At 70.2% G+C, this 109,182-nt stretch carries 132 protein-coding genes (2 of these 132 running past the window's edge); 53 read left to right on the top strand and 79 right to left on the bottom strand.

Translation table 11 applies throughout. From position 1 onward, the window contains the following. From OG247_RS44590 to OG247_RS44575, 4 genes are all read right to left on the bottom strand, one after another. On the bottom strand, positions 1-492 hold the 5' portion of the coding sequence (locus tag OG247_RS44590) for a hypothetical protein (RefSeq protein WP_327258149.1). It extends 258 nt beyond the left edge of the window; the window shows 492 of its 750 coding nt (coding positions 1-492); the start codon lies at positions 490-492; the stop codon falls past the left edge of the window. Beyond that, complete coding sequence (locus OG247_RS44585; RefSeq protein ID WP_327258148.1) at positions 489-1,823, bottom strand: aminotransferase family protein; 1,335 nt, start codon at positions 1,821-1,823, stop codon at positions 489-491. Before OG247_RS44585 ends, OG247_RS44590 begins: the two co-directional genes overlap by 4 nt. Next, the gene (locus tag OG247_RS44580) at positions 1,820-2,479 is read right to left on the bottom strand and encodes a hypothetical protein (protein WP_327258147.1); all 660 of its coding nucleotides are present in this window, start codon (positions 2,477-2,479) and stop codon (positions 1,820-1,822) included. The genes OG247_RS44585 and OG247_RS44580 overlap by 4 nt, the downstream gene beginning before the upstream one ends. A gap of 86 nt (positions 2,480-2,565) precedes the next feature. Further along, the gene (locus OG247_RS44575; RefSeq protein WP_327258146.1) at positions 2,566-3,231 is read right to left on the bottom strand and encodes a DUF6624 domain-containing protein; all 666 of its coding nucleotides are present in this window, start codon (positions 3,229-3,231) and stop codon (positions 2,566-2,568) included. 248 nt (positions 3,232-3,479) lie between these two features. Between OG247_RS44575 and OG247_RS44570 the strand changes: the two genes are divergently transcribed. The 3 genes from OG247_RS44570 to OG247_RS44560 all read left to right on the top strand — a co-directional run bounded on the left by OG247_RS44570 (position 3,480) and on the right by OG247_RS44560 (position 7,046). Then, positions 3,480-4,793, top strand: coding sequence for an XRE family transcriptional regulator (locus OG247_RS44570; protein ID WP_327258145.1), 1,314 nt, complete (start codon positions 3,480-3,482; stop codon positions 4,791-4,793). 739 nt (positions 4,794-5,532) lie between these two features. After that, positions 5,533-5,976 carry an ATP-binding protein gene (locus OG247_RS44565; protein ID WP_327258144.1) on the top strand — a complete coding sequence of 148 codons (444 nt, stop codon included), beginning with the start codon at positions 5,533-5,535 and terminating at the stop codon, positions 5,974-5,976. Then, the gene (locus OG247_RS44560) at positions 5,973-7,046 is read left to right on the top strand and encodes an aldo/keto reductase (protein WP_327258143.1); all 1,074 of its coding nucleotides are present in this window, start codon (positions 5,973-5,975) and stop codon (positions 7,044-7,046) included. Before OG247_RS44565 ends, OG247_RS44560 begins: the two co-directional genes overlap by 4 nt. A gap of 21 nt (positions 7,047-7,067) precedes the next feature. On the opposite strand, the gene OG247_RS44555 is transcribed toward OG247_RS44560, so the two are convergent. From OG247_RS44555 to OG247_RS44540, 4 genes are all read right to left on the bottom strand, one after another. Next, complete coding sequence (locus OG247_RS44555) at positions 7,068-7,805, bottom strand: 2'-5' RNA ligase family protein (protein ID WP_327258142.1); 738 nt, start codon at positions 7,803-7,805, stop codon at positions 7,068-7,070. Between the two features lie 29 nt (positions 7,806-7,834). Next, positions 7,835-9,130, bottom strand: coding sequence for a hypothetical protein (locus OG247_RS44550; protein WP_327258141.1), 1,296 nt, complete (start codon positions 9,128-9,130; stop codon positions 7,835-7,837). Between the two features lie 84 nt (positions 9,131-9,214). After that, the gene (locus tag OG247_RS44545; RefSeq protein ID WP_327258140.1) at positions 9,215-9,850 is read right to left on the bottom strand and encodes a hypothetical protein; all 636 of its coding nucleotides are present in this window, start codon (positions 9,848-9,850) and stop codon (positions 9,215-9,217) included. A gap of 72 nt (positions 9,851-9,922) precedes the next feature. Then, a complete protein-coding gene (locus tag OG247_RS44540; protein WP_327258139.1) occupies positions 9,923-11,059 on the bottom strand; it encodes a tyrosine-type recombinase/integrase in 1,137 nt (378 codons plus the stop codon). A 174-nt stretch (positions 11,060-11,233) separates the two neighbouring features. Here OG247_RS44540 and OG247_RS44535 point away from each other — a divergent pair, with 174 nt between their 5' ends. Beyond that, positions 11,234-11,848, top strand: a complete 615-nt coding sequence (locus tag OG247_RS44535) for a hypothetical protein (protein ID WP_327258138.1) — start codon at positions 11,234-11,236, stop codon at positions 11,846-11,848. 714 nt (positions 11,849-12,562) lie between these two features. On the opposite strand, the gene OG247_RS44530 is transcribed toward OG247_RS44535, so the two are convergent. From OG247_RS44530 to OG247_RS44510, 5 genes are all read right to left on the bottom strand, one after another. Further along, on the bottom strand, positions 12,563-12,703 hold the full coding sequence (locus OG247_RS44530; protein ID WP_327258137.1) for a hypothetical protein: 141 nt from the start codon (positions 12,701-12,703) through the stop codon (positions 12,563-12,565). A 232-nt stretch (positions 12,704-12,935) separates the two neighbouring features. After that, the gene (locus OG247_RS44525; protein WP_327258136.1) at positions 12,936-13,583 is read right to left on the bottom strand and encodes a hypothetical protein; all 648 of its coding nucleotides are present in this window, start codon (positions 13,581-13,583) and stop codon (positions 12,936-12,938) included. 104 nt (positions 13,584-13,687) lie between these two features. Then, entirely contained in the window at positions 13,688-13,897 is a 210-nt protein-coding gene (locus OG247_RS44520) for a YozE family protein (protein ID WP_327258135.1), read from the bottom strand. Between the two features lie 260 nt (positions 13,898-14,157). Beyond that, positions 14,158-14,910 carry a hypothetical protein gene (locus OG247_RS44515; protein WP_327258134.1) on the bottom strand — a complete coding sequence of 251 codons (753 nt, stop codon included), beginning with the start codon at positions 14,908-14,910 and terminating at the stop codon, positions 14,158-14,160. Continuing rightward, the gene (locus OG247_RS44510; protein WP_327258133.1) at positions 14,897-15,406 is read right to left on the bottom strand and encodes a hypothetical protein; all 510 of its coding nucleotides are present in this window, start codon (positions 15,404-15,406) and stop codon (positions 14,897-14,899) included. The genes OG247_RS44515 and OG247_RS44510 overlap by 14 nt, the downstream gene beginning before the upstream one ends. 256 nt (positions 15,407-15,662) lie before the next feature. Between OG247_RS44510 and OG247_RS44505 the strand changes: the two genes are divergently transcribed. Together OG247_RS44505 and OG247_RS44500 are read left to right on the top strand one after the other, a co-directional pair. Then, complete coding sequence (locus OG247_RS44505; protein ID WP_327258132.1) at positions 15,663-16,703, top strand: hypothetical protein; 1,041 nt, start codon at positions 15,663-15,665, stop codon at positions 16,701-16,703. 257 nt (positions 16,704-16,960) lie between these two features. Continuing rightward, positions 16,961-17,653 (top strand): hypothetical protein, encoded by a 693-nt coding sequence (locus OG247_RS44500; RefSeq protein WP_327258131.1) that lies wholly within the window; start codon positions 16,961-16,963, stop codon positions 17,651-17,653. A 286-nt stretch (positions 17,654-17,939) separates the two neighbouring features. On the opposite strand, the gene OG247_RS44495 is transcribed toward OG247_RS44500, so the two are convergent. The 3 genes from OG247_RS44495 to OG247_RS44485 all read right to left on the bottom strand — a co-directional run bounded on the left by OG247_RS44495 (position 17,940) and on the right by OG247_RS44485 (position 19,338). Further along, entirely contained in the window at positions 17,940-18,389 is a 450-nt protein-coding gene (locus OG247_RS44495; RefSeq protein ID WP_327258130.1) for a hypothetical protein, read from the bottom strand. Positions 18,390-18,454: 65 nt separating this feature from the next. Next, positions 18,455-18,880: a hypothetical protein gene (locus OG247_RS44490; RefSeq protein WP_327258129.1), complete on the bottom strand. Its 426-nt coding sequence runs from the start codon at positions 18,878-18,880 to the stop codon at positions 18,455-18,457. A gap of 143 nt (positions 18,881-19,023) precedes the next feature. After that, positions 19,024-19,338, bottom strand: a complete 315-nt coding sequence (locus OG247_RS44485) for a hypothetical protein (protein ID WP_327258128.1) — start codon at positions 19,336-19,338, stop codon at positions 19,024-19,026. A gap of 551 nt (positions 19,339-19,889) precedes the next feature. Here OG247_RS44485 and OG247_RS44480 point away from each other — a divergent pair. Genes OG247_RS44480 through OG247_RS44470 form a run of 3 tightly spaced genes read left to right on the top strand, consistent with a single transcriptional unit; the run spans position 19,890 to position 25,107 of the window. Further along, on the top strand, positions 19,890-20,204 hold the full coding sequence (locus OG247_RS44480; protein ID WP_327258127.1) for a CU044_2847 family protein: 315 nt from the start codon (positions 19,890-19,892) through the stop codon (positions 20,202-20,204). Positions 20,205-20,248: 44 nt separating this feature from the next. Beyond that, the gene (locus OG247_RS44475) at positions 20,249-24,541 is read left to right on the top strand and encodes an nSTAND1 domain-containing NTPase (RefSeq protein ID WP_327258126.1); all 4,293 of its coding nucleotides are present in this window, start codon (positions 20,249-20,251) and stop codon (positions 24,539-24,541) included. A 38-nt stretch (positions 24,542-24,579) separates the two neighbouring features. After that, entirely contained in the window at positions 24,580-25,107 is a 528-nt protein-coding gene (locus OG247_RS44470) for a hypothetical protein (protein WP_327258125.1), read from the top strand. 54 nt (positions 25,108-25,161) lie between these two features. On the opposite strand, the gene OG247_RS44465 is transcribed toward OG247_RS44470, so the two are convergent. From OG247_RS44465 to OG247_RS44455, 3 genes are all read right to left on the bottom strand, one after another. Then, a complete protein-coding gene (locus OG247_RS44465; protein ID WP_327258124.1) occupies positions 25,162-25,491 on the bottom strand; it encodes a hypothetical protein in 330 nt (109 codons plus the stop codon). Positions 25,492-26,036: 545 nt separating this feature from the next. Then, on the bottom strand, positions 26,037-26,387 hold the full coding sequence (locus OG247_RS44460; RefSeq protein WP_327258123.1) for a hypothetical protein: 351 nt from the start codon (positions 26,385-26,387) through the stop codon (positions 26,037-26,039). A 129-nt stretch (positions 26,388-26,516) separates the two neighbouring features. Further along, complete coding sequence (locus OG247_RS44455; protein ID WP_327258122.1) at positions 26,517-26,789, bottom strand: hypothetical protein; 273 nt, start codon at positions 26,787-26,789, stop codon at positions 26,517-26,519. Between the two features lie 503 nt (positions 26,790-27,292). On the opposite strand from OG247_RS44455, the gene OG247_RS44450 reads away from it, so the two are divergent. Both OG247_RS44450 and OG247_RS44445 read left to right on the top strand, forming a co-directional pair. After that, the gene (locus OG247_RS44450) at positions 27,293-28,276 is read left to right on the top strand and encodes a hypothetical protein (protein ID WP_327258121.1); all 984 of its coding nucleotides are present in this window, start codon (positions 27,293-27,295) and stop codon (positions 28,274-28,276) included. A 77-nt stretch (positions 28,277-28,353) separates the two neighbouring features. Further along, on the top strand, positions 28,354-28,575 hold the full coding sequence (locus OG247_RS44445) for a hypothetical protein (protein WP_327258120.1): 222 nt from the start codon (positions 28,354-28,356) through the stop codon (positions 28,573-28,575). Positions 28,576-28,682: 107 nt separating this feature from the next. Here the strand turns inward: OG247_RS44445 and OG247_RS44440 are convergent, their stop codons facing one another. Beyond that, entirely contained in the window at positions 28,683-29,561 is an 879-nt protein-coding gene (locus tag OG247_RS44440) for a hypothetical protein (protein WP_327258119.1), read from the bottom strand. 160 nt (positions 29,562-29,721) lie between these two features. After that, entirely contained in the window at positions 29,722-30,297 is a 576-nt protein-coding gene (locus tag OG247_RS44435; protein WP_327258118.1) for a hypothetical protein, read from the bottom strand. Between the two features lie 144 nt (positions 30,298-30,441). On the opposite strand from OG247_RS44435, the gene OG247_RS44430 reads away from it, so the two are divergent. Continuing rightward, entirely contained in the window at positions 30,442-30,867 is a 426-nt protein-coding gene (locus OG247_RS44430; protein WP_327258117.1) for a hypothetical protein, read from the top strand. 9 nt (positions 30,868-30,876) lie between these two features. On the opposite strand, the gene OG247_RS44425 is transcribed toward OG247_RS44430, so the two are convergent. Continuing rightward, positions 30,877-31,179: a hypothetical protein gene (locus OG247_RS44425; protein ID WP_327258116.1), complete on the bottom strand. Its 303-nt coding sequence runs from the start codon at positions 31,177-31,179 to the stop codon at positions 30,877-30,879. 80 nt (positions 31,180-31,259) lie between these two features. Between OG247_RS44425 and OG247_RS44420 the strand changes: the two genes are divergently transcribed. Then, the gene (locus tag OG247_RS44420; protein WP_327258115.1) at positions 31,260-31,601 is read left to right on the top strand and encodes a hypothetical protein; all 342 of its coding nucleotides are present in this window, start codon (positions 31,260-31,262) and stop codon (positions 31,599-31,601) included. 202 nt (positions 31,602-31,803) lie between these two features. Here the strand turns inward: OG247_RS44420 and OG247_RS44415 are convergent, their stop codons facing one another. The 4 genes from OG247_RS44415 to OG247_RS44400 form a co-directional block, all read right to left on the bottom strand. Beyond that, complete coding sequence (locus OG247_RS44415; RefSeq protein WP_327258114.1) at positions 31,804-31,998, bottom strand: hypothetical protein; 195 nt, start codon at positions 31,996-31,998, stop codon at positions 31,804-31,806. 198 nt (positions 31,999-32,196) lie between these two features. Further along, positions 32,197-32,859, bottom strand: a complete 663-nt coding sequence (locus OG247_RS44410) for a hypothetical protein (RefSeq protein WP_327258113.1) — start codon at positions 32,857-32,859, stop codon at positions 32,197-32,199. Between the two features lie 9 nt (positions 32,860-32,868). Further along, positions 32,869-33,309, bottom strand: a complete 441-nt coding sequence (locus OG247_RS44405) for a hypothetical protein (RefSeq protein ID WP_327258112.1) — start codon at positions 33,307-33,309, stop codon at positions 32,869-32,871. Positions 33,310-33,412: 103 nt separating this feature from the next. Further along, on the bottom strand, positions 33,413-33,589 hold the full coding sequence (locus OG247_RS44400; protein WP_327258111.1) for a hypothetical protein: 177 nt from the start codon (positions 33,587-33,589) through the stop codon (positions 33,413-33,415). Positions 33,590-33,626: 37 nt separating this feature from the next. Here OG247_RS44400 and OG247_RS44395 point away from each other — a divergent pair, with 37 nt between their 5' ends. Together OG247_RS44395 and OG247_RS44390 are read left to right on the top strand one after the other, a co-directional pair. Further along, on the top strand, positions 33,627-33,944 hold the full coding sequence (locus OG247_RS44395) for a hypothetical protein (protein WP_327258110.1): 318 nt from the start codon (positions 33,627-33,629) through the stop codon (positions 33,942-33,944). 106 nt (positions 33,945-34,050) lie between these two features. After that, complete coding sequence (locus OG247_RS44390; RefSeq protein ID WP_327258109.1) at positions 34,051-34,542, top strand: hypothetical protein; 492 nt, start codon at positions 34,051-34,053, stop codon at positions 34,540-34,542. Positions 34,543-34,598: 56 nt separating this feature from the next. Here OG247_RS44390 and OG247_RS44385 read toward each other — a convergent pair whose 3' ends face one another. Then, positions 34,599-35,933, bottom strand: coding sequence for a NucA/NucB deoxyribonuclease domain-containing protein (locus OG247_RS44385; protein WP_327258108.1), 1,335 nt, complete (start codon positions 35,931-35,933; stop codon positions 34,599-34,601). Between the two features lie 118 nt (positions 35,934-36,051). Here OG247_RS44385 and OG247_RS44380 point away from each other — a divergent pair, with 118 nt between their 5' ends. Beyond that, positions 36,052-36,366 (top strand): DUF6087 family protein, encoded by a 315-nt coding sequence (locus OG247_RS44380; protein ID WP_327258107.1) that lies wholly within the window; start codon positions 36,052-36,054, stop codon positions 36,364-36,366. Here OG247_RS44380 and OG247_RS44375 read toward each other — a convergent pair. The 6 genes from OG247_RS44375 to OG247_RS44350 all read right to left on the bottom strand — a co-directional run bounded on the left by OG247_RS44375 (position 36,363) and on the right by OG247_RS44350 (position 41,070). Then, positions 36,363-36,686 carry a helix-turn-helix domain-containing protein gene (locus tag OG247_RS44375; protein WP_327258106.1) on the bottom strand — a complete coding sequence of 108 codons (324 nt, stop codon included), beginning with the start codon at positions 36,684-36,686 and terminating at the stop codon, positions 36,363-36,365. The two genes, OG247_RS44380 and OG247_RS44375, sit on opposite strands and share 4 nt — an antisense overlap. 387 nt (positions 36,687-37,073) lie before the next feature. After that, on the bottom strand, positions 37,074-37,412 hold the full coding sequence (locus OG247_RS44370; protein WP_327258105.1) for a hypothetical protein: 339 nt from the start codon (positions 37,410-37,412) through the stop codon (positions 37,074-37,076). A 128-nt stretch (positions 37,413-37,540) separates the two neighbouring features. Then, positions 37,541-38,485, bottom strand: a complete 945-nt coding sequence (gene hemC, locus OG247_RS44365) for a hydroxymethylbilane synthase (RefSeq protein WP_327258104.1) — start codon at positions 38,483-38,485, stop codon at positions 37,541-37,543. 231 nt (positions 38,486-38,716) lie between these two features. Then, a complete protein-coding gene (locus OG247_RS44360; protein WP_327258103.1) occupies positions 38,717-39,277 on the bottom strand; it encodes a hypothetical protein in 561 nt (186 codons plus the stop codon). A gap of 556 nt (positions 39,278-39,833) precedes the next feature. Beyond that, entirely contained in the window at positions 39,834-40,040 is a 207-nt protein-coding gene (locus tag OG247_RS44355) for a DUF397 domain-containing protein (protein WP_327258102.1), read from the bottom strand. Positions 40,041-40,044: 4 nt separating this feature from the next. After that, entirely contained in the window at positions 40,045-41,070 is a 1,026-nt protein-coding gene (locus OG247_RS44350) for a helix-turn-helix domain-containing protein (RefSeq protein ID WP_327258101.1), read from the bottom strand. Positions 41,071-41,242: 172 nt separating this feature from the next. Between OG247_RS44350 and OG247_RS44345 the strand changes: the two genes are divergently transcribed. The 5 genes from OG247_RS44345 to OG247_RS44325 all read left to right on the top strand — a co-directional run bounded on the left by OG247_RS44345 (position 41,243) and on the right by OG247_RS44325 (position 44,411). Continuing rightward, a complete protein-coding gene (locus OG247_RS44345) occupies positions 41,243-41,728 on the top strand; it encodes a hypothetical protein (RefSeq protein ID WP_327258100.1) in 486 nt (161 codons plus the stop codon). Between the two features lie 19 nt (positions 41,729-41,747). Next, the gene (locus OG247_RS44340; protein ID WP_327258099.1) at positions 41,748-41,906 is read left to right on the top strand and encodes a hypothetical protein; all 159 of its coding nucleotides are present in this window, start codon (positions 41,748-41,750) and stop codon (positions 41,904-41,906) included. A 217-nt stretch (positions 41,907-42,123) separates the two neighbouring features. Beyond that, positions 42,124-42,330, top strand: coding sequence for a hypothetical protein (locus OG247_RS44335; RefSeq protein ID WP_327258098.1), 207 nt, complete (start codon positions 42,124-42,126; stop codon positions 42,328-42,330). A 64-nt stretch (positions 42,331-42,394) separates the two neighbouring features. Then, entirely contained in the window at positions 42,395-42,916 is a 522-nt protein-coding gene (locus tag OG247_RS44330) for a hypothetical protein (protein ID WP_327258097.1), read from the top strand. A 76-nt stretch (positions 42,917-42,992) separates the two neighbouring features. Then, the gene (locus tag OG247_RS44325) at positions 42,993-44,411 is read left to right on the top strand and encodes a UDP-N-acetylmuramate--L-alanine ligase (RefSeq protein WP_327258096.1); all 1,419 of its coding nucleotides are present in this window, start codon (positions 42,993-42,995) and stop codon (positions 44,409-44,411) included. On the opposite strand, the gene OG247_RS44320 is transcribed toward OG247_RS44325, so the two are convergent. Further along, positions 44,408-45,808 carry a UDP-N-acetylmuramoyl-tripeptide--D-alanyl-D-alanine ligase gene (locus OG247_RS44320; RefSeq protein WP_327258095.1) on the bottom strand — a complete coding sequence of 467 codons (1,401 nt, stop codon included), beginning with the start codon at positions 45,806-45,808 and terminating at the stop codon, positions 44,408-44,410. The two genes, OG247_RS44325 and OG247_RS44320, sit on opposite strands and share 4 nt — an antisense overlap. A 148-nt stretch (positions 45,809-45,956) precedes the next feature. On the opposite strand from OG247_RS44320, the gene OG247_RS44315 reads away from it, so the two are divergent. The 5 genes from OG247_RS44315 to OG247_RS44295 all read left to right on the top strand — a co-directional run bounded on the left by OG247_RS44315 (position 45,957) and on the right by OG247_RS44295 (position 49,872). After that, positions 45,957-46,916 carry a D-alanine--D-alanine ligase family protein gene (locus OG247_RS44315; protein ID WP_327258094.1) on the top strand — a complete coding sequence of 320 codons (960 nt, stop codon included), beginning with the start codon at positions 45,957-45,959 and terminating at the stop codon, positions 46,914-46,916. Further along, positions 46,913-47,911 (top strand): threonine ammonia-lyase, encoded by a 999-nt coding sequence (locus OG247_RS44310; RefSeq protein WP_327258093.1) that lies wholly within the window; start codon positions 46,913-46,915, stop codon positions 47,909-47,911. The genes OG247_RS44315 and OG247_RS44310 overlap by 4 nt, the downstream gene beginning before the upstream one ends. Continuing rightward, entirely contained in the window at positions 47,904-48,503 is a 600-nt protein-coding gene (locus OG247_RS44305) for a C39 family peptidase (protein ID WP_327258092.1), read from the top strand. The genes OG247_RS44310 and OG247_RS44305 overlap by 8 nt, the downstream gene beginning before the upstream one ends. A gap of 113 nt (positions 48,504-48,616) precedes the next feature. Further along, positions 48,617-49,264 carry a hypothetical protein gene (locus OG247_RS44300; RefSeq protein WP_327258091.1) on the top strand — a complete coding sequence of 216 codons (648 nt, stop codon included), beginning with the start codon at positions 48,617-48,619 and terminating at the stop codon, positions 49,262-49,264. Beyond that, on the top strand, positions 49,261-49,872 hold the full coding sequence (locus OG247_RS44295; protein ID WP_327258090.1) for an NUDIX domain-containing protein: 612 nt from the start codon (positions 49,261-49,263) through the stop codon (positions 49,870-49,872). The genes OG247_RS44300 and OG247_RS44295 overlap by 4 nt, the downstream gene beginning before the upstream one ends. 93 nt (positions 49,873-49,965) lie before the next feature. Here the strand turns inward: OG247_RS44295 and OG247_RS44290 are convergent, their stop codons facing one another. Both OG247_RS44290 and OG247_RS44285 read right to left on the bottom strand, forming a co-directional pair. Continuing rightward, entirely contained in the window at positions 49,966-51,180 is a 1,215-nt protein-coding gene (locus tag OG247_RS44290; protein WP_327258089.1) for a hypothetical protein, read from the bottom strand. Further along, complete coding sequence (locus tag OG247_RS44285; RefSeq protein WP_327258088.1) at positions 51,180-51,887, bottom strand: hypothetical protein; 708 nt, start codon at positions 51,885-51,887, stop codon at positions 51,180-51,182. Before OG247_RS44285 ends, OG247_RS44290 begins: the two co-directional genes overlap by 1 nt. An 864-nt stretch (positions 51,888-52,751) precedes the next feature. On the opposite strand from OG247_RS44285, the gene OG247_RS44280 reads away from it, so the two are divergent. Continuing rightward, the gene (locus OG247_RS44280) at positions 52,752-53,123 is read left to right on the top strand and encodes a helix-turn-helix domain-containing protein (protein WP_327258087.1); all 372 of its coding nucleotides are present in this window, start codon (positions 52,752-52,754) and stop codon (positions 53,121-53,123) included. Positions 53,124-53,865: 742 nt separating this feature from the next. Here OG247_RS44280 and OG247_RS44275 read toward each other — a convergent pair. The 5 genes from OG247_RS44275 to OG247_RS44255 form a co-directional block, all read right to left on the bottom strand. Beyond that, complete coding sequence (locus OG247_RS44275) at positions 53,866-55,074, bottom strand: hypothetical protein (protein WP_327258086.1); 1,209 nt, start codon at positions 55,072-55,074, stop codon at positions 53,866-53,868. Beyond that, positions 55,064-55,795, bottom strand: a complete 732-nt coding sequence (locus OG247_RS44270; protein ID WP_327258085.1) for a hypothetical protein — start codon at positions 55,793-55,795, stop codon at positions 55,064-55,066. Before OG247_RS44270 ends, OG247_RS44275 begins: the two co-directional genes overlap by 11 nt. A 223-nt stretch (positions 55,796-56,018) precedes the next feature. Then, a complete protein-coding gene (locus tag OG247_RS44265; RefSeq protein WP_327258084.1) occupies positions 56,019-57,182 on the bottom strand; it encodes an MAB_1171c family putative transporter in 1,164 nt (387 codons plus the stop codon). 1 nt (position 57,183) lies between these two features. Continuing rightward, on the bottom strand, positions 57,184-57,876 hold the full coding sequence (locus tag OG247_RS44260) for a hypothetical protein (protein ID WP_327258083.1): 693 nt from the start codon (positions 57,874-57,876) through the stop codon (positions 57,184-57,186). Between the two features lie 164 nt (positions 57,877-58,040). Beyond that, positions 58,041-58,553, bottom strand: coding sequence for an XRE family transcriptional regulator (locus OG247_RS44255; protein ID WP_327258082.1), 513 nt, complete (start codon positions 58,551-58,553; stop codon positions 58,041-58,043). A gap of 969 nt (positions 58,554-59,522) precedes the next feature. Between OG247_RS44255 and OG247_RS44250 the strand changes: the two genes are divergently transcribed. The 17 genes from OG247_RS44250 to OG247_RS44170 all read left to right on the top strand — a co-directional run bounded on the left by OG247_RS44250 (position 59,523) and on the right by OG247_RS44170 (position 74,906). After that, a complete protein-coding gene (locus tag OG247_RS44250) occupies positions 59,523-60,149 on the top strand; it encodes a hypothetical protein (RefSeq protein WP_327258081.1) in 627 nt (208 codons plus the stop codon). 9 nt (positions 60,150-60,158) lie between these two features. Beyond that, positions 60,159-61,151, top strand: a complete 993-nt coding sequence (locus OG247_RS44245) for a C40 family peptidase (RefSeq protein ID WP_327258080.1) — start codon at positions 60,159-60,161, stop codon at positions 61,149-61,151. Between the two features lie 84 nt (positions 61,152-61,235). After that, positions 61,236-61,556: a hypothetical protein gene (locus OG247_RS44240; protein WP_327258079.1), complete on the top strand. Its 321-nt coding sequence runs from the start codon at positions 61,236-61,238 to the stop codon at positions 61,554-61,556. A gap of 10 nt (positions 61,557-61,566) precedes the next feature. Next, entirely contained in the window at positions 61,567-62,364 is a 798-nt protein-coding gene (locus tag OG247_RS44235) for a hypothetical protein (RefSeq protein WP_327258078.1), read from the top strand. After that, positions 62,342-64,159 (top strand): hypothetical protein, encoded by a 1,818-nt coding sequence (locus tag OG247_RS44230; RefSeq protein ID WP_327258077.1) that lies wholly within the window; start codon positions 62,342-62,344, stop codon positions 64,157-64,159. Before OG247_RS44235 ends, OG247_RS44230 begins: the two co-directional genes overlap by 23 nt. Then, positions 64,159-65,688 carry an SCO6880 family protein gene (locus OG247_RS44225; RefSeq protein ID WP_327258076.1) on the top strand — a complete coding sequence of 510 codons (1,530 nt, stop codon included), beginning with the start codon at positions 64,159-64,161 and terminating at the stop codon, positions 65,686-65,688. The genes OG247_RS44230 and OG247_RS44225 overlap by 1 nt, the downstream gene beginning before the upstream one ends. Then, positions 65,685-67,130 carry an ATP/GTP-binding protein gene (locus OG247_RS44220; protein WP_327258075.1) on the top strand — a complete coding sequence of 482 codons (1,446 nt, stop codon included), beginning with the start codon at positions 65,685-65,687 and terminating at the stop codon, positions 67,128-67,130. The genes OG247_RS44225 and OG247_RS44220 overlap by 4 nt, the downstream gene beginning before the upstream one ends. Positions 67,131-67,153: 23 nt before the next feature. Then, entirely contained in the window at positions 67,154-67,288 is a 135-nt protein-coding gene (locus OG247_RS44215) for a hypothetical protein (RefSeq protein ID WP_327258074.1), read from the top strand. Beyond that, a complete protein-coding gene (locus tag OG247_RS44210) occupies positions 67,285-68,271 on the top strand; it encodes a hypothetical protein (RefSeq protein ID WP_327258073.1) in 987 nt (328 codons plus the stop codon). Before OG247_RS44215 ends, OG247_RS44210 begins: the two co-directional genes overlap by 4 nt. Continuing rightward, positions 68,268-69,725 carry a type IV secretory system conjugative DNA transfer family protein gene (locus OG247_RS44205; protein ID WP_327258072.1) on the top strand — a complete coding sequence of 486 codons (1,458 nt, stop codon included), beginning with the start codon at positions 68,268-68,270 and terminating at the stop codon, positions 69,723-69,725. Before OG247_RS44210 ends, OG247_RS44205 begins: the two co-directional genes overlap by 4 nt. Beyond that, complete coding sequence (locus OG247_RS44200) at positions 69,718-70,263, top strand: hypothetical protein (RefSeq protein ID WP_327258071.1); 546 nt, start codon at positions 69,718-69,720, stop codon at positions 70,261-70,263. Before OG247_RS44205 ends, OG247_RS44200 begins: the two co-directional genes overlap by 8 nt. Next, a complete protein-coding gene (locus OG247_RS44195) occupies positions 70,260-71,108 on the top strand; it encodes a hypothetical protein (RefSeq protein WP_327258070.1) in 849 nt (282 codons plus the stop codon). Before OG247_RS44200 ends, OG247_RS44195 begins: the two co-directional genes overlap by 4 nt. 33 nt (positions 71,109-71,141) lie before the next feature. Next, complete coding sequence (locus OG247_RS44190; RefSeq protein WP_327258069.1) at positions 71,142-71,576, top strand: hypothetical protein; 435 nt, start codon at positions 71,142-71,144, stop codon at positions 71,574-71,576. A gap of 7 nt (positions 71,577-71,583) precedes the next feature. Beyond that, positions 71,584-72,810, top strand: coding sequence for a nucleotidyl transferase AbiEii/AbiGii toxin family protein (locus OG247_RS44185; RefSeq protein WP_327258068.1), 1,227 nt, complete (start codon positions 71,584-71,586; stop codon positions 72,808-72,810). Positions 72,811-73,013: 203 nt separating this feature from the next. Beyond that, positions 73,014-73,343: a hypothetical protein gene (locus OG247_RS44180; protein WP_327258278.1), complete on the top strand. Its 330-nt coding sequence runs from the start codon at positions 73,014-73,016 to the stop codon at positions 73,341-73,343. A 197-nt stretch (positions 73,344-73,540) separates the two neighbouring features. Beyond that, entirely contained in the window at positions 73,541-74,212 is a 672-nt protein-coding gene (locus OG247_RS44175) for a hypothetical protein (protein WP_327258277.1), read from the top strand. 358 nt (positions 74,213-74,570) lie between these two features. Beyond that, entirely contained in the window at positions 74,571-74,906 is a 336-nt protein-coding gene (locus OG247_RS44170) for a hypothetical protein (protein WP_327258276.1), read from the top strand. 51 nt (positions 74,907-74,957) lie between these two features. On the opposite strand, the gene OG247_RS44165 is transcribed toward OG247_RS44170, so the two are convergent. From OG247_RS44165 to OG247_RS44155, 3 genes are all read right to left on the bottom strand, one after another. Then, positions 74,958-75,488, bottom strand: a complete 531-nt coding sequence (locus OG247_RS44165; RefSeq protein WP_327258275.1) for a hypothetical protein — start codon at positions 75,486-75,488, stop codon at positions 74,958-74,960. A gap of 2 nt (positions 75,489-75,490) precedes the next feature. Then, positions 75,491-76,045, bottom strand: a complete 555-nt coding sequence (locus OG247_RS44160) for a hypothetical protein (protein ID WP_327258274.1) — start codon at positions 76,043-76,045, stop codon at positions 75,491-75,493. A gap of 252 nt (positions 76,046-76,297) precedes the next feature. Next, complete coding sequence (locus tag OG247_RS44155) at positions 76,298-76,864, bottom strand: AAA family ATPase (protein WP_327258273.1); 567 nt, start codon at positions 76,862-76,864, stop codon at positions 76,298-76,300. A 213-nt stretch (positions 76,865-77,077) separates the two neighbouring features. Between OG247_RS44155 and OG247_RS44150 the strand changes: the two genes are divergently transcribed. Next, entirely contained in the window at positions 77,078-77,341 is a 264-nt protein-coding gene (locus OG247_RS44150; RefSeq protein ID WP_327258272.1) for a hypothetical protein, read from the top strand. A 179-nt stretch (positions 77,342-77,520) separates the two neighbouring features. Here the strand turns inward: OG247_RS44150 and mobF are convergent, their stop codons facing one another. Further along, positions 77,521-82,521, bottom strand: a complete 5,001-nt coding sequence (gene mobF, locus OG247_RS44145) for a MobF family relaxase (protein ID WP_327258271.1) — start codon at positions 82,519-82,521, stop codon at positions 77,521-77,523. Between the two features lie 544 nt (positions 82,522-83,065). Between mobF and OG247_RS44140 the strand changes: the two genes are divergently transcribed. Further along, positions 83,066-83,194 (top strand): hypothetical protein, encoded by a 129-nt coding sequence (locus OG247_RS44140; RefSeq protein ID WP_327258270.1) that lies wholly within the window; start codon positions 83,066-83,068, stop codon positions 83,192-83,194. A gap of 21 nt (positions 83,195-83,215) precedes the next feature. Here the strand turns inward: OG247_RS44140 and OG247_RS44135 are convergent, their stop codons facing one another. Both OG247_RS44135 and OG247_RS44130 read right to left on the bottom strand, forming a co-directional pair. Next, positions 83,216-84,256, bottom strand: coding sequence for a hypothetical protein (locus OG247_RS44135; protein ID WP_327258269.1), 1,041 nt, complete (start codon positions 84,254-84,256; stop codon positions 83,216-83,218). Beyond that, positions 84,253-84,435, bottom strand: a complete 183-nt coding sequence (locus tag OG247_RS44130; RefSeq protein WP_327258268.1) for a hypothetical protein — start codon at positions 84,433-84,435, stop codon at positions 84,253-84,255. The genes OG247_RS44135 and OG247_RS44130 overlap by 4 nt, the downstream gene beginning before the upstream one ends. Before the next feature lie 314 nt (positions 84,436-84,749). On the opposite strand from OG247_RS44130, the gene OG247_RS44125 reads away from it, so the two are divergent. After that, positions 84,750-85,076: a hypothetical protein gene (locus OG247_RS44125; RefSeq protein WP_327258267.1), complete on the top strand. Its 327-nt coding sequence runs from the start codon at positions 84,750-84,752 to the stop codon at positions 85,074-85,076. A 251-nt stretch (positions 85,077-85,327) separates the two neighbouring features. Beyond that, positions 85,328-85,831 (top strand): hypothetical protein, encoded by a 504-nt coding sequence (locus tag OG247_RS44120; RefSeq protein ID WP_327258266.1) that lies wholly within the window; start codon positions 85,328-85,330, stop codon positions 85,829-85,831. Between the two features lie 79 nt (positions 85,832-85,910). Here the strand turns inward: OG247_RS44120 and OG247_RS44115 are convergent, their stop codons facing one another. The 24 genes from OG247_RS44115 to OG247_RS44000 all read right to left on the bottom strand — a co-directional run bounded on the left by OG247_RS44115 (position 85,911) and on the right by OG247_RS44000 (position 100,185). Further along, complete coding sequence (locus OG247_RS44115; RefSeq protein WP_327258265.1) at positions 85,911-86,786, bottom strand: hypothetical protein; 876 nt, start codon at positions 86,784-86,786, stop codon at positions 85,911-85,913. Between the two features lie 205 nt (positions 86,787-86,991). Beyond that, positions 86,992-87,432 carry a hypothetical protein gene (locus tag OG247_RS44110; protein ID WP_327258264.1) on the bottom strand — a complete coding sequence of 147 codons (441 nt, stop codon included), beginning with the start codon at positions 87,430-87,432 and terminating at the stop codon, positions 86,992-86,994. A gap of 72 nt (positions 87,433-87,504) precedes the next feature. Beyond that, positions 87,505-88,062 (bottom strand): hypothetical protein, encoded by a 558-nt coding sequence (locus OG247_RS44105; protein WP_327258263.1) that lies wholly within the window; start codon positions 88,060-88,062, stop codon positions 87,505-87,507. 67 nt (positions 88,063-88,129) lie between these two features. Next, positions 88,130-88,633 (bottom strand): hypothetical protein, encoded by a 504-nt coding sequence (locus tag OG247_RS44100; protein ID WP_327258262.1) that lies wholly within the window; start codon positions 88,631-88,633, stop codon positions 88,130-88,132. 136 nt (positions 88,634-88,769) lie between these two features. Further along, positions 88,770-89,252, bottom strand: coding sequence for a hypothetical protein (locus OG247_RS44095; protein WP_327258261.1), 483 nt, complete (start codon positions 89,250-89,252; stop codon positions 88,770-88,772). A 44-nt stretch (positions 89,253-89,296) separates the two neighbouring features. Beyond that, on the bottom strand, positions 89,297-89,578 hold the full coding sequence (locus OG247_RS44090; protein WP_327258260.1) for a hypothetical protein: 282 nt from the start codon (positions 89,576-89,578) through the stop codon (positions 89,297-89,299). Between the two features lie 390 nt (positions 89,579-89,968). Beyond that, complete coding sequence (locus OG247_RS44085) at positions 89,969-90,445, bottom strand: single-stranded DNA-binding protein (RefSeq protein WP_327258259.1); 477 nt, start codon at positions 90,443-90,445, stop codon at positions 89,969-89,971. Between the two features lie 74 nt (positions 90,446-90,519). Next, the gene (locus OG247_RS44080; protein ID WP_327258258.1) at positions 90,520-90,975 is read right to left on the bottom strand and encodes a hypothetical protein; all 456 of its coding nucleotides are present in this window, start codon (positions 90,973-90,975) and stop codon (positions 90,520-90,522) included. A gap of 110 nt (positions 90,976-91,085) precedes the next feature. After that, positions 91,086-91,370: a hypothetical protein gene (locus OG247_RS44075; protein WP_327258257.1), complete on the bottom strand. Its 285-nt coding sequence runs from the start codon at positions 91,368-91,370 to the stop codon at positions 91,086-91,088. A 149-nt stretch (positions 91,371-91,519) separates the two neighbouring features. Continuing rightward, positions 91,520-91,930: a hypothetical protein gene (locus OG247_RS44070; protein WP_327258256.1), complete on the bottom strand. Its 411-nt coding sequence runs from the start codon at positions 91,928-91,930 to the stop codon at positions 91,520-91,522. 154 nt (positions 91,931-92,084) lie between these two features. Continuing rightward, a complete protein-coding gene (locus OG247_RS44065; protein ID WP_327258255.1) occupies positions 92,085-92,609 on the bottom strand; it encodes a hypothetical protein in 525 nt (174 codons plus the stop codon). 221 nt (positions 92,610-92,830) lie between these two features. Then, positions 92,831-93,313, bottom strand: coding sequence for a hypothetical protein (locus OG247_RS44060; protein WP_327258254.1), 483 nt, complete (start codon positions 93,311-93,313; stop codon positions 92,831-92,833). A gap of 97 nt (positions 93,314-93,410) precedes the next feature. After that, on the bottom strand, positions 93,411-93,881 hold the full coding sequence (locus tag OG247_RS44055) for a hypothetical protein (protein WP_327258253.1): 471 nt from the start codon (positions 93,879-93,881) through the stop codon (positions 93,411-93,413). Continuing rightward, positions 93,878-94,066: a hypothetical protein gene (locus tag OG247_RS44050; protein WP_327258252.1), complete on the bottom strand. Its 189-nt coding sequence runs from the start codon at positions 94,064-94,066 to the stop codon at positions 93,878-93,880. The genes OG247_RS44055 and OG247_RS44050 overlap by 4 nt, the downstream gene beginning before the upstream one ends. Positions 94,067-94,169: 103 nt before the next feature. After that, entirely contained in the window at positions 94,170-94,460 is a 291-nt protein-coding gene (locus tag OG247_RS44045; RefSeq protein WP_327258251.1) for a hypothetical protein, read from the bottom strand. A gap of 234 nt (positions 94,461-94,694) precedes the next feature. After that, complete coding sequence (locus OG247_RS44040) at positions 94,695-94,955, bottom strand: hypothetical protein (RefSeq protein ID WP_327258250.1); 261 nt, start codon at positions 94,953-94,955, stop codon at positions 94,695-94,697. 46 nt (positions 94,956-95,001) lie between these two features. Then, complete coding sequence (locus OG247_RS44035) at positions 95,002-95,538, bottom strand: antirestriction protein ArdA (RefSeq protein WP_327258249.1); 537 nt, start codon at positions 95,536-95,538, stop codon at positions 95,002-95,004. Between the two features lie 75 nt (positions 95,539-95,613). Beyond that, entirely contained in the window at positions 95,614-95,883 is a 270-nt protein-coding gene (locus OG247_RS44030; RefSeq protein WP_327258248.1) for a hypothetical protein, read from the bottom strand. Positions 95,884-96,002: 119 nt separating this feature from the next. Further along, a complete protein-coding gene (locus OG247_RS44025; RefSeq protein ID WP_327258247.1) occupies positions 96,003-96,401 on the bottom strand; it encodes a hypothetical protein in 399 nt (132 codons plus the stop codon). 653 nt (positions 96,402-97,054) lie between these two features. After that, positions 97,055-97,696 carry a hypothetical protein gene (locus OG247_RS44020; RefSeq protein WP_327258246.1) on the bottom strand — a complete coding sequence of 214 codons (642 nt, stop codon included), beginning with the start codon at positions 97,694-97,696 and terminating at the stop codon, positions 97,055-97,057. 115 nt (positions 97,697-97,811) lie between these two features. After that, positions 97,812-97,997, bottom strand: coding sequence for a hypothetical protein (locus OG247_RS44015; RefSeq protein WP_327258245.1), 186 nt, complete (start codon positions 97,995-97,997; stop codon positions 97,812-97,814). Then, complete coding sequence (locus OG247_RS44010; protein ID WP_327258244.1) at positions 97,994-98,290, bottom strand: hypothetical protein; 297 nt, start codon at positions 98,288-98,290, stop codon at positions 97,994-97,996. Before OG247_RS44010 ends, OG247_RS44015 begins: the two co-directional genes overlap by 4 nt. Positions 98,291-98,454: 164 nt before the next feature. Then, positions 98,455-98,772 carry a hypothetical protein gene (locus OG247_RS44005; RefSeq protein WP_327258243.1) on the bottom strand — a complete coding sequence of 106 codons (318 nt, stop codon included), beginning with the start codon at positions 98,770-98,772 and terminating at the stop codon, positions 98,455-98,457. 228 nt (positions 98,773-99,000) lie between these two features. After that, positions 99,001-100,185, bottom strand: coding sequence for a DUF932 domain-containing protein (locus tag OG247_RS44000; RefSeq protein ID WP_327258242.1), 1,185 nt, complete (start codon positions 100,183-100,185; stop codon positions 99,001-99,003). Between the two features lie 666 nt (positions 100,186-100,851). On the opposite strand from OG247_RS44000, the gene OG247_RS43995 reads away from it, so the two are divergent. The 4 genes from OG247_RS43995 (at position 100,852) to OG247_RS43980 (ending at position 103,111) form a co-directional block, all read left to right on the top strand. After that, positions 100,852-101,637 (top strand): hypothetical protein, encoded by a 786-nt coding sequence (locus OG247_RS43995; RefSeq protein WP_327258241.1) that lies wholly within the window; start codon positions 100,852-100,854, stop codon positions 101,635-101,637. A 32-nt stretch (positions 101,638-101,669) separates the two neighbouring features. Next, on the top strand, positions 101,670-101,972 hold the full coding sequence (locus OG247_RS43990) for a zinc finger domain-containing protein (RefSeq protein WP_327258240.1): 303 nt from the start codon (positions 101,670-101,672) through the stop codon (positions 101,970-101,972). 157 nt (positions 101,973-102,129) lie between these two features. Then, a complete protein-coding gene (locus OG247_RS43985) occupies positions 102,130-102,534 on the top strand; it encodes a hypothetical protein (RefSeq protein WP_327258239.1) in 405 nt (134 codons plus the stop codon). Between the two features lie 277 nt (positions 102,535-102,811). Then, positions 102,812-103,111 (top strand): LexA family protein, encoded by a 300-nt coding sequence (locus OG247_RS43980; RefSeq protein WP_327258238.1) that lies wholly within the window; start codon positions 102,812-102,814, stop codon positions 103,109-103,111. Positions 103,112-103,332: 221 nt separating this feature from the next. Here OG247_RS43980 and OG247_RS43975 read toward each other — a convergent pair whose 3' ends face one another. The 6 genes from OG247_RS43975 to OG247_RS43950 form a co-directional block, all read right to left on the bottom strand. Then, on the bottom strand, positions 103,333-104,889 hold the full coding sequence (locus OG247_RS43975; protein ID WP_327258237.1) for a hypothetical protein: 1,557 nt from the start codon (positions 104,887-104,889) through the stop codon (positions 103,333-103,335). 173 nt (positions 104,890-105,062) lie between these two features. After that, a complete protein-coding gene (locus OG247_RS43970) occupies positions 105,063-105,653 on the bottom strand; it encodes a hypothetical protein (RefSeq protein ID WP_327258236.1) in 591 nt (196 codons plus the stop codon). Between the two features lie 109 nt (positions 105,654-105,762). After that, positions 105,763-106,116 (bottom strand): hypothetical protein, encoded by a 354-nt coding sequence (locus OG247_RS43965; RefSeq protein WP_327258235.1) that lies wholly within the window; start codon positions 106,114-106,116, stop codon positions 105,763-105,765. Between the two features lie 131 nt (positions 106,117-106,247). Beyond that, positions 106,248-106,643: a hypothetical protein gene (locus tag OG247_RS43960; RefSeq protein ID WP_327258234.1), complete on the bottom strand. Its 396-nt coding sequence runs from the start codon at positions 106,641-106,643 to the stop codon at positions 106,248-106,250. Positions 106,644-106,647: 4 nt separating this feature from the next. Further along, entirely contained in the window at positions 106,648-107,388 is a 741-nt protein-coding gene (locus OG247_RS43955; RefSeq protein WP_327258233.1) for a hypothetical protein, read from the bottom strand. Further along, positions 107,385-107,897, bottom strand: coding sequence for a hypothetical protein (locus tag OG247_RS43950; protein WP_327258232.1), 513 nt, complete (start codon positions 107,895-107,897; stop codon positions 107,385-107,387). The genes OG247_RS43955 and OG247_RS43950 overlap by 4 nt, the downstream gene beginning before the upstream one ends. 293 nt (positions 107,898-108,190) lie before the next feature. On the opposite strand from OG247_RS43950, the gene OG247_RS43945 reads away from it, so the two are divergent. Next, a complete protein-coding gene (locus OG247_RS43945; RefSeq protein ID WP_327258231.1) occupies positions 108,191-108,517 on the top strand; it encodes a WhiB family transcriptional regulator in 327 nt (108 codons plus the stop codon). A gap of 190 nt (positions 108,518-108,707) precedes the next feature. On the opposite strand, the gene OG247_RS43940 is transcribed toward OG247_RS43945, so the two are convergent. Together OG247_RS43940 and OG247_RS43935 are read right to left on the bottom strand one after the other, a co-directional pair. Beyond that, the gene (locus tag OG247_RS43940) at positions 108,708-109,076 is read right to left on the bottom strand and encodes a hypothetical protein (RefSeq protein WP_327258230.1); all 369 of its coding nucleotides are present in this window, start codon (positions 109,074-109,076) and stop codon (positions 108,708-108,710) included. A gap of 54 nt (positions 109,077-109,130) precedes the next feature. Next, positions 109,131-109,182, bottom strand: partial view of a hypothetical protein gene (locus OG247_RS43935; RefSeq protein ID WP_327258229.1) — the 3' end only. It continues 560 nt past the right edge of the window; only the last 52 of its 612 coding nucleotides appear in the window; its start codon lies off the right edge, out of view — the gene reads right to left on this strand; the stop codon is at positions 109,131-109,133.

Here is a 109,182-nt window from a genome sequence, read left to right as displayed (position 1 = left end):
CAACCCGCCCGCGTCCCGCGCGACGTGAAGGGACCCGTCCGCGGCCAGGCGCTCGGCGTCGTCCTCCATGGAGGCCAGGAACACCGACTCTTGTCCGGCGTGGATCAGGTCCAGGGCCTTACCGACAGCCGTCGGGGCCGGGGCGTGCAGAACCTGGTCGGCGAGGAGGACCAGGTTCGCGGGCCCGTACCAGGGCGCAGCGCCCAGGACCGCGCCTGTCGACTCCGGCAGGGCCGGGTCCTGCCGGACCACCGCGAGCGGCAGCTTCATCTCGAGACAGCGGCGCTCCAGGTGACGCGCGGTCGGCTCCCGGTCCTCCCCGAGGACCGCGACGAGCCGCAGCCGGCCCGCGTGCGGCGCCAGCAGATCCAGGGTGTCGTCCAGGGCGACGCGGCCCGGCCCGATCGGCAGCAGCTCTTTCGGCGTGGGCAGTCCCAGCCGGGAACCACGACCCGCCAGCGGGAGGATCACGGTGTCGCGGATCCCGGTCATCGTGCACCGCCCGCACTCACGTTGGAGATCGCCTGCGTCAGCGTGCGCGCGCCGTCCTCGGCCTCCGCCTCGCTGATGATCAGTGGAGGGGCTACGGTCAGGACCGGACCGAAGGCCCGGATCAGGACGCCCTGCTCCTGCGCGGCACGGGCGACCAGTACGGCCAGCTCCATCGAGGCCATCTCGACGCCGATCAGCAGGCCCAGGCCCCGCACGTCCCGCACCACATGCTGCTGCTTCAGCGGAGCCAGCGCGTCCAGGAGCTGCGTGCCGCGCGCGGCCGCGGCCAGGACGAGCTTGTCGTGCTCGACGATGTTCAGGACAGCAAGGGCCGCGGCGCAGGCCGTCGCATGCCCGCCCGTGGTGTGGCCGTGCCGCAGTCCGCCCAGCAGCGGGTCGCGGGCGAAGTCCGCGTAGATGTCTGCGCGCACCGTCACGGCGGCCAGCGGCGCGTACCCGCCGGTCAGGCCCTTGGCCGTGGTGATGATGTCCGGAGCCGCACCGGCGGCGCCGAGGTCGTGCTCGAAGCCGAACATGCGGCCCGTGCGGCCGAACCCGGTCGCAACCTCGTCCGCGATCAGCAGGATCCCGTAGCGGTCGCACACGGCGCGCAGCGCGGCCAACTCCCCGGCCGCAGGGACGATGACCCCGCCCACGCTGAGGATCGGCTCGACCAGTACCGCGGCGACCGACTGCGGGCCGACGGCCAGGATCTGCTCCTCCCACTCGACGGCCCCGGGGACCCGGCACCCGTCGTGGGTCTCGCCAGCCGCGCACGCCGCACAGCGCGGGGTGGCCAGGTGGGCGTACCCCTCGGGCAGAGGCCCGGCGCCCTCCCGCCGGAACGGCGAGGCCGTCGCAGCGATGCCCGCGGTCGTCGCCCCGTGGTAGCCGTCGGCGAAGGACATCACCACGGTCCGCTCCGGGCGCCCCTGAAGGCGGTGCCACATCCGGGCGATCTTCACCGCAGCCTCGGTCGCCTCCGACCCCGAGTTGCAGAACAGGGTGAACTCCAGCGGCTCAGGCAGCAGGTCCGCGATCCGGTCGGCCAGCTGTCGCGCCGGAGGCGTGGACACCTCGGCGAGGTCCCAGGTCATCAGCCGGCTCGCCTGGTCGCGCATCGCTTCGACCACCGCCGGGTGGCCGTAGCCCACGGTGGCGTTCAAGGTGCCCGCCCGCAGGTCGAGATAGTTACGGCCGTGGTCGTCCCGGACGTGGCAGCCGCGGCCGGAGACCAGCATCAGCCGCTGCGTCTGCTGGATCGGGCTCCAGGGGTGCCATGTGCGGTCGCGGCCGCCGAGCGGGGCGGACGACAGATCGGAAGGGGTCACGTGAGCTCCTTCAGCGCAGGGTGCGGTGCGGTGTCGGCGCGTCCGGCGCCGGCACCGGGCACGGCGTGCTCGGTGAGCAGGCGGTCCGCGATCTCCCGCGCCATGTCGGCCGGCGTGCGCAGACTGCTGTCGATCACCATGAGCTGGTCGTGGCGGCGGCCCATCCCTTGAACGTGGAAGGCGTGGAACCGGTCGGTGAACGCCTGGTCTTCGACGGTGCGTTCGTCACGGACATCGATGTGCTCCCGGCCTTGAGCCAGACGGGCTGCCCGTGCTTCGGGTGAGGCGTGGAGGAAGACGGCAAGGTCGAACCGGGCGAAGGTGCGAGGCCATCGCAGAGCGAGTACCGCCGCCAGGTAGGGCCCGCCGGCCATCCCGAACGCCACGGTGCGATCCCCATAGCCGTCCTGGACGATCACGTGGCCTCGCGGCCGCGGAGGGAAGATGTGGACGAGTATCCCGTCGAGCAGGAACCCGCCGATCACGTACGCGGTGGTCGTCCACCAGCTGTCCGGCTGCCGGGCGGACGAGAGCTGCCGCAGCAGTGGTTGGAGGGGGTGCAGGCCGGCGAGCATGCCCCGGTGCCGGACAGCCGGGACGCCGCGCCCTTCCAGCTCGGCGACCAGGGCCCTCACCAGGGTCGACTTCCCGGCCATGTCGACGCCGTCGACGAGGACCCGAAGTTCCCGTCCCCGCGCACGAGAACGGCCAACGCGGCCGGTTGACGCCGGCTCGGAGGTGTTCACGCCACAGACCTTTCGTTCGTGACATCGCCCGTCCCGTTGTGCGGAACGTGACGTCTCTCCAGCAGGGCGATCAGGTCGCCGCGCGGCGGGAGGCTGACATCGGCCCGTCGCTTGCCGAGGGACTCGGGATCGGCGACGGGATACATCTCGAGCCGTCCCTCACGCAGCCAGTACTGCGTCCCGAACTGCTGGGCACGCCCGCTGCGCACCAGGCACCGGTCGTGCAGGTGCGCCCACTGCGCCGATGTCGCCTCGCCGCGGCGTACGGCCTCGGCGAGCATCCGCAGCAGGGTGACTTGGAAGGCCGGGTCGTGGTCACAGTGCAAGGCGATGGTCAGGGCCGCCTGGCTGCCTTCCGCGCCGATCAGCGTCCGCCCGGGCCAGGAACACAGCTGGGCGGCGATCCGGCGCAGGGCCTGTGCGTCGGCGGCGATGCTGTGCCGGGCCGCGTGCAGGACATCCTGCGGCGCGGCCTCGCGCTCATGACCCGCAGCCCGCCACGTCGCTCCTGCGGCCTCGACACGGCCGATCAGGTCCTGCGCGAGATCAGGGCGGGCCGGCGTACGGAACTCGGCGGTCACGACGCCGCCGCCCGTGCCGAGCCCGGACAGGCGGTCCGGCTGTTCTGCCGTGTGGAGGGGGTGGTCAGCTTCACGGGGCATCCTTCGAGGTGACACAGGCGTGGACGATCTCGGTGGTGCTCTGCGCGGCCCCAACCGGGGCCAATCGCTGGGGAACGGGGAAGCCCGGCGTCGAGCCGCCGGCACCTGCCGCGGCCATGAGTGATCGCTGGGATGACCGAGTGTCGATCAACTGGACCTCTCCCGTAAGGAGTTGTCGGTAGTCCCGCGGGTAGTCCCGGCCGGTTCATCGCTACGCTCAGCACCGGCGCTGCTGATTGGATGACGACGTGGCTGAGAACACCCACCCCCTGGCACTGGCGCGCGCCGCAGTCGGCATGACCGGCGTCGATCTCGCCCGAGCGATCTGCGCGGCCGCCGCACGACGAGGGCTGCGATCCGGCGTGGACAAGCAGCGTGTCCGCAAATGGGAGGTCGCCGGTGTCAGGCCCGACGCCGACTCCCAGGAGTACATCGCCGAGGTGTTCGGGATCCCCCCGGAGTTCGTCGACGTGAAGGCGTGGCCGAACTGGCTGCCCGACGCCGGAATGACCCCCCTGGGCCCCGCCAGTACCGTGCCGGCCCTGCGAGAAGCATTGAGAGCATCCATGGAGCGATCCCGTCGCTTTGTCCTGTCCGCGATCTCCAGCACAGCCCTGATCACCTTGGCCGGTACCTGGGCGGCCGCCGACACGTGGCTGGAGGCCACGGACAGAACCCAGGGGAAACCCATCGGCGAAGACCTCGTCGCCCTCCTGGAGGAGACCAGTGCACGGCTGACGAGCCTGGCCACTCAGGAACGGCAGCACACCGCGCCGCTGATCGTCGCCCACCTGGCGACCGTGACCGACCTCATCGCCGACGGCCGCTACAGCCCCGTGCTCGGCCTGCGGCTCCACGCCCTGGCCGCGCACCTCAGCCAGACCGTGGCCTGGCACCGCTTCGACCACGGACTCCACGGTGAGGCCAGCCGGTTCTGGATCGCTGGCCTCCACAGCGCTCACGCCAGCGGCGACCGCGACATGGGCGCCGCCCTCCTGAGCGACCTCGCCTACCAGGCTTCGTGGCGTGACGACCCCCGCACGGCCGCCCACATCCTGGAACGCGCGCAGAGCCGCACCCAGCACCCCGCCGCCCGCTCGCTCCTTCAACTGCGGCTCGCCCGGGCACTGGCAGCGCAGGGCGAGAGGAGCGCAACCCTCCGGGCCCTGAACGCCGCCGAGCACCTCCTCAACACCACCACACCTGACCCCGTACCGGCCTGGTGCTCCTGGCTCTCCGCAGCCGACCTCGCCGTGGACTCGGGGCGCTGCCTCCTCGACCTCGGCGACACCACCCAGGCACACCGCCTCATCGCCGAAGGCCAAGCACTCCTCCCGCCGAGCCGAGACAAGACCCGCGGGGTATTCCTGGCTTATCGCGCGCAAGGCCACTTGATCCGCCGAGAACCCGAGGCAGCGGCCGCCGATGCCCTGGAAGCGCTCCGGCTCGCGGAACGGATCGGCGCGCCGCGGTGCGTCCAGCTTGTCCGCGACCTGGTTCCCGCCTTCACCCCCTACCGCACGGCTGAAGGCGTACCGCAGCTGCTGCACGCTGTCGCGTAACGGTCCAGGAGCGCCTGCGAAGGCCCACCCCAGCAGCGCCTGCTGGCGGAGGCGGGGCACGACCAGGGTGCGGGGGATCTCGATCTCGGCACGGAGGAGTAAGAGGCCGACGCGCAGCGCAGCGTAGTTGCCCAGCTGGGACTCGTGGAGGCGGCCGTCGCAGGTCGCCGCGGTCTGGCTGATGGCAATGAACCCGTGCACGGGGGGACATGTCGCCCAACAGATGCAGGGCTCGGGCGCGGCGCACCCGGCAGGCCAAGAGGCCGGCCGGTGACAGGGGAGGCGACCGGGCACCCTTACAGACGACCGTAGGCGTCCTCGCAGCGGGGTACCTGCCTGCACCCCGTTCGGCACCAGGTACCTTGCGGGCGTCCTACTCATGAGCGGCTCCCGGCCGGCGTGATGGCGAAGCCCGCGTACCTCGCGAGGCGCTCACGTCAGCGCCATGCTCGGTGAGGACTCTGTCCTGGTGTCCCGCGGGGATGGGGGCATCCACCGTCACCCACCCGCGCCTGCGCGCACTACGCCGCCAGCACGCCGTTTCGAGCGCGCCCCCGTACCCACTTCGCCCTAGACTGATGCGTTTTGAGAGCATTTGGGTATAGGGGAGTGGGTAGAGAAGCGGCGTGCTGGCGGCGTAGCGGACCCGCTCCGCTACGCGTGACCGTACGCAGGAGCAGGGGATCTCGGACGGTGGCAGCCGTTCTGGGCCCGCCTACCGCGCCTGAGGGAGATCACGATGCCGTCCACCGCACCGCTGCTCGACTTGGTCTCCCTCAGCGGGGGACACCCACCCCGCACCCACCGCAGCGACCTGTCCACCTGCGCCGCGCCGGTACGCGTCGCACGCCGATTCGTTCATGCAGCGCTCGACTCGTCCCCCTACGCCGACGAAGTTGCCCTCGTCGCAAGCGAGCTCGTCACCAACGCGCAGAAGCACACCCCGGGAGCCGACCGCCTCGTCCTGGAGGTCTACGGCACAGCCCTGGCCGTACTGACCGTCTGCGACCGCGGCGACGACCCACGTACCGTCACGGCCCGAACTGCCGGCCCGCAGGACACCGACGGGCGCGGACTCCTCCTCGTCAGCGCCTTGGCCGCCGGCTGGTTCGCACAGACCGTGCCCGGCGGCGGAACGGGCGTGAGCGCCGTGTTCGACCTGTCCGCGAAGCCGACCGGATGATTCCCCCCGACCTCACCTCACGCCACCTCGCACCCGGCCTGAGCGTCAAGCCGCTCGCGATGGGCTGCTGGCCGATCGGCGGGCCGGCCGTCAGCATGGGGCATTCCATCGGATGGGGCCGGATCAAGGACACCGTCGCCCTCGCGAGCCTGCGCACCGCGCTGGAACTGGGAGCGGACCTGTTCCACACCGCCGACATCTTCGGCTACGGCCATTCCGAGCGGCTCCTGGGCCGGGCCCTGCGAGAGTCCGGGATCACCGGCGTACGCATCGCAGGCGCGGCCGGCTCCGTCCGCGGCACCGCACCACACCCCTACGCCGCGCCGCGCCTGGTCCACCAGGTTGAGCAGTCCCTGGCCAACCTCGGCGTCGGACGTCTGGACGTCCTCTTCCTCCACACCCTGGACTTCGGACCCAACGACCGGTACCTCCCCGACGTCGCCGTTCAGCTTGAGTCGCTGCGTGCTGCGGGCTTGATAGGGGCGGTGGGGATCCGTGGCCCCCACCCGAGGGCCTGTGACGATCAGGCCCCGGTCGCAACGGCTCCTCGGTTCCGCCGCATCTTCGAGCTGGTCAATCCGGACGTGATCTCCTCCAGGGCAAGCCCGCTGAGCGAGCCCGTCCTCATCGGCGGCGAGGACATCGTGTCCTTCACCGCACGCCGCGGCGTCGCCCTCCTGCTCACCGAACCCCTGGCTCAGGGACTGCTGACGGGAAAGCACCACAGCATGCGTCCCCCGTCGTTCTCGCTGGGAGACCACCGCCAGGACAGCGCCTGGTTCCAGAAGACGGGGCTGGGGATCATCGGCCAGGGGCTGGCCCCGTTGCGTGAACGGTTCGGCGGATCGCCGGCGGCCCTGATGCGCGTCGCTCTGAGGCACAGCCTGCAGCAGCCCGACCACACGGTCGTGACCGCAGGATTCACCAGCCCCGCGCAGGTCCGTGACCTGTTCGACCTCGGTCCGCCCCTGACCGAGGAAGACCTCGTCTTCGTTGCGGCGGCCTATCAGCGCATCCGCCGGGCCTTGCGTGATGCCGGCCCCGCACTCGTCCACGAACCCGCGCTGTGAACCTCCCGGCGCCGGAGTGCGTCAGGGGCGATCCTGTCCGTCCAGAGCAATCTCGTGCACGGTGTCCCAGCGGTAGCTCCGTGCCTCGCGGCGCAGCTCGACCAGCTGCACAGCGTCCACGGTGAACTCGGCCGGGCCACGGTCCCGTAGCGTGCCGACCGCCCGGATGGGCGCGGCCGCGTCACGGTCGCGGTTGTTGTAGAGGATCCCCAGGTGGGGGCGGAACCCGGCGGTAGGCCGCCCGCCCGGCACACCGGCATGCTCCCCGGCCTGCGTCAGCGCCGCATGGACCGCGACCAGGTCTCTCCACGGGGCCAGCGTGAACCGGATCGCCCCGCGCGACCCGGCCATGGGATGCGCCGCCACCCGGAACGGCGCCCCCAGAGTGCCGCGGACCGAAGCGGCCAGGACATCCAGCTGGGCACGGGTGACCTGGTCACGGTTGCCGATCTTGGCCATGGTGACGTGGAGCCCCTCCGCGGGCACCGGATCCATCCCAAGTTCCGCCAGCAACTCCTGGCAGGCCAGCGCCTCCTCCGCGAGCCCGCCCGCACCTGAGGGAACGAGCATCCAGTAGTAGGCCCTGTGCCTGGGGCTCCACCCCGGCCGGGCCCAGTGGTCGGACATCCGGCCGATACCGCAGAACGCCGCCCAGTCGGCTTCCAGCAGCACCCTCGCATCGTCCAGCGAGGCCGGCGGCGCGGGCGGGAACGCCTTCGGGTCCGTCTCCAGCATCACCACGTGTGTCGCCCTCTCCACCCATGCATCATGACGGCCGGCCCGGCACGTCAGCGCAACTCCTGCACCTGCGCCGCATACTCGCCTACGGCCCTGACTCCGCGCCACCGCTGTCCCAGTTCCAGCAGCTCACCGGCCCGCTGACGGACCGACTGGATCGGGGCCGCCCCAGACGACAAGGCTTCACGGCCCACCCTCATGGCCTCCTCCACCTCCGCCCCCGGCGGCTGCACCAGCGCAGTCGCGACATCCAGACCGACCAGCGCCTGCGTCCAGGGCGACTGCGCGGACACCGCCACGTTCTGCACCTGCGGCGCAAGCAGCAGGACTCGCTTGGCATCCCCGGCCGACAAGTAGGCAGTCACCGCGTTCGCGACCGTCCGGGCCCGACTGTAGGGGGCGAAGGAGATACACGAGGTCAGCCCCGGCGGTAGCCGGGCCTGGTCCTCGCTCAGCTGCAGCGCCTCCTCGATCATCCGGTGCGACTCAGAACGTTCCCCGAGCCGGCCCAGAGCACGGGCCCGCCCGTTGGCCATCAGCCGGATCGCCTGGGGGTCCGCCGGAGCCAGCGCGATCCCGGCGGCGGCCGCCGCGTCCGCCGCAACGTACTGCTTCGCGTAGTACAAGTTCAGGGACCGGGTCCCGGCCACCCACTGCCGAAGCCACAGCGCACCGGCCTCCTCGGCAAATTGGTCGGCCTCCCGGCACAACGCGCCGGCCGTCTTCTGCTCACCGCAGTTCACCGCCATGTAGGCCAGCAGCCCTGACGCCTGGGCCGCCAGCGTCATCAGCTCACGGTGCTGCACCACACCGCTCGCCCGTCCACCGAGCATCACCCCCAGCATCCGCCGCACCAACCTGGCCTCGCCTACGAGCTGGGCGGGCCCTCCCAGCTCGTAGCGGTCCACGATCGCGGCAATGGAATCCCGGGCCAGCACCAGGAGCCCCTGATCCACCGCCTGCGAGGAAGCCCCCCGTGGCCCGTCGAGGATCGACTTCGGGCTGTCCCACCCAGTCAGCGAGGGCACCCCGCCTTGCTCCGATGTGCCTGTGTACGCAGGGGCCTGTTCGTCGTAGGTACGGAACAGCCACTCCACGGGGAGCTGAAACAGGTGCTCCAGGATCCGGGCCCGCTCTGCCCGCGGCCCGGCCGGCGATACCTCGCCCGTCATCCACCGGTCCAGCGTCCGCGATGGCAAATCCACCGTCAGCAACGCCGGATCCGCGTCGATCTCCGCGAGCTCCACACGAGCCCGAGCCCACCGCTCGATCGTCACCGTGTTCGTCCAACGGCGGCGGCGGACTTCCATTTTGAAGTTCGTCGTACGGTACTGCGGAACTCTCATCCGGCCCATCCTCCACAGCATCAGGGCCCGGACTCCGAGCGCAAGCAGAACAGCAATCCGTGGCCCGAAAGGGGCCTCGCCCGGCTAGTCGAAGAGGCTCTCCTGGACAGGGCCGGTGGGCAGGAAGTGCTCTTCCACCGGCCGTGGGCGCCTGCCCACACGATCCTCAACCTGGCGCAGAGTCGACCACCGGCCGGCCGCCACCCCCCTCGCGACCGCACGATGGCAGATCTCCGACGTGGCCCACACCCTCTGCGTAAGGGCTGACCCGGCCCCGGGAAGGTCCACACCCAGCGCCGCGGCCAGCGTCTGCTCCGATACTTCGGCCACCGACGGACACGTGATCTGTGCCAAGCGCATGGCATCCCACACCATCAGGGAGGCCAAGCGGGGACAGAAGGCTCGGTGCTCCCAGAAGGTCGCGGCCTCCACTGCGCCCAGGCGTGCCACCACGAGGTGCGGAGTTTCGGTCAGACGTCGTTCGATCTCGGCGAGGGCCGCTCCGACCGAGCCCGCCGACACGTCCTCCCTTTCCGACGCGGGCTTCGCAACCTCCGCGGCACCCGCAACGCGGGCGTGGACACGCCACTGGGGTGTCCAGCCGGTCCCCTGAATGGCCAGAGCGGCGACGCTGGCCACCCTGACCGTGCCGAACTCCCGTACTAGCTCAAGGCCGACGACCACGAACGTACAAGCTTCGAAATCGCGATCCATCCGCATGCCGTCACCGTATCCGCTTCCGTAAGGGCAAGCTGATGAGTTCGGGCTGCTGCTCACCCGCCGCAGGCGCGTTCAGGCTGCTTCTGGGAGCCAGCGGGCGACGGCCGGCAGGACCGTCGCCATCGCCTCATCGGCGTGTGCGAGCCGGGCGACCTGGTCCATCCGGCGCCGGATGTAGCGCCTGGTGGTCTCGATGTGGACGTGGTCGGCGAACTCCTGGATGTCCTCCAAGGAGGTGCCCTCGTCGTGCTTGTGGGTCAGGCACGAGGCGCGCAGGACGTGCGCGGTGACGTCCCGGCCTTCCATGACACCGGCCCGCTTCCCGAGGCGCGCGAGGAGGTCGTTGACCGCGTGCCGGTCCATCTCCCGCCCCTGGTCATCCAGCATCAGTGCCCCGGAGGACCGGCCGGCGAGGACGACGTCGGCCAGTTGCTCCAATCCGTCCGGCACACCCCACATGCGGCCCTTGGAGCGCTTGCGGAGCACGTCCAGGTGACGGCGCCCGCCGCGCTGCTCGATCTTCTCCAGTCGGGTCGTGCAGCACTCGGTGACCCGCCCGGCGAACGTGTAGATCGTCGCCGGGACGAATGCCTCCCGGGCGGTGCGTGCCGCCGAGATGAGCTCCTGCAGCTCCTCCTTTTCCAGGATCGGTGTCGCCGTCGACTCGTCCTTCGGGTCGATCTGCGGCCGGTCGAACTTCGCCACGGGCGAGATGATCGTCTTGTCGCCGGTTCGCCAACGGGCGTACGCGTACAGGGAGGACACCGTCGACAGGCGGCGCAGGATCGTACGGTCGGAGATGCGTCGGGAGCCGTCGGCGCGCACGCGGGACTCCTCCGAGAGGCGCCACACGCGCACCAACTCGGGGCTGATGTCCCGGAACGACATGGGGAACAGTCCGAGCTCCTCGCGGACCACGGCCGCCCAGTGCCGCAGGTCGTCCGCGTAGTCCCGCGCCGACTGGTCCGACCCGATCCGGGTGTTGGTGAGCCAGTGCATCACCTCGACCGCGGTCTCCTCGTCGCACAGTTCCGTGAGGAGGTCCATGCGGTACCGCGGCTCACCGAGGCGGCGGGTGCGCGCATCGCGCGGCCGTACGCTCCCGAGCCGCGTGCGGGCCGCGAGGAAGGACTCCTCCGCTCTCGGCCCGGCCGGCACGGTGAGCTGACCGCCGCCTCGTGTGATGATCGCCAATTCGCCTTCGCCCATGATCGGGCAGCGTAGCGCCTGACCGATCCTCGCGTCCGTCGGACTCCCCCGCAGGACCCGTTCTAGCGATCCACATAACAAACATTATGAGGAATCCTGGAAGCGATCCTCCGGCAACGGGCCGGATTGGCCCGAAGGCCTCCCGCGAGGCGGCGAACAGTGCCAGGATGGGCAGTGAAGATCGGCCAAGGCGAGGAGAACCCGGTGAGCGAGTCGACGGAGTCGAAGCACCGGCCGGACTACCCGCCCAGGACACCGTCTCCTCAACCGCGCCCGGTGTACCCGGACCGGCCGAACCCGCCGTCCACCCCCGTACCGGACAACCCGAGCAAGCCGCCGACGAAGTCCCTCATCCCGCCCGGCCTGGGGGAGTCCCGGCCACTGGCCGCGTCCACCCGCATGGAAGTCCGCAACCGCCGCGTCGCGAACTGGGTCCTGACCGGGGACCGTTGGGCCGCGAAGAAGGCCGTCGACAAGGTCACCGCCACCGTACGCGGCTGGGGCTACACCCGGCCCGAGGACACCACGGTGGACACCGTCGTACGGCTGCTGGTGGGCGCCGCCGTCGCCGACGAGGGCAAACGGATCAGCGTCCACCTCGCCGACCAGAACGGCATGGTCCTCGTCGTCGTCCTCTCCCACACGGCCGCCGACCCCCAGGGCGACCTGCTCGCCGAACTCGCCGCCGTCGAGGGCACCGCGTCCTGCGGCACCGAGGCCTCGGACGAAGGCCGCAGGGTATGGGCGCTGCTGGACACCCTGCCGCCACGCCGCCGCGCAGCGGCCTGACCCCGGCGAGCGCACCCTTAGTAAGTGAAACAAAGCTGGACGGGGGCGTAGCGGGCCGCCGACGGGGGGAGCGCGACGGCCTTAGAGGGGTTCCGGGAGCCGCCGAAGCCGCACGCGGCCCGCTGACAGCCTCTCGCGCGTCGGAGATCCCATCACGCGGGCGGCTCCACGTTCGGCCGCACACGGTGCCGTTCTGTGGGTCGATATTCTGACAGTCGCTGCCAGAATCGCCGTCTCGGGCGGCCCGGCGGGCGACCACCCCGTAACGTTGAGGGGTGGTCGCCTGCCGGGCCGCGGCGCCGGCAGCTCCGGGGGAACCGACGTACCACCTACTGCCGTTAGGAGGTGACCACCCTCCGACCAGGCGATATGCACGCGGCGAGGCGCTGTATGACCCGCAGAAAGCTTACCGGAGACGCAGCGGACCAAACCGGCCCACAAAGCACCGATTACATATTCCAGGAACACCGTGGACGTACGATCACGAACCAAATACCCACGGAAAACGTAGATATGGATTCACCACATAAGAATCCGCCGAGCTAAATTTGGTAATACCAGGCCCCTGGGAATACACGAGCTGTAGACTCTCATGTGTCACAGCGTACGAGCCCACGTTACGACGCTCGTAACGGCGAAGGCCCGCCGCGGACAACCGCGACGGACCTCACCCCCCGGACGGCCGCCGGGCCTGGTGAACACAGGCCCGGCCGGCTACCGGAGCAGCGCGACCACGGTCGCGCCCGCGACGACCAGCTCCGCCAACGGAACCGCGGCGAGCGCCGCCCGGTGAACCTGGGCCAGCACCCGCCTCAGCCGCTCCCGCTTGCGACCGCTCGCCTGTTCGGCACCCATGAGTGCCCTTCCTCCTCTTCGGAGCACACCGGACGCGTACCCCTGGTGATGGCACCCGGGGTCGAATTCCCGAGTTGCCTGTCCAGGGGCACCACCCAACGCGCCACGCGGCAGAGGATCTAGCAAGACGACCATATCCGCTTCGAGACACTCGGGAGGGAGAAATCATGGAATTAGTCGAAGGCGGCCCGAGGTCGCTACGGAGTGGTAATGCGGAATGTCAGGGGGCAGCCTATTCGGCCTGCTCCTGAAGAACTCCAGCGAGCGCCCGCAGCACCAGCGGGCGCGACATCGCGGGCGCCGCCCGACGCGACAGATCCCGCCCGCCGCCCGGCACGTACTCCGCGCGCAGCGCCACCCCCAACACCTCCAGCGCCGCTGCCTTTGCCGTGCGCGCGGCCAGCACCGCCTGGACTGCCTCCTCCACGGTCGGTGGGTGGTCAACGCGTTGACCACCCACACCCGGCACCGGGCCTGACGGTGCGTGGTCAACGCCTTGACCACGCTCGGGGGCGCCCTGCCCCGGCGGGTCGTACTCCCCGGAGCCGCCGTAGCGGAAGCCCGGCTCACCCGTCAGCTCCTCGTCGTACGCGTCGATCCGCCGCTGCAGCGCGGTCGCGAAGAAGTCCGTGTCCAGATCGGCGACCTGCCAGTCCCGCGCCCGCGGCCAGGGCCCCTCCTCGATCGCGGCCACCGCCGCGGCGTAGGCGGGCCGGCCGTGCTGACGCGGCCGGTACCCCAGATCCGCCTCGCACAGCGCGCACATCGCCATCAACCGCTCCCCGGTGTGCGGGATGTCGTCGGCGTGGACCTGCGCCTCCAGCACCCCGGCCCCCGGCCGAGCCACGTCCACCAGGACCTCGACCTGCGGCCCCGGCACCCACACCCGCACGTACGTCGAGGGGCACCGCGGGCAGCGCGGACCCGGCGGTCGCGGTGGACTCTTCCGGCGGCGCGCCTTCCCCGCCTTCGCGCGCCGGCGCTTCAGCTCCACACCTCGTACTGCTCCCAGGCCCGCCCCAGCGTCTCCAGGGCGGCCTCCATGACGCCGAGTTCCTCCAGGTGTTCCCGGAAGACGTCGATCTCGTCAGGCCCGTCCGGCCAGAGGGGATCCGCCGCGGCGTCTCGCGCGAGATCCCCGATCGCCGAGCCCTCCCCCTCGAAGGCGGCCAGCCACTGCCCGAACCCGCTCAACCCGCTCTCCCCTCACGCCTTCACCTGCTCCACACGCTACCGGTGGCTGGCGCCGCGGAACCCGCAGAGTCGCAGTCTGCGCCACCCTGTTGCTCAGGTGGGGCCGAGGCGTTCAGCCCGGCAGCGATCAGCTCGCGCAGCACGTCCGCCCGGGGACGTCCGGCGGCGAACTCGCTGACCCGACGCTTGGCCTCCTCGTCCAGGCGGACCTCCCACTTTGAGCCGATCGCGGGGCGAGCCCGACGGCGCGGCGCTCTTACTCAAGGGCCAGGACCCTGCGGGACCTCGTGGTGGGACGTACGGGTACGAAGCCGGTCCGCTGCGGTGTCGAGCGCCGCGTGCAGCTCGGGCAGGAGGGCGAGTGCGGCTTCTACCGCGGCCGCGGGGGGCTGCTCGTCCGCCTGCACGGCGCTGAATGCTTCCAGCGGGGTCAGGGCGGCCATGCGGCGGCGCCACGCGCGCTCTGCGTCGCCACTGGCGTAGCGCTGAGTCAGGGCCTCGACCTGCGTCAGCTCGACACCGGCGAGGAACCCGGCGATCCCCTTCTTCGCGACGTGATCGCAGATCACCTGGGACTCACCGCCCCATCCCGGGCCGCCGGAGGCCTTGGACTGCGCGACGATGTTGGCCACGATCGCCACCTCGCGCCCGCGGGCCTTGGGGTTCCTCGTCTTCTCGAAGAACTTCTCGACGTCGAAGGGGTGAATCCCGGGGCTCTGGAAGTCCTTGTCGGCCGGGGAGGCGTCCAGGGTGAGGCGCAGCACCCCGAGGGCGTACGTCTCCTGCGACAGCGTCCGCTCGTACAGCAGCCCTTCGGCCGCCTCGGGCTCGGCCGACTTGGCGGCGCGTCGCACCTGCGCCACAGTGGGGCCGTCCCGCCACGCGAAGTTCCACTCGCGGCGGGCCTCGTCGTAGCGGGGCTCGATCGCACCAGGGCCCCAGGGCAGGCCGAACTGCCCGGTCAGCGCGCTGGCCAGCCGCCGGAGGCGGGCAGAGCGGTTAGCGACCGCCATCGGGACCCTGCACGATGGTGACTTTGCGGCCGGTGAGCCGGGAGAGCTCTTCGGCGTCGCCGGCGTCCATCGCGGCACGCAGGTCAGCATTCCGCTTCAGGTCTGCCAGGAGCTGGGCCTTGACCTGCTCGTCCTCCAGGCCGTCGATCGGGAACAGGGACCGCCCGGCCGCGTACGACTGCACGAACGCGGTGGCGGCCTGGTGGACCCGCTTCCCGTCGGCGTCGGGAGCGGCGAATCGGCGTACAACCCGGCCGTCCTCGTCGCGCTCGACACCGCCGCGGCTGTCGGGGACGGTGTCCGTTAGGCGCCGCTGGAACCTCTCGACGCTGTCGCGCAGCTGGTCGGCCGTCTGGTTGGCGTAGTACCAGTTCCCGTCCTCGGCAGCGCCGAGGAAGCGGCTGAGGAAGTCCACGACCCCGGCAAGGTCTTTGGCAAGGTTCTTCTCCTCGCTGGTGCCGGCCAACAGGTCGTATACCGAGGGTCCGTCGGTCATTTCGCGCCCTTCGCCGGGAACTTGAAGTACGGGCAAGTCTTCCACGACCACGGGATGCGCAGGCCCGGTATCGGCTCACGGATGGAGGAAGGTCGTTGTACTCCACCATGCCCCGCCAGCCGGTGGGTGCCGAACAGTAAAGGTCCTTTGAGGAGATGCCCGCCCCCACAAGAAAGCGGGCATTCAGTCATGAACGCCGCCCCACGCTGGGTAGGGTGCGGAACATCAACCCCGCACCCACCGTAGGGAATCACCCGTGGACGCATCCGCGAAGAGTCTTGAGCTCGCCTACCGCGACGAGCTCGTCGCCCTGGACGACGCGGAGAGGAAGATCCGGGCTCTCGCCAACACCATCATGCAGCGCACCACCCGGGTCGAGCGCCTGCACATTGCCCGCGAGGAACTAGCCCGCGTCACCGGGCAACCGGCACCGGTCGACGCGCGGGCGGGGAACAGCCGCCGCCTCCTGGCTCAGCTCTCCGCCCTCGGCATCATCCCCGGCACCCACGAGAACGTCGCCAACGACCTCCGCGCCGCCTGTGAGCGCGTGGGCGCGGGCCCGGCCGACTACGGCATCATCGCCGAGGAACCGATCGGGGGCGAGGGCCAGGGCGCCCCGGCGGCAGAGACCGTCGAGGCCCTGCCGGACCCAGAGCGCGCGGAGATCCCGCAGGACCCCCTGTTCGACGCCGACGACCTCCAGACCCCCGGCCCGGCCCCGGAGAGCACGGCGAACACGTCCTGGTTCGCCGACCTCGACGCCCAGCAGGCGGCGAGGGCGGAGACGCACGCCTCCTCCTGGTACGCCGCGCCCCGCGCCCCGGAGGCCACCTACAGCCTCGCCAGTGGCTACGCGCCGCCGTCCGAAGGCGGGCCCGCAGCCGGGCAGGAGGCGATCCGGGGGGTGTCGGAGGTCCAGGCGGGGAAGCCGGACCGGGTGAAGACCGGCACGTTGGCTGAGCCCGCCGGGGAGGCGGTGGTGATCCCGGCGCAGGCGAAGGCGCAGGAGGCCGGGGCAGATGACGCGAACCTCACCGAGCTCACCTACAAGGTCCTTGCCGCCGCGGTGGAGCCTCTGACCGCCGGCGACGTCGCCCAGGCCCTCGGCGCCACCCTCGGCCGCGAGGTGGACAGCCGGGAGGTGGAGAACACCCGCAACCGCCTCAACCGCCTCAAGAAGGCAGGGCGTGCCGTGCAACCGGGCCGTGGCCTGTGGGCCGCCCCCACCGCCCCGGCGCCCAGCCGGAAGAGGAAGAAGGCGGCGGTGTCCGCCGCGGAGAGCGTCGCCGGACACTGAACCAGCCGCAGTGTCGCCGGACACCCTCTCACTGCCTGTTTCTGATCCCTATCCGTGCAGGTCAGCGACAGAGGTGGAAGTGCAGGGCGAGACTGACCCGTTCGGAGAACGGTCACGGTGACGGTTCCGCGAACGGAACTCCCGAGGCAGGCCTTGATGTCCTAGCTCGGACACCAGCCGCAAGGTAGCTACGGGCGACGCTCTGAACCAGCTCAAGTCCCCGCCACCCGCCCGCACCCGCACCTACGCTCCCCGGCATGACCCTGACAGCGATCCTCGCGGCGACCATGGCCCCCGCGCCGGCTCCGGCCGCGCCGAGCCCGAGCTACTTCCCGTTCCTGATCGGCGCCCTGGTCACCATTGTCGTCACCATCGTCATGGGCGCGGTCAACATCCGCTCTACCCGTGAGCTGACCCGCCTCACGCTCGACGAACAGCGCGCCCAGCTCAACGCGAAGGCCGACCACGACCGGGCCGCCGACCTGCGCACCGCCCAGCACACCGCATACCTCGCGTTCCTGAAGGACATCAGTGCCCTGCTGGTGGCGTGCGACGTCTACTCGGCCGACCCTGCGGACCTGGAGCCCGGCCGCTGGGAAGGAAACGAGACCGACGAGACCTCGGAGCTTCCCCAGCCCCTGCGAGCGCGTGCCGGGAAGATCCGCGAGTCACTGGCCGAAGTCCGCCTGGCCGGCGGCCCCGAGGTCGGGACGCTGGCCAGGACGGTGTTCGGGAAGGTTCTCCGCCTGGCCGACCAGGGCGTGGCCGTCGCGCATCAGCGGTTCCTGCGGGACGCCGTCCCGGACGGCGACATACGAGGCGCCAACCACGCCGATACCCAGCTGGCCAACTACCTGCACGACTACCGGATGGTGCGCGCCGAGTACGCCGAGGCCCGCCGGGTGTTCCTCGCGACGGTCCGGGCGCAGCTGTGGGGGCCCGACGCCTAGATCACCTCGCTACCTTGCGGCTGGTGTCTGATCTAGGACACCGAGGCCAGGCACGGGTGGCCCGAGTGACTGAGGTCGAGTTCACCGTGGTGAACTCGACCGAGGGGTGGCGTTGACGGCCGCGAATGCGGCCTGGAGGGCCTTGTTTCCAAGGGTAGCGAGAGGTCTCGGCCGTGGGATCAGAAACAGGCAGTCAGCCCTGAGGTGCGGTGTTCGGTTCCGGTGCCGGAAGGGGGCCGACGGGTTCCCGGTGAGCTCGCAGGGTGCGGGATGTCCCCGCCGACCTTCAGTCGGCCGGGGTGTGCCGGGACACCCCGGCAACGGCCCCGGCTGCGCGCGCCGTAAGCTCGGCGATCACCGCCGTCAACTCTTCACCCGTCGGCCCGCTCTCGAACCGGTGCTCCTCCGCCCGCCCGTTCTCGTGTATCAACAGGCGGAAGGGGGCGGTGGCCGAACGGATTGAGGCGGAGGGAGGGATCGGCCGGGCCCGCACCTGGTGCTCGCGGCCGTCGATCGGGTAGACCACCGCGCTGGCCACCGCCTGCTCCACCTGCGCCGGCGACCAGTGGAAGCGGCGCCCGGCGCCGTCGAGGTCGCGGAAGCGGTGCACGGCGTAAAGAGATGTTGACCTGGGGTCGTGGCTGTCCTGGTGACGCTGCTCCACCCACCACACCACCGGTCCGGCCCCCGCCCGTTCGTGCGCCCCGTTCCGTAGGCGTACGGGTCGTCCGTTCATCTTTCCGGTCAACCGGGCGCCATGACTAGTACCTGATCGGTCATTCCGCAGCGGGAGTCAGCTGCTCAGCGGGCGGGGAGAGGCGCGGGGATGAGGGGAGCAGGGGCCCACCAGCCCGCCTGCGTCGCGATCGCCAGGCTCTGCTCGATGGCGCGGTCGATGCCAGCGCCCGGGCCGACCGCAGGGAGGTACAGGACGTGGCAGAGAGCACGTTCGGCGAAGCGGCGAAGCCAAGTCCGCTCGAAGTGGATGCCGGTCACCAGGTCCTCGCCGCCGTAGCGCAGGTTCGCGTGGCCGTCGTCGCCGATCCAGCACTCCCAGCCGGATTCCCGGGGCGTGGGGTCGGCCATGGGGACCATGCCGGTGGCGTGGGGGAAAGCGTTGTCCCGATGGCCGTCGTGGGTGAGGATCAGGCAGGGTCCGAGGCCGTTGCCGTGGCCGACGACCACTGGTTCGGCCTTGAGCTGCGAGAACGTCGGTATCTGCTCCATCCCCGCAGCCTACCGGGGTGTCCCCGGACGCAGCCGCGGGCACCGAGCTTCGGAAGGCGCCGACCCTCGACGGTGCCGCGCGCCGCGGACAGCGCCGGGGCTGGCCTCAGCACACTTCGCCAGCGCGTCGGCGGGCACAGGGTTCAGCTCGGGGAGCCGGTTACGGCCAGGGCGCCGTCACCGTCCCGCTGGATCTCCCGCACCTTCAGCCGGGGAGGAGAGGAGTAGAGGACCGCGCCGCCGACGAAGAGGGTGAACGAGAAGGTCTTGCACCACGAAAGCGTGCGGCGCTGCTGCGGGTCGGCGTCGGGCAGCGTCAGCTTCACCGCGAGCTGGCCGCCTTCGGCGGGCTTGAAGCCCTGGCACACGATCGGCCCGGCCATCTTCATGACCGTGCCTTCGGCCCTGATCTCGACCGCGTCGCCGGTCATCGGGCGCAGCCCGGGAAAGCCGGTCACACCGCCGCTCCCAGAGAGACTTCGGCGATCGGCTCCCACAGGATCTGCGTGCCGTCGTGCCACTGCTCAACGAGGTGGAGACGATCCGCGAGGACGGTACCGGAGAGCGGGCCACCGAGGGCCGCGAGCGCGGCCTTCAGGCTCCCGCTCTCGATGCTGTCGGAGCCCTCCGATGATGGTGCAGTCGGGTATCGGAACTCTCTGAATAGCCCCCCATTGTTGGGGATTGGAAACGACCAGACCCGCTCCGCGTTTCAGTCGTTCATGTCATCTATCGGTGGCCACCAGAAGAGATTCTGATCAACATTTCGGGATGACCAAGCGTGACTGATGGTCAGTTCGATCGCAGATCGTTCTCTCATGTCCAAGTGGCCAGCTCTGCACGGCAGGCGGTGCCATTTGCGTACGGAGCACCCGTGGCAGCCGTCGTTCCCGGTGCCGGTCCCGGGGGAGGCCGGGATTCACCTGTCCGCACGGCGATGATCGGGGTAACGTGCCCCTGCCGAAGCGGCTTGACGATCAGTCAGGGGAACTGTCGTATGTACCTGAGTGTGCCTTTCGAGAACGGCGAGAGCATGGTCGTGGAGCTGCCCGAGGGGCAGGGCTCCGGGGTCCTGCGGGCGACTCGGGGAGAGGCGCTGATCGAGTCGTCGGCTGAAACCTTCGAGTCCGGCCTGGCCCGGGTGCGGCATGTCGCCGGGGTTCTGCTGGAGCGGCTGGCCGACCTGCCCAGGCAGCCCGACCACATCCGGGCCGAGTTCGGGATCAAGATCACGACGGAGGCGGGGCTCGTCGTAGCCAAGGCGGCCGGCGACGCACACTTCACCCTTGAGCTGGAGTGGAGCCGCCGCGAGAGCGGCGGATGAGCCGGCCGCCGGACGAGCGGGACTCACCGGTCTGGGAGCGCGGGATGGCGCGTGTCCTCGACGGTGGGCGCCCGGTGGGGGCCGCGTTCTTGATTTCTGGTCAGCTCCTGCTCACCTGCTCGCACGTCGTCGCCGCCATCGCGGGCATCCCAGACGACCAGGCCCTGCCTCTGGAGTTCCCCGTCGCGGTCGACTTCCCGCTGCTCCCCGGCTGTCCCCAGGTGGCGGCCAGCGTTCAGTTCAGCGTTCCGGTGGCCGCCGACAACAGCGGCGACGTCGCCGTGTTGCGACTGGACGACACGCCTCCGACCGGCACGGTCGCCCTGCGGGTTCTGGAGTCGGACCAACTGACCGGCCACCGCTGGCGTGCGTTCGGGTTTCCGAGGTACTCGGGGCCAGGCGGCAGCAAGGATGCCGGGATCTGGACCCGGGGCACCATCGAGGGTCGCGAGGGCACCGGCTGGTGGCAGCTCACCTGCGACGAGACCGCCGGGTTCCCGCTGGCCGGTGGCTTCAGCGGGGCGCCCGTATGGGACGAGCAGTTCCACGGCGTCATCGGTGTCGTCGTCGCGGTCGAAGGAGACCAGCGGCGACGGACCGGCTACGCGCTGACGGTGGAGTCGCTGGCCCGTGAATGGCCACAGTTACGCTCCCGCCTGCTGGCTGATAGCCCCTTCCGCGAACTTCTGCCGTTCACCGAGCAGGACCAGGCGGTGTTCCACGGACGAGGCCACGAGACACGCCGCCTGCTCGAACTTCTGGAGGAGCAGCAGGTTCCCGTGCTGCCGGTGCTCGGCGCCTCCGGCGTCGGCAAGTCCTCCCTCACCAGCGCCGGCCTCCTGGCACACCTCGGCAACACCACCCACCTGATCGCCCGGATTCCCCACGGGCTGAGGCTGACCGCCGAGGAGCTGCTCGCCTGGGCCTTGGCCTCCGCCGGTGACGCGGATACGAGCACACCGCACTGGGGCGAGCGCTGGAGCGCCCTAGCCCGCCAGCTGGGGGACGAGCACGGGCTGCGCACCGCACTCGAACAGACCTTGGCCCGGCATCCCGGACCATCCAAGCTCCTCCTTGTCGTCGATCAGTTCGAGACCCTGCTCGCGGACGCGCCAGAGACCGCACGCAAGCTGGACACGATGCTGGGCGTCCTGACCGCCCGGCGGACCGACGGAAGCAGGCCCGCCCAGGCCGTCGTCGTCGCCCGGATCGACTTTCTGTCACAGATCGAGCAGCTCCCCGTCCTGCGTGCTGCATGGGAGACGACCCACGTCGTGGTGGCGCCGATGACACGGGACCAGCTGCACGCGGCCCTCACCCTCCCGCTGGAGGGGCATGCCGGCATCCGCTACGCCGACGGCCTGGTCGAGCAGCTGCTGCGCGACACCCCGTCCGGTGCGGCGGCACTGCCAATGCTGGAGTACACCCTGAGCCAGCTGTGGCAACGGCAGGAGTATGGCGTACTCACTGCCGCCGCCTACCAGGAACTCGGCGGGGTCGAGGGAGCGCTGGTCAACAATGCGGAGCGCACCCTGTGGGGATGGGCGGACGAGTCGGAGCGCGAGGCTCTGGAGAGGATCTTTATCCAGCTGGTCCGCCCTGCCGAACAGCTGGATGCCGGGGAACGCGGCCCCGACACCCTCCGGGTCGCCGACCGAACCCAGTTCTCCGATCATGACTGGTCGCTGATCCACCGTCTGGCCAGCACCCGACTGGTCGTGGTGACCCGCCGCCCGAACGGGCTGGACACCGCCGAACTGGCCCACCAGGCACTGGTGGAGAGCTGGCCACGGCTACGCAGCTGGGTCGAGGATAACCGCGCCTTCCGCAGCTGGCAGGAGGACCTCCGGCGCACCATGCGGATCTGGCGGGAACAGGGCCGGTCTCCCGGTCTGATCCTGGACCGGCGTCGGCTCGACGAGGCGCGGCGCTGGCTCGGGACCCGGGCGGAGCAGATACCGGACGAGGAAGCCGACTTCGTCCGGCACAGCGGGCTCGTGCGGGCACGTGAACGACGCAGGCGCAGCGTCCGGTTCGCGGCCCTGTGCATGGCGCTGGTCGTGGCCGCGGCCGCAGTCGTCGTGGCCGTACAGCGGAGCCAGGACAGCAGCGCCCAGCACCGTGCCAACCTCGCGAGAAAGCTCGTCGGGGAAGCTGCCGAGCTGGATGCCGCTCAGCCGGACCGGGCCAAGCAACTGCGCATCGCCGCCTTCCGGCTCGCCCCGACCAGGGACACCTACAACGCCCTCCTCGCGGCCTTGCCCCTGCCGGGGACCATCGCCGACCCCGAGGCCACCGCACTCAGCTCGGGCGGGGGGCTGCTCGCAGTCGCCGGGGGCAGGACGGCACGCCTGTGGAGTCTCACCGACCACGCGTTCCTGGCCGCTGTGCCCGTTGGGGGCACGAGCACGGCCGTCGCGCTCACGGCGGACGGGAGTCTCATGGCGGTGGGGTCCAGTCAGGGGGCGATCGGGCTCTGGGATACCGCACACCCCGACCGGCCACAGCGGCTGGCCGAGGTGACCGGCCCGTCCGGGCCGGTCCGCGGCCTGGTGCTCTCCCAGGACGGCCGCACGCTTGCCGCCATTGGCTGGGACCGCAACGTGAGGGCATGGCAACTCACAGACCGGGCCCGGCCCCGGCTCTTGTCCCTCCCTGAAGCCGACACAGGACAGGCGTCAGGCGTGGCCGTCAGCCCGGACGGTCGTACGGTAGCCGCCGCGGACCTGGCGCGCGGCGTGCGGCTGTGGAGCCTGGCCGACCCCCAACACCCCCTTGGACGGGTAGGCACCCAGCCGCCGAACACGGCGCGCGCGGTCGCCTTCGCCCCGGACGGCCGCTCCCTCGCGACAGCCGGCGACGGCGAGACCGTCCACCTGTGGGACGTCAGCGACCCGCGCAGCCTCGCAGCGCCGAGGGTGCTCGACAAACAGGGCGGGACCTCGGCCGCCCTGGCCTTCAGCCCGAACGGCAGGACGCTCGCGGTGACGCAAGCGACTCCCGAGTTCGGTGACACCAAGCTGTGGGGCTTCACCACCCCCGAGCATCCGGTGGAACTACCCGCGCTGAAAGGCGGCAGCGCTGCCCTGGCCTTCACCCCCGACGGCCGAACCCTGGCCACCCTGGGCCGGTCGGACCACCGGACCCTGACCGCGACGGACCGCGTCGAACTCTGGGACATCGGTGGCGGCGCGGTCCGATCCGCCCTGGCCACGGTGACCCATCCCCAGTGGCCGCAGCTGAAGCTGACGCCGGCGGCGGCGGTCGCCGAGGACGGCCGCCTCCTGGCGACCGGCACACACGACGGCGCCCTTCTGTGGGATCTGAGCAATCCTCGTGAACCGCAACCTGCCGCCCAGCTGGATGCGACCCGCGAGAGCGGAACCGAAGTGGCCGGAATGACCTCCGTCGCTCTGCACGGGCACCTGCTGGCGATCGGCCGGCCCAGAGCGGCCAAGGAGGGAGGCAACGTGGTCGCCACCGTGTCCCTGTGGGACGTCGCCGATCCCCGGAATCCGATCGCGATCAGTTCAACCGGAATCGGACGCTCGACCTCGTCGGCGCGGGTCGAAGTGACCTTCAGCCCGGACGGGCGGATGCTCACGGCGGCCCTCAACTCCAATGAGCTGCGCCTACTGGACGTGACCGATCCAGCCCACCCAGCCGTGCGAGGCGCCGTTCCCACCAACGGCCGCGGGCACCCGGTCATTAGCTTCGACCCGAGCAACACCGTGCTCTCCGTCAGCGAAGGCGCCTCCCTGAACAATGCCGACGCCGACAGCCAACTCTGGGACCTGAGCGACCCCGACCACCCGACCGCACTGACCGCGCTGACGGCACGGCTCAGCCAGGTCACCGCCACCGCAGTATCCCCGCGGCAGCGGCTGCTCGCCTCCTCCGGCGCCGACGGCCTACTCACCCTGTGGGACATCCGGCAGCTCGCCGCGCCCAAGCGGCTCGGGACGGCCTCCGGCGCCACCGGCCCGCTCCGGTCTCTGCGATTTAGCCCAGACGGCACAGCTCTGGCAGGCATGGACGACGGAGGCGGAGTGCACCTGTGGGACGTGTCCACCCCCGAGCACACCACCGTGACCGCAGACTTCCTCCCACTGGACAGCGACAGTGAGAATCACGCCGCACTCACATCACTGCGGGCCGACGGCGGCAGATTCCTCCTCAGCGCCGGATCCCCGGGGACGATCGTGGTCCGCGACACCGCCACCGAGACACTCCTCCAGCGGCTGTGTGACGCGACCGGAATGCCACTGGGCGCCCCCACCTGGAAGCAGTACCTCCCCGACATCGACTACCAGGCCCCCTGCGGCCGTCCCAGATGACCCCAACCTCCACCGTCCCACGAGCAAGTGAGGTCCCCATGTACCTGCTCCGACGCCACCGGCCACGGCGACTCGCCACCATGGCCATGGCCGTTGCGACGGCATCCACCCTGGCCACCAGCTGCTCCGACGTCCACCCCTCAGACCAGCCACCCGCCGTCAGCAGCCCCGCTCCGGACGGCCCGTCAGCCATCTCCTCGCCCAGCCCGCACCCGGTCGACCCCTCCCTCTTCGCCGGAGAATGGAGCGGACACGGCCGCTATCTCACGATTGCCCAGGACGGTTCCTTCGAGGCCGGCGGACGGACCTACTACAACTGCGCAGAGGAAAACCGCACGCCCTGTGACACCTGGGCCGCCGACGGCGAAATCACCAGCGGTCTCCACGCCACAGGACGCCTCATCAGTGGCGAGGGGACGAACGCTACCGGCGAGGTCGCGGAGAGCAACGACCTGAAATGGCTCCCCAAGGGCGCTGTCACCGTGACCCTCAACCCTGCGATCGACAGCGTCTACTTCGGGGGCATCCTCTACTGCGGGCCCAAAGCCCCACCCGGAGTGTGCTGATCGTCTTCAGCGGTCAGGTCCAGGACATCATCAACTGCATGGCATCTCCACACGTCATGGGTCTGTCCCCGGAATCAGTCGGTGTGGGTCTGTGGGCGAGGGCGGGTAGCGGAGCGGGCGGCGACCGCGGCGGCGTAGGCCATCCAGCTCCACCGCGACGTTCCCGATCGCGGGCCGGTCGAAGGTGATGGTGAAGGGCTGTACCTGCCGCGCCCAGCCTTCGACGTCATCGAGGAGGGCGTCCAGGTCGACGCCCTCGAAGGGCAGGCCGACGGTGTGCAGGAGGGTGCAGTGGATGCGGTGCAGCGGCACGCCCGGCAGCCCGGGCCGGAAGAATCCGGTGTACGGCGCCGCGAGGGCGAGCGCCTCCTCAGGCGTCGGCAAGAGGTGCCAGTGGAGGTCACGGCGGCCCGCAGGCCAGATCCCTGAGACCCGGTCAAAAAACGATTCCACCCAACGCCCCCAACATGTTTATGGACTTGTCCGTCGCGAGAGCGTCCCACACCCCCGCCCGGAAGGTCAGATGGTGATGGAGAACCGGGTGCGGAGCTTGTGCATCCCGGCGGTGTACCCGGGACCCCAGCGGGTCATGCTGAAGTCGAACGTGTCGTCGTACGAGCCCTCCTGGGTGCGGTGGTCCAGCGCGATCTCCCGCCACTCAGATGCGAGCGGCCAACCGCGACCTGACCCTCGCAGGCGCCATCGTCCTCGCTCCAGGCGAGGCGTCCGCGAACTGGATGGAGCCGCAGATGCAGACGATCTCGGGTCGGTCGGGCACGGGTCAGTCCTTCGGTCGAACGGGAAGCCGTCTGTGGGCATAGGGGCCACGAGCGGATCTCGGGAAGGAGTGGCAGGTGGCCGCGCGAGCTGCAGGAGCGCCTGCGAGGCGTCGAGGTCGCCGGGGGACAGGTCCCGGATTCGGTTAATGCTCATCCATGGCCGACCACCGCCGTGCGCAGCGCGAGGGATCGGGCGAGTTCGGTCAGGTCCTCGCGAATCTCGTCGGCGAGGACAGAGTCGGGGACGTCCGGGGACGCCTTCGTGGACTCGATCAGGAGCGTGCCGCCGGTCATGTCGTGCTCGTGGGCGTGGCGGGCGAAGGCGTGGAAGAGACCGGCGAGGACGTCCGTCCCGCCGATGGCCATGGCGACCGCCTGCTCGCGGGTCAGGCTGCTCACGAACGCGGCAGTGTCCGATTCGGCGTGCTCGTCGTCGGGAGGCCGGGACATGAGCCCGACGAGCGTGGCGAAGTCAGCGAGGCCCCGCACCTGGTTCTCCACTGCCCGCTCCCCGCCTTCTGCCCGCGGTGGGTGTCCTGCGACACTTCGCCGGCGCCGGTGTCCTTCGAGACTCCGAACCTACCGTCTGGCACGGGCGATCGGAGACCAGTTGCTCTTCGAGGCCAGCGGTCACCCGCGGGGCGCGAAGGAGGTACGTGGGAGATTCTGTGGCGGGAGCCCCAGCGTCGTCTCCACGGCCAGCAGCAGGTCCTGGAGGCGGTTGTGGAACACGGCCCGCTCCCAGTCCGCCAGCGCGAAGGCGCCCTGGAGTTCTGGGAGCAGCTGCCAGTGTTCGTAGGCGGACGCGGGGGCGTCGGCGATGGCCTGGCGGACCTGAACCGTCAGCTCGGCGAGGCGGCGGTGCTGCTCGGCGGTCATGGTGAAGTGGGGCCTGGTGTCCATGGGGGTCCTAGTCTCGCGGGTGGCGCTGAGGGCCATTCTCCCGAATGTGGACCGAGGCTGACTGGGGTTCACCCGATCCGGTGGCCGTCTCGCGGATGGGATCCGGTTTTGGGGCCGGTGGGGTGGTTCGGTCTAGGGTGCGGTGCACCGGGTCTGCGATCTTGGCGAGGGCTCGCGGAGGATGCCGGGTACCCGCCCTCTTCTTCGGCACCGTGCGGGCCGGTCGTTTTCTGTGCCCGCCCTCGGAGAGGTGGTCGTCCTGCCGCGGTTGCCCGTGTTCGGTGCTCCGGGATTCGAGAGGCTGCGCTGTGATGCAGGGTCTTGGAGTGCGTTCGCTCCCCAATCTCTAAGTGTGGTAACGGCCCTAGCCACCACCATCTCACCTCAAGTGCGCGAGCCCCGCGCCGCCTTCGTGCACCGTGACATCCGTGATCAGCCACCAACCGGTATCAATGTGGATGGCTAGGGCCGTTACCACACTTAAGAAGGTAGGGTGTGGTGGTGTGACGAACCACCTCCACAGCACGACCTGCGGCCCGGACGAAAGCGAACCCTGCCCGTACGCCCACGACTCCTGGGTACGCCTCGCCGACTGGACCGCCGACGACTCCCCCTACCACCTGGAGTCCGGAGCCTTCTCCCCCGAAGCCCGCCGCCACTACCGGGGCTACGTCACCAACTGGCTGCGCTGGTGCGACCGCGCCGGCTACGACCCGTACACCCTGGACCGCCTCCTGATCGGGGACTGGATCGGCGAGGAACACTCCGCCCGACCGCTCGCCACCCGGGGCGTCATGGTCTCCGCCGTCCGCTCCTTCTACCAGCACCTCCTGGCGCTGGGCATCGCCGACGGCATCAGCCCCGACATCACCCGCGCCGCCCTCACCGGAGCCGTCGTCCCCACCGACCCGCTGCGCACCGGCCTGCGCGGCGACGGCCCCCGCTGGCTCATGCAAGCCGCCGACCGCCTCACCGGCCGCGACGCCCTCCGCGACCGCGCCGTCATCTACCTCCTGCTCAACGGCTACTTCGGCCACGAGAAACTGCGCCCCGGATCGATCCTCGCCCTCGACGTCGAAGACGGCACCAACGAAGGCCACCGCACCACCTGGAAGATCCGCCCCAAGACCGGCGACAACACCGGCACCGTGGTGGTGACCATCAGCCGCGACGCCGCCCGCATCCTCGACACCTACACCGGCCTCACCCGCGCCGGGACGCTGGAACCCGACCCCGTCTTCGGCCGGATCACCAACCCCAAGCACCACACCTTCCCCAGCCGGGGCGCCCTCCTGACCACGTCGGCCGCCCGCGCCAGAGGCGCCCGCATGGCCCGCTCCGACACCATCAACCGCATCGTGCGCGCCGTCGTCGCCACCCACGAAGAACTCGCCCCCCACGTCGGCCGCCTCTCCGCCGACTTCATCGCCGCCACCCCACCCCCCGGCAAACACCCCAAAGACCAGGACGACCAGACCGACGGATGAAGGTCGCGAGCAGCACCTCGCCGGCGCAGATGCTGTTCGTCACCCGCCGCGGGTTGGGTTTTGTCACACTGGCGGGTATGAAGCGACCCAGTGAGCGCAAGCCCCGTCCCGCCGCGTGGTGGTCGGACCCCGAGCACGCGGCGCTGCACGATGGCGGCCTGCCCGCGCTGCTCGCCTTGGAGAGTAACGCCTCGCCGATCCGGGGCGGGTTCATTCCGTACGAGACCGGCCCCTCGTTCGAGGGCTTCACCCAGGGCGGGTCCGAGCCTGGCGGGCAGGCCGCCGAAGCGTCTGGGTGAGGTGGAGCACCGCGGCCGGCGGTGCTCCACCTCACCTCGGAATCAGGCGAAGGACGACAAAGCAGGCGCGAGCAGATGAACGGCAGCCTTCAGTGCGGCCCGCCCGGTCAGAGCGAGGTCCTGGTGGGTTGGCGGCCCGGTGGGCGCGGAGCGGGCAGTGGTACCGAGGACCTGAAGGGCTTCATGCACAGGCCGCACAGGATCGGGCCATCCGTCAGCGAGCGGGGAGTGAGCTGCAGGCGACGCGAGGGGGTGCAGCAGCACACGGCGGTGACCCGCTTCCCCGCCCGCGTCGACGGCTCTTCCTCGGCGTTCTCCCACTCGATGTCGAGGCTGGAGATGAGACGGTCAAGGCGGCGCATTTCGTTGGCGAACTGCTTCTCTTCGAGCTTGATTCGCTTGTCGCGCTGGCGGACTTCGAGCTGGTGCCGGGCGTAGATCCTCTGGTCGCGCTCGGCGGCGATGACGCGCCGGGTGCGGAGATGGTCAGCGTAGGGGAGGGATGGGTCGTCCAGTACGGCGATCACCGCCGCGTACTCGGCGGCCGTGGTGTCGGGGACGGTGGAGTCGGAGAAGCCGATGACGGGGTCGGGGACGGTGGGGGAGAGAAGACCGAGCTCGTCGGCCAAGTCCACGAACGTGCGGTTGTGGTAGCGGCAGGAGTTGGAGGTGTCCTTGAGGCCGCGGGCGTAGGCCAGGCCGTGGGCGGCCTCGTGGAGCAGGACGCGCATCACCGCCCGGCCGCCCTCGGAGACGGCCTCTCCGGAGACGTACAGCTCGGGGCGTAGGTCGTCCCCGGTGCGGCCGACGCTCCAGACGCCTGCGGGGTGGTAGGCGAAGTGGCCCCAGTGGTGGTCCTTGTTGTCCAGTGCGCGCCCGGCGACGACGAGGACTTCGGGAACGTCTGGGTGGCGGGAACGGATCGCGTCCCAGGCGTTCTCGAAGGTGGCGACGAGGCGGGAGCCGTGCTCGGGGCTGTCGGTCATGATTCATTAACGTGTGCACGTTATCCCTGGTCACAGCAGGTCACCGCCTTGGGCGATAACGTGCGCACGTTATCGCCCAAGGCGGTGACCTGGCAGTACGGAGCCTCGGTGCTCCCTGGTAGGCAGCCGGAATACGGCGGAAGGATGCCGTAGGGGCACGTTAGGAGCACAGGTTCCCGCGTTGTGCGTGGTCGAAGTCACGGACGAGCGGGCACACCTCGGCGTCCGCACCAACCAGACGGGTGGGCTGAGCCCCGCCGATCCGGCGCCACCGCAGCCCTGCCATGTCGGTGAACTCCAATCCGTACAAGAAGGGGGCGTCCCCGCCAAGTTCGCAATCGGCGGGGAAGTGCAGACTGAACCTCTTGCTCTGACCGCCGAGAATGCGGTGCTCGGCATCATCTTCGGATCCGCACATCCCGTAGGACAGCGCTTCCCGGCAGCCACCCTCGGGTGCGAAGTAGATGAGGGGTCTGCAATCGACGATGGGGCCCTCCGCGTCATTGGAGACGGCGAGGATCACATGCAGGTCACCATGGCGGTAACCCTCTCGGCTGGCGCTGCCGACAAGCGTGACGAGCCGTGCCGGCTTGAGCTCGTTGTCCTTGTCCTGGCGTGCGGTAATGCGCAGGTTCTTGGCAGCCATAAGGATGACGAGCAGGGTCAGCCAGCCAGACACCGGGCCCCAGCTGACGCCCGACAGCACGTTCGTGAGGCTGGTCAGGAAGTTGGTCATGAACCAGTGTGGGCCGATAGCCAGCTCTGCGGCATGATTCCGCCGCATTCCAGTTGCCCACCTCCCTCGGCCGGCTGACTGTCGTACGCCACCCGCCGCAGGCCGGTAACTTCGTGAGCCGACCAGCACGTGGAAGGCGGACGCATGGAGCAGTGGTTAAAGCGGCGGCCCGTACGGGAGCCCAAGCGGTACAAGGTGTTCGACTGCAAGTTGTGCCCGTACAAGGGGACCGACCAGGGCATCCGGGGGGTCGGCGCGCGGTGCGCGGCGTACCGGGTGTGTTCCTCCTGCGATGCCTGGCTGACGTGCGTGGGCTACCGGTTTCTCGGGGACCAGGACCCGGACGGGCGCCGCGTGCTGCGGATCGACGGCCGCCACTACCTGTCGTGGTCCGAGGAGCAGGGGTTCCCGCCGGAGATCGGGTACGTCGGGTTGGAGGTCCACCACTACGCCTTGCTGGACGACCCTGGCACCGTGCACTCCACGGAGCGCCTGTGGCTCATGGGCAGCATCCCGGCCGCGTTTCGCGGCAGGCTTCCGGATAACGCCGTCTTCGCCGCAGCTCCGTAGAGCGGGCGTCTACGCCGCTGCGGCAGCCCGGGTTCCGCACGCACAGGGGCAGGCGCACGTCGGATCGGTGACCATTCCGGGGGTGCTCCGGCCATCACGGTCGATGCGCAGCCAGCGGCGCAGGTTCCGGGTGGCGACGAACAGGTAGCCGGCGGTGCCCAGGAGAAAGCCCCATTGCCCGAAGAGCAGGGAGTAGGCGATCCACGCGGTCTGACCGACGATGGTGAACGCCCACCCGTACCAGCGGCCAGAGCCCTGGAGCCACAGCCCGGTCAGTCCGACGCCCGCGAGGATGAATGACCAGATCAGCATGGAATCGACGCTAGCGCCTCATGTCGGTTTGCCGGTGGTGGTGTTGACAGGGGCACCGGTGACGTGTCAAGGGTGGTGTCGTGAACGAGTCGACCCCGGGCCAGCCTCGCTGCGCCGCCCGGATATTTCTTCCCCACAGTGCCCCCGTCCAGCCGGGCTGGCACCGGTGCGAGCTTGAGGGCGGGCACGAGCTCTACGAGGAGGAGCACCACGCCGAGCCGCTGTGTGGGACCGAAGTGATGCCCTTCGCCGAAGGCCTACATTCCTGGATCCGCTGGAAGGGCTGGACCACGAAGTACGAGATCTCGGTCTTCGACCACTGCGAAGCCCCCCGGAACGATCCGGGCGACCTCGATAACGACCACTGCTGGCTCTACGACCAGCACCCGGGCCGCTGCGCCTGGGCCCTGGCCGACGCCTGACCGCTACGGGCAGAGGGCCAACATCCGCCAGGACTCCGGGCCCTACCTCGGCACCGGCGGCGCCTCCGCGTTCCAGGACGTCATGGGCGTCTTCTGGACGTAGTCGTGGGAGAGCCCGACCGGCCGGCCGCACGGGTCCCACCCAGCCGAGCTGGCGCAGAGCACAGCCGCTGGCGGGGTGCTCTCCCGCACCTGCCGCGGGCTACAGGCCGAGGAAGTGGCGCAGCCACGGCCACGCGGAGAGCACGCCGAGGGCTGCACCGATCCAGGCGATGTGGACGAGGTCGGCCCCGGCGTTGGGCTTGGACCGGATGAGGAGATCGCGGTGTCCGGCTCCGCCGCCGTGGACGTCGGCGCGGTGCTGGTCGCGGGCGGCGATCGCCTTGCTGCGGGGCATTCGGTGGGTGGTGACGTAGATCCGGCAGGCGGAGCACCAGGGCCGATATCGGTAATACACGAGAGGCTCCTCGGGGCCAGAGCGGGCGGCCAGAATTCTGGCTAGCAGAGTGGCAAGAGTGCGGTGTGAGCTGCGGTTTCTGGGGGCTGAGGTCGGGCGGGGTGCGGAAGTGGGGGGGAGAGGGGGCCCGGAAGGGGGTCAGGAGAAGTCGTTTTGGATGTTGGTGATGCGGGGCTCGGTGGGGGTGAGATCGACGGCCCTGGCGACCTCGGGGGAGGGTAGGTCCGAGGCCCTGATCCCGGTCAGGTTGTCCCCTTTCACCGACACCTGGCGGCGTACGGTGATGCCGTGGAAGTCGGCGTGTTTACGGGCGCTCCCCTTCTCCCCCAGGGCCTTGTCCAGGGTCGCGAGATGGACTCCGACGGTCCCCGGGGCGATCAGTGAGCGAGTGAGGAGGACGAAGCTTTCGCGGTCCATCAGGTGGGTCTGAGGCCCGGGTTCGGCCTCTTCTTCGGCGTCGGGATCGGTGTCTTCGGGGACGGTTCCCTCCCCCGAGCTCTCGTCGGGTTCCTGGTCGTCGGCGGTGTCGGATGCGGCCAGGTTCCGGTGGGCGACGACGAGGGCGATGATCATCCACAGGGCGAGAGCCGCAGCAACGAGCATGGACCGGTACGAGGCGTCTTCGGGTATGTCGTCCCACTTCACGTAGAGGGTCCAGACGCCCCACGCGGCGATGAGGAGGCGCAGCTTCCAGTCTCCTGTGAAGGTGATCTTCCAGAGCCAGGAGGCCATGACGTTGGAGCCGTCCCACAGGGCCCGCAGGTAGGACCCGGCGAACTCGACTTCCTTGCTGATGTTCACGTCGGGCTCCTACAGGTGGATGAGGGCGGCGAGTCCGGTGGCGACGAACTGGGCGACCATCGCGTACCCGGCGCCGGCCGCGTTGTAGAGGGGGGCGGCGAGGAACCCGGCGAACGCGCTGCGGCGGGCGGTGAGGTTGAAGAGGACGATCACGAGGGTGACCGCGATGCACAGGGCGGCGTAGCCGACTCCGGCGAACACCGGGTTGGACTCCCTCAGGTTGTCGATCAGCCGCATCAGCGAGTCGGCCGGGGCCTGCCATGGTCCGCCCGCGGCCTGGTAGAGGGACGCGGCGATGAACGACATGAGGGCGGCGGCGGCGGCCTGCCCGATCTTCTTCTTCGGGTTCTTCTTGAGGAAGGCGATCATGAGGACGGTCACGGCGAGCGCGGCGCCGGGGTATCCGATGTCCCCGAGCCACGGGCCCGGGGCGGCAGCGGCAAAGTACACGGGAGGACTTCCTGATTCGCATCGTCACCGTTCCGGCTGCCGCCACCGAACCCGACCCGGAACCGGAAGAGGCGGGATCATGGCGCGACTGGCAGCGCCTGGCCTACTTCGCGGCCGCCGCCGGGGCCGGATACGCCTTCAATCGTCTCGCCCGGCCGACGTGCAGGTGGCGGACCCCCACCTCGTCGGTCGCCGCGGTGATCTCGGGCACCTCCTCCCCCGCCGGGTGCTCTCGGGCACCTGCCGCGGAACCTGCGCTGGCGAAGGTGCGGTCGTTCACCTCTCCAGGCGGTGGTCGGCCACGGTCATACTGAGCCGTGACGATCGAGCAGACCCAAATCGAGCTGATACAGCAGGCCCACCGCTACCTCGGGAAGGCCATGTTCGCGGCCGCGACCATGGAACGGGCCCTGGTGAACGCCGCCGCCGACCACCGTCTCGCCGCCGCCCGCGCCGAGGGCCGGGAGCTGGGCGCCGACCCGTGGAAAAAGGCCGCCAGCGAGGGCATCGACAAGAACCTCAAGCGGCTCGGCCCGCGCCTGACGGCGGTCGACGGGCTCGAAGACCGCCTCACCGCCGCCAAGGCCGATGACGTCGGCGCCGCCCTGATCGAACAGGCCAAGAAGGCCCGGTAGCCGACCGACTCCCGGGGCCGCCGATCGGCAGCCCGTCAAGCACCGCGGCCGGCACCGGTGCTGTTCCTCACCTGGCAGGGGCAGATTGGTGAGAAAGTGTCCGGTCATGAGCAAAGTGTTAGTGACCGCCGAGCGGAACGTAGAGATCTCTCACCACCAGTTCGTGGTGCAGGACTTCGAGTGGGATGAGCACGCTAATCCGCCGCTGACCACAGACGGCAGCCTGGGCGTGGGGGAGAGCAGCGTCCGCGTGATGAGCCTCGTGCACACCCATGCCGCCGAGGTGGCCGTCGAAGTGTGGGACGGGGAGCCGGACCCGGCCAAGGTGCCGGTGGTGGGCGAGGCGACGATCCTGTCCCGGTCCGGAGTCCTGCTGATCGACCAGCTCTTCGACGGGTTCGCCGGTGGGCCGGTTGCGCTCGGGATGCCGGGCCTCTACCGGGTGCAGGTCTGCCGGGAGCTGGCCTACCCGGCCGAGGGAATCCAGGACGTCGCCCAGGGAGGCGTGTACGAGGGTCTGGAGCGGTACGTGATCCGCTTCTGGCAGACCGGTCCCCTGCCGGACGGCCAGGACTTCGAGGACCGCTTGACGGGCTGAAACAGCGGGGGCCCGCACACGACCGTGTGCGGGCCCCCCGGGGGGATGGTGCGAGGTCAGCCGCCGATGATGGGGTAGAACCCCTCACGGTTGATGACCCGCTCGTCCTTGTACCAGGTGGCGAGCCACTGGCCAGCGGTGTTGTTGTCCGACGAGGTCACGTAGCGGACGGAGAAGTTGCCGTCGCCGAGCCCGGCGCCCTCCATCGTGGACGCGAAGGGGTACTCGTCGCACTCCTTGCCCACCGGGGTCCCGGACGGTGACAGGGCCTTGCACGCGTTGTTCTTCGCGGTCGTATTGTCCTTGCGACGCTGGTAGTTCTCCACGTCCCAGACCACGTTGGCTGCGTAGTGCAGCGGACGGCCGGAGCCGATCCTCCCGGGGATGGACTTGCCCACCTTGGGCGGGTAGGTGGACTCGGGGTTGGTCTGCGCGTCGTAGATGTGCTGAGCGACCTCGTTCACGGCCGGATCGCTGCGGGTGTAGTCCCACAGGGCCGCGTACTTGTCCGAGAAGATCGTCGCCCCGGCCACCCCGAGGTACGAGGCGGAGTCGGCACGGACGTTGGTGGAGTGCAGGGTCACCCAGCCGAGGTTGAGGTCGGACCGGCCCTGCTGGTTGACGGTGCACCGGCTGATCTTGTCTGGGGTGTAGCCGTCGGCCGCGTTGCTGTTGATCTCGAAGACGGCGGTGGAACCGGAACGCCAGGCGGCCACGGTGGTGGGGGAGTTGCCGACGACGCCACAGGCCGGGTTCGAGCCGTCCGTGTCGGAGTAGCCGGAGGTGCTGTACGAGAGTTCCAGGCGGACCAGGGCGGCCGGGAGGACGACGCCCGAGTCCACGAAGTTGTAGAACTCGGAGGTGAAGAACGTCTTCCGGGAGCCCTTGTCGCCGCGTCCGGCGGTGGTCATCCGGAACGTGGTGTTGCCCTGGACCTGGCCTTCCTCGTCGATGTAGTAGATGACGCTGTCGCGCCCGGCGCACCAGTTGAAGCGGTCCATCGCCATGGAGGCGTTGCCGTCGGTGTCGGTGTTCTCCCGGCACCACTTCACCGTCACGAACGGCGTGGAGTGCGGGACCGGCCCGGCGAGGGCGACCGTTCCGGAGGGCGGGGTCAGGGGCCGGGTGATCTCGCTCTTCGCGGCTTCCTCGCGGGCCTTCGTCAGCGTCGGCGGGACCGGAACGTCGGCCGTGCGGGCGGTGGTGAGGGTGGCGGGGAGGGTGGCGGGGAGGCGGGAGCCGATGGGGAGGGCCGGGTGCTGGTCGTCCACGATCCCGCCGAACACGGCCTTCACGGGCGGTTTTGCGGCCGTTGCCGTGGTCGCGGGGAGGGTCGCGGTGAGGAGAAGGGCAGCGCTGAGAGCGCCCAATAAGGCGCTGGTTCGCTTCATGAGCCGGGAGCGTAGTACACGCGTTCGGCCGTTCGGGAGATGTTCGCGAACATCCGTACCGGGGCCGAGCGTCCTCCGACACACGGCCGGCGGTCATGTCGTGGGACACTCCGCGGTCATGGACGACGAACCTCTGGAGTCGTGGGCGCAGGGCTATTTGGCCCGTCAGCAGGAGCGTGTGGGCAGGCTGCGGGCGGTGCCGGTGGTGCCGGGCCCGGCCCGTGCCGTGCATGTGGACCCGGACAAGCCCCGGGTGATTGAGCGGTGGGATGGCTACCAGTGGTTGCCGTACACGGTCGCGGAGAACTACGCGCAGGCGCAACAGATCCTGTATCCGCCGCCGCCGAGGCAGGAGGGGCCGACGGCCGGCGGGCCGGTGCCGTCGCGCGGGCGGGGGCGGCACCGCAAGCCGAGCCCCGGCGAGGACGGCTAGTAGAGGTCGGCGTCATCGCCGGTGTAGAGCCAGGCCGGTGGTTCGACGGGCGCGAGGGCGGCCCGGGTGAACCGGGGGCGGGGTGCGGGGAACTGGGCGGCACGGACGAGTTCGCCGTCGTGCTCCCACTTGTCGATCCGGCGGGTCATCACCGTCACGGACACCTCGTAGTGCTCGGCGATGCTGCGGATCTTCTGTCCGCGCAGGTGGCGGCGCATGATCTGTAAGCGGTGGGCCTGGAGGTAGGCGTCCACCTTCTTGTGGGACACCTTCGGTTCGTGCTCGGTGTCGGGTTCGTGCTCGGAGGTGAAGACGGGCATGACGGTGCTCCGGTAGGTGATGAGTGTCGTGGGACATGCGAGCCGACGGAGTGTCGCCGGACACAGCGCGGCCCCGGAACCCTGTGCCGTCCGAGGAAGTGGGTGCCGGGGCCATGCCGTTTGAGCGGTACAGACTGGAGACTCGGCAGGTGCCGACCCCTAGGCGACGTCCTCGGTGGCCTCCTCCTCCGTGTCGGTGGCCTCGGCGTCGATCTCTTCGGCCGCGTCCGGGTCGACAAACAGGACAGCGGCAGCGATGAATGCGCGCATGACGGATTACCCCCCTTTCCACAGGTGGGTCACGCTCGATCGGTACAGGCGAGACAGTAGCGCCCCGTGGGGTACCCGTTCGCCAATTCGTGAATATGCCGGGCCGGTTGCAGCGAATCAGCTACGGGCGTCGGCGGTCGTCTTGAAGAGATGCTCGGCGCGGTGCGCACGGTCCAGGAGGACCGGGGTGAACGCGCTGACCTGCGTTCCGTAGGTGACGCAGGACCCGCAGTCGAGGTCGTAGTCGGGTAGCTGTTCGGGGTGGCAGACCGCGATGTGCTCGGCGAGGACCTCGGCGCTCTTGTTGCGCTGTCGGACCCCGGTCTCCGTTCGGACGGCCCAGAACAGGTTCCGCCAGATCACGACTCGTATTCGGCACACCGTGCAGTCGGCCATCCACCTGGGGATCTCCGGCAGCGAGCGCGCCGGGGCATGGGCGATGGATCGGATTGTCACGCAGGTGACGGTACGGGCCCTGGCGGGCGCGCACCCTCGCAGTTCCGGCCAAACCCCGGCGGGTGTGGCCGGGAAGGGTGTCGCCCGACACCCGCGCCGACCTCATGTCGTGCAGCTCAGGCCGCGGGTCAGCGGGCGTCGTCCAGGACGCGGCGGGCGCCCTGGGCGAGGAGGTCGGCGGCCACCCCGTGGCCCACGGCCTCGGGTGAGGGGCCCTGGAGGGTGGACTCCAAGCGGGTCTTGCCGTCCGGGCTGAACACGGCGCCGGTCAGGCGCAGCTCCTTGCCCTGGACGACGGTGTCGGCGTGCCCGGCGATCGGGGCGAGGCAGTGCCCGGCCAGCGCGCGGAGCATCGTCCGTTCCGCGTCGGCCTCGGCCCCCGCGTGCACGTCGCACAGCCGGGACACGGCCGCGATGGTGGCCTCGTCATCGGTACGGGTCTGCAGGGCCAGGAGCCCGGCCCCGACGGCGGGCAGCATCCGCACCGTCGAGATCGTCTCCAGCACCATCCCCTCCCCGATCCGGGGGTCCGCACTGCGGAGACGTACCAGGCCACACCGTGCCACGATCAGGGCGTCGATATCCCGTTCCGCGAGAAGCCGCAGACGGGAGTCGACGTTGCCCCGTACCGGGACGGTGACGAGGGCGGGGTTGTAGGCGGCGAGCTGCGCCACTCTGCGCGGCCCGGAGGTACCGACCCGGGCGCCGGGGAGCAGCTGGTGCATGCGGGTCCCGCCGGCGGTGACCATGACGTCGTTGACGGCGTCGCGGGCCGGGTAGCCGACGACGGTCAGCCCGTCGGTGGGCTCGGTGTCGCCGGGCATGTCCTTGAGGCAGTGGACGGCGAGGTCGGCGCGGCCGTCGAGGAGGGCCTGCTCAACGCCCTTGATGAAGGCCCCCTTGCCGCCGAGGTCGGCCAGGCGGCCGGCCCAGCGGTCGCCCTCCGTGGACACGGGCAGGATCGTGACATCGGTGCCCGGGTACCAGTGCGCGAGCCGGTCACGGACCTGCCCAGCCTGGAAGAGAGCCATCGTGGACGGACGGGACGCGATCGTGATGCGTTCGAGAGTCATGCCGCGCACCATATGCCCGCCAGAGCAGCCCAGTTGCCGTCACCTTGTCGGCGAGCACGGAAACAGGACGGACCCCACCGGCAGGGGGTCCGAGCCGGGCAGTGTCCGGGGACACGGTGACGGTGACGGCGGCCGCGTTCTGAGGCGCAGGCCGCGGCGGCCCTACGAGCGGAGTTTGGCTGCGTGGGGCGACATGACTACCGGCCTGCGCCCCACGACACCAGGCGCGGGCTACTTGTGAAAGATCGCCTCGACCTCGGCGGCCGTCTGCCAGGCCGCGCCCATCATCACCATCAGGACGACCACGGTCTCCTTCTGGGACTGTGGATCGGCCGCCCAGACCTCGCGCATCACGGCCATGATCTCGGCGGCGTCCTCACCGGCCGGGTCGATCCCCGCTTGTGTTCCCGTCGCCCGCTTGTGCAGTTTCAGGTCGGCGGCGGCGTTCATAAGCCGCGCGCAGAGGGAGGCGGCCTTGGGAAAGTGTCGGTGGGCTTCGGCGTTGGGGATCGCTGAGAGCCCCGAGCACACTGAGGAGAGCAGGCTGAGCAGCGAGGCCTGTTCCTCGGGGTCGAGTCCGTACCAGTGCAGATCGACGTAGATGTTGTCCTCAGCGGCGGCCAGCCCATCGCGGGCGACCTCTTCTACGAGCCGGTCGAAGGCTTCCTGCGCAGTGCGCTTCACGCCGGCGTCACCCGGCCGCTCCTCGGGCTCGCCCCGCGGGCCGCCTTCACAGGCGGCGGGGATGTGTTCGTCGGGGGAGGATGAGGAGGGGGAGTGCTGGTCAGACACGGGAGTCTCTTCCGGTGCTCTGGCGGCAGTCGAACAGCAGAGGAACACGTTGGAACCTCTGGAACACGGGGCGTCGCAGACTGTACTGGCTCCGGGCCGAGTCGGGACTGGCCGGCTGCGTGAGCTCGGGGAGTGCTCGTCGTAGTCCGCCCCTCCAGTGTCGGGGACGACGACTGGGAGGGCCCTTCGCCTTCCGTAGACCGTTCCGTCCGGAACAAGTTCCTCGGCACGCGGCAAGTGAAGGCGGCCGAAGGGTTCCGCGGTCTGGTCAACGCGGGTAAGTAGCTGATGACGCCGGTGCGGGCACAGCGTGAGCTTGCTCCCGCCGATGCGCGACGCCCCCTCTTGAGGGTGTCGCACTACGCGTCCGATGGCGTACGACGTGCGCCATCAGGCGGCACTATGCGAAGCCCCCCACCCCGGTTCCGACGGGGTGGGGGGCTTACGCACTCCATGCCCAGCACTACTGAGCAACGTGGCCGGCGAACGCCGACCACGCGAAGGCTTGGGCCGGCTGCCCGGCTCCTCCTGATCTGGTGCGGTTGCCCTCAGCGCGCTACGAGCCAACGTGGCCGGTGAACGCGGACCAGGCGTCGACAGAGAACGACAGGATCGGCTGGGTCACCGCGCCGTTCTGCTTGGAGTCGCGGACCACGACCGGCACGGCGGTCTGGTAGTTGGCCTCCAGGCATTCCCCGTTGGGGTCACCGCTGTAGGAGGACTTGAACCAGCCGTCGGTACGGGTGTTGCGGGTGGTGCTCATGTGGTCATACCTCTCGTGAAAGTTGTTTCAGGAACGCGGGAGTTTCGTAGGGGGGCAGCGCCCCCCGGGACAAAGCTTCGAACCGCCGCTCGAACTGCTTGATCGACCTCGGTGTGGAGGAGACCCGCGTGCTGCCATCCACGGTGGCACTGGCAACGGCTGGTTCGAGGCGCTGCTCGGGGTCGAAGCTGAAGATCCCGAAGCCACCGCTCGTCGCACGATAGGTGGGGGCCCTCTTCGGGATGATCTGAATCGTCACATTTGGCAAATCGGTCAGATCAGCGATGGCTCGCAGCTGGGCGCGCATGATTTCGCTGCTACCGACCGTGTTCGTCAGCCCTGCCTCTTCCATGACGCAGTGGAGTTTCATCCCCTCCTCGGTGATGCGCTTCTGCCTCTTCAGGCGGACGTCGACCGCGTGCTCCACGAACTCGTTCGTGGTGTCGTTGGCCTCCTTCGCCGCCAAGATCAGCGCGTGAGCGTACTCCGGGGTCTGGCACAAGCCGTTGACGACCCCGGGGACCCACCACTTCGCCCCAACGGCTCCTGATTCCAGGGCAAGGTAGAGGTTCATGCCTGAAGGCAGGACGGCAACGCTGGCGGTCCACCAGTCATCGGCCTTGGCCTGCTTGTGCCAGTCCATCAACATCGCGTGCTCGTCCCGGCTGAGCTCGTACTCGCCCAAGAGGGCGGAGAGCTGTTCTATGCGCCGGAAGCCGCTCGTCCCGCTCTCGATGTTCGTGATGGTAGATGCTGCACACCCAGCCGCCTTCGCGGCCTGCGCGCCCGTCAACCCGGCTCGTTCCCTCAGGCGGGTGAGTTCCGCGCCCAGCATGATCCGGAGGAACGTCGCTCCGACGTTCGCCGCCATCTCTTCCCCTTCCGATCGGTTCGTCTCGCGGTCATGCCGGTTCGTCTCCGAGATACCCGGGCTCGGCTCCGCACACCCCCGGTTCACCTCCGGGATCCCCCGGTTCGATTCCAAACCCTGCCGGTGCGCCTCCAGTTGAAGTCGGTTCGCGTCCGTCATATACCAATCCGCCGTTGGGGTGCAACGGCTGTCGCGTTCAGATTGAATTCAACTCGAAGCAGGAGCACGGTGTATGTGAGCCGCCCGGCAGCTCGGAGGAACCCTTCCTCGGCAGTCGGCAGCCCGGGACGTCGGGCGGCAATCACCCCCTCCCCGTGGACGGAGCACCACTGTGGCGAGCCTGACCGAGCACGTAAGGACCCCCGAGAGCACCAGCAGAGCGCACGCGGTCAGTCCGCATCCGAACCAGGACCTCGGCCTCGTCCCCCCGCGCGGCCTCGTCCCTATGGACCCTGCCAGCGGTGTGCAGGGCACGACCTACCTGCCGGCTCTGAGCGCGGACATCGAGACCGCGCAGGGCCTGGCTCGCTGGTCGCCCGGCGGCCCCACCACCGGACCCGTGGTGGAGCGGCTGCGGAACCACATCAGCCAGGACCTGCGAGACGCGGAGAAGTACGTTGCCTCGCTGCCGTTCAGCAGGCGGCGGGACATCGCCGACGAAACCCTGCGGTACGCGTCCCAGGTCCTGGTCCGGAAGGAGTGCCCCAGCCCCGCGGCAAGGCTGTTGATACACGCCAAGCTCGCCGACCACGTGCACCGCTACGCCCAGGCCCACCGGGCGAGCCTCCCCGAGCAGGCCGCCGAACGGGTGCGCTGACAGTGTCCATTCCCCCCGCTTGAACACGCACCCGGCGCGCTGTCTCGGCCTGGGACCATTCACCCAGGCCGACCGGCACGCGCTCGAGTACGACGACGACGGCCACCCCGGCATCAGCTTCACCGAGGCCCTCCAGAGCCAGTACCCGTTCCCATGTCCGGAGACACGGCCCGCCTGAGCCGCACGACAACTTCCGCGGCAGCTGTCCCCGGAATGTGAGCCTCTCCCCGCCCCGTCGGGGACCACACACCCGAAGGGGCCCCTCCAACCCCACTACCGATGCATGTCGTACAGCACGGACCGCAGGCGGCCTCCCCCGCCCCACCAGACACCCCCGTCGGGTTGTCGGAGCCGAAAGACGCGACGGGACCGCCCTACCCGAGGAGTTAGAGGACATGTCGTTAGCAGACCGGGCAGAGCAGGCCTTCACCCTCGGGCTGATCGCCTGCCAAGCCACCGCATACGGCCTGCTCGGCTACCTCGCCCTCTCGGAGGTAGCGCCCTCGGCATACGCGCTGCCCGCCGTGTCCGCTCCGGACCTGGCGGCCGACGACCCCGGGTGGTCGGAAGTCCCGCCGCCAGACTCCAGCCACCCGGCCTGACCGACCCCTCCCCACTGGGGCTGTCGGGCGACACGGTCGCCGGCCTGAGCCGCACCACACCACCGTGCAGCTCGCCGCCCTGCCGAACGCTCCGCGGTGCGGCATCGCCGCCGACACCCTCGAAGGAGCCCGCAACCTCCTCAAGAGGAACTGCTCCGCCCCGGCCGCCCGCCTGACCTTCCACGCCCAGTACGCCGAGCACCTGCTGAGCGTCGCGGAGGGGGCCGTGGGCGAAGAAGCCCACCGGATCGTGGGGCCCACAGACCGCTCCGGGGTCGGGGGGCCTGCCTGGCCCGGCCTCGGATCCACTACCCGGCAGACCGTGTCGTACAACACCGCGCTAGCCGCAGTGTTCTGCGACACCCGAGAAAGAAGAGAGCCACCCATGCTCCGCGACCACTGGCGCGAGTTCCGCAACGACACCTTCCTCCTGACCGTCAGCGCGGCCACCGCGACCCCGTTCGCCCTCGCCCCGCTCCTGCACGGCGAGCTGCCCGCGCTCGGCCCGTCGGTGATGGCCCTCGCCTTCGCCATCGCCGCCGTCCGTGCGCACCGCCGCCGCACCGGCCCGTCCATCTACAGCTGACCAGGGCCGCACCACCCCGGCCCCGTATCCGCGGGGGCGGGCCCCATACCGCTTCCATCCGTTCAAGGGAGTAGCTGTGGTCGAAACCAAGCACGTTCCGATCCCGACCGTCCCCGACGGTCCCCTCGACACCTCCCGCCCCCACTTCGTGGGTATCGGAGGGGCCGGGATGTCCTCCCTCGCTCTGCTCCTGGCTCAGCGGGGCTCGACGGTCACCGGCTCGGACGTGCGCTCCACCACCGTCACCGACCGCCTCCAAGCGGCCGGTGCCACGATCAGCATCGGCCACACCGGGGCGCTCCCCGGTAGCCCGAGCCTGGTCATCTGGTCCAGTGCGCTCGGCACCGACAACACGGAGGTTGCCGCCGCCAACCGCGCCAGCCTCCCGGTAGTGCACCGCTCCCAGCTCTTGGCCCACCTCGTTGCCGAGGTCAAGGACTCCGTCATCGTGGCGGGCACGCACGGTAAGTCCACCACCACGGCGATGCTCGCCTCTGCCGTCGGCGTGCACCTGTCCGGCTGGTCCGGCGGCGGCGACATGATCGCGACCGGCGCGAACGCGGGCACCGGACCGGGAGACATCTTCGTCGCCGAGGGCGACGAGAGCGACCGGTCCCTCACCGCCTACCGGCCCGAGGTCGCCGTCATCCTCACCGTGGACGACGACCACCCCGAGACGTACGTCGACCGCGACGACGCCATCAGCGTCTACGCCGAGTTCGCCCGCAACGCGAACGCCCTGGTCTTCTCGGTCGACGACGAGGGCGCCCGGCACGTCGCCGAGCTGGTCGACGGCCAGACCCTCGCCGTCGCCTACGGGCGCTCGGCCAACGCCGACGTGCGCGTCACCGGCATCCGGCCGGACGGCACCGGCTCTCTGATCACCCTGCGCGGCCCCGACGGCGTAGAGACCACTCTCGGCATCGCCGTACCCGGCGACGCGGCGGCCATGAACGCTGTCGCCGCGTACACCACCGGTCTCGTCCTGGGCATCGACCCGGGCACCCTGATCACCGGGTTGGCCACCTTCGCGGGGGTCGCCCGCCGGATGACGCCGGTCGGCGATGCGGACGGGGTCACGGTCATGGACTCCTTCGCCCACCACCCCACCGCCGTCACCGCCGACATCGGCGCCGCGCGCCAGCTCTCGGCCGGAGGCCGGGTCGTGGTCGTCTTCGAGCCCTCCGGCTGGACCCGCACCGCCGCCCTGGGCGAGAGCATCGGCCGGGCGCTCGCGGAGGCCGACGAGGTCGTGCTCCTGCCCGTGCACTCCCTGCTGGACTCCCCGATCGGGAAGGTCGGCACTGAGAAGGTCGCGGCGGCCGTCGCCGAGCACGGAACCCCCGTGCACGCCGTGCCGGACATCACCGCGGCCGGCGAGGTCTGCGGGGAGCTGGTGCGCCCCGGTGACCTCGTGCTGACGATGGGCACCGGGGCCGTGGCCGAGGTGGGCGAGGCGCTCCTCGCCCACACGGTCAGCGCTGTCCGGAGCTAGTCGTGGTCTCCCACGGTGTCGTTCGCGAGGAGGAGTGCGGTGGCCTCCAGGCCGGTGCTGTGGGAGCCCTTGACCAGGACGATGTCCCGGGCCGTCAGGACGCCTGCCACGGCGGCTGGCACGGCGTCGCGGTCGACGGCCCGGATCACGTCCAGGAGCGGGTTCTGTTCCCGCGCGGCGGTGGCGAGCGCGTGCGCGTGCTCGCCACCGACCGCAACCAGCAGGCCGACACCGGAGTCGGCGGCCAGCTTGCCGACCTCCCGGTGTCCGGCCTCGGCCTCCGGGCCCAGTTCCTTCATCTCCCCGAGGATCGCCACGGTGCGTCGGTCGCCGGCCATTGCGGCCAGCGCCTTCAGCGCGACGCGCATCGAGTCCGGGTTCGCGTTGAACGCGTCGTTGACCACCCGCATCCCGTCCGGCCGGTCCAGGACCTCCATGCGGCCGGTCGTCAGGTTCCGTGCTCCGGACAGCGCCTCGGCGACGTCCGCGAGCGGCATGCCCAGGCCGGTGGCGACAGCGGCAGCCGCGAGCGCGTTGGCGACGTGGTGCTCGCCGTGCAGGCCCATCTCGACCCGGGTGCTGGCGATGCCTCGCAGGTGGAGGCGGAACGAGGGGCGTCCGGCCTGGTCCAGGGTGACCTCGTCGGCCCACACGTCCGCGTGCTCGCCCATGCCGAACGTCCGAATCCGTGCCTTCGTGCGCTCGGCCATCTTGGCCACGAGCGGGTCGTCGGCGTTCAGGACGGCAAGCCCGTCGGCGGGAAGGGCCGCGACCAGTTCGGACTTGGCCTCCGCGATGGCCGCCTTGCCGCCGAACTCCCCGACGTGGGCGCTGCCGATGTTGAGGACCAGGCCGACCTGCGGGCGGGCGATCGTCGTCAGGTTCTCGATGTGCCCGGCTCCCCGGGCGCCCATCTCCAGGACCAGGTACTGGGTATCCGGGTTGGCACGCAGGATCGTGATGGGCATGCCGATCTCGCCGTTGAAGCTGCGGTCGGTGACGCAGGTCGGGCCGAGCCCGGGGATGACCTGGGCGAGGAGGTCCTTCGTGGAGGTCTTGCCCGCCGATCCCGTCAGCCCCACTACGACCGGATCGGTGAGCTGGGCCAGGGCGTGGCGGCCGATGGCGGCCAGCGCGGCAAGGGTGTCGTCCACGACGATGGCCGGCACTCCGACGGGGCGGGAGGCCAGCACGGCGACCGCCCCGTCCTTGACGGTGCGGGCCGCGAAGTCGTGGCCGTCCACACGCTCGCCGACGAGCGCGACGAACACGCAGCCCGGTACGACCTCCCGGGAGTCGGTGACGATGCCCTGCGTCATCGGCGCGGCCGGGTCGGGCACGTCAGTAAGGCGGCCTCCGGTGACGGCGGCGATCTCTTCCAGCGAGAAGGACAACATCGTGCAGGACTCCCTCGGTACAGAGGCTCCCCGGAGGTGCAGTCGCGCGCCACCGGCCCGATGCAGACCGTAGCCCTCCCGGCGGTGTCCCCCGACACATGGCCGGCGCCCGTGTCGTCCACCACACCCATCTAGAGGAGCACCAGCCATGGCCCCCGTGCCCAACGAGAACCCCCTCGTCGCAGTCGTGACCGGCGGGAAGTCCACCGAGCGGGAACGGTCCCTGCTGTCGGGCAAGGCCGTCTTCGAGTCGCTCACCAACCAGGGCTACCGCGCTGTGATGCTCGACACCACCGCGGCCGACTTCGACACCGAGGTCCGCAACGTCGACATCGCGTTCCTCGCCATCGCCGGACAGCACGCCGAGGACGGCCACCTCCAGGGCTACTTGGAGACCATCGGCGTCCCCTACACCGGCTCCGGGGTCCTGGCCTCCGCCACCGGCATGGCCAAGACCGTCTCGAAGAAGCTCGTCGCTGAGGCCGGGATCGAGGTCGCCACCACCGGCCTGATCGAGCCCGGCAAGACCACCGGGGAGATCGTCGCTGATCTCCTGGCCACCGTCGGCCTGCCCCTGATCGTCAAGCCGATCTCCGAGGGCGGCTCCATCGGCATGGTCCTGGCCCGCGACACCGACACCCTGACCACCGCCATCGCCCGCATCGACGCCGAGCAGGGCTGGTTCGCCGAGCCGTTCGTGGAGGGCACCCCGGTCACCTGCGGGGTCCTGGATGTCGACGGCTCCCTCATGCCGCTGCCGCCGCTGGAGACCCTCCCTACGAGCGCGGAGTTCTACGACTACGCCTCCAAGCGCGACGACACCTTGCACGAGTACCGGTGTCCGGCCGAGCTCCCCGCCGACGTCATCGCCTTCCTTCAGACCAGCGCTGTGGCCGCGCACCGGGCGCTGGGCTGCTCCGGTCATTCCCGCAGCGACTTCATCGTCACCACCGCCGGGCAGGTCGTCTGGCTGGAGCTCAACTCCCTGCCTGGGCTGTCCCACCACGGCAACCTCGCCACCATGGCGAACGTGGCCGGGATCGACTACGACCAGCTCGTACGGATGATCCTGACCAGCGCCGACCTGAGCGGCGGGTACCGGCCGTGACCTTACCCATCACCCCCGACGACGTCGTCGAAGCCTCCCGCGCCCTGCGCGGCATCGCCGTACGAACCCCCCACATCTCTGTCCCCGCGCTCAACGAGGCCGCCGGGGCGACGGTGATCGTCAAGGCCGAGAACATGCAGCGCACCGGGTCCTTCAAGTTCCGGGGCGCCTACCACCACGCCGCGAGTCTGCCCGCCGACGCCCGCCAGCGCGGGATCATCGGAGCCTCTTCCGGCAACCACGCCCAGGCTCTGGCGTTGGCCGGGAGGCTCCTCGACGCGCCCACGATGGTCGTCATCCCCTCCGACGCCCCCAGGGCCAAGGTCGAAGGCGCCGTCGCGCTCGGCGCGGACGTCGTCCTCTACGACCGCCGTTTCGGGGACCGCGACGCCCTGGTGGCAGACCTTGCCGAACAGCACGGCCTGACCATCATCCCCTCGGCGAACTCGCCCCTCGTGATGGCCGGGGCCGGGACGGCCGCCATGGAACTCATCGCCGACCACCCCGAGATCACCACCCTAGTCGTGCCCGTCGGCGGCGGCGGCCTCGCCGCCGGCACCGCCGTCATCGCCAAGGACCTGCGCCCCGAAATCCGGGTGGTCGGCGTCGAGCCGCGCTCCGCCGCCGACACCCTGGCCTCCCTGCGCGCCGGACGCCGCGTCTCCCTCGCGGAAGTGCCGAGTACCGTCGCCGACGGCCTGGGGCACACCACCCCCTCCGAGCTGCCCTGGCAGGTCAACTCACTGCTCCTGGACGACGTGGTCACCGTCGCCGACCACGACATCACCTCCGCCATGGGCTACGCCTTCCAGCACCTCAAGTGCGTGGCCGAACCGTCCGGCGCGGTCGCGCTCGCGGCCGTTCTCGCCCACCGCCTCGACCTGGCCGGGCAGACGGTCGGTGTCGTGGTCTCCGGCGGCGGGGTGGACCTTCGCATGTTCCATGATCTGACCAGCAGCTTCCGCACAAGGAACGGAACCCCCGCGCATGCATGACTTCCCGACCGTCACCCAGTACGCCAGCGAGGACCTCATCGAGGCCATGGCCTACCACGGGCACCCGGTCGCCGACGACCCCCTCTGGCCCGAGACAGGCGCCCCCAACCTGGCCACCTACAGCCGCTGGGCGGGCAACATCTGCGGCATCGCCTGCCTGCGCATGGCGCTCCTGCGCCGCGACGGCACCGCCCCGCGCCTCTTCGACCTCCTCGACGGCGCCCGCAAGTACGGGGCGTACGAGGAGCTGGACGGCGGCGCGATCCGGGGCCTGATCTACGCCCCGTTCGTGGACTACGTCCGCGCCGAGCACGGCTTCGAGGCGGAGGTACAGGGCCGCCTGCCTGTCGAGGACCTCCTGACCCTCGTCCGGAACGGGTTCGCCGTCATCGCCTCCGTCAACAAGGAGATCCGCCGCCCCGAGTACCCGGCGCCGGGCAAGGGCGGACACCTCGTGTACGTCACCGGGCACCGGGACGGACAGCTGCACTTCCGCAACCCCTCCGGGCACACCGACCAGGCCCGCAAGGCCGCGATCTCGGTCGACGTGTTCACCAGGTTCTACGCCGAGCGCGGCGTGAGCTTCGCCTAAGTCGCCTCCCTGCGGCCTGTGTCCCGCGACACCACGCCGGCCGTGGTGTCGCGGGACACCCTGCCGGCGACGGTGTCGCCGGACACATCAGACAGGAACAGAAGGGACCGAAGATGATCCGCAAGCGGGCAATCAGCTCGTGCACACCCCTCCTCCGCGACCGCCTCACCGCCAAGGGCTACCGGCCGGGCACTGAGGAAGAGTTTCACGAGTCGTACTTCACCGTCTCCGTCGCCGAGCGCTGGCACGGCGATGAGCATGTACTGGTGAGAGCCACCCTCGCCAGCGGCATCGCGGTCTCCTACACCCCCGCCGACGGCGGGCCGGACCGCGCCAACGACATCGACCCCGCAGCCCTGGCCCTGCTCCTGTCCCAGGGCGACGACGCCTCGGTGCGCCGCCGCCTCGAAGCCCTCGGCCTGGACCGCCTCTCCCGCCTACTGATCCACCGCACCACCTATCGCAACCCGAACTTCCCCGCCTTCGCCGTCTCCCTGGCCGTCGTCAAGGGGATCGGCACCTACGTGGAAGCTGAAGCCCTCGGTACTCCCGACCCCGAGGCCGCCCTCACCACCCTCGAATTCGGCATGGGGCTCGGGGCCTTCCCCCTCCAGCGCGCCCCCTACCGGCAGTTCGCGATCCCCGCCTGGGACCCCCGCCTCGTCGGATACGACGGCTGGCACACCACCCCCACGGTGTCCCACGACACCAAGGCCGGCGAGGTGTCGCGCGACACGGCCCGCGGAAGGGCCACCGCATGAGCAGCCCCCAACTGGGCGAGGGCCAGGGCCTGGCCATCGGACTTGCGACCGCCGTCTACATCACCCACGGAGACGACGCCGGGCCGCTCCTGGTGCGCTCGGCCCGCACAGGACGCTGGATGCTGCCCGCCGGGTACATGCGCCCCGGGGAGGACAGCCCGCTCCAGACCGCCGGGCGCATGCTCCAAGAGGCCACCGGCCTGGCCCTGCAGAGCCCGGCTCCGCTCCTGGCCATCGACTTTCACCCCGCCACCGCCCGGGCCGCCCCGTACCAGCTGATGGTCTTCGACGGCGGCCACCTCACCGGCCGCCGCCTGAACTCGGTGCGCCTCCCCGACCGCTACGACCGGTACGAGACGCCGCCGTTCCCTACCCTGGCCGCGCTGGAGGGCACCACCCCGCTCCTGGCCGAGTTCCTCAAGCACGTCCGCAAGGCCCGCACCGCCTACCGGCCCGTGCTGCTCCAGGCCGGACGGCAGGTCTCCTTCAACGGGCCCGGCGGCAGCGAGAAGCCGTGGGATGCCGACCCCGCACACACCGACCGCCACGTGGTGGATGACAGCGACTACGGCACGGGCGCCCCTCTCGGCTCTACCCGGCGGGCGTGACATCCTGGCTCGCCCCTCGGAGGCGGCGCGGATCGGACGTGGACCGCGCCGCCATATCGCTGGGCAGCGCCCCGCGGCGTAGCCCCCAGCTGGTTACTCGGCAGATGCCTGCGCGGGCACTTCGGCGTTGTCCTTGGCGCCGGAGGCAGCCTCGGCTCGGGCCATCTTTGCTGCAGCCAGCATCATCCCGAGGGTCCTCACGAGTCCATCCATCTCCGTGTGCAGGGCCGTGAGGGCAGCACCGCCGTCACCGGCCTCACGGGCGGCCTCGATCTCTCCGGTCAGATGCTGGAATACGGGGATCGGCGGCAGGCCGTCGAGGACAGCGTTGACCTCCTTCACCCTGCGTACGTGGCACTGGATGAGGGCGGTCGCTGCGCTGACGCCGGGATCGGCGACATCGGCCGTGGTGGTGACCGCCACGGGGGAGAACTTCTTCGGTGCGCTTGTGACGGCCCTGGCAGCGTCCTCGGCCACCTTCTCGACCTGCGCGGGGCTGGCGCCCTCCGGGAGCTGCCGGACGGCCCTGGCTGCGCCCTCCAGCGCCCGCACCGAGGGCGCCTTCTTCCCCGTGGCCTTCTGCGCGCCGGCCAACGTCGCCGACAGACCTTCATTGCCGTGCCTCTTCTGCGCCGAAGCAAGCGCGGCGGCCTGCTTCTTCGTCAGCTGTGGAACTTCAACGACCGTGGCCTCCCCACGTGGGGAGGAAGCGTTCGAATCAAATTCGAACGAAGTCTCCCCACGTGGGGAGGTGACCTGGGGGCGGTTGGCGGAAGCCTCCACCATCTGCGACAGCCCGGCCTTCACGTTCCAGGCGTCGAGCAGCGTGTAGAACACGGTCGGCGCCATGGGGCGACGCATGGCACGGCCCCACTCCTCCATGGACGTGTAGCCCTTGACGAGCCAGAGCCTGCGCGCGTACGCGCCGGCTACGGCCTTGGCCGCGACCTCCCACGCGTCCTCCATCTGCTCGACGGCACGCTCGGTCTGGTCCGCGAGGTACTCGTCACCCTCGGAGAACTCGGTGCGCTCGGGGAGGTCGACCGGGTCGGGGATATCGGCGAGAGAGAGCATCGGGCCGCCGGAGCCGCGCCCATGGGCGTACAGAGTCGGCATCTCGGATTGGGCGGGCCGGGCGGGCTTGGCGTCGGAGAAGGTAGCGACCACGGCGGTGGCCTTCTCCCCCGGCCCGGTGTCCGGGGCGTCGTCGGCGCCGGCTGCCTCGATGGCGGCCCTGGCCTCTGCCTCTGCCTTCGCCCGCTTCGCCTCCAGTCGCTTGTTCGCGGCGTTCTTCGCGGCCTGCGCCATCAGACAAGCACCCCCAAGTTCTCGAGCTCGGTGACGAGCTGATCCATGCCGGAAGACTTCATTGCGTCCAGGCTCGGGGGGTTCGTCTCCGACAGGCGGGCCAGCTTGCGGTTCTCGGTCATCTTGGTCGTCAGGACCTGCCAGCCGCCCCACTCGTCGGCGTTGGCGGCATCGGTGATGTACTCCCGGGTCGTCTTCACATCCTGGGCGTTCACAGAGGTCGGCACCCGGAAGAACATCACGAGACGGCGGATGGGCGGGCGCCCGGCAGCGGCACGGTTGGCGTCGACCTTGGCCATCGCGTCCGCCAGCGGCAGGGCCTCCAGGCGCTCCAGCTCGTTGAGGTTCGGCTCGGTCATAAGGATCACGGCATCCGCGTGCTCCATGACGGCCTCGGCGTAGCCACGGGAGTCCTCAAGATGCGCGGTGTCGACCAGGCCAACCTTGCCGTCGTGGGGGTGCTCTTCCAGGATGTCCTCGAACTGCGTGGTGGCGGCGAGCCGTACGTCGAAGGGGAACTCGGAGAAGTCCTCGTCGGCCTTGGCGGCCTTGTACCACTTGCGGAGCTGCGAGGAGAAGTCACCGTCGTAGGCGAGGGGTTCGTAGGTCTTGTTCGGCGGCTTGCGGTTGGCCAGCGCGTGCCCGAGACAGGACACGACGGTGGTCTTACCGGTCTTGTTGCGGTTCGAGATAACGGCAATGAGCATGGCAGGGGAGCTTAGCCGCAAACGGGGGACCCGTCAGGGAACGGGGTGCCGTGGGACGTGCGTCCAACCAGTCCGGGACAGCTCGGGCTGATGGATCACCTGCGCCGGCTCCCGGCTCCTGCACTCCACCACGGGCTTGCGGAGCGGCCAAGGCCCGCGGGTGCGGGCACAGGAAGCTGCGGGCGATGGACGACGAACCCATGGACGCCTGGGCGGACGAGGGCTACGGCGGCGGGCCGAGCCTGTTGGAACTCCGGGCGATCTCGAGCAAGGTGTGCCGGCGAGGGCTGGGGCGTCACGGCCGCAGCGGGCCAGCCCTCGCTGTCCGGAGGCCCCGCGTGGTCAGGGCGAGGGGGGTGCAACCAACTGCGGGGCCTGGGCGCGGTGCTGCTCCTGTGCACACACCTGCACGGGGCGCTCCTCCACCTGGTGCGGATTCATACAGGTCACGGCGGCAGTCCACGTTCTGACCGAGGCATCGCCTTGGTGTTGGCGCGTGCCAACACCAAGTCTCAAATCAGGCGAATAAGTGATGATAAGGGATCTCTTAGTTCCCTCGGAGCTCGACACGCCCCGGGAACCCCGGTTCTCGCTGGGGTGGTAGAGCCCTTCGGCCCGAACTGGCGCGTCACTTGAGCCCAAATGCCTGCCGAGTGTCGTGGAACACCGTTGCCACGTGGCTAGAGCCGTCCGAGCTACGCCTTCTGCGCGGTAGTCTCGGCGGTATAAAGACGAAACGGCCCACCCCGATAGCTTGGCGGCAAAGGGAGGACCGTTCCAGATGTATGCCGAACCAGGGTAACCGGACGCACCCACGTCTGACCACCCACGGCTCGGCTGTGGATCGGAGAGGTGCACCACAGCATGGCGAAAAAGAAGGAACGCCCTGCGTCGACGGACGATGCGGGGCGGATGCGGCACCTGGGGCCCATCGGGTACTCCATGACCCCCGGGTGGGTCGTGCGGGAGGCCCGTACCTCCGTGTGGCTGTACGACTGGCTTCGCGCTCGGTACGGCGGCTTCGACGAGATGTTCCCCGGCATCGACACCCTTGCCAAGGACCTCACGGTGTCCAAGCGGACGGTTCAGAACGCGTTGGCCGGCTTGAAGGCGGTCGGTGCAGTTGAGGTCGTCCCGCGGTTCCGTGAAGATGGCGGACAGACGACCAACGAGTTCATCACCCACTTCTACGAGCCCGGGCACCCGTCCCGCCCTGAGGCCCCCGAGCGCCCGTAGCTCGACCTGTCACCAGCCCCACCCCCCGTGCAGTTTTCTGCACGGGGGTTTTTGTTGCCCTGACCCTCCATGCAGAAAACTGCACGGGGGTGTCGGAGTCCGATCCCCGTGCAGTTTTCTGCATTCCCCCCCAGCGCAGAAATCTGCGGGGCCCCCCATGCACAATTCTGCATGCATATACAGACAGACTCTCTATACATACAGAGGAATTGGAAGCACACAGATGTCGAGGGCTTCGCCCCCGTCTTGTTGTCCGGGAGTGCCGACTACGTCGGCCTTCCCCGGGCGGGTCCCCCCCGGAGGCCCCCCCGCCCGGGGCTGAGTACTTCGTGGCTCAGCTATTCGTCGCTCCCGTCACCACCAGAGCTATCTGACAGCAACCACAGAAGCGCGCGGGCGCGCGGGCGCATACGCGAGCTGCGCACAGATCGTCAGGACAGGCGGCGGGGGCGCTGGATGCCCCTGTGGCGCTTCGTCGACCTTCGGGTAATGGGATTCGATCGACGGGCGCCTGGGAGGCCCTGAGTGGGCCTACTGGAGCCCTCCGGCTGGATGCTCGACTCGCCCTCGGTGTCGACACGTTCATGGGCGGTACCGTGCTTCCGACTCTAGGGGTAGCCGCGGTCTGGTGTTGGCACGTACCAACACCAGCGCCGTGCGGAAACGGTCCCTTTTCAACTTCGGCCAGGCGAGCGAGCCGACTACGGGTGGAGCACTCGTTGATACCCGCGCTCAGACAGGTCTAGACGGAACGCATCGTGTCGAGCATGTCCGCCAACTCCTTCGCCTGGCTTCCCCTCTCCATCAGGTCAAGGGCGATATTCCGGTACCGGGAGATCAGCCCGTCGATCGCATGCCTGGTGTCGTCCCCAGTCCCCTTCGCGCGGGCTTCCGTCAGCAGTGCGGAGAGGTGCGTGCGGGCCGGCACGTTCGCCAGGCCTTCGATGGATACCTCGAGTTCCTGGGCACGACGGACCTCCTGCTGAAGAGCCGCCACTTCACCGGGCCGGTCCTGGTCGGTCGTACTGGCTACGACCGGTCCTGCCTTCGGAGTGCGAGGCTTCGGCGCATGCGCGGCAGCGGCCTTCCTCGCCTCTTCGATGATCTCGTCAGCGGGGGTACCTGGAAGAACCTTCGCCACCCGCTGCACGGTCGCTTTGATGGTCCGTACGGGCGGCTTCTCTTGCCCGGTGGCCTCCTTCACGGTCTCGAAGACACTGACCATGATCTCGTCGCCGTGCTTCGCACGCACCGGGGCGAAGGCCTCGTAGGCCTTCTGGTCGAGTACCGGGGGCGTGCTGGCGGCAACCACCACACCGTCAGCCTCGACGTCATCCGGGTCGCTGCTGGAGCCTTCCAGCTCGAGCCGTCCTGCCGACCCGTACACAGCATGGAAGGCCGTACGGGTTTCCCAGGCTCGGCACAGTGCGTAGAACTGTGCCCGGGTCAGCCGACCCCCGGCTTCCTCTGCGAGGAAGTCATCCATGCTGAGGTATCCGAGACGGAGGTGGAACTGACGTGACTTCACGTTCGCGCAGGACTTTGCCGCCACCTCCCACGCTGTGCTGAGCTGCGCGATTCCGCGCACCGACTGCATGAGGACGTGGTTGTCCCCGTCAGACATAGGCAGGGTGGTGTCGGCAATCTCCACCGGGTCAGGGAGGTCTTCCAGCGCGAGCATGTGCCCGCCCTGCCCGCGGCCCCCGGCAACAACCTGGAACTTGGGCTCAGGTGCAACCTGACCGACCACAGCCTGAGCCGGGACTGCGAGGGCTCGGTCGCTGAACCCGGAGGGGACCGAAGGGGTCTCCTCTGCCGTCTCGGAAATCGCCGGCGCCTGGTCCTCTTCTGCGATCGCTTCTGGTGCCGTCGGTTTGGCAGCTCTGGCTGCAGCTCGCAGACCGCCGCTCGTCTTCGAGGACCGGCGCCGCGTGGTGTTCTCAGACGTCATGCTGGAGGATCCCCTTCTGCTCCAGCTCGGTGATCAGCTCGTCAAAGCCCATCTTGCGGGCGAGCGCCGGGCTCGGAGGGTTGAAGGCGTCGACTCGGGACAGATCAGCTCGGTACGGGATTTTCGTGCTCAGGATCTCCCATCCCAGCCAGGCGCCGGGATCCCCGTGCTCGTCCTTCTCGACCTGCTGGTCGAGGATGTCGTCCCGGACCTCCTCCCAGTCCCGGGTCGCCGAGTAGTACTTCGAGAGCATGATCAACCGGCGCAGAGGGCGCTTTCCCTCATTGGCCCGCTGCTTGTCCACGTCCCGCATGATCGTGGACAGACTCAGCTGCTTCACCAAGCGCTCGGTCTCGTTGAAGGTGGGCTCCAGGACCAGGATTGCGACGTCCGAGGCCATCAGTACGGATTTGGCGATCGGTACGTGATCTTCCATGTGGCCTGTGTCGACGACCCCGACCTTTCCCTCGTGGGGGTACTCGCGGACGACCGCCTTCTGGAACCTGTTGTGGGCTACCGAGTGGACAGGGAACGGGTACTCCTCCAGCGCCTCGTTGTCCTCGGCCTCGTCCGCCCACATCTTGAAGTGGTTCGCGGAGTCCGCGTCGTAGCCGATCGGCTCGTAGCTCTGGGGCGCCGTACGTGCCGCGAGAGCGTGGCAGATAAGGGAGGCGGCCGTTGTCTTCATGGACTTACGGCCGGAGATCAGTGCGATGAGCATGGGAGCCACCGTACCGGCCCGAGGTACAGATCCGTAGAGGAGAGAGGCGACCAGGAGGCTTTGTGCCAATGAGGTCCGTAGCCCCCTGTGCACACACTTGCACGGGGGTAGCACCCGGTCCCCACTGAGCGTTCATGCAGCTCGAGTCGGTATTCGCCTCCTCCCAAGAGGGAGCGCGGGTGGTGTTGGCACGCGCCAACACCTCGCCGCAGAACAGGACATTCTAGACCTCGCTGTCGGCCTGTCTGGCAACGAACTCGTCAGCCATGGGGGAGTGGTACACCCTCGCGAGCTGGAGGAGTCGGTCGACCTCCGCGTCGAAGTCCGAGTCCTGGAGGCCTTGGGCTCCAGCCTCCGGGACCTCCGCGACCGGCGGCAGACCGGTTGCCTTGGCCTCCCGGGCGGCGCGCAGCCGGAGGGCTTCCGCCGCAGGGCTGCTCTGGTGGTCGTATCCGGCGGCGTCCGCAGTACGGAATGCGGCTTCGCGGATCGCGTCGCTGGTGTAGGGCGCGAGGGCGAGGCCTGCGTCCCTGATCTCGATGACGCAGCGATGGAGCCGAAGGCGGGGGCCGCGGAGAAGTGTGCCCTTGAGGACGATCTCCGGGGTGGAGGTGGTGAGGTCGCGCCAGAGAGGCTGAAGGCTTCGGAGGCGGCGCCAGTCCCTGATCGTCCGGCAGGCGACCCCGAGCGCAGGGACGCTGCTGCCGATCAGGATGAGGCTGATGGAGAGGTACTTGAGGAGATCGGTGAGGGTGTCGGCGAGCGCATCGGTGGTGACGGGGGTGACCCCAAGGAGGCGGCCGAGGAGGTAGAGGACGCGCGTGGTGGCGTAGAGGGCTCCGGAGGTGCTGCCGATGGCCATTAGGCGCAGGCCGAAGCGCAGGAAGCGACTGGTGGCGTGGCGGACGCTGGTCCAGTAGAGCCGGGCGGAAGCGGCCATCGCGAAGCCGAGGTAGGAGAGGAAGGCGCTGTAGTAGGCGGTGGCCCAGCTGCTGCCGGCGTGTTCCAGGAAGAAGTCGTCGACCTCGTGTTCGCGGGGGACGAACTGGAAGAGCACTGCGAGGAGCCCCATCGTGGCGAGGGCGGTGTAATGGCGGGGGCGGAACCCTCGGTGGTGGTCTGGGCGGGAGATGGCGGCGACGAACTCGACGACGGCGCCGGCCGCGACGATGCCCGCCCAGTGCTTGATGAGGGTGGAGAGGCTGTTGACGTGGAACCAGTCGTCGAGACTGTGCATGACGGCAGGCACGCGCAGGGTGATGGCGACGGCCAAGGCGGCGAAGGACAGCCACAGGGCCCGCTGTTTGGGGGTGCGGAAGGCGGAGGGCGCGCGCCAGATCGTGACGGTCCAGAGCATGGCGAGCACGCCGACCTCTACGGCTTGCACGTCACGACCAGGTGTTCCGCAGCGGGTGGCCGAGGGCGTCGTGGAGACGGCCCAGGCGGTCTTCGGCTTCGGTGGAGCTGGAGTGGGTAGTGTGCCGGCTGGCCCGCTCGTGGATGAGGGTGGCCAGCGTCTCGGCGGCGCGTTCCTGGGGCGAGGCGAACTTGCTACGGCCCATCAGGTGCGCGATGCGGCTGAGGTCCAGCCCAAGTTCCTCGTCGACGGTTTCGGTCATGGACGCGAGGGCGCGGATCCGGGTTGCTTCGGCGCGGATGATCGCGCCGAGCGGGAGGTCGGGGTGGTCGAATGCGGAAACGGCGCCGCGGGTGCGGGTGAGGAGGCGCTGGAAGTGCTCGGCGGCCAGGGAGAGGTCGTCTTCGGAGGGCGTCTGCGGTACGTCGAGCTCGGGCGCGGTGTGACCCAGGAGCATGTGCGCGATCTCGTGGAAGACGATCTGCGTCTTGAGGATGGCGGCAGCAGCGGCGTCGTAGAAGATGAGGTCGGCGACGTCGAGGCCGAGCCAGATGCCGCAGGGCAGGGCTGGGTCGGGTGGTCCGTCGAGGGGCAGCAGGATGAGGGGCCTCCCGCGGAGGGCGGCTATGCCCTCGCAGAATGCTTCAAGGTTGAACGGCTGTGGGATGGACAGCTGGTTGACGATGGCGACGCACTCGCGGTCGCCCCGCTTCCACCAGCTCATCGACTGCCTCTCGCCGTCCGGCGGGAAGGTGCACTGCTGCTTCGAGCCGGATTTGTACTGCCCTGTCGGTATGGAGCTTAGGCGAAATTTTCACAATGGCTGAAAATTGTTGCTCACATGTCAGGTAGATGCAGCTTTGGGTGATTTGGGCTCGACGTGTCGTTTCAGCTCTTGGTGCGTCGGCCCCGGCCGGGCTTGACGTCCGGCAGGCCTTCGGTTTTGCGGAGGTGCTTGATCAGCGCGGTGACCGACTTGAGGGATCCGGCCGAGAGGCCGCCGAGGCGGAACGCGGCGGCCTGGACGTTCTCGTCTTCCAGGACCTGGGCGAACTCGTCGGCTGCGGCGGCCCTGCGGGTCTCCTCGTGCAGACGGGCGATACGCTCCTCCAGCCTCTTCTCGACCGCGGTGGAGTTCTCTCCGTCGGCCAGATAGCCGGTGCTGACTCCGAAGAAGCCGGCGAGGGCGCGGATCGAGTCGATGCCGGGGTTGGTGTTGACGCCCTTGTGGATGGTCTGCACAGTGCCGTGGGACACGGAGGGGCCGGGCAGCTGCTTGGTGCCGTCAGCGATCTCCAGGTAGGTGTACGGCCCGCGGCCGGGCGGGTGCAGGGTCCGGATCAGGAAGTCGAGGCGCTGGGCCATCGTCTGCTCGCGGCCGGGCGGGCTCTCTTCGCCCATGGGGAATCACTCCTGTCCGTTGCCATGCGGGGGCAGTTCAGCCCGAACCGCCAACCTTGATTATCTACTGTGCTAGACGGAATTTGCTAAATGGCACAACTACCCACGTCTAGAACGCTTATTGACTGGTCGTGTCCATGACGAATCGGGCAACGGTGTGATCTACGACTTATCGGCTTGCAGTCGCAACGAGCGTCGACGTATGTTGATCCACGCCTTATCTAGCCCGCTAGATGAAGCGCGTCTCATGATTTGGGCGCGCGGAGTCTAGCCCGCTAAGCACGTGCTGTTCGACGTGGGCCGGATGGGGTCGGGGGAGGGGCCGTGCCATGTGCTGCGGCATCAAAGAGCCCGAGTAAGGCCGGTGTTCAGGGGAGTGGGATCCCCCGAACACCGGGACGCGTCTCCGGGGAGGGGACGCGGTTCACCGGGAGCTGGGTCGTATCGCCGTAGGAAGCTGCGGCCCGGTTCCCTGGATCAAGGGCAGTTTTTCATGCGATCACTCGTACGCAAAGACCTGGCCGCCACCGGCGCCGGGGTTCTGGTGCCGGCCATCGCCGGACCGTCACGTTCCGCCTGCCACACCGCTCCTGTCGCGGGTACGGCCGCTCTGTCCGCCTCGGCGCCGAAGCCGTCGGCGGGACATGCCTACTTCGCGCCCGGCTGCTCGGGGCCGAGCGTCTCGCTCCGGGCCCGCGGCCCCGTGTTCGCGGCTGCCCGGACTCCCCTAGCGGGTCCGCACCGTACGACGGCCGGCTCGGGTCCGTCGTAGCGGCACGCCGCTGGCCCCTGCCTCTGCCTCAGGGCCTTCTCCGCTCCCGCTGACCTCTTGGACGGCCTGGTGCTCACCAGCCGCGCCCGGGAGCCGGGGTGCGAAGGCATGCCCTGACTGCGCAGTCCTCTGGCCCCGGCGGGCCGTCGGCACCCCATCTTCTTCTTCGCTTTCACCGAGCCGCAGGCGGATTCTCCATGCCCTCAGAACTCCTATCTATCCGTATTTGTTCACGTCTGGCGTCTTCCGGTCTCGCGCTGGCCGCGCTGAGTGCTGCCCTGACGGCCTGCGGCTCCGGCGGCACCCCAGTGGCGGAGCCCCCGGAGCTGGCCCCCACCACGTCGGCCGCCGCCGGCCCCGCGCCGGGCAGCGGGACGATCCCCGTACCCGAGGGCCCGGCCGCCTCCGAAGGGGCCGAGCTCCCGCAGGACATCGCGAAGGTCGCCGCGGACTTCGCGGCCGCCTGGGCGAGCCACGACGCGCGGCCGGGCAAGGACTCGGCGTACACGGAGGCGGGCAAGCGGGCCGCGGTTTACGCCTCGCCGGACCTCGGTGCGTCGATCAGCACGCCCCGGGCGAGCACGAACTCGGTGTGGCGGCAGTGGACGGCCGACAAGACGACCGTCACCGCGACGGTCCTGAAGGTGTCGATTCCCGACGGTGCTCCGGCCCCGACGGCCACCTCCGCGCTCGCGCGGGTGGTGTACCGGCTCACCACCGCACCCGAGAAGGGGCAGGCCACCACCGAGACCAAGCAGGTCGCCATCCAGCTCGAACGCGGCGCCGACGGCACGTGGCGCGTCATCGCGCTGCCGTACGCGTAGGCGGCCGGCGTGAACAAGCTGATACAGGCCGGCGCTGCCGCCTTCGTGCTCGTCCTCATCCTGGTCTTCGCGCTGATGATGATGCTGGGCGGGGCCGGGGGAGCGCGGGCGGCCAACAACGGCCCCGGCGGCTCGATCGCGGCCGACGCCCCGGTGCCCGACTGGGTCCGCAAGCTCATCGACAAGGCGATGGCGAATACCTGCCCCCAGGTGACCGCGTCCCTCCTGGCCGCGCAGCTCCACCAGGAGTCCGGCTTCCGGCCGAACCCGCCCGACGGCGGCGCGGGAGCGCTGGGCATCGCTCAGTTCATCCCCGGCACGTGGGCCGTGTACGGGGTCGACGGCGACGGCGACGGGAAGAAGGATCCGCTGAATCCGGCGGACGCGATCCCGGCCGCGGTCGCCTACGACTGCAAGCTCGCCGAGATCGTCAAGAACGTGCCCGGCGACTCGGTCAAGAACATGCTCGCCGCCTACAACGCCGGAGACGGCGCAGTCCTGCACTACAACGGGGTCCCGCCCTACGACGAGACCCGCGGCTACGTGGAGGAGATCACCTCGCTGGCCGCGAAGTGGGCCGCGGCTGCCGACGGCCAGGTACCGCTGCCCCCGGGCTCCGGCGGCGCAGCGCGGGCCATCGCCGCCGCGAAGACCGCGCTGAACACCCCCTACCAGTGGGGCGGAAGCTGCAACTTCCCCTACAAGAGCATGAACGGCTGCGACTGCTCCTCGCTCATGCAGATGGCGTGGGGCGCGGCCGGCGTGAACTTGCCGAGGACCACCTACGACCAGGTGCACTCCGGCACCCCGGTCGCCGCGATCAGCCAGCTGCGCCCCGGCGACCTGCTCTTCAGCGTGGGCAGCGCCGCCGTGCCGGAGCACGTTGGCATGTACATCGGCAACGGCGAGGTCATCGAGGCCCCGCGGACCGGACTGAACGTGCGGATCAAGCCCATGTCCTGGTGGCAGGGCCAGATCGTCGCCATGCGGCACATCGGATGACCGCATTTTTCCCCGGGCGTTTCCGCCCCTTCGTCCGGACCCTCTTCCGGGGTCCGGGCCCATCTCCCATTAAAGGACAAACTCATGGCTTCTGACGGTAAGTGGATGGTTCTCGCTGACAGCGTTGGTGACGTGATCGGCGGTGTGGACCCGAGCTGGGGCCCCTTCGGGGCGCTTGGAGCGACTTCGAAGGTGATCATCGGCGTCATCGCCGCGGGGGTCCTGGTCGTGTCGGCGGCGACGTTCCTGATGGGCATCGCCAAGTCGAAGGGCTGGGTCGGCTCCGGCAACAGCACGATGCACACCGACACCGGCAAGGGCCAGATCGTCGGCGGCCTGGTGGGGATCTTCCTCGTCGCGTCCGCCGCAGCCATCTTCACGGCCGTCTACGGCATGGGCATCTGAGGCGATCTCCATGACGAACAACGACAGCAACTCCGAAGGCCGACCGTGGTCGGCCGACCGCGCGCCCCGCCGGTCCGGCCCCAAGCCGCTGACCCTCATCGTCATCGCCGTCGTGGTCTGCACCCTGGCCGGGCTGCTCATCGCCAACCTCTTCACCTCCGGCACCCCGAAGGCCGGCTCCCCGGTCGCTGCCCCCGGCAAGAGCAAGGAAGCCGACGGCGGCAACACCGAGGGCGCGGGCACCACGGGGTCCCTGCGCACGAAGGACGGTGTGCCGGTCGGGTACGAGCGGACCAAGGAGGGGGCGAAGGCGGCTGCCGCGAACTTCCAGGCCGTGCAGTCCACCGCCCTGTTCCTCGCCGACAAGGACATCCGCCACAAGATCACCAACGTGATCATGGCCCCGGAGTCCGTGGCGCAGCGCCTCCAGACCCTGGACGAGCAGTCCGAGGCGGCCATGGCCAAGCTCGGCGTGCTCAAGAGCGGCCTGACCCAGGGTGGGGCCCCGCTGATCAACCGGCAGGCCACCCTGTCGGCGCAGGTCACGAGTTTCAGCACGGACGTCGTCACCGTCGAGCTGTGGACGGCCGCCGTCACCGGCGTTGCCGACAGCACCTCGAAGCTGACGCCGACCAGCGAGTTCAACCAGTGGAACTACACCCTGCGGTGGGTGGACGGCGACTGGCGGGCGGTCGGCATCACCCGCTCCGCGGGGCTCGTCCCGCAGGCGACGGCCGGCCAGCCGTCCGCCCCCGACTCCTTCCGGCAGCTGGGAGGGGACGCGAATGTCGCGCCGTACTCCCGCTGAAGCCCCCCGGCGCCGCTCACCGCGCCTGAGGGTGCTGCGGTCGCTGCCCGCCACGATCACCGCCGGGCTGCTGGTGCCCCTGTGGCTGCTGTTCACCGCGCCGGCCGCCCAGGCCCTGCCCAGCGCCTGCGACATCCCCGGCATCTCGGAAGCCTGCGACATCAACGATGCGGTCGGCGCGATCGCCGACTTCGCGTCCGACCCGTTCGGGTTCATCGCGAAGAAGATGGGCGAGGGCGCGGCATGGTTCCTGGGGAAGATCATCGGACTGATGGACGCCACCACCAAGGTGGACTTCACCAATCCGGGCTTCCTCAAGACCTACGCCCTGATCTTCGGCGTCTCCACGCTCCTGACGCTCATCCTGTGGCTCGTCGCGGTGGCCAAGCGTGTCGTCTCCGGGATCTCGCCCGTCACCGCGGTCTCCGAGGCGGTGGGACTGCTCCTGCTCCAGGTCATGGTGAACGCCTTCACCCCGGCCGCCCTGGTCTTCCTCAACCAGCTCGTCGACGAGATCACGAAGGTGTTCGCGGGCAACGCCATCCAGGAGGGCAAGGCCTTCATCGAGAAGCTGACGAAGGTCATCCTGAAGACCGACGCCACACAGGCGCCTGTCGTCCTGATCATCGTGTTCCTGCTGATCATCGTGGCCGCGCTGCTGGTCTGGATCGAGCTGCTGATCCGCGCCGGCGCCCTCTATATCGGAGCGGCGCTCGGTCCGCTGGTCAACGCCGGGTTGGTCGACCGTGACTTGTGGGGCAAGACGAAGAAGTGGGTGGGCATGCTCCTGGCCCTCCTGCTGGCCAAGCCAGTGCTGTTCGCCCTGTTCGGGCTGGCCGCGGCCATCATGAACTCGGACAAGAGCGGCAACGCCGACGCGGTCAACACGATCCTCGTGGGCGCGCTGCTCCTGTTCCTGTCGGTGTTCTCCAGCGCCTCCATCTACAAGTGGCTGCCGGGCTTCGGGGACGAGATGGGTTCCCTGATGAACACCCGCAAGGCCGCCGGGCAAGCCGGTCCGGCCGCGGCGGTCCCCGGTCCGGCGCAGGCCGCGAACTCGGCGATGAGCGCACGGATGACGAGCTCGGTCGTCGGCAAGGGAACCGCCGCCGCCGGACCGGTCGGCGCGGCCCTGACCGCCGTCAAGGCCGGTGTCGACATGGCCAAGAACAAGGCCCAGGGCGCGGACACCATCGCGGACCAGGGCGGCGGCGAGGGCGGACCGCAGTCCGGCGGCTCCTCCACCGGCGGCTCCTCCACCGGCGGCTCCTCCACCGGCGGCCCTGGCGGCGGTTCCGGCGGTGAGGGTGCGCCGAGCAGCGCGCCGTCCTCCAGCCCCACCGGCGGTTCGGTCGTCCCGGCCGGGGGCGAAGGCGCCCCGGGTTCGGAAGGCGGCGACTCGTCCTCCGTGCCGGCGGCTGCGGGAGCGGGCACCGCGAACCCTGTCGGCTCCTCCACGATTCCCGCCGACCACGCGGCCGGTGGCGGGGGGGAGTCCTCTGCGGCCTCGAGTCCCTCCGCGAGTCCGAACTCACCCGCGGGCCCTTCCACCATCCCGCTGCCCGCACAGCCCGCGGGCTCTCCGGCCTCCCCTCCCGCGCCTTCTCCCGCGCCTTCTCCCGCTCCGGCGGGGGCTCCGGCCTCGGGCGGCCCGGCCGGAACGTCCTCGGGGGCGGGCCCTGCGACCGTTCCCACGCCGTCCACGCCGTCCACCCCGAGCACTCCGCGTGCTCCGTCCGCCCCGTCCACTCCGGCCGCACCGGTCCGGCCCATTCCAGGAGGAAGTGGTAGCTGATGTCCGATCGCAGCTATGTCTTCGGCAAGCCGAGGCCGACCGGTCTGGTCGGCAAGCGGGACCTCGGCGAGCAGGTCCTGCTCGTCAGCGCGGGAGCGGTCGCCGTGTTCGGCGCCTGGCTCTTCTCCGCCATCCCGCTCCTCGCGTTCGTCGCGGTCGCGGTGCCCGTGAGCATCGCGGCCGGGGCGGTATTCATCCCGTACAAGCCCAAGGGCGCGTCCTCGCGCCGCACCCTCTACAAGTGGTGGCGGATCGAGCGGGACCGCAAGCGGACTCTGGCGATCACCGGCGGGGTGTGGACCTCGCCGGCCGTGGAGGCCGGTGTCCTGCGCGACGGCGGGATCCCGCCGGAGGCCCTTGAGCCGGCCCCGGGCATCACGGGGATCCGCCCGGTCACGGCCTCGGTCCGCGGCCAGGACATCGCGGTCGTCCTCCAGCCGGACCTCGGCTGCGTGACGATCGCCCTGGAGATCGCCTCGCGCGGTCACGCGGGCAAGGACCGCTCCGATCAGGAACTCGCCCTGGAGCGGTGGGGCTCCCTCCTGGACTCCTTCGGGAACTCCACCGACAACCCGATCGACCGGATCTCGGTGCTGGCCCGCCAGCTCAAGTCCGACCCCGAGGCCCACCAGCAGCACATCGCGACCCGCGCCCAGTCGCCCGCGACCGCCAAGGTCCCCGACTGGCTGGCCGCGTCCTACGACGCCCTGTCGGACGCGGTGAGTACCAGCGCGGAGGAGCACCGGTACTACGTCGTCGCCTACGCCTCCTGGAACAAGGACTTCGCCGCCGAGTCCCACGACCGCGGGTCGGGTGACGAGGGCATCGCCGCGGTGATGGCGGCGGCCGCCGAGGAGCTGTGGGCGCGCTGCGAGGACGCCGAACTGCGGGTGGTGGCCCCGATGGACCTGGGCGCGCTCACCGCTCTCATCCGCAACAGCTACGACCCGGACCACCTGATCTGGGATGAGACGCTGCCGATGCAGCACGCCTTCCCCCGCCAGGTGGAGGTCCTCGACAAGCGGTCCTTCCGGGCGCGGGCCGCCGACTCGACGGAGGGCTGGTACCACGCCACCGCCGCGGTGGTGAGCTGGCCCAACACCCCGGTCGGCCCCGACTTCATGGCCCCGCTGCTCATCGGGCTGCCCGACATCATCCGCACCGTCGCCATCACCTCCCACCTGGAGCCCAACGACGCCGCCGTCAAGCGGATGCTCAGCGAGGACACCAACAACCAGGCCGAGATCCAGCGCGACATGCGCCTCGGCCGCAACATCGACCCCCGCGACCTGATCGCCACCCAGGCCACCGCCAAGCGCGGCATGGAGCTGGCCGCGTCCGGCGCGGCCGGCGCGGCGATCGTCGGCTACATCACCGTCTCAGCGCGCACCGAGAAGGAACTGTCCAAGGTCAAGCGGGATACCGGCGCGAAGGCGCGCTCCTCTCACCTGGGTATCGAGTGGCTCGACCTTGAGCACCACCGTGCCTTCGCCAACACGCTGCCGCTCGCCGGAGGGATCAGGAAGTGAACGTTTTCGCACCCGCGCGGGAAACGACGATGCGTCCGCTGTACACGACGACGCGCGCCTCCCAGGCCCTGTACCTGCCGATCGCCCCGCCCACCCTGGGCACCGCCGGCACGGTCGTGGGAAGGGAGCTGTTCTCCGGCAAGGCCTTCATCTACTGCCCGTTCTCCATCTTCGGTGACGGCCTGCCGGGCGGGAACTGCCTCGTCATGGGCGACACCGGCCGGGGCAAGTCCGCGCTGACCAAGACGTACGCGCTGCGACAGGCCCGGATGGGCCGCCGCCTGGCGATCCTGGACACAAAGGAGCAGAAGGAGTCCGGCGAGGGCGAGTGGGCGGCGGTGTGCCGCGCGCTCACCGGGTCCGAGCCCATCAAGTTCGTTCCCGGCGGCGGGCCCGGCTCGGCGTGCATCAACCCGCTGGACCCCGAGATCAGCGGCCGCCGCCAGGTCGAACTCGTGCGCACCGTCGTCGAGCTCGGTCTGGACCGGAGCCTGGACGAGTTCGCCGGATCCGCCCTGCGCATCGCGGTGCGCAGGGCCAACGAGCGGGCGGCGGCGGAGGGCCGCGTCGCGGTCCTTCCTGACGTCGCGTTCGCGCTGCGCCACCCCACTGAGCAGGACGCCGCCGCGAAGAAGCGCGGCCTGGACGAGCTCCTGGCTGACGGCCTGGAGGCCTCGTACGTCCTGGACCGGCTGTGCGGCGGCACCGCCGACGATGCGGCCGGCGGCGGAGACCTGGTCGGAATGCTGGACGGGCCGACCTCGCTGAGCGTCGACCTCGACGCCCTGATGATCGTCTTCGACCTGGCGCGGGTCCCCTCCGGCGGCGCCGCGATGACGATCCTCATGGCCGTCATCTCCGTGTTCCTGGAGGAGGTGTGGCTGCGCGGCGAGTGCGAGTGCGGGACACCGCCGGACACGCATGCCCGGATCGTCACCGACACGGCCTCCGGCGCGTGGAAGCGCGGTGGGAACCCGGACACCGGATGCCGCGGCTACAACCAGATCAAGAGGATCCTGGTCTTCGAGGAGGCCTGGCACATCCTGGGCACTCCACAGCTTGCGAAGTTGTTGGAGAAGTTCCTCAAGTTCGCCCGCGGCTACGGCCTGTCCTGCATTTTCATCGTGCACCACTTGAGCGATGTCGACGACAGCACGGAGACCGCGGCCGCGCTGAAGATGGCCGACACCCTGGTCGTCTACTCGATGAAGGCCGACGAGGCACGCGCGGTCGTCAACCGCCTGAACTTGCCGGCCTGGACAGCCGACCACATTCCGCGGCTGCGCCGCGGGGTGGCCCTGTGGAAGGTCGGCGAAACCGTCTACCCGGGTGTCCAGCACCTGCTGACCACCACCGAGGAGCAGCTGTGCTTCTCGTCCAACGCCATGTCCGAAGCCGCGGTGGACGAGACCTCGGACGAGTCGGCGCTCACCGCGGCCTGACCACGACCTGCTGAGGACTGCTCATGACGACTCCCGCCTCCGCCGGAACACACGGCCACGCGCCCGGTGCCCCGCTGCTCCAGGAGCAGCCGGCCGCCCGCGCGCTCTGGTTGCAGTCCTGTGCGGCGTCGGCGTTCCGGCCCGGAGGCGCCTCGTGAGGATCTTCCACGGCCGGCCCGGCGCGGGCGCCGTCCAGAAGGAGACGCTGCGCGCAGCCGGTCTGGACGGTGCGGCGCTCACGCTCCTGGGCGCCCTGCTGGACGGCGCAGACGGCCAGACGCTCACGCTGGCGGCCCTCGCCGAGCAGCACGGCGTCCCCGTACGGCGGCTGCACGCCGCTGCCCGGTCCCTGACCGCCGACGGGCTCCTGCTGCGCGTGAAGTATGAGTCCCCAGGCGGGCGGTGGGCGACCGACCTGTACGTCTTCCCCACCCCGGTCACTGCCGTGGAGTTCGAGGCGGTGCGGGGGCGGCATGCCGGAGCCGTCACCCTGACGCTGGAGCCGGACTGCGCCCCCGGAACACCCCAGCCGGCCCCGCCCGCCGAACCCGTCGCGGCGGCCGCCGCGACGGGCGGGCCGCTGGAGCAGGATGTCGAGCTCGTCACGGCGGCCGCCGTCCGCGAGGTCCTGGACGCCCTGCCCGGCCAGCTCACCGTGCTGCTGCCCTCGCCGCTCCCGGCCGCTGTGACCGCCGCCGTCCGGGCGGCGCTCGCGGCCGGACGGCAGGCGGAAGACCTGTCCGCGCGGGTCGTACGTCGGTGGTGGGCCCACGGCTACGCAACGAAGGCCGCGCTGGGATCCCTGTCCCGGCCGGTCGGCGTGGCCATTGCGCTGCTGCGGCCCGGCCCTTGCCCGGACCCCCGGTGCGAGGACGGCGTGAACCTCGACACCGGCATGCCCTGCCCGCGCTGCGCCGAGCGCAGCGAGGACTTCCACCGCGCCAAGGCCACCGAGAACACGCCGCCCGTGGTGAACGTCGCGGATTTCCCGACACCTACGCCGCCCGCGTTCGCCTCGCTGGACCTCACGTCCCGCATCGACCCCGAAACCAACGCGGCGGGCATGGCCCGCACGCGCGCCGCGCTGGCCGCGGCGAAGAACGCCCGCACCACCCCGCACCCGTCCAGGAGGACACCATGACCGACTTTCCCTCGCTCGTCGAAGGCGGCGGTCTCATGCAGTACGGGCCCTGGGCCCTGCTGGCCGTCGCCGCCCCGGTCGCCGCGGTAGTCCTCAAGCCGTGGGAGCGCCAGAGCGACGGCGCGACCTGGGGCGGCCGCAAGGTGGAGAAGCACCTGCGCGCCGAAAAGTCCCTGGAGACCCGCCCCGACCGGCTGGTCGCGGGCCGCGGTCTGGTCACGAAGAAGCTCGTCGCGGGGGAACCCTGCCTGTCCGGTCTCGCCTTCGGCATCCCCGGCTCCGGCAAGTCCATGGGCCTACTCCTGCCCAACGCCCTGGAGTGGGCAGGCCCCCTCGTCATCACCACCGTCAAGGCCTCCGACCTCGACATGATCTACGCCCGGCGCGCCGCCGAGGGCCGGCCGGTGCACGTGGTGGCCCCCAAGGGCATACCCGGGCGGGTCACGTCCCGCTGGTCCCCGGTGGAGTACTGCAAGACCGAGCAGGACGCCGACGAGATGGCGAAATGGCTGACCGAGGCCTCCGCCAACAGCGCCGACCCCAAGGCGCAGACCTGGCTGGAGCAGGCACAGCCCATCGTCAAGGGCGTCCTGCTGGCCGCCCGCGTCTCCGGCGAGGGCATCACCGCGTTCCGGCGCTGGCTCTCACTGGGCAAGGACGCCGTCGACACCGTCGAAGGTGTCCTCATCGACGCCGGGTTCGCCGAGGCCGCGGAAGACTACGCCTCCCCGTGGCGGCGCCTGCACGGCGACGGCGTCGGGTCGATCCAGCTCACCCTCAACGTGATCGCCCGCGTCTACCAGGACAAGGCCGTACGCGAGTCCAGCACGACCAGCGACTTCGACGTCGATGAGGTCATAGCCAAGGGCGGCACCATCGCGATCGTCGCCTCCGCCTCCGACAGTCGGCGCTACGCGCCGCTGATCACCGCACTGATCGCCTCGGTGATCCACGCCGCCGAAAGCCAGTACGCCCGCACCGGCAAGCCGCTCTCGCCTGCCCTCGGCCTGCTGATCGACGAGGCCGGCAACGTGCTGCGCTACCCGGACCTGGCGACCGTCCTGACGACGGGCCGCGGCCAGGGCATCGTCATGCTCACGATCTGGCACGACCTCAGCCAGCTGCGGACCTCCCTGGGCGACGACAAGGCCAACACCGTCATCTCCGCCTCCCCGATGCGCATGCTCCTACCGGGCGTCGCCGACCCCGAGACGCTGGCCTTCTTCAACCTGACGCTGGGCCGCGCCGAGGTCTCGATCTCCGCGGAGTCCCACAACCGCGAACGCGACCTCGCCCCGGTCCACGCCCTGCAGCAGCTGAAGGACGGCACGGCGATCGTCCAGTACGGCAACAAGGCGCCCGTCCTGGTCAGCCTGCGGATGATCTTCCAGGACAAGGACCTTCAGCGGCTGATCAAGGAAGCCCCCGCACGCAAGGAGCTGGCACGTGCCTGACGACGAGTCCTACGACATCCCGCCCATGGACGGCCTCGTCGACGAGGACACCGGCGAAATCCTCGACGACCTCGACATCGAGGAAGAAGAAGAGGAGGAGGTGGACCTGTCGGGGTGGGTCTGGGTTGTGATGGAGCCGGCCGTCCGCCGCGAGCGCCTGGCCGAGCTCCGTACCTGGGTGCAGTGGCTGGTGCGGACCTACCCGTGGACGCTCACCCACCTCACGCCCTGCTGGTACCAGCACAAGGACGTCTGCGAGCTGCTGACCGCGTTGTTCGTGTCCTGGGTGCGGACCTACAGCCCGGGCAGCAAACGCGATACCGCCGAGGTCGAGTGGATCGACGCCCTCTACCGGACGGTGCCCCGCATCGCGCTGAAGGAGTGCACCGCGCAGAAGCACACCGACCCGCGGGTGAGGGAGTTCCGGGACTACGACCGCGCCTTCGAGATCTACTCCAAGGTCTCGGACGACATGACCGACAAGGCCCTGATCCACCCGGGCCTTCACGAGATGATCCGACAGGGAGCAGAGCAGTGACCGTACCCGTATCCGTACCGTCCGCCGCCGAGCCTGAGGGCCGTATCTGGCCGAGGTGGGCCACCGCCGCCGACTTCTCCGGCGCACGCGGCGAAGCGCTGCGACAGGAGATGTCCCTGCGCCTGGAGCTCCCGCCGTACGCCGAGAGCGTCGCGGTCCTGATGGGCCGCGACACGGCCGGCCACCAGTTCACCAAGATCATGACCTGGCCGTTCGCCCGCCACCTCCTGGACCGGCCCACCGACTGGTGGCACATCGCCGACAAGGAGCCCGCGCAGCCGGGCTGGCCCCGCCGCTCGGCCGACCTCCTGGGCACCTGGGACCTGGCAGGCCTGTTCCCGCTGTTCGCGATCCTGCCCGACCGGCCCGCCGCCGTGGCCTTCCGCGGCGACGACGCGGCGTGGCAACGGGCCCGCCGCCACGCCCTGTCCGACGCCGTCGCCCGGCAGGACGGCCCGGACCGCTGGAGCATCCGCGTCCCGGAGCCGCTCACCCCCTGGCTGACGGCGCACTGGTCGATCCCCTACCCGGCCCGCAACGTCCCCGTCTCCCGCAACCTCGCCGCGCTCACCATCGGACAGCCCTCCGGAGGCGTCCTGCGCGGCAGGAAGACCGCCACGGTCGAACTCGACGAAGTCCAGACGCACATCGCGGCCCTCGCGCACATCCTCGTCGGCGTGGCCCGCGACACCAGCCGAGCGGCCGCCGGGGGAGCGGTCGAACTGCGCTCCCTGCTGTGGCGGGTCGCGCAGGAGCAGAGCATCGAGGAAGGCGACATCACGCTGGCCCACCGGCAGGCCTACAAGTGGCTCGCCGGCGCCGACGCCCTCCAGCAGGCCTCCTAGCGGCCCGCCCACCACCATCACCAGGAGCGCATGATGAGCACCCCCGTCCCCCGTGAACGCGCAGCGCGCGGCCGCGAAGTCCAGCAGGAACTCCGCGCCCGCGCGGTCGCCGAAGGCCGGCTCGCCGCCGACATCGCCGAAGCCCTGTCCGATCCCGCGCTCAGCCGCTGGAGGAGCGCCAACGGCTTCGCCGTCGTCGACGACCTCGACCGGCTGGAGGGCCCGGCCACCGGAACCGTCCGCGTGCCCGACGACCTCGTACGCGACACCGTGCCCGCCGAAGTCGACCTCACCGACCCGCGCGCCGTCACCGAGCTGTACCGGGTCGTCCTCGCAGACGGAACCGCCGCGCAGCAGTACGCGCTCCTCAACGCCGCCCTCCTGACGTCCGTCTGGGCCGTGGGCCTGGCCGAAGCACCCGTCATGCGGGTGTGGGAGAGCCGCTTCCCGCAGCTCACGGGACGGTGAGCGGGCAGTGAACGAGGAGGAGAAGTGGCGGATAGCCCGGATCACCCTGGAGACGGTCGGCGACAAGTACGACTACGCGCTGGCCGGCTCCATGGCGCTGCGCGCACACGGTCTGGCCGAGCGGCCGGTCGATGACATCGACCTGTTCAACATGCCCGACATCGGCGAGGGCGCCGTCGATGCCCGTGCGGAGGTCGTCACCGCGCTGACCGACGCCGGCTACCACGTCGAGGTGGAGAAGGTCTGGGCCCTGGACCAGGCCGCGAACCTGAGCGTCAGCGACCCCGCACAGCCTTGGGACGAGCCGGTGACCATCCAGATGGTCCCGATGGAGATGCACTACTTCCCCTCCGACATCAACGGCATCCGCACCATGTCCGTCCAGGACTGCGTGCAGATGAAGGCCGAAGCGGTGGGCTGGCGCACCGAGGCCAAGGACTACGTCGACCTGAGCGAGATGAACGTCGTCCTGGGCGCGGAGGTCGTCGACGAGTACCTCGCGGCCAACCCCAACCCGGCCCCCGAGGTCGTCTTCCGCTCCCAGCTCGGCAAGGTCGCCGAGATCCCCGACGAGAAGTTCGCCGCCTACGGCCTCGGCCCGGACCGGGCCGCGGAGGTCCGGCAGAACATCCTCGCGTGGGCCTCGGAGATCGCCCCCGCCCGACCGAACCCGCTCGCCGTGGAGGCCACCGGCCCGGCCGCAGGCGTCCAAGCGCTGCTTCCGGACCAGGCCGAGGCGGCCGCGGACCGGATCGCGGACGCCTCACCGCAGTCGCTGATGACCGACCACGAGCTGATGGTGACGGCCGGCAAGACCCGCCAGCTCGCCGACACCGCCGACGCTGTCGCGGCCGAGTCCGAGCGGGAAGCGGAATGGATGCGCGCCAACTACGAGGCGACCGGCGGAGGCTCTATGGCCGCCGAGCTGCGGGAGATGGGCGCCGACGACGCCATGGTCGCGCGGGCCTCGAACAGCGAACGCGAGGACGTCGAGCGCAAGGAATCGCGCGCCGGCGAACTGCGCGGACAGGCCAGCGAGCTGCGCGGACAGTCCGAAGCCGCCAAGGGCGAGGTCGACCGCCGCTCCGAGCTCAGCCCGGAGGAACGAGCGGCGGAAACCGTCATCCGGCGCGAGATCACCGGCCAGGTCGCAGCCCAAGCCGACCCGACACGCGCCTCCGTCGTCGCCCGCGCCACAGCCACCGCACCTCACCAGCAGGCTGCCCGCATGTGACGGCGAAGGGACCCACCAGGCCGGAAACCTGACGGCCACCGGAGCCTTGGCCGTGGGCTGTCCAACGCACCGGGATACAGGCCGTGGCACCGGGAACGGCCTCACTCAGCCGCGGCGTTGTTCAGGTGCGCCGAGGGAACTCGGTCTCGAAGGCTGGCGAGAAGCCGGTATACCCCTGGCAGGCCCGGGAGAGAATGGGATACATGGAGCTGAAGATCGGAAACACGGACAAGTCGGCAGGGACACTTCGCGTCGGACGCCTCGCAATGGGCAAGACGCTGAGGCGCGACACACCCATCGGCATGTGCATGAACGTGTTGCGCGGGGTTGTGAACGAGATCGAGAATCGCGAATCGGAGAAGAAGAAACGGCGGTTCTCATGGCGCCGGTGGCAGGCGAGCACCATGTACTACCTGAGTGTCGATGACGTCCGATTGCTTGCCGACCACCCTGCGAACCAGGAGCTGCGCGACCTGATCGCTGCCATACGAGATCGCGGTCCTGCCGTTGACGTCGTCCTGAAGTGCAGCTGACAGACAGGGAACCAGGCCCAGCCAAAGGGGAAACCCGCCATCGCAGAGGACTCCGAAGCGGCAGGTCAGAGGGTTCCAGCGGTGCCCACACAGTCCGGTCCGGGCTCCGGCGCGGTCGGGCCGAAAGCCCGGGGCTGACCTCGGACGGTGTCCGGGCCCCTGGCTATAGTCGGCCCTCACACACCCAGGGAGTCTCCATGAACCACCGTATCTCCGGACTCGCCCTGGCCGCGTTCCTCGCCCTGGCCGCGGTCGGCTGCGGCACATCCAGTCAGGGCCTGTCCCCTGCGGGAGTGAAGCCCGACACCACGACCCCGCCCGTCAGCGAGTCGGACCTACGGCTGCGGCTGCTGACCGGGGCAGACCTCGGACAGGACTACACCGAGGTTCCCACGTCACCCGCCCGCACCGACGGCGTCGGCATGAGCGGCTGCCCCGCCCTGGAGAAACTGGATGGCCCCTCCGGCGACGGCGCGCTCGACTTCGCGACCAGAGTCAAGGCGTCCTTCACCTACAGCGAGACCACCGGCGGGAGCATCTCCAAGCTGGGGGAGGAGCTGTACAGCGACACCCCGGCGAAGCTGGCCCAGAGCACCAAGGCCCTCTTCGACGCGTACGCCTCCTGCCCGTCCTTCAACCTGAACTCGGGCACCACCCCAGTCAAGATCGAGATCAAGAAGGAAACCCCACCCAAGGGCCTCGGCGACGAGCAGTACGCGCAGACGATGACCGTGGTGACCGGCTCCTCCACCACAGTGCTCCGGCAGACCGCCGTACGAGCCGGCACCATCATGGTGATGCTGTCCGGCGAGCCATCCCTCGTCACCAAGGAACTCCCGGCCGCTGTCCAGAAGGCGAAGGGGAAGTAGCCGTACCCCGCGCCCAAGGCCCCGGGCACCGGTCCCTTGGGCGCGGCCTGCTCCGCTGCTCGAGTCGGGTACCGGCTCGACCTGGATCGGGGGGAGAACCAGGGAGCCGGTACCCGGAGCGGGCCCCGTGAAGGGGCCCGGATGTCCATGAGTACAGGACACGAGCCGCTGACCTGACATTCGGGCTGGAGTGTCCCAGAAGCCTTCTGAAAATTCCGTCGCACGCCCGAGGCGGACCGGAGATTCAGATGAGAGCAGGAGCCCCACGGTTATGGGGCCCCAGTCGCGTTCGGCGTCGCACCGCCGGGTCACCCGTACGGCCGACCTGCCCCGGCGCCGCACAGCCGTTGGACACGACATGACCCACCACCCCTACGAGCACGACCTCGGCACCCTGTACCTGACCGTCGCGCCGGCCACCCTGGACGACGCCGAAGCGGCGCTCGCGCTGATCGCGAACTTCCCCGACATCAGCAGCGCCCGCATCAAGCACGGCCTCGCGTGCCGCCATCTCGTCACGACGGGCGACGCCAGCCGGGTCGACGCCTACTTCGACGCCACGGACATCCGCCCCGACCACGAGTTCGACGCGGTGATGGTGGCCGCCGCGCGGCGCGGCGTCGAGCGGATGAGGATGCTGGAATGGGAACTCACGGGTACCCACCCGAGCGACATCGACCCCGACGCCGAGTGATTCTCACAAATGACGTTCCCCATGGCACAGGAGCCGAGCAGGGCTAGGGAGCTATCGTCCGCTCACATCGTCGCCGCACGTGGCTTCGGGCAGGGGTTCCCGGGCGTCCACGGCTGACTGCCATTTCGCGTCAGCGGCCGGTCCGTCGGCACGCTCGGCACCCCACACCCATCGTCCGCCGCCCTCACGTTCCTCGGCGAGGACGCCGACGGCGTAGCGGTTCCCCGGCCGCAGCGCTTCGTTCAGGGCTTCGGTGGTGCCGTACGTCCCGTCGGGCTTCTTTACCACCCCCTGTGCGAGGTTCAGGGTGGCGGGCGCGGTGCCCTTGAGGGACTTCTCCACGGTGAGCGTCGACAGGCTCACCGCGCTGTCACCGCTCGCGTCCGGGGTGATGCGCTGCTCGCCGACCGTGCCGACCACCAGCGTCTCCACGTGCGTGGCGATCTGCTCCGGGGTGTTCGCCGGTGTTCCGCAGAGCGACTCGGTGTGGACCTCGCCGCTGAAGAACGCGATGTACGAGCCGGCGCTCCCGGCGATGGCGAGGGCGGCGGCACCCGCCCCCCACCACATGTGCTTGGCCATGGTTACCCCCACATTTTCTTGTAGTTGGCCTTGTCCACGGGCTGGGGTTCGGTGACCGGCATGCTCACGTTGATCGAGGTCCACATGAGCGAGAGGATCTTGCCGTCCTTGTGGCACAGGCCGAGCGCGTGGCCGACCTCATGGGCGGCTGCCGAGTCCTGGTAGGCCCGGTTGCGGCCGTCCATCTTCGACCGGTTGAAGCGGATGAAGTCGGTCCGTCCGATCCCGGAGTCGCGGACGTAGGAGGCGACCGGGTCCCGGTCACCGGTGGGTCCGGTGTAGTCCTGGAACTCGAGGTCGTTCACGGTCGTGGCCGAGTCGGGCGCGAGCTTGATCTTCGCGCCCGGGTACTGCCATGCCGACAGCGCCCATGTGCGCGCGGTGTCGTACTTCGTTGCGTCGGTCCACCGGATCTCGCCGTCGTCCACGGCGCTCTTCGTCCTCGATTCGGATTCGCCGTTGACACAGGGGGCGGGATCCACGGCGTGGGCGGGGGGTATGGCGAGGAGGCAGGCGGCGACGGTACAGGCGGCCAGGGAGATGGCGCGTGTGGTCATGGGGACGGAGCGTAGCGGCGTTGGTGATCACCGCGAGACCGTCTTCTCGTGTGGGTGAACGCGATACCGAAAGGCTGATCTGGCGGCGGTCATACATCCGGTAGCCATCGGAACGCCGAGCCCGCCGGCTTGTCCGGGAGGGCCGTCTGCGGTGAGTCTGGGGGAGGGGTCTCCCCGTGCCGTCCGGTCGGATTGGCCAACGCGGATGCGGCCCCCAGGCCGCAGAAGACGTCCTGGCCGTCTCCAGGTTCCTCAGGTGGGGCTGTGCCGCGGGGCGCGAAGGAGGGAACCCGGGACACCCTTCGACCGCCCCGCCAGGGCCACCTCCAGTTCGTCGGGGTTGAGGGCGGTCTCCTCGGGGCCGGGGGGCTCGAAGCGGGCGAAGAAGTCGTCCAGGGCGCTGGGGGTGACGGTCAGCGCGTTCGCGTCGGCGCGCTGGTTCCGCTCGTCCAGGCGCCGCAGCAGCTCCGACTTCTCGACAGGGAGGTAGGCCAGCACCCAGCGGCTGCCCGCCTCCTCGACGGTCTTCTTCCACGCGTCGCGGTCGGCGCGCAGCCACAGCCCGTGGTCGAGGACGACGTCGTGCCCGGCGGACAACTCGTCGGCGAGCTGTTGGCGTACGGCGTCGACGACGGGGCGTTCACGGGCGAAGTACTCGTGCTCGGGGTAGTCGACGCCGTACCGGCCATGGAGGCGGTGGACTTCCTCGTCGACGGACAGGCGGAGCATCCCGCGGTCGGCCAGGGCGCGGGCGAGCACCGTCTTGCCGGAGCCGGGGAGACCGATCAGCAGTACGGCGACGGGGGCGGATGTGCTCACTTCGTACTCCCTGCGGGCGGGCGGGATCTGCTCCTTCCAGTGTGGGCCGACCACCGGGCTCGCGGGCCGGACTACGGGCAGACGCCGGCGGGGCCTGGGGGCGGGCGCCACATGATGGCCCTGCACTCCCGAAGCTGCGGCGAAGTGAAAAGGCTATAGGCGCCGCTCCCCTTGTCGCCCAGATCGGACCGCTCGCAGCTACGGTAGACGCCCATGAACGCCTACGACCGAGCCGTGCAACGCGCCCTCGCCACCACCGGCCACACCCAACTCACCGCCCGTCAGCTCGCCGCGCTCCTCGACCGCACCGAAGAAGCCATCCCGCACGCACAACACCTCCAACGCCTTCACCCCGGACACGCCACCACCCGCGACCGCCTGCACGCCGCTGGCATGACCTGCGCACGGATTGGTCTCCACGAGGACGGCGACCCGGAGTTCCTTGACGCGCTGCTGCAGGAACTCGCCCACACATAAGCCTGGCAACAGCCCACCAGGCCCGGTACTCCCGAAGCTGCGGGAGTACCGGGCCATGATGACTGCTCCCTGGGGGCAGGCCGGCTTGTGCCTGCCGTGGTGATCACCGCCGGGCACGGCGTCAGGACCGTCCACTTCGGGGCGCTGCAGCGTGTCCGGCCGGAGGGGCGCCGGACGGGTCAGTACCGGTGGTCGTCGCGGCGGTTCTGCTCGTCCTCACGCTGCTGGCGCGCCGCCGCCTGCGCGGCATCCTGGGCCCGCTGCTGCTGCGCGGCCTGGGCGTTGTGTGCGCGCTCCAGGTCCTCGCTCTGCTTCTCCGCGGGGTCCATGCTCCGCCGGACCGATAGCTCACGGCGAAGGCCCACCGCCCGCTCGCGGTGCGACTCGGCACGGCGGCGCATCTGGGCGCCGGTGGCCCGGGCGTGGTCCGCGTCGCCGCCGGTGACCTCCTTCTCCTTGGTGACGACCGCCTCGACGTTGCCGCCGAGCTGCGCCCATTCCTCAAGGAGCTGGTCGTGTTCGGTCTCGTCTCCGGCGAGCGGGGCCAGCCGCTGGGCTTCACCGAGCAGGGTGGCCTGGCGCTGCTCGGCGGCCGCGCGCTCCCGGGTGGCCTGGGCGAGTTGCTCCTCGGCGATGCGGCGGTCTTCGCCGCGTAGGACCGGGCGGTTGAAGCGCCCGGTCTCCTCCAGCCGGACCGTGGCGGCGGCGATCGCTGCCTCGGCCCGTACCCGGTCGCCCTCGGTTGAGGTCAGGTCCACGCGGGTGCGGCGCAGGTCCTGAACCGCAGTGACCTGCTGGCCGCGCTGGGCCGCTTCGGTCTCGATCCGGCCGCCCGGGGCAAGGTCGGCCGTGAGCCGGTCGGCGCGGGCGTACGCGGTGTCGGCCTCCTGGTCGGCGAGGCGCGCGCGGGCCAGCGCGGATGCCTCCGCCGTGCCCAGGGCGTTCTCGGAGAGCGTGCCGAACGGCCGCTGCTGCCATCCGGGTCGGGCCGGGGCCGGCTCGGGACCGAGCGCGTCGAGGGCGCGTACGGCATCGCGGCCCGCCCGGTGGTCGGCGCGAGCCTCCAGCGCGCGGGGAGCGTGCCGGCGGGCGGACTCCTCTGCTTCCTGGGCGCGAAGACGTGCCTGGGCGGCGACCTCGGCGGCCTGCTCGGCGTGCGCGGACAGCTCGGCGGCACGGGCCGCGAGGGCCTCGTGGTTGCGGCGCCGCTCGGGGTCCGCCGCCGCCTTGAGTGCGCTCTCGGCCCGGTTCCGGGCGTCCAAGGCCTGCTGCGCCGCCGCGTCGGCCGCACGGCTCTGCGCGTGCAGGGTGTTGTCGGCGCGTGCCGCGTCGTCGGCGCGGATCGCGCCGATCTCGCCCTGCTGGACCTTGGCCTGGAGCTCGGGCCGCGCGCTCTCCTGCGGAGCCCCCTTCGGCGGGGTGCTCTGCCGGAACACGTCGACGGCTGCGCGCGCGGTGTCGTAGTCGAGGGCCTGCACGGGATCGGCGGGACGCTGGCCCAGGGAGAGGTCTTCCCGGCCGTAGTCCCACCGCTCGCGGTAGGTGTCGACCGCGACGGCCGCGGCGAGCCACGGCTCACGCAGCGGGCTTTCGGGGGCCGGGACCGGTCCGAGGGCGTCGAGCCAGCGGGCTCCCGCCTCGGCGGCACCGAGCACGCGGGCGGCCGCGACGGCGTCCTCGACGGGTACCTGTCCGTCGCGCCACACGCGGCGCAGGTGGTCGGGTCCGGGCTCGGGGGCCGGGCCGAGCGGAGCCTTGTCGTCGAGCTGGGCGAGGTCGCGGTAGGCGGCGGCGGACGCCAGCCGCTCCCGCCATGCCGTGGCCTCGACGCTGTCCTGGGGCGCCGGTCCGTACGCGCCGGCCCAGCCTTCGCCGAGGGTCGCGTCCTCCGCGGCGCTGGTGGCGAGTTCCTCGGCGCGCGCGGTGATGGCGCTCGCCAGATCGTGCGCGTAGACGCTCTTCTCGCTGCCGTCGTCCTCGGGGAGGCGAAGGTGCAGCTGGGCCAGGAGCAGGGGACCGGAGGCAAGCTGCTGCTCCGCCGCATCGAGAGCAGCGAGGACCACCTCGTCGTTGTGGAGCCGCCAGTGCAGGACCGCGGCGACATCGTCGGCGTCGCCGAACCCGCGGACCGGAATAGCCCGCTGCAGGGCCTCGACCGGATCGGCCCCGCCCGCTTCGACACGGGTGAGGACGTCGCGCAGCGCGGGCCACGCCTCGGCCTCCACGATCGATGCGACCATCGGGATCCGCTCACGCAGCTGCTCGACCAGGCGCTCGCCGGCCAGGTCGTCAAGAGTGAACCGCAGCCGGGGTACGAGGGTGTGCAGGGCCTCGGAGGCGTCCAGGGAGTCGCGCTGGGCCACGGTCGCCGACCGGGTGGTGCCGTCCCGTTCGACGATCTGCGCCCACGCCTGGCGGGCGGTACGGACCGGGTCCGGGTCGCCGACGATCGGCACCATCTCGGGGGTGACGATCAAGTACATGTGGTTGGCGAACTTGCCACGGGTCGCCGACGGGTAGGCCGCGTTGCGGTTCATGCCCTGGTCGAAGAGGGCGTGCGCGGTGTCGGTGGTCAGGCCCTGCGCGCGGTCCTTGGTGATGGCGTAGCCGAGCTCGACGGACGCCTCGACGTAGCCGGCGGGCAGGAGCGCGGTCGCCTTGGAGTGGGTGGACTTCACGACGAGGCCGCCGTCGCGGCGGATCTTCGTCACGGTCCACATGTCGCCGTTGCGGACATAGCCGCGGCCGCCCCGGACCTGGATCCGGCGGTCGATGGCGCGGGTGACGATGCGGTCGCCGCAGCCTGCGGAGTTGCCGTCACGGAGCAAGACCGTCCGGCTGTTGTCGACGACGCCGGCCGTCACGCGGTCTTCGCGGGCGCGGGCGGAGAGCGCGGCGGCACTCGCGTTGTCCGGCGCGATGAGGATGGAGACCAGGCCGTCCTCAGTGTCCGACAGCCACGCCTCGTACGCCTTGGCGGCCATGGCGTCGGCGCTGCCGGCGTGGATGCGCCCGCGGGTGTGGTACGCCTCGAACGAGGTCTCGGAGTCGCCTTCGGCGAGGGCCTTGGAGGCCTCGATCTCCCAGGTTCGCAGGGTGCCGTCGTGGTCGCGGAAGCGCCGGATCTCGGTCAGGTAGAGGGCGCCCGCTTCCGCCTCGATCTGCGCGAGGAGGCCGCCGGGGCCCGGTGCGCCGAGCTGGAGGGGGTCACCGACCGGCAGGAGGCGGCCGCCCGCCGTGGTGACCTGGTGCAGGAGTGCGGCCATGTCGGTGGAGGCGGCCTGGCCTGCTTCGTCGACGATCACGATGGCGCCCGCCGGCAGGGTCCACTCCCGCTCTCCGGGCGAGATCAGTTCGCTCATGAACAGCCACCGGCGGATGTTCTCGGTGCGGATCCTGGCTTCCTCGCCGAGGACATCGGCCTGGACCTGGCCGTTGGCCATGCCGATAACGGGGATGCCATAGGCGTCGCCGACCTCACGGAGCAGCGCCATGATCGTGGTCTTGCCCGAGCCAGCCCGGCCGATGACGGCCTGCACGCGCCGGTCGCCGGTGAAGACGCCGTGGACGATGTCCAGCTGCTCCTGGCTCGGCGTGAACCCGCGCCGGTCATGGCCTGCTTCGAGGGCGGCGATGATGTGTACGGGGCTGAGGATCCGGACGGGCGCGGGCGTCTTCGCGGCCTGCACGACCTCGTACTCGGCCCGCTTGATGTTGTGCGAGGTGTAGCGCGTGCACCCGGCGTCGTGGAACAGCGAGGTCCCGTCCGGGCGCAGGTAGTCCGTGGGGACGGGCAGCAGGTCGGGCATGTCGACGAGCTCGCAGAACTCGGGCGACAGCACGGCCGACGTCAGCTGCTGGACGGTCGTGTCGTACTGCTCGCCCAGGGCTATGTGCCAGCCCGCCGCGACCAGCTGACGGATGACCTCTGCCTCCGCGTTGGGGCGCGTCCAGGTCTCACGCTGCTGCTCCAGCACGGCGACGACCGTGCGGGGGATGTCCTCGAGAGGTACGTCCCGGCGTACGTCCCGGGCGATCTCTTCCGGCGACGTCGGTGTCTGACGGGCGGCTCGGGAGGACTCCTGCTGGGCTCGCTCGACTATGTCCTCGGGGTGGCGAAGACCCTCCTTGCGGGCCCGCTCGCGCCAGATCTGCCGTTCGTCGGCCTCGGAACGCAGCTCCTTGTGGGGCCGGTCGGTCAGTGCGGCGGCCTGCGCCAGCCGGTACGACTCCGCACGGTTCGGCTCCCGCCCCTCGCGGACCCGGAAGGTCTTCATCAGCTCGCGGAGGTGGCCCTCGGTCTGCTGGCGGCGGGAGGAGAATTCAGTGATCAGCTTCTGGTCGACGCCGTGGAACTCGCGGATGGGGCGCTTGTCGAAGGAGAGGCTGTCGTCGCGCTCGACGGCGGTGATGCCGAGCTCTTCGGCCATGCCGCGCTCGAGTTCGGCGGTGTACATCTCGCCGAAGGTGACGCGCTGCCGGTGCAGGGGACGCGCGTCCAGCGCGAGCCACTTCCCGTCCACGGAGACCTTCGCGCTGATCGCGATGTGCCGGTGGAACGCAGGGTCGCCGGCGCGACTTGAGCGGTGCGTGAAGACGGCCGCGGCCAAGCCGTCGGTCTCGACCTGGGCGACTCCGTTGGCCCCGATACGGGCGTATCCGGCGCTGGATTCGATGCGCTGCCACATCTTCTGGAAGGCCCGCTCCTCGACCCTCAGGAGCCGCTCGCGGCCTTCGTCGTCGGCCAGGGCGACCGCGATGGCGAAGGACTTGACGGGGGAGACGACCATCTCCCAGCCGGCCCTGGCAGAGCGCTCGCCCTCGCGCTCCACGAGCGCGCGGAGTTCATCCTTGCGGGCGTCGGAGGCCTTCGGTTCCTGGCGCAGGCGCTCGGTGTACCGCTCCTCAACAGTCTTGTACTGGCGCCACCTCCGGCCCAGAGCCTCGCCCGTCAGGGGGTCCTCGCCGTACTTGAACAGGGCGTCGGCGTGGGCCTGAGTGACGTCTCCGGAGAGGCCGAGGGCCTCGGCACCCTGGCCTATCCAGAAGCCGGGGGTGTCAGCGCCGGCTGCCCAGTGCTCCTCGTTCGCGCTGACGCCGAGCGTGCGGTCGTCGCTTGCGACGGTGCTCAGGAGGTAGTCGATACCCATGCCGGCACTGACCGGGTGGATCGTCAGCATGCCGTCCCCAGCATCCCGTTCATCACGTCCTGGCCGGTGGCCTGGGGGAGCGTGATCGGACGGTACATAGAGGTGATCTTAGACAGCCGGATGGCATATGCCAAAGGTAATGCACATGGTGTGACTAGATGATCTTGAAAAGATCTCGATGATTGGAGAATGAGCACGTGAGAGATGGTGTGAAGGAAGAACTGTGTGAGTTGGAAGGTAGAGGTCAGTGAGGTGAAGAGGTGGTCAGAGAAGGAGGATCAGTGAGGTGACAGTGAAGGGGGAGGTAGAGGATCGGCGGGAGGGGTGAGCGGTTTGAAGACCAGGACGGTGTCAGTGGGACGCGCAGGGATTTGGCAGTGACGGTGTAGCGCTGGGGAAGTGCCTGGGTACGTGCTCTGGACACGTGAGGAACCAGTGGGGACGTCGCCGAAGAGGCTGCAGAGGGATGTCGTGGCTGTCGAGAACGACGCCGCGGAAGTCACGGTGTTGCTATCGACTGGAGCATGCCCACGGAGCGGACGGTGTGCCGGGCAGTGGTGCGCCGCGCGGAGCGTTGAAGCTCCGTATCCACGACTCCTTCGACGGGGGGGACCTCTGGAGCGACTTGCGGGACTTCTTCGACGGCGACCCGGACCGGATCGAGCAGGTCATCGTCGGCCTCGACTTCTCCCTGCTGGACTGACGGACCGGCGCCGCGGGCGGGTCAGGGAGACGGATCACCGGCTGGGGCGGCCAGCAGGGCCTCCATGAGGCTCTGGAAGCGGTGCAGGTCCTCGGCCCAGTGCGGGGTCAGCAGGTACTGGATGGTGCTGATGGCGATCGCGGCTTCGCCCGCGGCCCCCGCCGGCGCGAGTCCCCCCACGCGTACCCATTGGTCCCACATGACGTCGTGCATCAGCCGCGGGATGGCCCGTGCCGCGACCTCCTCCCGGGCCCAGAGGGTTCCAAGGGTCCCGGAGGCTTTCGTGCACGCGCGGACGGCCGCGCACAACGCCTTGTCCTCGGCCTGCTCCACTGCCCTCACCAGACCGGTCATGCCTCCTGCCATGGGGGACTGTGCCATCAGGTCCACTCCGGTGAGGGCGGCTTCCCGGTGGGCGTCGCGGATCAGGTCGATCACCTCGGTGCTTGCCGGCCAGGCCTTTGCCCAGGACTCCATCACGTCGTCGAAGGAGACGTTGTCCGTGCCGCCGACCAAGAGCCGGGCGCCGGGCTCGGTCAGGGCCCGGTGGAAGATGTTCGCCACGGTGCGGGCCGGCGGCAGTTCCACTCCGGCTTCGGCCGCGTGGGATCGCAGGATCCCGTCGAGGTCGCGACGGGGGGAGCGCCGGTTCTTCAGCAGCTGGGCCGCGATGTCCTCCCTCGCGTGGAACGCCTCGTCGGAGTCTCCGGTGGGGACTTGCCCGATGTCGATCCCCGCTCGCTCCAGCGGCCGCTTGAGAGCGGCGACCAGCGCGTTGCGCAACCGGGTGGCGGACTCGGCCGTGTCGTCGATCGCCCAGAACGTCCAGGCGATCCAGCTGATGCTGCGCCCGGGCGTCGAGACGGCCGCGAGGTGAAGAACCCGCTGTACGACGTCGGGACGGAGCTCCGTGGCGCTGTCGGGGGTGAGGCTGTTCTTCGCCCGGGCCAGCCACAGCTGCTGGCGCCACCGTTCCAGCTGGGTCGCGGTGACGGTGACCTCGTGTCGGCCGGCCTCGGCGATCAGCGCGAGATCGATGGCGGAGGGCTTCGTACGGGTCATGGCCGGATCCTGCGGTTGTTGCTGTCGGAGGTGAGGACGGTGTAGAGGGTGACCGCCGTTCCCATGGCGCTCGCCCAGGCCTCGCTCTGGACCGCGAGGACGGTGATGGCGGCCACGAGCAGCAGGACGGGGAGACGGGAGCCGTCGACCCCTCCGGGGTCGAGTGGGTCGGTGTTCACGTGATGGTCCTTTCCGAGGGGCAGGCAGCCCGATCTCCTGGCAGAGCAGACCTGTTCTCCGCGTCGGGGTGCGGAGAGGCTGCACGCCCATTGCCCCACGGCTCTCTGGGCGAAGTGCGGGAATCCTCGCGGGGCCGCCGGCGCGCAGGACGCCGTGTGCCCTCGCTTCGAGGCCGGCCCCCGGAGGGGGCGCCGCCGGGGCCAGGGTTGGGTGGTCATGGTCGAGGGCCTCCGGGAACCGGAGTCGGCCCGGTGCCGATCGAGGGCAGCCTGTCGCAGGGGGCACCGGGGCCGTCCGGTGCCATTGTGGAGCCATGGGGAATCCGAACGAGGAACTCACCGACCTTGCCCGCCAGGCGCGCTCGACAGCGGTTGAGCTGCGCCTTGCGGCCAATCGGATGGAGCGCCTCGGCTTGCGCATGAGTGAACACTGCGAGGAGGACCTCCTCCTTGCCGTATCGGCGCTGTACAGCGACACGGACATGCTCAACGTCTCCTCCGCCCTGGTGGGCACCGGGGTGATGATGGCGATGGACAAGGGCAACATCGTGATGCTCAGGGATATCGCCGGTGGCAGGTTGTTCGAGCCCGACCCCGCCGCTTGGCTGGGGAGGTTCCGCGGGGATGGAGGGCAGTCCTGATGAGGACCTCTGCGGTGAACACGTGAGAGCAGGGTGTGCGTAGGCACCACTCCCTGGGAGTCGCTGACCCTTCCAGCGGCAGGATGCCGAGGACGACACCTCCGTCTGGGTGAGGGGGTGTTGGGGTGCTTCATGGATGCGCGTGGGTGCTCGGGGTGGTGATTGCTGCTGTGGGGCCGGCAGGCCGGGTGTGAGCATTGCCGCAGGTCGCGGGCAGGGTTCGGCGTTTATCACCGGTTTAGGATCCGGGCATGACGTCACGTAGCAACGAGGAAGCGCTGTCCCGGAAGCAGAAGCTCCGGGAGCAGCAGAGGCGCCAGCTGAAGGTGCTGGACACGGTCGAGCGGCACGAGAAGAAGCTGGCCTCGATCGACGAGGACAAGGAGAAGAAGATCGCCGCGATCGAGAGCGCCGCGGCGGTGGAGGTGGCGGCTGTCGAGCGGGAGATGGGCGCGACGATCGTCGAGGCGGTGGAGGTCTTCGGGAGTCAGCCGAACGCGGCCGAGCAGCTGGGGCTGACGCTGGGGGACATACGCCGGTACCTGAACCAGGACAAGGACGGCCAGCCGGAGGCGACGACCAATGTCCAGACGACTGAGCCCCCTGCCCGGGGGCAGGAGCCGGCGCCTGATCTCCCGGTTACCGGTGACGGGCCCGCCTCTGATGATGTGCCGGAGAGCGTCGTCACGGCGGAGACGGACGGCACCGGAGAGGGTGCCGGCGTGGAGGAGCCGATCGGGGTTCCGGCGGCGTAGCGCGAACACGAAGCGGCCCCCGACCTCGTGGCACCGAAGGGTGCTGGGGTCGGGGGCCGCTTGCTGCCCGGTGGGGGTTTCACGAGCTGCGCTTGGCCTGGGCGTTCTTCCGGCGTTCGATCCACGCCTTGACGTCGTCGACGTTGCGCTCGCTGTTGGCGTTCTTCGCCGGGAAGGGGTCCTCGCCGGCGGTGAAGGTCTTCGCGTAGTACTTGAGCATGTCGGTGGTCGTGCCGGCTGCTTCCGCGAGGGCGGCCGGGCGCAGCATCTTGGACGCGTCGGGCCCGCGGTGCTGGTCGATGGCCCGCAGGAGTCTGCGCGCCGAGTCGGGGTTCTTCAGCCCAAGCCTCTCGGTGAGCCAGGGGACGGTGACGGCCTTGCCCTCGGCGTCCGCGGCCTGGACGAGCTCGAGGACTTCGCGCTCGCGCGCGGTGAGTCCACGCTCGTCGCGGCTGGAGGGCTTGGACGGCTTGCGGTCGCGCTCGGCGTTCTCGATGATCCAGGTCCGGACCTCGGACCAGTCGCGCTGCCCCTGGGCGTCGGCTTCGGGGAAGGGGTTCTCGCTCTTCTCGGCGCTGTAGGTCGCGGCGTAGTAGTTCACGCCGCGGACGGTGATGCCGAGGGTGCGGGCGAGGTCCTTGGCGTCCATCTTGGCGTGGCGGGGGCGTGCCCTGCGGGCGGTCTCGGCGACGTTGCGGGGGCCGCTGGGGGTGCTGCCTTCCTCGGCGGCCGCGAAGGACTGCTCCTTGTACCAGTTGAAGACGGCGTCGCGGTCGCGGTACTTGGTGCCGCGGTCTCCGGTGGGCGGAACGTCCGGGGGGAAGCCGGCGGTCTTGTCGTAGACCCAGTTGCGGACGGAGTCCAGCTCACGGCCGGTGGCGTCGGCGATCTGCTTGATGGTGACGCGCTGCGGCAGGAGGTCGAAGGCGGCCTTGACTTCGTCGAGGGACTTCATGTGCGGGTGCTCCTTGTGGTCGGGGTGTGGCGGCTGCCGTGGGCGGATACGCGGAGAGGCCGACGGCGGGTGCGCGGTGTTCCCGTACCTGTGTACGGGAACACCGCGTCCGTCGTCGGCTGCGCCTGATGGTGTGTGGTGGTCGTGGGCGGTGCTCCTCAGGTTGGCCGTGGGGGTCTTGGGGACCGTGGGCTGGGGTGGCGGGTCACCAGGTGCCCCGGGCGGTGTGGGCGGCGCTTCCGCTGGTGATCCAGTCGGTGAGGGCCTGGAGGTCGCGTATCGCGCTGTCGTACTGGCGGCGGCTGTGGTCGCGTACTTCGCGGGAGGAGCGGTGGGCGGACTGCCCGTACCAGGCGCCGGCGTCCAGGGCGTCGGCCCAGCGTTTGGCGACGGCGGCGAGGAGTTGCTCGGGGAGGCCGTGCAGGCAGGTGCACCGGGTGGATGTGAGGGCGTCGTGGAAGGTACGCGAATGGAGCTGGTGCTCGCGGATGTCGGGGGAGAGCCGGATGGGCCGGGTGTGCCAGGCGGGGAGGTGGGTGCAGGGGCTGAGGTGGGCGACCGTCTGGGCGACGGAGGGGGCGGCGGCCTGGGCTTGGGTGAGGACGTGGTGGGCGGCGTCGTGGAGCAGGGGGAGCGTGGTGGTCATGTCGGCTTGTCCTGTTCTGGTGGTCGTGGTGGCGGGTCCGGGTTTACCCTCCCATCGCCGACGTGTACTAAATTACTGTTCGGAGTGAGTGGGGTCAAGCGGGGCGTGGTCGGGGTGTTCGTCGGGCCACCAGCCGGCGGCCGCCGCGTTGGCTTCGTGCCGGACGGCTGCGGCTTCCAGGGCGTGGGGGCTGGCGAGGTGGGCGGCGTAAGGCGGGCGGGGGAAGGCTTCGGTGAGGGCGCGCACCCGCAGGGCCTGGGCGGCCAGGAGTTGGGCGGCGGCCGCGAAGAGTTCACCGGGGGATCCGGTGGTGGTGGAGGTCTCCCAGCGTTCGTGGCGGTAGGTCTGCGCGACGATGCGCAGGGGGTTGGTCTGGACGGTGTACCGGTAGGCGATGGCGGCTGCGGGTTCGGGGGCGGTGGGCGCGGTGACGGCGGTGATCAGGTGGGGCGCGTGTTCGGTGACCCAGGCGCGGTAGTCGGCGAGGCCGCAGGCGTCGGGGTGGGGATGGGCGGCGATGAAGTCGGCGAGCGCGGGGATCTGCTGGGCGGGGGGTGACCAGCGGGAGTACAGGCGGGCCTCGGGGCGGCCGTTGGGGTCGAGCCAGTCGATGACGGCGCGTTCGGACATGGTGGGGCTCCTGGTGGTACGGCGGGGTGGGCGCCGCCCGGCTGCGCGGGCGACGCGTGGGGTGGGTCTACGGCTGGAGCGCCCGCTGGACTTCGGAGAGCTTGTGTTCGGCCTGCTTGGCCCGGTCCATCCAGGAGGTGAGGGCCTCGCGGGCGGCGTCGCGTTCCTTCCTGGCGAGGTCGCGCTGCTTGACGGCCTGGTTCGTGGCCTGGGCCCGTTCGACGAGTTCGCCGAGGTTGAGGGAGGAGAGGGAGGCGACGGAGATGGTGGAGACGTGCAGGGGGTCCGTCTTCGCCGGGGTCGGGGAGGGCTTGGCCTTCGAAGGCTTCGGGGACTTCGGCGGTGTGGCGGGGGTGGTGTCCCTGGTGCGGTGTTCCTTGAGGTGGGTGCGCACCAGTCCGATCTTGGGGGAGGTGAAGGGGCAGTGGATGCAGCCGTAGTGTTCGGCGCCGTCGGCCAGGAGGAGTCGTCGGATCTGCTTGAAGTAGACGCGCCGGTCGGGGGTGCTGATCGGGGCCTCGATGGCTTCGGACTCGAGAACCTGGACCCCGTTGATGGTGGTGGCGGTCACGGCGACTTCCTTCCTGACGGGCACCTCCGGGCCGCTGTTGCGGGCGGGAGAGCTGCTGGTGCAGCGGCTCTCGTGGTGCGGGTGGTGTGTGGTGTCCGGCCCGAGGCTTGCCCTCCCCGTTCCGACAAGTACTAATCTACCTCACGTGGGGATGGGTGGTCAACTCCTTCCGGACCGCGAGGGCCTCCGGCTTGTTCGCCGTGAGGAAGTCGTGGTGCATCCGGTCGCGGCAGGGTACGCAGATGGCCTGCGGCACGGTCCCGATCCACACGAGAGGTACGCAGGGGCCCGTGAGGGAGCTCCCGCAGGTCGTGCAGCTGGGCGCCGGCCGGTGGGCCGGGGGTGCGTGGTGGTAGAGCGTGATGTCGCGGCCTTCGAGGGTGAACCGGGCGAAGGAGGCGCGGCCTTCCTCGTACGAGCCGCCGTTGGCGTCCGCGGCACCCCGCAGGAGGTCGGCGACCGGGCGGGTGCCGGGGGTGATGGCGCCGCTCAGGGAGTAGCGGCCGTCGTCTTCACGGAAGAGCTCCCAGTTGTCGACCTGGGGCAGCCAGGCCGGCGCGTGGCCGAGGAGTTCGGCGAGGAAGGCGGCGGTGGCCTGGGCTTCGGGGGTGCGGTTCATCGGGTGCTGCTCCGTGGGCAAGTCGGGTCGGAGGCCGGGGAGGGTCAGTGCGCGTCGAACGCCGCGGCGAAGGTGCCGGCGCCGTCCGCGGGCCAGTCGCCGTTGGTCAGCTGGGCGAGGTAGGGGTGGAAGCGGGGGCAGTGCACGTCGGCAGGTACCCGGTCGGCGGGCACGTCGTCGGGGATGACGATCAGGAGGTACTCGTCGCAGACGCGGCAGTCGGCCACAGCTCCGCGGAGGTCGGCGGCGCTCCAGCGGGCGTGCGGGCGTTTCCAGGAGTGTCCGCAGCCGGTGGTGAACCGGATGCCGACCGGGGTCTTCTTCACGTGGGGCCTTCGTTCTGGGGTTCGGTGGCGCCGCACCCTTGGTGACGGCGCGAGGCAGAGGGGGTGTGCGCGCTGGGGGCGGCTCGATGCAGAGGGGGTGTGCGCGCTGGGGGCGGCTCGATGCCGCCCCCAGGGCGGTCTGGCTGCGCGGCGGGGGCCGTGAGCTCCGGGCGGCCGCGCGCCGCAGCCCGGGGGAGCGGTGGCGGGGCGTACGGCCGCGGCCCGCTCCGGTCTGTCGGCGCGGGCGCAGCCGGGCCGGCTCGATGCCGGCCGGGCTGCGGTCGCCGAGCGGCGGGACTGGTGGCTGTTCAGCCCTCGCCCCTGGCGGTCGCGATCCCGTGGTCCGCGGGCCTGGTGCCGCGCCGTACGGGCGCGGCACCGGCGGACGGGCTAGAAGGGAGGGTTCTCGTCGGTGGGGGCGGCGGCCCAGGCGTCGGCCGTCGGCGCGGTGCGCTGCTGCGGGGCCTGCTGGCCCCAGCCGCCCTGCTGGTTGTCGTTGTTGCGCTGGACCTTGGCGACCTTCGCGGTCGCGTTGCGCAGGCTCGGGCCGACTTCCTCGACGTCGAGTTCGTAGACGGTGCGCTTCTCGCCCTCGTTGGTCTCGAAGGTGCGCTGGCGCAGTCGGCCGGTGACGATGACACGCATGCCCTTGGTGAGGGACTCGGCGACGTTCTCGGCGACGTGGCGCCAGACGGAGCAGGTCAGGAAGAGGCTTTCGCCGTCCGTCCACTCGTTGGTGGTCTTGTTGAAGACGCGGGGGGTGGAGGCGACACGGAACTTGGCGACTCCGGCCCCGTTGGGGGTGAAGCGCAGCTCCGGGTCGTCGACCAGGTTGCCGATCAGGGTGATGGTGGTCTCGCCTGCCATGGGAGTGTCTCCTCGTGTGTGGTTCTGTGGCGGCCGGTCCGGGGCTTGCCCTCCCCTTCTCGACATTTACTATTCTACTCAACCGGGGTGTGGGTGTCAACCTCCCCGGCGTGCGCGGGCGGGCGGATCTCGGCGCCCGGGGCCGATGGGCGCGGAGCCTCCCTGGTGCCTGGCGCGGGGCGGGGCCTTCCTGCCGGGCCCTTGGCGGCGGGGCGTACGCGGTAGGTGCTGAGCGGGCCGCGTTCGTGGGAGGGGTCGATCTCCAGGCCGAGTGCGGCCAGTTCGTCGTGTGCGACGGGGAGGGGGTCGGTGTGCTCGGAGATCCGCGCGCGGGTCGTCTTGGTGAACGAGTGGCCGGCCTCGCCGGTGAAGAGCTCAAGTCGCCAGTAGTAGGCGGACCGGGCGGGCCGGTGTTCAATGCCGATGCGGCAGTGGGTGAAGTCGGTGGCGGTGAGCTGCGCGGCGCTCTTCGGGTACGCGGGCGGGGGCGCGGGGTGTTCGCCGTCGTGGGGGTCGGTGGGTGTGGGCATCGTTCCTCGCTGCGGTGTGCTGGCCGGCTTGGGCGTGCGGGCGGGCCCGGCCGCGTGCCGTGCGGGGGCCTTCGGGCCGGGGCTGCGGTGGCGCGGCCCCGGCGGGCGGGTCAGTCGAACATGTAGCTCGCGAACTGGCGCTTGAGGGTCCATCCGAAGTGCGCGGGCATGTCGGCGAAGTCGGGGAAGATGTCGATCATCGCGAGGGTGGCCTCGTCGGGGACGGACACGTCGACGAAGGTGTCGCCGGAGCGGTACTCCCACCGGTGGAAGCGGTAGAAGGTCCCGCCGATGTTGCGGACGTGGGTCTCGCTCGGCTCGGCGTAGACGCTCTCGCTGGAGGTCTGGAGGATGCGCGGTCCGACGGTGGGGCGGGCTGCGGTGGCGGTGGACATGTTCCCTCGTCTCGCTCGGTGGTTCGCGGTGTCCGACCCGGGGCCTGCCCTCCCCGTTCCGACATTTACTATTCTACTTCATGCGGGCGGGGTGTCAACCCCGCCCGGGTCCGACGGGAACCGCCTGCCGGACCCGGGGGCGGAGTGGGTCAGCTGACGCGGCGGAAGAGGTCGGCGGCGTAGTGGGCGAACTTCCCGTTCGCGTCGCGCCAAAGGTGCCGCCGGGCGTCGGCGACGGGGTTGCCCATCGTCCCTCCGGTCGGGGTGGAGTTCCCCTCGGCCTTCGCCATCTGCTCATGCCACGTCGCGACGGCATCCCGGCTGACGGCCAGGGCCTCTATGAGGTCGGTCCACAACTGGATCTGGAACTGGTAGCCGGTGATGTGCTCGAAGAAGCCGTCCATCCGGACGTTCTCCGCGCTCAGCCGCTCCTCGTGCAGGCGGTCCCACCAGTCGTTCGCGTAACGATGGGCGTCCTTGCGGCCGGCCTCGGCGGCGGTCTTCAGGCGGTCCTCGAAGAACTTGCGGTCGCGGGCGGCTCGATCGGTGGTCCTGGCCATTGGTGCTCCTCGTTGCGGCACTGGTTCGCGGTGGCCGACCCAGGGCTTGCCCTCCCTGTTCCGACATGGACTAGTCTACCCTATGGGGGGTGGGTGTCAACTCCCCATCCCGCTTTAGCAGGTGGACGGCGGGCCGGTCGGCCTCCTGGCCGTATCAGGCGTGGTGGCGGGAGATTCGGATCAGGGTGTCCGCCACGGTCACGGGCTCGTCGTCGAGCTTGACTGTGACGCGCCCGAACGCCAGGCGGGCGCTCCCGCGCGCGTACTCGGGGTCGTCGCGGTAGTCGATGTCGTGCTCTTCGTCGTCCCCGGAGAGGGTGGCGAGCGTGGGCCACGGGTCCGTCAGGCAGTCGCAGTCGTGCTCGTGATGGCACTCGTTGCGGTCCTGGGACCAGGTGCGCATCTGCTCGTACGCGGCCGGGGTGAGGCCGGGAAGGGTGATCTGGACGCGGTCGCCGTGCGACCCGGCGATGACGTGGCCGCTGAAGGAGGTGGCGGTGATCAGGCACAGTGCGTCGGGGCCTTCGCCCCTCCACGCGCAGTGGATGCTGCCCTGGCCGCCGCCCGCCTCGATCATGATCATGGCCGCGGTGTGGGCGGTTGCCGCCGCGGCGGCCTTCGCGGACTCGACCGCCATACGGAGGGTGGTGGCGCTCGCTTCGGACATGGTGATGCTCATGAAGACCTCGGGGTTGCCGTAAGGGCCCTTGTCGGCGGGCGGGGCGAAGGGATTGAAGGTGCGTGCCGGGCCGCGTCGGGGCGGCGGTGCCGTCGCCGAACGGCCTGGACGCGAACGGCCGGCCGCCGGGCGGTGGTGTGGTCGCTGGAGTCGGCGCGCTGGGGCCGGCCACCGTCCGGGGTCCGCGCGGCTGCGGGCGCGGACCCCGGACGGGCGATGGGTCAGCTGCGGACGGCTGCGGGTCCGACGGTGGTGTCCGTGAGCGGGTCGGCGGTACCCGGGTCGCCGAAAAGGGCCTGGTGGATGGCGCGGGCCTCTTGCCAGTCCTCGTTCCAGTCGCCGTTGCTGTTGATGGCGAAGACCTCGGGCATCAGGGTGTGTGCGCGCAGGAGCACGGCGGTGACGGCCATGTCGTAGGGGAGGCCTGCGGTTTTGGTGAAGCTCCAGACGAACGGGCCGGACTGCGAGAGGCGGCGGGGGGTGAGCTCCAGGCGGAAGTGTTCGCAGGCGCCGTCACCGCGTCCGTTGAAGGCGATCAGGTCTTCGCTGATCACCGGGGCGCCGGTGCCGTCCGGCCCGGCCAGCGCCACGCCCGACTTCTTGGCGAAGTCCACGACGGCCGCCGCGTCCAGGCGCAGCTGGAGCCAGTTGCTGCGGAAGGTCTCGGCCTGGGGCGTGTAGGCGAAGGAGTGGGTGTATCCCATGGGAACGGTTCCTCGTCTCGATGGTTCGTGGTGTCCGGCTCGGGGCTTGCCCTCCCCGTTCCGACATTGACTAGTCTACTTCGCTCGGTGGAGTGCGTCAACTCGCGGGCCGGGCCGGGGGAAGGGTGACGGTGCTCAGGAACGGCGGCGCGGCCCCGTCCTGGAAGCCGTAGGTGCTCTCCACGCTCCACGGGCGGGGCCCGGGGGTGGCTCCGGCGTTCCAGTGGAGTACGGCGGCGTAGGCCTCGCCGAGGGCCTGGCGCAGTAGTGCTTGGTCCTGCTGGTTGAGGGTGTCGGCGTCCTCGCGGGTGGCGAGTTCCGAACCGTACGCGTCCTCGATGCGCAGGAAGGTGACCGGCTGACGGGGGTCGGCGTCGTTGGCGGTGCGGTCGAAGATCACGCGCGCGGCCGTGGGGCAGATGGCCCGAATGGTGGGCGCGGCGGAGTAGAGGAAGGCTCCGGCGAGTTCCGTGTTGGCCTGATGGAGCTGGGAGCAGCGGGCGACGAGATACCCGGCGGGGTCGGAGTACGGGTCGGGCATGGGCGGCGTGGGGGCGGTGGTGGTCATCGTGCGGTCACTCCCTCGGGGCGGAGCATCCGGCGGGCGGCGGCGCGGCCGCTGGCGGTGAAGGACTCGCGGGCCTGTACGCGGGCGGTGCGGGCGGCGGTGAACCGGGCCTGGGCGGCGCGGTCGCCTGCGGCGGCGCGGGCGAGCAGGTCCGCCTGCGGGTCTGCGGGGCTCTGGCTGGGCACTGGGGGTCCGTTCTGGGTCGCGGTCGGGCCTGGAGGCCGGCCGGGGTCCCCTGGCCGGTGGAGGGGCTCCCCGCGCCCGTGGCGGGCGCGGGGAGCGGGAGGGCTACAGGCGGACCGTCTCGCCCTGGTCCATGACCTGGTCGGGGTCCGCCTCGGGGTCCTCGGCGTACTCGGCGACGTGGAGGGCGAGTTCATGGCGCAGCTTGGTCGCCGCGATGCTGTCCAGGGCCACCCGGGTGGGGGCGCAGAACTCGGACCCGTAGGCGTACTCGTCGGCCCGGTAGTACCCGAACCCGGCCCGGTCGACGGTCTCGGCGCGTCCGGCGTACAGCTCGTGGGCCAGTTCGCGGATCGTGTCGAGCTGGTCGGCGGCGGTCAGCATCACGGTGGGCATGTGCGTCTCCTCGGTTCGGTTCGCGGTGTCCGGCCCGGGGTTTGCCCTCCCCGTTCCGACAAGTACTAATCTACCTAACATTCGCGTGGGTGTCAACTCGCCCGGCGCTTTCTTCCGGGGAATCGAGAAACGCGGTGAGGGAGAGAAATAGGCGGGCTGCTTCCCATTCTTCGTACTCGGTTCCGTATTCCTCGTGGTTGCGAAGTTCCGCGCGCATCCTGCGGACCTCTTCTATCAACTTGTCGTCGGTCGGTGTGAATACGGCTCCTGCGGCCTGGCCTTCCATTTCCGGGTGTCCTGCGGCCCTCGCGCGGACCTTGCGCCATATCCTGGCCTTCTCCTGGCCTTCTCCTGGGCGAGTGCGAGCGGGCCTATGCCGTACACGTCGCCGTCGGCGCGGAGGACGGCACGCAGGCTCTTCTGCTCGGCTGCCCGTTCCGCGAATGCCGCGTCGGCGAGTTTCCGCAGGTGCTCGGCGTATTCGGCGTCGGGCACGTGGGCACGGTAAAGGTGCAGCGGGTGAGGGGTTCCGTATGTCATTTCAGTTTCCTCGCACAAGGTGATAGGTGCCCGCTCCGGCATAGAGCGGGATCACACTGCCGCTGTTGATCATGTGGACGGCGAGCGACTCCGCGACGGCCTCGATGTGGTCCAGCCACAGTTGCGGAACCCCATCGGTGCCGTGGTCGGTGAGGTAGTCGAGCGCGTACTCAGCTACGGCCGATTCGGGACTGACGTTGAATTCAGTTGTCCGGATGTACTTTTCCTGACACTTTTCCGAAAGGTGTTCAGCGTCACACGTTTCATAAATGTGCTTGACAACATCGGAAGGAAATTTGTCCAGCACTTCGGCAATGAGTATAAGGTCTTCGATTTCCTCCGTCTCGGCAATATTGATACCGCCGAACCCCTCAAAGCTGTGGATCGCGTATTCTTCCGCATCTCCCTGCGGGGACGTTTCGAGAATGCCGGTAATCTCTCCGTATACGGCCTCGGCGTCATCGCCGATGTTTATCCACTTTCCATGGAGTCGTCCGGCGTTGTAGTCGGAGAGAGAGGCGACATAGATTGCGTTCATGGGGTTCGTGTCCTTGCCTTTGCGTGCCGGTGCGGGGCGGGGCCGGGCGGCCCGGTGGGGGCCGCCCGGGAGGGGTTATCCGATGACGCGCATTCCGATAAGGCGCGGGCTGTCGTCGGTCTCTCCGCACCAGTCGTGCGCGCAGTCGGCGCACAGGTGGGGGCAGTTGCAGGAGTCGCGGGTGAAGGTGGCGACGTGCCAGCCGTGGTCATGGGCGGCCCAGGCGCCCTCGTCGCCGTCGTCCGGGAAGCCGGAGCGTGCGCCGCACCGGTCGCACTGGATCGGGTCGCAGGCCGGCTGCGGGGTGATGAGGACGGGCGGGGCCTCGGTCATGACGGCGACCATGGTGACTCCTGGGCTCGGTGGTCCGTGGTGTCCGGCCCGGGGTTTGCCCTCCCCGTTCCGACATTTACTATTCTACCTATCCGGGGCGGGGGAGTCAACCTCCCCCGCCCCGGATTTGCTCAGTCCGTGGGGCGGTTCGCCTCGGCGAAGGACAGCAGCCACTGCGGCACTTCGCGCATGAGCAGCATGAGGTGCGGGACCTCCGCGCCCGGCGCGCCGGACTTGAGCACGCGGACCCCGCTGACGTTGACGCTGCGCAGCTCCCACGCGTCGGTGTTCATACGGGCCCAAGAGAGGGAGGTGCCGGTGGGGTGGAAGGGGTAGCGGCGCCCCGCCCCACGGATGTCGGGGGCCCCGGCAAGGAAGTAGTCGCGGCGCACGTAGGTGAAGTACCGCACGACGCTGCGCCCCGCGTCGTCGTAGATGCTGTTCACCTCGGTCCGGTCGGCCCGAAGGGTTCCCGTGACGGGCGTAGTGGTGGCGCTGGAGGCGGTCTTGTCCGGGCGGGTGGTGGTCACGGGGGTCTCCTCGGCTCGGCGTTCGTGATGTCCGGCCCGGGGTTTGCCCTCCCCGTTCCGACGTTTACTATTCTAGTCGTCCGGGTGGTTTTTCGCAACCCTGGGCGGGTCGGTTTCCGTGCTGGCTCGGCCCCGTGCCGGGCTGGCGGGCGCGCAGCGTCCGCGTGTCCTTGCGCAGTGTTCGCCCCGGTCGGCCCGTCAGCCGGTGTGCGGCCGTGGCGTGGACGTGCAGGTGGCCGCAGACCTTTCTTTCTCCCGCCCCGGTAAAGGCAGTACCAGGGCGCGGGGGTCTGGCGGTCAAGCGCGGGAAGGAGTACCGCAGGCGGTATAGCGACGTAGGAGCGGGCCGGCGAGGACACGGACTGGAGCGCTTGAGGGGCAGGCTCCCGCGCCCACAATCAGAAAGCCGGGGATGGAGGAAGACCCCGGTGCCGGCCGGAGCGAAGCGCAGGTCGGTGTCGGGGTGAGCAGCGCCCGGCGCAGCCGGGCTCCTTCCGGTGCGCAGCACCGGCTCTTGTCGCTTCGGAGAGGGGTACCGCGGCGGGTCGGCCGCGATCCGGCGCGGTACCTGGCCGGTTCGGTGCGCACTCCGGGGCCCCGCGCCGGAGGAGCTGGGGCCTCGGGAGCGCGGGGCGGGGTGGTGCTCGTGCTGGTTACGCCGCGGCCGGGCGCTCTGTGCTGGCGAGGTGGGCGCGGAGGTCCTCGGCCCGTCGGGAGGTCCTGTCCCGGGCGGCCCGGGTCTCGGTGAGGGTCTGGTCCAGCTGGTGCAGGTCCTTGCTGTACCTGGCGAGCCAGTAGACGGCGGCGATCTTGCGTCCTGCGTCTTCGAGGGCCTCGCGGTCGGGGCTGGCGCGCCAGTGGGCGACGACAGCGGCGAGTACGGCCTGGGCGTGCCGGCGGGTGGCGGGTGGCAGGGGGACCGTGTTGGTGTTCTTGTCCCGCCGTGAGGTGGGCGCGGGGGAGCCGGCGTCGAGGTGCGCGAAGAACACGCGGGAGCTGCGGGCGAGTTCGATTCCGTTGACGGTGAGGGGGTCTGCGCGCCGGTGGGCGGGGGTGATGGGGGCGGTCCCGAAGAGGATGTGCAGGTCGGGTGACCAGGAGCGGTCCGGATCGGTGGGGTCGGACAGGGTGGTCCCTGGTGAGAGAACGACGCTGCCGGTGACGTGGGGTCCGCGGAGCCGGTAGGTGGTGGAGGCGTCGGCGAGGTCGGTGGTGATGTCCATGCGCAGGAGTCCGTACGAGCCGAGGTGCTGCTCGGCGTGCGCGGGCGGGGTGTTCGGGGCGGTGATGGTCACGGTGTCCTTCGGGTGGGGTCCAGGGGGTTCGGTGGGTGTTGCTCCGGATCCGGGGGCGACGGTCCGGGGTGGCGGGCCCGAGTGGGGCGGGAGACCGCGCCCGACCTCTCGGAGGTCAGGAGGCGTGCGCGGGCGGCTTCGGGCTGCGTGCTCGGCGCCGTTCACGCATCCGGGCCTTGATCTGCTCGGTGGTGGGGAGGGCGTACTTGTGCCAGCCGACGGGGGGCTTCCACTGCTGGAAGTGGTCGCGTGCCGGGATGCCGCACCAGCGGCACGCGGAGGGGGTGGCAGCGGAGTTCACGAGTCGCCCGGCGGTGAGGCGGAGGCGGTGTGGGCGTGCCAGGGTTCGAGATCCCAGGAGAAGTTCTGGAAGTCGACGCGGACGGTGTCCGGTACGGCGGTGGTGAGGCTCCCTCCGGGGCTGAGGGCGTAGACGAGGGTGACGCGGAGCGCGGCCCCGGTGTGGTTGTCCAGCCGGCCGCTGAGCATGGCGGCGATGTCCCGGGGCATGGCGCGGTCGAGAGGTACGTACTGGCCGGTGATGCATTCCGTGCACGCGCAGCTGGGCGGGTCGACGGCTGTCAGGGTGGGCATGACGGTTCGGGCCTTTCGGGGAGGTGGGCGGCGGCCGCCGTGCGGCGGTGGGCCGGCCGGGGCTTGGGCGCGCGCGAGCGCGGCGGCTCGATGCCGCCGGGATCGCGGTCGCCCACCGGGCCGGCTCTTCCGGGGCGGGGGGAGCACCCCGCCCCGGGCTGGCGTCAGAGCGTTTTCATGTGGCGCATTACCGCGCGGTGGGCGGGGTGGTCGGCGGGGATGTGGCAGGAGGCCTCGTACGCGCTGTAGTCGGGGCGGACTTCGAGGCGGACGTCGGGGCGCTCGGCGGGGGTGCACATCTCCCGGGCGCGGATGGTGACGAGGTAGCCGTTCTCGTAGACGCTGACGGGGGCGTAGGAGGTGGCGGGGCAGAGCGTGAGCATGTGGGTGCCGGACTGGGTGACGACAAGCCACCACGTGCCGGGACGCGCGGCGGGCGGGGCGGTCTCGGTGGGCTGGGGGCGGGTGGCGGTGGCCTGCATGGCGGTGCCCTTCGTTCGGGTCGCGGGGGTGTTCGCGGCGTGCGGCGCGGTGGTTGGGGCCGACGGCGGGGATCGGGGGGTGTGCGCGGGCGGGGCGGCTCGATGCCGCCGCGCTCGCGGCCCGTCCCCGGGGGCCTGGCCCGCCCGGGGGAGAGGTCCGGGCGGGCCGGGGTGCCGCTCCCCGGGGCCGGGGTGGTGGTGCTGGCCCCGGGGAGCGGCGGTCCGGGGTTACGCGTTGGCCGCGAGGCTCATGGCGGTGAGGGCCTGGCCTTCGAGTTCGAACGCGGCGTCGGCGTCGTCCAGGGTCTGCGCGGTGGCGGTGATGGCCTGCATGAGGCCGCCCGCCGTGGTCTGTCCGCCGCGAATGAAGTGGCCCATGATCGACTCGCGAAGGCTGTCGGTGAACTTGAGCTTCTTCGAAACGACCTCGACTGTCTTGACGGGGTCGGTGATCTGGCGCCCCGCCTCCTTCTCGATGGCGGTGAGCTTGGCCTCGACGTAGTCGCGGTCAAGGAAGGTGGTCACGGCGTCGCGGGCCTGGGCGGTGATCAGCTCCAGGTTCTTCGTCTCGGTGTCGCCCGACCACCGGATGACACCCTCGTCCAGCTTGGCGCCGAGGTGGACGGCGCGCAGGGCGTCCTTCTGGATGGTCATGCCGTTCTCGCACACCTTGACGGTGATGCGGGGGGTGATGGTGAACGCTCCGGCGCCGACCTCGCTGTTGGCGATGACGAATCCGGCGGACACGATCGGGAGTTCGTCCCCGCTCTGGCCGGTGAAGGGCGAGCGGTAGCCGCGCAGGAGCGCGGGGGCGAGAACCTTGATGTGCTCGGACTCGACGCGGACGATCATGCGGCGCTCGGTGAGGTCGCATCCGGTGATCTTGACCTCGTGGCCGGACTCCTTCACGCCGCTCAGCGCGGCCATCAGGACATCGAAGTTGTCGATCCGCTTGTAGCTGTCGGACAGGAACGCGCGCAGGATGCCTTCGCCGCCCTGCTCGCCGGTGAATCCTCGCAGGAGGAACTTGCGGGAGGGGTCCTCGGCGAGCCACCCCATGACGTTGGCGTCGTACAGGTCCACCTTGTCGGCGCGCATGCGGCGCAGGTAGGCGAGCGGGATTCCGAGCTTGGCGGCAATGCCCTCGTCCGCGACGGTGGTGGGCCGGTAGGTGCCGTCCGCCATGGTCACGCCGGTGTCGGTGAGGATCGGGGGGAGGCCCTGGACGGTGACGTTGCCGCCCTGGACGGTGAGCGCGGACGCGGGGGCCACCATGTCGATCTTGGCGTTCTGCTGGCGCTGGAGGATCTGCGCGAGGTCGGAGAGGTCGGCGTTGCGCGCGCTCGACGCTGCGTCGGTCGGGATGACGACGGCGGCGCGGCGGGTGAACTGCTCGGCGGTCTCGATAGCCATGATGCGCTCCTGTGTGAGGCTGGTTCGTGGTGTCCGTCCCGGGGTTTGCCCTCCCCGTTCCGACAAGTACTAATCTACCTGACTGGGGGTGGGTTGGCAAGGTGAGAGCGGCGGATTCCCATGATCTTTTAGCGGGATTTCTGCGCCCCGCAGATAGGCGACCCCGTGAGTGGGGGGTCCCTCCGGTCGGTCGGCGGCGCGGTGGGTGCCGCGCCCGGTCGGGACGGTCGGGCTCGCGTAGCGACCGCGTAGCGGCTTGGCTCGGCCGTCCCGGCCGGGGGTGGCAGGGTTCGGACGTCGATCGACCGGAGGGACCCCCCACGCCCCGCCTCCCCCACCACCGGCCACCCGCACCCGGCGACGGTCCCCCGGCCCCTCTGGGAGTGAGGCCGGGGTCCGGGGCAGCGCCCCGCTGCAGTACGCCACTCCAGCCCGTACGGACGCCCGGTCAGTGCCGGGACGGCCGGGCTAGACCGGGCCAGTCGGTGTTCTGCGGGCCGGCGCCACCCGGGGCCCAGAGCGGCGCCCCGGCGCCGTTCGAGGGGGCGTCCGGCGGGGCGGCCGAGAGGGAGTGGACCCGGCAGGTGCTCCTCGGCGGGGTCGGGCAATCCTCCCCGCGGTCACCTCGGTTCCCGCTACCGTGGCCGTCAGCCGCAGGGAGGTTGAGTGCCTACAACCGTGATGGGGTTCCGGCTCGGGTCTGACAAGCAGGGGCGTCAGGTGACGGTCGTGCTGACGCAGGCCGGCGTCCTGCACCGCTGCAACGGCCCGATGGGCCTGGCCCCCAAGCCGACCAAACCCGCCGTGCCCTGTTCCGTGGATCCTCATCCGGTGCCACGACAGGCCGCGAGGCTCCGGCAGATCCACGCGGAGCTGACCGGCAGGGGATACGACCGTGTGCTGGTGGCACCCGCCTGTGTGCGGCTGGGGGTTACCGAGCACCCGCTCCACGCCCACCCGCACGGGCCGAACGCGCCCGCCGTGCACCTGGAGCTGCTGGAGGAGTTCATCGGCCTCGCGCCGTCCGCTCCGCGGCACCTCGATGAGGCGTTCCGCGACTTCTACACGGCCATCGGCCTGCCGGCGCGCCCCAAGCATCTCGTCCGCGCCGACCCGACACAGGCGCCTCCTGCGTCCCGAGTCGACGGAGCGCTTCGCGTGCTCGCCCGTGGCTCCGCCATCACCTCGCCGGCGCGCCGGGCGATCGGCTGGAGAGTCACCGCCGACGACGTACGCCTCCAGGTCGGGGCCGGCGGCGAGGCCCTCGCCCATCGGGAGGTCGCCGAGCTCCAGGCCGCCCTGACGGCGTGGCTCCGCCTCAACCCGGCCCCCGGCACACCCGCGGTGCCGGCGCCGTCTTCCGGGACGGAGCCGGGCACCCGAGTCCCGTCACAGACAAGAGCTGACAGGGCGCGCGTTGGGGGACGTCGACAAGGTGGCACATCCGGCTGACGGGAGCCTGATCCCACTGCCACCATCAGGTGATGGAGTACTTCGCGCTCACGTCCAAGACGACCGGGCATGACCCGGCCGATGTCGAACCTGCTCTCCGGCGAGCCTGGGATGCCTGCGCCGCGGTTCCCTGCCCGAAGTGCCACGTTGCGGCGGGCCAGTACTGCCGTAACCCGATCCGGGGCGTCTGGTACGTGACCCGCTTCCACAAGCCCCGGCAGACCGCGGCGGATGTCCCGAGCGTGCTGGGGCCGGTCGGCGTCCACGGACTCAGCTGGGCCAGGGGCACCGGCGTGTTCGCGTGGGACGACCGCCTCATTCCAGCAGCACCGTGACCACCAGGTTCCAGACCCCGCCGGGCAGTCCTCCGCGAGCGGGATCCGCGGGCGACAGCGGGAGTCAGGCGGCCGGGAGTCCTCGATCCAGGGCCTGGTGGGTCAGCCCGAAGCCGAGAGGGCGGGGTCAAGGGGCGCTTGGGTTAGGTTCACCCGTATGAACGTCACCCCTATGAACTCATTGGCGCAGGTGTACGACAGGGAGTTCCGGGTGCGGGGCCTGCGTGAACAGGGCTGGGGACGGGGCCTGATGGCCGTGGCCGTACTCATCTGGCTGTGGCTGGGGTACTTGCTCGTGTTCCCCTTCAGCGTCGACGGCCACCGCGGTGCTATCGAGTGCAAGTCCCGCGCCTTCCACGAGACCGGATATCTCCGCGAGTCCTACCGCGTGGACGAGGGAGACAGTTGCGACGGCGCGCGCGACTGGGGCCCGATCACCGCCGGCCTGCTGCTCTCTCTTCCCTTCGCCATCGGAGGCGCCGGCCTGTTCGTGTCGGGTACCTCGACGGTCCGCACCGCCGCGTACGCCGCGGACATCGCCCGCCTGAACATCGAGGAGTAGTCCTCGTGGGGGTGGCAGAAGTCGAGGGACCCGCGGCACCACAAGAGCGCCGACCTGCCGGTGCCGGGGCGCGACCCCCGTCGCGGCACGGTGGCTGGCCGCAACGCCGCGGCGGGATCCGCGAGGGCGAGTTCGGGGTTCAGCGTGATGCCAGTCGTATCGCGGACTCGGGAGCTCACCCTGGTCCCCACCTGACCGGGAGGCCCGGCACCTCCGAGCACCAAGATCATGTATGCCCGTTTTTGGTCCGCTTTGAGGGTGGGTGGGATACTGCGGCATGACCCCGCTCAAGGCCCGCCGGTTCCAGATGCTCGACGAGATATCCCGTCACATTGAGGAACACGGCCAAGGCCCGAGCATCCGGGAGCTCGGGCCGGCGGTGGGACTCTCCAGCAGTTCATCCGTCGCCTTCCAGCTGACTCAGCTGGAGCAGCGGGGCCTGCTGACTCGACGGACGCGGGACTGGAGCAGCGTGCGGCTGACCACTGCCGCCGTGCGTTTGCTCGGCGCGCAGGAGGTCGCGCCGCGGGGAGTGCGGCGAGGCGGCCGTACCGCTTACCCGGCGAACAGGCAGTGACGTTCGCCCGCCGTACATCGTGAGTCTGGCCTGCGGGTCGCTGTACGGTGCTGACCGGGGGCGTACCGGCTCCTGGCCGTACGAGAGGGGGCGAGGGAACATGATCGACACCCAGTGGGACGTGAACCGCGAGGACAGCGACTGGGGCCTCGTGTAGGGCCGTCGGGGTGTCCACCGTGCTGCGGCGGACACCCCGCACGCTCTGTGGCGCGGATCGAGCCTCAGCCGGGCTCGTCTACTCGGTTCTCGGGACCGTTGCCCGGCTCGGCCGCAGCGGCGTTCTGGGCCTGCGGCCGGCGGGGTCGGGCGAGCGGGATTGCGGACCACCCTTGCTCCAGGACGGCGTTGTGGTCCAGGAACTCGTACTGGGGGAACAGCTGGCGCAGGTCCGCGGCACCGGTGTCGACGGCCGCACAGAGGAGCTTGGCCAGGCTGGTGCCGGTGATGGTGACGGCCTGCTCCAGTTCGGCGATGGCGGTGACCATCACCGGGATCCTGGTCTCGGGCAGGTCCACGCGGTGCGCGGGGGTGTTGATCTGGTGGAACGGCTCTGCGGTCACCACCATCCCGATCATCCGTCGGTCGTTTGGGATGTCGGCAAGCTCTGGGTGCTCGCCGGAGTGGAGAAAGCCGGCCGATCGGTTGATCTGCTCGAACCCCTTCCCGATCGGCGTCTTGGGGAGAAGGGTGGTGAAGTCGGGCCCGCCGAGCCGCAGCGACTCACTCGGGCGGGTCGACTTCACCTCGATCAGCAGGACGAGGTCGGGGAAGACGACGAAGAAGTCGACCGTCTTCTTGCTCACCTTCTTCGAGATCTTGACCAGGGTCTCCGGCTGAACATCGGCGTCGGGCAGCAGGGCGAGCTGACGGCCGACGTAGCGCTCGAAGAGCCTGCCGACGTCGGTGGTGAACGACTGCCCCCACGGCGACTGGTTGTCGCCCCCGGTGTAGTACAGGCCGAGAGGGGTCGCCTTTCCCAGCACGGCGGCCGGCACCGGGACGAGGTAGCCGCCCGTGACGCCACGGACCAGCGGAGTAGAACGGAGCGGGTTGTGCCGGTAGCGGCGCAGGAGCGGGTCGTGGTTGGCGGGGAAGCTGGCACGGAGCTTGTTCTTGGTGGTGCTGAAGTGTCGGTTCAGCACCGCCTTGATCTGTGCCGGGGACCGGAGCCCGTCGAACTGGTCGTAGTCCGCATTGGGGTACCAGTCCACGGCGAACCGGCCGCGGTGGCTCGGATTCGGGTGGGAGGTGGCGCAGCTCCAGACGAGGTTGACGATGCCGAGGTAGTCCGCCAGGGAACAGCCAAGCCGGTCGTGGTCCCAACCCGGGAGGATCACTTCCAGCGGGTCTTCTGAATCGTCTGGGTAGGGGGTCTGAGCCAGCAGGGCGATGGAGCGGCTCAGCTGCGAGTAGTCGTCCTCCTGCCACGGGCCCTGGTGGTGGATGACCCGCTGCAGGTACCCCTCCCAGCGCTCCATCCCTTCCGGTTCCAGGCGGACCGGATCGTCCAGGGCCAGGAACAGGTCGAGGATCTGCCGGAGGTCCGCGCTAGTTGCGCTCGGCCGGCCGTCTCGGCCCCGAGCCAGAGAAACCCAGGCCGCGTCGAGCAGAGCCCACGGCCCGTACTGGCTGCGGCCTTGGGCCGCCAGGGCGCGGATGGGCGGGAGACTGGCGCTGGTGGCCGCGATCAACTGCGTCAGCGAGTTCGGGTCGTGACGCAGGACCCGCTCGAAGTACTCGGTCTCCGGAACGGGGTAAGGGGAGAGGTCTTGCCGCATACCCGTAGATCTTCCGCCTCTACCGAGCGGGCCGCGACGGGTTTTCCCGTACCAGGCGCCGGGGTTCCTCGTTCTCGGGCGCGGGAATGAGGCCGCCCGGCCCGCGCCCGAGAGCTGGCGGGGCGACGAACAGCTGGGCCGTCACCACAGATGAGGGCCCCGCCCCTTCTTGATCATTTGCCCTTGCCGGGTGAGACCCCCTGCGGCACGGTTTCGCACTGGGGTGCTGGCAGGCCCGCACGGGCACGGATGAGCTGGGCGCGGTTGGCGACTTCGTGGGGCGGGGGCATCGGGCCACCCCGGCCCTGGGCCGCGAGGCTGCGGATGCGGGCGGCCTGGCGGTCAAGCAGGGCGGCCGCTTCCTCGTGGAGTTCGGCATCGGTTCCGGCCTGCACGAGGACGGTCCAGCGTCCTCGTGCACCGGGGAGGAGTACTTCGCGCTCCCTCGCGGTGACGAGAAGGGTGCGCTCGGCAGGTTTGGTGCCGGTGAGCTGGACGAGGTAGTGGAACTGGATGTCCGAGGTGGGCAGCAGGAGGGCTGTGCGCTTGCCCGTCTCCTCCTCGCCCAGGACGTAGGGGGCGTGCTCTGCGGCCCAGCTCTGGAAGAGGCCGGCGTCGGGGGTCTGGCCGGTCTGCCGTGCGGCGTGCACGAAGTCCGCGAGCGCGGGCAGGAAGGTGCTGGGGCTCAGCCAGTGGTTGCGCCGCAGGAAGGCGGGGACGCCACTGTCGGTCTGGTGCCACTCGATGATGGCGCGGGCTCCCATCGGGAGGCCTCCTCGGGGGTGGTGGTCGTGGTGAGCTGCTCCGGGTTGCCCTCCCGGAGATCGGTGGTCTGCCGGGCGCCCCGGACAGGACCGGGGCGCGCGGGAGGTTTCAGGGGGAGGTCAGGCTCGGGTACCTCTCGGTCGGGGGCTCGACGCTGCCGGGGGTGAGCGGGAGGTACTCGTGGTCCGGGTAGGCGTTGTGGGTGCTGAACCTGGCGTCGGGGTAGGCGTAGATCTGCTTCGTTCCCCGGTAGGTCCGGCTCCAGCGGAAGGACCACGAGACGAAGCCCTCCTCGTCGACGCTCACCGTGGCGATTTCACCGACCGAGTACTCGGAGTGCGGGCCCGGGGTGAAGGCGGTCTGGATGAGCATTCCGACCTTGAGGTCGCGGGCTGCGACGGCGGGCAGGCCGGTGGCGATGCAGGCTGCGCAGGGGCCGTTGGCGTGGTGCGGGTGCGGCATGAGGAGCAACTCCTGGAGGCGGGGCGGCGCGTGGAGGACGGTCCAGGGCTTGCCCTCCCCGTTCCGACATTGACTATTCTATCCATCGGGTGGTGGGGTGTCAACGGGACACCCCACCGGGTTCACCGGCGCTACCTGGGGAGCTCGCTCTCCTCGCAGGCGATGACGAGGTGTTCCAGGATCCGTTCGGGCCTGCCGGGGCGGTCCTGGAGGCGCGCGACCCGCAGCGTGATCCGGCGGTGGCGGGCGAGCGTCCGGCCGCAGACCCTGCACTCCTCGAACACCAGGTTGGGCGTGCCGTCCGCGGCGAGGCGCAGCCGCTCGCTGTCCCACACCTCGTCGGGGGAGCGGGTGGCCGCCAGGGCGTTGCCGGTGTGGTGGAGCTGTCCCTTCACGTCGTCGGAGTCGAAGAGGTCCCCCCAGACGGTCTGGCCGCTGCGCAGGTCGACGATCTCCATGAGGGTCTTGTCCGGCTCGTGCTGAATGCTGGACTGGAGCATGAACTCCGGGGGGTGGGTGCCCAGCATGAGCTCACGGGGGCCCGTCGGCGGGTGCGGCGGGGTGGGGGAAGTCATCGGGTGTCCGTCCTGTAGCGGGTGGTGGGGTCGGGGTGATGCTCTGCTGGGGCGCCGGCTGGGTGCGGCGGGCCTGGGCGATGCGGTCGGTGAGGTCGAGGGCGGTGCGGACGTCGTCGCGGATCCGGTGGAGCGCCGTTCGGCGCTGCTCTTCCAGGTCTCTCACCTCCCGGGGCGCGTAGGCGTATTCGGCGGCCTGGTGCAGGTCGGTGAGGTCGGGCCGCCCGGTGTGGTGGCGGACCAGGGCGGCCACGGTGGAGGCCACCCGCTGATGAGCCCGGTCGGTCAGCCGCCCTCTTTCCCACGGGTCTGGGCCCGTGGCCCGGGGGGCGGAGCGGCGGGGGCGGGTCAGCCAGTAGTGCCAGGTGTCCGTCTCGCTCCAGCCCGGTGCCTCCAGGTGTTGCTCCATGTTGGCGATGTGCACGGTCGCGATCCCGCGCACCTCCTGCCTGTTGAAGACGGGGCGCTGGGTCCATGTCGTGCCGGTGCGGTCGAGGGTGTATCCCTCGGGGCGCCCGTAGGCGACGAGGAGGCAGCCGGCTTCGTTGCGGGCCGGGCTGATGGTGATCCACCCGCCCGCCTCGGCGACGTGGTAGAGCGCGAGCCCGAACCTCCAGTCGGTCTCGGTCCGTACGGTGAGCCGGTCGCCGGTCGGCGTCGTCAGGTGGAGTGGGCCGCCGGGCGGGGCCGGGGTCACGTGGTGACGCCGAGCGGCGGGAATCCGGGAGCCCAGCGACTGCCGGTCCAGACCTCCCAGAGAGCGGCCTGGGGAGTGTCCCGGGCCAGCTGGTGCGCCACGCTCGGCGTGAACCGCTCGGGCGGCTGGTGAAGGGTGATGAAGGCAATCACCGAGCCCGTGGGGGAGAAGCCCCGGACCAGGGTGTGCTGGAGCCGGTTGGCCTTCTGGGTCTGGAGCTCCATGTCGTACTCGCGGATGAGATCGTCGTAGACCTCTTCGTCGCCGACGGGCTGGCCGCTGCGGCGGGCTGCGGCGACGAACGCGCGCACGGTGTCCAGGTGCGCGCGGGTGAGGGGGGTGAAGATGGCGCCGCCGCCCCGCCCGGTGTCCTCGATGGACCCGGCCGGGCGGCCCTTGTAGGAGAGGACCGCGGTGTAGGCGGACAGGTCGCTCACGGCGTCGAGTTCGGTGACCTCAAGGTCGCCGTGGGGCACGGCGAGGCCGGTGTGGCGCAGGATGATGGACACGAAGCGTCTCCTCGCTCTGGTTCATGGTGTCCGGAACGCGGCTTGCCCTCCCCATTCCGACATGGACTAATTTACTCGATGAGTGTCGGTTCGTCAACCCGGGATCCTCCCGCACGGATCCGGGCCGCCTGCCGCTGGACGGGATGGAGCTCGGCCGTCAAGTCCCCTTCACCCGAAGGGATTGAAGCTCGAAAACGATCTTCAATCCCGCACACGGGTGCCGTACCGTTTGCGGACTGCGCGGGACCCAGGGGAGCGCAGCATGCCGGACCAGGGAGAGGGCGGGCACAGGGGTGGGCGCGAACGACCAGGAGGCCTGGAGTAAACGGGGGCTCTGCAGGACCGCGGATCCGGAGGAATTGTTCGTCGACGGCGCGGCACAGAACCGGGCGAAGGCTATTTGCACCGGCTGCCCCGTGCGCACCGAGTGCCTCGCGTACGCCCTCGACGGGCGTATCGAGCACGGCGTCTTCGGCGGCATGACCTCCAGGGAGAGAAAGGCGCTGCTGCGTCGGCGCCCCCTGGTGACGTCGTGGCGGCGCCTGCTGGAGGCTGCCCGCGCGGAGCACGAGCGGCAGACGGGCCGCGGCAGCGGTAGCGGCCTCGCCGAGGCCGGCTGAGCCTCACCGGGCAGGTCGTGGCCCTGGACGGATCCGGTCGGCTCACCGCAGCCTCCACCGGCCCTGCCGTCGATCCGGAGAAGCTCGGCGCGGCGGTCGCCCAGGAGTTCCTCCCGGCCGGATCCGCGCGGGTTCTGTTCGGTTCGCCGGCCGCGCGCGGTGAACTGGTGCCCCCCGCCCGGGAGCGGGCTCACGGGGTGGTGGCGGTTTCGAGTGCGTGATCAATCGCGGCGAGCCTTGCGTTCAGCTGAGCCACCTTCCGCCGGGCCCCAGTGACGGCCTCGTCGAGGATCTCGTTCACGGTCTCCGGCACCAGGTAGTAGCCGTCCACGAGGTTCGCCGTGCGGCTGACCGCGGCCAGCTCGACGGAGCACAGGGACACCGTGCCCGTCATCACGACGTCGTCCGGCTCGGCCCCACCGGGGAGGTGGTCGTCGGCGGTGGCGTGGCGGACGTGCAGCTCGACGGTGAACCCGGTGTGCCGGTAGCGGGCGCGGCCGTCGAGGTCGAGGCGGAGGCCGTGGTCAAGGTCGGGGTTCGGGTGGAAACGCTGGTGCATCGGGTGTCCAAGGCGTTGGGCGGCGGGTTTTCTGGCGGGCTCGGGGAAGCGGGTTTACGTCCGGTGTGCTCGCGCCACCTCGGCGAGGAGCTTCATCACCTTCGAG

Origin of the sequence: Streptomyces sp. NBC_01244 (assembly GCF_035987325.1) — a bacterium.
In the GTDB taxonomy this organism is placed as follows: domain Bacteria; phylum Actinomycetota; class Actinomycetes; order Streptomycetales; family Streptomycetaceae; genus Streptomyces.
Note: the sequence above shows the minus strand (reverse complement) of the source record. Positions and strands in the feature narration are given on the sequence as shown.

Coding starts and splice junctions, on each gene's coding strand:
- OG247_RS44580 (WP_327258147.1), bottom strand. CDS start 2,479: ATGGCCGGGAAGTCGACCCTGGTGAGGGCCCTGGTCGCCGAGCTGGAA.
- OG247_RS44575 (WP_327258146.1), bottom strand. CDS start 3,231: ATGCCCCGTGAAGCTGACCACCCCCTCCACACGGCAGAACAGCCGGAC.
- OG247_RS44565 (WP_327258144.1), top strand. CDS start 5,533: ATGCCGTCCACCGCACCGCTGCTCGACTTGGTCTCCCTCAGCGGGGGA.
- OG247_RS44560 (WP_327258143.1), top strand. CDS start 5,973: ATGATTCCCCCCGACCTCACCTCACGCCACCTCGCACCCGGCCTGAGC.
- OG247_RS44550 (WP_327258141.1), bottom strand. CDS start 9,130: ATGAGAGTTCCGCAGTACCGTACGACGAACTTCAAAATGGAAGTCCGC.
- OG247_RS44545 (WP_327258140.1), bottom strand. CDS start 9,850: ATGCGGATGGATCGCGATTTCGAAGCTTGTACGTTCGTGGTCGTCGGC.
- OG247_RS44540 (WP_327258139.1), bottom strand. CDS start 11,059: ATGGGCGAAGGCGAATTGGCGATCATCACACGAGGCGGCGGTCAGCTC.
- OG247_RS44530 (WP_327258137.1), bottom strand. CDS start 12,703: ATGGGTGCCGAACAGGCGAGCGGTCGCAAGCGGGAGCGGCTGAGGCGG.
- OG247_RS44515 (WP_327258134.1), bottom strand. CDS start 14,910: ATGGCGGTCGCTAACCGCTCTGCCCGCCTCCGGCGGCTGGCCAGCGCG.
- OG247_RS44510 (WP_327258133.1), bottom strand. CDS start 15,406: ATGACCGACGGACCCTCGGTATACGACCTGTTGGCCGGCACCAGCGAG.
- OG247_RS44500 (WP_327258131.1), top strand. CDS start 16,961: ATGACCCTGACAGCGATCCTCGCGGCGACCATGGCCCCCGCGCCGGCT.
- OG247_RS44495 (WP_327258130.1), bottom strand. CDS start 18,389: ATGAACGGACGACCCGTACGCCTACGGAACGGGGCGCACGAACGGGCG.
- OG247_RS44490 (WP_327258129.1), bottom strand. CDS start 18,880: ATGGAGCAGATACCGACGTTCTCGCAGCTCAAGGCCGAACCAGTGGTC.
- OG247_RS44475 (WP_327258126.1), top strand. CDS start 20,249: ATGGCGCGTGTCCTCGACGGTGGGCGCCCGGTGGGGGCCGCGTTCTTG.
- OG247_RS44470 (WP_327258125.1), top strand. CDS start 24,580: ATGTACCTGCTCCGACGCCACCGGCCACGGCGACTCGCCACCATGGCC.
- OG247_RS44455 (WP_327258122.1), bottom strand. CDS start 26,789: ATGGACACCAGGCCCCACTTCACCATGACCGCCGAGCAGCACCGCCGC.
- OG247_RS44445 (WP_327258120.1), top strand. CDS start 28,354: ATGAAGCGACCCAGTGAGCGCAAGCCCCGTCCCGCCGCGTGGTGGTCG.
- OG247_RS44440 (WP_327258119.1), bottom strand. CDS start 29,561: ATGACCGACAGCCCCGAGCACGGCTCCCGCCTCGTCGCCACCTTCGAG.
- OG247_RS44435 (WP_327258118.1), bottom strand. CDS start 30,297: ATGACCAACTTCCTGACCAGCCTCACGAACGTGCTGTCGGGCGTCAGC.
- OG247_RS44430 (WP_327258117.1), top strand. CDS start 30,442: ATGGAGCAGTGGTTAAAGCGGCGGCCCGTACGGGAGCCCAAGCGGTAC.
- OG247_RS44425 (WP_327258116.1), bottom strand. CDS start 31,179: ATGCTGATCTGGTCATTCATCCTCGCGGGCGTCGGACTGACCGGGCTG.
- OG247_RS44415 (WP_327258114.1), bottom strand. CDS start 31,998: ATGCCCCGCAGCAAGGCGATCGCCGCCCGCGACCAGCACCGCGCCGAC.
- OG247_RS44390 (WP_327258109.1), top strand. CDS start 34,051: ATGAGCAAAGTGTTAGTGACCGCCGAGCGGAACGTAGAGATCTCTCAC.
- OG247_RS44385 (WP_327258108.1), bottom strand. CDS start 35,933: ATGAAGCGAACCAGCGCCTTATTGGGCGCTCTCAGCGCTGCCCTTCTC.
- OG247_RS44380 (WP_327258107.1), top strand. CDS start 36,052: ATGGACGACGAACCTCTGGAGTCGTGGGCGCAGGGCTATTTGGCCCGT.
- OG247_RS44375 (WP_327258106.1), bottom strand. CDS start 36,686: ATGCCCGTCTTCACCTCCGAGCACGAACCCGACACCGAGCACGAACCG.
- hemC (WP_327258104.1), bottom strand. CDS start 38,485: ATGACTCTCGAACGCATCACGATCGCGTCCCGTCCGTCCACGATGGCT.
- OG247_RS44355 (WP_327258102.1), bottom strand. CDS start 40,040: ATGAGCACCACCCGCAACACCCGTACCGACGGCTGGTTCAAGTCCTCC.
- OG247_RS44350 (WP_327258101.1), bottom strand. CDS start 41,070: ATGACGGACGCGAACCGACTTCAACTGGAGGCGCACCGGCAGGGTTTG.
- OG247_RS44335 (WP_327258098.1), top strand. CDS start 42,124: ATGTCGTTAGCAGACCGGGCAGAGCAGGCCTTCACCCTCGGGCTGATC.
- OG247_RS44320 (WP_327258095.1), bottom strand. CDS start 45,808: ATGTTGTCCTTCTCGCTGGAAGAGATCGCCGCCGTCACCGGAGGCCGC.
- OG247_RS44315 (WP_327258094.1), top strand. CDS start 45,957: ATGGCCCCCGTGCCCAACGAGAACCCCCTCGTCGCAGTCGTGACCGGC.
- OG247_RS44305 (WP_327258092.1), top strand. CDS start 47,904: ATGCATGACTTCCCGACCGTCACCCAGTACGCCAGCGAGGACCTCATC.
- OG247_RS44300 (WP_327258091.1), top strand. CDS start 48,617: ATGATCCGCAAGCGGGCAATCAGCTCGTGCACACCCCTCCTCCGCGAC.
- OG247_RS44295 (WP_327258090.1), top strand. CDS start 49,261: ATGAGCAGCCCCCAACTGGGCGAGGGCCAGGGCCTGGCCATCGGACTT.
- OG247_RS44290 (WP_327258089.1), bottom strand. CDS start 51,180: ATGGCGCAGGCCGCGAAGAACGCCGCGAACAAGCGACTGGAGGCGAAG.
- OG247_RS44285 (WP_327258088.1), bottom strand. CDS start 51,887: ATGCTCATTGCCGTTATCTCGAACCGCAACAAGACCGGTAAGACCACC.
- OG247_RS44280 (WP_327258087.1), top strand. CDS start 52,752: ATGGCGAAAAAGAAGGAACGCCCTGCGTCGACGGACGATGCGGGGCGG.
- OG247_RS44275 (WP_327258086.1), bottom strand. CDS start 55,074: ATGACGTCTGAGAACACCACGCGGCGCCGGTCCTCGAAGACGAGCGGC.
- OG247_RS44270 (WP_327258085.1), bottom strand. CDS start 55,795: ATGCTCATCGCACTGATCTCCGGCCGTAAGTCCATGAAGACAACGGCC.
- OG247_RS44260 (WP_327258083.1), bottom strand. CDS start 57,876: ATGAGCTGGTGGAAGCGGGGCGACCGCGAGTGCGTCGCCATCGTCAAC.
- OG247_RS44255 (WP_327258082.1), bottom strand. CDS start 58,553: ATGGGCGAAGAGAGCCCGCCCGGCCGCGAGCAGACGATGGCCCAGCGC.
- OG247_RS44250 (WP_327258081.1), top strand. CDS start 59,523: ATGCCCTCAGAACTCCTATCTATCCGTATTTGTTCACGTCTGGCGTCT.
- OG247_RS44240 (WP_327258079.1), top strand. CDS start 61,236: ATGGCTTCTGACGGTAAGTGGATGGTTCTCGCTGACAGCGTTGGTGAC.
- OG247_RS44235 (WP_327258078.1), top strand. CDS start 61,567: ATGACGAACAACGACAGCAACTCCGAAGGCCGACCGTGGTCGGCCGAC.
- OG247_RS44230 (WP_327258077.1), top strand. CDS start 62,342: ATGTCGCGCCGTACTCCCGCTGAAGCCCCCCGGCGCCGCTCACCGCGC.
- OG247_RS44225 (WP_327258076.1), top strand. CDS start 64,159: ATGTCCGATCGCAGCTATGTCTTCGGCAAGCCGAGGCCGACCGGTCTG.
- OG247_RS44215 (WP_327258074.1), top strand. CDS start 67,154: ATGACGACTCCCGCCTCCGCCGGAACACACGGCCACGCGCCCGGTGCC.
- OG247_RS44205 (WP_327258072.1), top strand. CDS start 68,268: ATGACCGACTTTCCCTCGCTCGTCGAAGGCGGCGGTCTCATGCAGTAC.
- OG247_RS44190 (WP_327258069.1), top strand. CDS start 71,142: ATGAGCACCCCCGTCCCCCGTGAACGCGCAGCGCGCGGCCGCGAAGTC.
- OG247_RS44180 (WP_327258278.1), top strand. CDS start 73,014: ATGGAGCTGAAGATCGGAAACACGGACAAGTCGGCAGGGACACTTCGC.
- OG247_RS44175 (WP_327258277.1), top strand. CDS start 73,541: ATGAACCACCGTATCTCCGGACTCGCCCTGGCCGCGTTCCTCGCCCTG.
- OG247_RS44170 (WP_327258276.1), top strand. CDS start 74,571: ATGACCCACCACCCCTACGAGCACGACCTCGGCACCCTGTACCTGACC.
- OG247_RS44165 (WP_327258275.1), bottom strand. CDS start 75,488: ATGGCCAAGCACATGTGGTGGGGGGCGGGTGCCGCCGCCCTCGCCATC.
- OG247_RS44160 (WP_327258274.1), bottom strand. CDS start 76,045: ATGACCACACGCGCCATCTCCCTGGCCGCCTGTACCGTCGCCGCCTGC.
- OG247_RS44150 (WP_327258272.1), top strand. CDS start 77,078: ATGAACGCCTACGACCGAGCCGTGCAACGCGCCCTCGCCACCACCGGC.
- mobF (WP_327258271.1), bottom strand. CDS start 82,521: ATGCTGACGATCCACCCGGTCAGTGCCGGCATGGGTATCGACTACCTC.
- OG247_RS44135 (WP_327258269.1), bottom strand. CDS start 84,256: ATGACCCGTACGAAGCCCTCCGCCATCGATCTCGCGCTGATCGCCGAG.
- OG247_RS44125 (WP_327258267.1), top strand. CDS start 84,750: ATGGGGAATCCGAACGAGGAACTCACCGACCTTGCCCGCCAGGCGCGC.
- OG247_RS44120 (WP_327258266.1), top strand. CDS start 85,328: ATGACGTCACGTAGCAACGAGGAAGCGCTGTCCCGGAAGCAGAAGCTC.
- OG247_RS44115 (WP_327258265.1), bottom strand. CDS start 86,786: ATGAAGTCCCTCGACGAAGTCAAGGCCGCCTTCGACCTCCTGCCGCAG.
- OG247_RS44110 (WP_327258264.1), bottom strand. CDS start 87,432: ATGACCACCACGCTCCCCCTGCTCCACGACGCCGCCCACCACGTCCTC.
- OG247_RS44105 (WP_327258263.1), bottom strand. CDS start 88,062: ATGTCCGAACGCGCCGTCATCGACTGGCTCGACCCCAACGGCCGCCCC.
- OG247_RS44095 (WP_327258261.1), bottom strand. CDS start 89,252: ATGAACCGCACCCCCGAAGCCCAGGCCACCGCCGCCTTCCTCGCCGAA.
- OG247_RS44085 (WP_327258259.1), bottom strand. CDS start 90,445: ATGGCAGGCGAGACCACCATCACCCTGATCGGCAACCTGGTCGACGAC.
- OG247_RS44080 (WP_327258258.1), bottom strand. CDS start 90,975: ATGCCCACACCCACCGACCCCCACGACGGCGAACACCCCGCGCCCCCG.
- OG247_RS44075 (WP_327258257.1), bottom strand. CDS start 91,370: ATGTCCACCGCCACCGCAGCCCGCCCCACCGTCGGACCGCGCATCCTC.
- OG247_RS44070 (WP_327258256.1), bottom strand. CDS start 91,930: ATGGCCAGGACCACCGATCGAGCCGCCCGCGACCGCAAGTTCTTCGAG.
- OG247_RS44065 (WP_327258255.1), bottom strand. CDS start 92,609: ATGAGCATCACCATGTCCGAAGCGAGCGCCACCACCCTCCGTATGGCG.
- OG247_RS44060 (WP_327258254.1), bottom strand. CDS start 93,313: ATGGGATACACCCACTCCTTCGCCTACACGCCCCAGGCCGAGACCTTC.
- OG247_RS44055 (WP_327258253.1), bottom strand. CDS start 93,881: ATGACCACCACCGCCCCCACGCCGCCCATGCCCGACCCGTACTCCGAC.
- OG247_RS44045 (WP_327258251.1), bottom strand. CDS start 94,460: ATGCCCACCGTGATGCTGACCGCCGCCGACCAGCTCGACACGATCCGC.
- OG247_RS44035 (WP_327258249.1), bottom strand. CDS start 95,538: ATGAACGCAATCTATGTCGCCTCTCTCTCCGACTACAACGCCGGACGA.
- OG247_RS44030 (WP_327258248.1), bottom strand. CDS start 95,883: ATGGTCGCCGTCATGACCGAGGCCCCGCCCGTCCTCATCACCCCGCAG.
- OG247_RS44010 (WP_327258244.1), bottom strand. CDS start 98,290: ATGCCCACCCTGACAGCCGTCGACCCGCCCAGCTGCGCGTGCACGGAA.
- OG247_RS44005 (WP_327258243.1), bottom strand. CDS start 98,772: ATGCAGGCCACCGCCACCCGCCCCCAGCCCACCGAGACCGCCCCGCCC.
- OG247_RS44000 (WP_327258242.1), bottom strand. CDS start 100,185: ATGGCTATCGAGACCGCCGAGCAGTTCACCCGCCGCGCCGCCGTCGTC.
- OG247_RS43990 (WP_327258240.1), top strand. CDS start 101,670: ATGGAGTACTTCGCGCTCACGTCCAAGACGACCGGGCATGACCCGGCC.
- OG247_RS43985 (WP_327258239.1), top strand. CDS start 102,130: ATGAACGTCACCCCTATGAACTCATTGGCGCAGGTGTACGACAGGGAG.
- OG247_RS43980 (WP_327258238.1), top strand. CDS start 102,812: ATGACCCCGCTCAAGGCCCGCCGGTTCCAGATGCTCGACGAGATATCC.
- OG247_RS43975 (WP_327258237.1), bottom strand. CDS start 104,889: ATGCGGCAAGACCTCTCCCCTTACCCCGTTCCGGAGACCGAGTACTTC.
- OG247_RS43970 (WP_327258236.1), bottom strand. CDS start 105,653: ATGGGAGCCCGCGCCATCATCGAGTGGCACCAGACCGACAGTGGCGTC.
- OG247_RS43965 (WP_327258235.1), bottom strand. CDS start 106,116: ATGCCGCACCCGCACCACGCCAACGGCCCCTGCGCAGCCTGCATCGCC.
- OG247_RS43960 (WP_327258234.1), bottom strand. CDS start 106,643: ATGCTGGGCACCCACCCCCCGGAGTTCATGCTCCAGTCCAGCATTCAG.
- OG247_RS43940 (WP_327258230.1), bottom strand. CDS start 109,076: ATGCACCAGCGTTTCCACCCGAACCCCGACCTTGACCACGGCCTCCGC.